Annotated in this window: 74 protein-coding genes, 4 tRNA genes and 1 pseudogene; 55 read left to right on the top strand and 24 right to left on the bottom strand. The window is 65.8% G+C overall.

Going from position 1 to position 90,726, the window contains the following annotated elements:
• The 5 genes and pseudogenes from ABIB49_RS15730 to ABIB49_RS15710 form a co-directional block, all read left to right on the top strand.
• A pseudogene (locus ABIB49_RS15730) lies at positions 1–225 on the top strand (aa3-type cytochrome oxidase subunit I); the annotation flags it as partial.
• Positions 226–351: 126 nt separating this feature from the next.
• Positions 352–1,341 carry an MIP/aquaporin family protein gene (locus tag ABIB49_RS15725; RefSeq protein ID WP_226774598.1) on the top strand — a complete coding sequence of 330 codons (990 nt, stop codon included), beginning with the start codon at positions 352–354 and terminating at the stop codon, positions 1,339–1,341.
• A 55-nt stretch (positions 1,342–1,396) separates the two neighbouring features.
• Complete coding sequence (locus tag ABIB49_RS15720; protein WP_226774597.1) at positions 1,397–2,584, top strand: exonuclease SbcCD subunit D; 1,188 nt, start codon at positions 1,397–1,399, stop codon at positions 2,582–2,584.
• Positions 2,581–5,664, top strand: a complete 3,084-nt coding sequence (locus tag ABIB49_RS15715; protein WP_282360402.1) for an AAA family ATPase — start codon at positions 2,581–2,583, stop codon at positions 5,662–5,664. The genes ABIB49_RS15720 and ABIB49_RS15715 overlap by 4 nt, the downstream gene beginning before the upstream one ends.
• Before the next feature lie 137 nt (positions 5,665–5,801).
• Positions 5,802–7,226, top strand: a complete 1,425-nt coding sequence (locus tag ABIB49_RS15710; RefSeq protein WP_282360401.1) for an MFS transporter — start codon at positions 5,802–5,804, stop codon at positions 7,224–7,226.
• A gap of 87 nt (positions 7,227–7,313) precedes the next feature.
• Here the strand turns inward: ABIB49_RS15710 and ABIB49_RS15705 are convergent, their stop codons facing one another.
• Positions 7,314–8,033 (bottom strand): IclR family transcriptional regulator, encoded by a 720-nt coding sequence (locus ABIB49_RS15705; RefSeq protein WP_226773335.1) that lies wholly within the window; start codon positions 8,031–8,033, stop codon positions 7,314–7,316.
• A gap of 343 nt (positions 8,034–8,376) precedes the next feature.
• On the opposite strand from ABIB49_RS15705, the gene ABIB49_RS15700 reads away from it, so the two are divergent.
• Positions 8,377–9,732 carry an MFS transporter gene (locus ABIB49_RS15700; protein WP_226773336.1) on the top strand — a complete coding sequence of 452 codons (1,356 nt, stop codon included), beginning with the start codon at positions 8,377–8,379 and terminating at the stop codon, positions 9,730–9,732.
• Positions 9,733–10,407: 675 nt separating this feature from the next.
• Here ABIB49_RS15700 and ABIB49_RS15695 read toward each other — a convergent pair.
• The 5 genes from ABIB49_RS15695 to ABIB49_RS15675 form a co-directional block, all read right to left on the bottom strand.
• Entirely contained in the window at positions 10,408–11,235 is an 828-nt protein-coding gene (locus tag ABIB49_RS15695; protein ID WP_226774824.1) for an alpha/beta fold hydrolase, read from the bottom strand.
• A 4-nt stretch (positions 11,236–11,239) separates the two neighbouring features.
• On the bottom strand, positions 11,240–11,569 hold the full coding sequence (locus ABIB49_RS15690; protein ID WP_226774823.1) for a biotin/lipoyl-containing protein: 330 nt from the start codon (positions 11,567–11,569) through the stop codon (positions 11,240–11,242).
• Complete coding sequence (locus ABIB49_RS15685; protein ID WP_282360400.1) at positions 11,562–12,605, bottom strand: alpha-ketoacid dehydrogenase subunit beta; 1,044 nt, start codon at positions 12,603–12,605, stop codon at positions 11,562–11,564. The genes ABIB49_RS15690 and ABIB49_RS15685 overlap by 8 nt, the downstream gene beginning before the upstream one ends.
• On the bottom strand, positions 12,598–13,644 hold the full coding sequence (locus ABIB49_RS15680) for a thiamine pyrophosphate-dependent enzyme (protein WP_282360399.1): 1,047 nt from the start codon (positions 13,642–13,644) through the stop codon (positions 12,598–12,600). The genes ABIB49_RS15685 and ABIB49_RS15680 overlap by 8 nt, the downstream gene beginning before the upstream one ends.
• A gap of 188 nt (positions 13,645–13,832) precedes the next feature.
• A complete protein-coding gene (locus ABIB49_RS15675; RefSeq protein ID WP_282360398.1) occupies positions 13,833–15,215 on the bottom strand; it encodes an amino acid permease in 1,383 nt (460 codons plus the stop codon).
• 177 nt (positions 15,216–15,392) lie between these two features.
• Between ABIB49_RS15675 and ABIB49_RS15670 the strand changes: the two genes are divergently transcribed.
• From ABIB49_RS15670 to ABIB49_RS15645, 6 genes are all read left to right on the top strand, one after another.
• On the top strand, positions 15,393–15,866 hold the full coding sequence (locus ABIB49_RS15670; protein ID WP_354157336.1) for an Lrp/AsnC family transcriptional regulator: 474 nt from the start codon (positions 15,393–15,395) through the stop codon (positions 15,864–15,866).
• Between the two features lie 179 nt (positions 15,867–16,045).
• Positions 16,046–16,756, top strand: a complete 711-nt coding sequence (locus ABIB49_RS15665) for an NUDIX hydrolase (protein ID WP_354157337.1) — start codon at positions 16,046–16,048, stop codon at positions 16,754–16,756.
• Positions 16,753–18,063 (top strand): quinolinate synthase NadA, encoded by a 1,311-nt coding sequence (nadA, locus tag ABIB49_RS15660; protein WP_354157335.1) that lies wholly within the window; start codon positions 16,753–16,755, stop codon positions 18,061–18,063. Before ABIB49_RS15665 ends, nadA begins: the two co-directional genes overlap by 4 nt.
• Positions 18,060–19,799 carry an L-aspartate oxidase gene (nadB, locus tag ABIB49_RS15655; protein WP_354157334.1) on the top strand — a complete coding sequence of 580 codons (1,740 nt, stop codon included), beginning with the start codon at positions 18,060–18,062 and terminating at the stop codon, positions 19,797–19,799. Before nadA ends, nadB begins: the two co-directional genes overlap by 4 nt.
• Positions 19,796–20,791: a carboxylating nicotinate-nucleotide diphosphorylase gene (gene nadC / locus ABIB49_RS15650; protein WP_354157333.1), complete on the top strand. Its 996-nt coding sequence runs from the start codon at positions 19,796–19,798 to the stop codon at positions 20,789–20,791. The genes nadB and nadC overlap by 4 nt, the downstream gene beginning before the upstream one ends.
• Positions 20,788–21,948, top strand: a complete 1,161-nt coding sequence (locus ABIB49_RS15645) for a cysteine desulfurase family protein (RefSeq protein WP_282360392.1) — start codon at positions 20,788–20,790, stop codon at positions 21,946–21,948. Before nadC ends, ABIB49_RS15645 begins: the two co-directional genes overlap by 4 nt.
• A 99-nt stretch (positions 21,949–22,047) precedes the next feature.
• Here the strand turns inward: ABIB49_RS15645 and ABIB49_RS15640 are convergent, their stop codons facing one another.
• A complete protein-coding gene (locus ABIB49_RS15640) occupies positions 22,048–22,539 on the bottom strand; it encodes a GtrA family protein (protein ID WP_226776237.1) in 492 nt (163 codons plus the stop codon).
• 4 nt (positions 22,540–22,543) lie between these two features.
• Positions 22,544–23,218, bottom strand: coding sequence for a DUF1684 domain-containing protein (locus tag ABIB49_RS15635; protein WP_226776236.1), 675 nt, complete (start codon positions 23,216–23,218; stop codon positions 22,544–22,546).
• An 85-nt stretch (positions 23,219–23,303) separates the two neighbouring features.
• On the opposite strand from ABIB49_RS15635, the gene ABIB49_RS15630 reads away from it, so the two are divergent.
• The 3 genes from ABIB49_RS15630 (at position 23,304) to ABIB49_RS15620 (ending at position 26,386) form a co-directional block, all read left to right on the top strand.
• The gene (locus tag ABIB49_RS15630) at positions 23,304–24,653 is read left to right on the top strand and encodes a M20/M25/M40 family metallo-hydrolase (protein ID WP_226776235.1); all 1,350 of its coding nucleotides are present in this window, start codon (positions 23,304–23,306) and stop codon (positions 24,651–24,653) included.
• A 29-nt stretch (positions 24,654–24,682) separates the two neighbouring features.
• Positions 24,683–25,507, top strand: a complete 825-nt coding sequence (locus ABIB49_RS15625) for a hypothetical protein (protein ID WP_282360391.1) — start codon at positions 24,683–24,685, stop codon at positions 25,505–25,507.
• A gap of 72 nt (positions 25,508–25,579) precedes the next feature.
• Positions 25,580–26,386, top strand: coding sequence for a transglutaminase-like domain-containing protein (locus ABIB49_RS15620; protein WP_282360389.1), 807 nt, complete (start codon positions 25,580–25,582; stop codon positions 26,384–26,386).
• A gap of 23 nt (positions 26,387–26,409) precedes the next feature.
• Here the strand turns inward: ABIB49_RS15620 and ABIB49_RS15615 are convergent, their stop codons facing one another.
• Entirely contained in the window at positions 26,410–26,853 is a 444-nt protein-coding gene (locus tag ABIB49_RS15615) for a MarR family winged helix-turn-helix transcriptional regulator (protein WP_226776246.1), read from the bottom strand.
• Positions 26,854–26,870: 17 nt separating this feature from the next.
• Positions 26,871–28,013 carry an LLM class flavin-dependent oxidoreductase gene (locus ABIB49_RS15610; protein WP_282360388.1) on the bottom strand — a complete coding sequence of 381 codons (1,143 nt, stop codon included), beginning with the start codon at positions 28,011–28,013 and terminating at the stop codon, positions 26,871–26,873.
• Positions 28,014–28,223: 210 nt separating this feature from the next.
• Between ABIB49_RS15610 and ABIB49_RS15605 the strand changes: the two genes are divergently transcribed.
• Positions 28,224–29,642, top strand: a complete 1,419-nt coding sequence (locus ABIB49_RS15605) for an MFS transporter (RefSeq protein WP_226776231.1) — start codon at positions 28,224–28,226, stop codon at positions 29,640–29,642.
• Between the two features lie 21 nt (positions 29,643–29,663).
• On the opposite strand, the gene ABIB49_RS15600 is transcribed toward ABIB49_RS15605, so the two are convergent.
• The 6 genes from ABIB49_RS15600 to bcp form a co-directional block, all read right to left on the bottom strand.
• Positions 29,664–32,900 carry an efflux RND transporter permease subunit gene (locus tag ABIB49_RS15600; RefSeq protein ID WP_226776230.1) on the bottom strand — a complete coding sequence of 1,079 codons (3,237 nt, stop codon included), beginning with the start codon at positions 32,898–32,900 and terminating at the stop codon, positions 29,664–29,666.
• A 70-nt stretch (positions 32,901–32,970) separates the two neighbouring features.
• Positions 32,971–34,473 (bottom strand): malate:quinone oxidoreductase, encoded by a 1,503-nt coding sequence (locus ABIB49_RS15595; RefSeq protein WP_354157332.1) that lies wholly within the window; start codon positions 34,471–34,473, stop codon positions 32,971–32,973.
• A 79-nt stretch (positions 34,474–34,552) separates the two neighbouring features.
• Positions 34,553–36,166, bottom strand: coding sequence for an ABC transporter substrate-binding protein (locus ABIB49_RS15590; RefSeq protein ID WP_226776245.1), 1,614 nt, complete (start codon positions 36,164–36,166; stop codon positions 34,553–34,555).
• Positions 36,167–36,505: 339 nt separating this feature from the next.
• Positions 36,506–37,180, bottom strand: a complete 675-nt coding sequence (locus tag ABIB49_RS15585) for a fasciclin domain-containing protein (protein ID WP_226776228.1) — start codon at positions 37,178–37,180, stop codon at positions 36,506–36,508.
• Positions 37,181–37,464: 284 nt separating this feature from the next.
• Positions 37,465–37,546, bottom strand: a tRNA-Leu gene (locus tag ABIB49_RS15580).
• Positions 37,547–37,673: 127 nt separating this feature from the next.
• Positions 37,674–38,147 carry a thioredoxin-dependent thiol peroxidase gene (bcp, locus tag ABIB49_RS15575; protein WP_354157331.1) on the bottom strand — a complete coding sequence of 158 codons (474 nt, stop codon included), beginning with the start codon at positions 38,145–38,147 and terminating at the stop codon, positions 37,674–37,676.
• Positions 38,148–38,253: 106 nt separating this feature from the next.
• Here bcp and ABIB49_RS15570 point away from each other — a divergent pair, with 106 nt between their 5' ends.
• The 3 genes from ABIB49_RS15570 (at position 38,254) to ABIB49_RS15560 (ending at position 39,774) form a co-directional block, all read left to right on the top strand.
• Positions 38,254–38,727: a MarR family winged helix-turn-helix transcriptional regulator gene (locus ABIB49_RS15570; RefSeq protein WP_226776244.1), complete on the top strand. Its 474-nt coding sequence runs from the start codon at positions 38,254–38,256 to the stop codon at positions 38,725–38,727.
• A 409-nt stretch (positions 38,728–39,136) separates the two neighbouring features.
• Entirely contained in the window at positions 39,137–39,289 is a 153-nt protein-coding gene (locus tag ABIB49_RS15565; protein WP_226776226.1) for a hypothetical protein, read from the top strand.
• Positions 39,290–39,342: 53 nt separating this feature from the next.
• Positions 39,343–39,774 carry an SRPBCC domain-containing protein gene (locus tag ABIB49_RS15560; protein WP_226776225.1) on the top strand — a complete coding sequence of 144 codons (432 nt, stop codon included), beginning with the start codon at positions 39,343–39,345 and terminating at the stop codon, positions 39,772–39,774.
• A gap of 92 nt (positions 39,775–39,866) precedes the next feature.
• Here ABIB49_RS15560 and ABIB49_RS15555 read toward each other — a convergent pair whose 3' ends face one another.
• The 4 genes from ABIB49_RS15555 to ABIB49_RS15540 all read right to left on the bottom strand — a co-directional run bounded on the left by ABIB49_RS15555 (position 39,867) and on the right by ABIB49_RS15540 (position 43,141).
• Positions 39,867–40,571: a hypothetical protein gene (locus ABIB49_RS15555; protein WP_282360385.1), complete on the bottom strand. Its 705-nt coding sequence runs from the start codon at positions 40,569–40,571 to the stop codon at positions 39,867–39,869.
• Positions 40,572–40,736: 165 nt separating this feature from the next.
• Positions 40,737–40,812 (bottom strand) — tRNA-Lys (locus ABIB49_RS15550).
• Between the two features lie 117 nt (positions 40,813–40,929).
• Positions 40,930–42,132, bottom strand: coding sequence for a PQQ-dependent sugar dehydrogenase (locus tag ABIB49_RS15545; RefSeq protein ID WP_282360384.1), 1,203 nt, complete (start codon positions 42,130–42,132; stop codon positions 40,930–40,932).
• Positions 42,133–42,178: 46 nt separating this feature from the next.
• A complete protein-coding gene (locus ABIB49_RS15540) occupies positions 42,179–43,141 on the bottom strand; it encodes a sunset domain-containing protein (protein WP_354157330.1) in 963 nt (320 codons plus the stop codon).
• A gap of 104 nt (positions 43,142–43,245) precedes the next feature.
• On the opposite strand from ABIB49_RS15540, the gene ABIB49_RS15535 reads away from it, so the two are divergent.
• From ABIB49_RS15535 to ABIB49_RS15475, 13 genes are all read left to right on the top strand, one after another.
• Positions 43,246–44,184, top strand: coding sequence for a LysR family transcriptional regulator (locus ABIB49_RS15535; protein WP_226776223.1), 939 nt, complete (start codon positions 43,246–43,248; stop codon positions 44,182–44,184).
• 128 nt (positions 44,185–44,312) lie between these two features.
• Positions 44,313–46,034 (top strand): dihydroxy-acid dehydratase, encoded by a 1,722-nt coding sequence (ilvD, locus tag ABIB49_RS15530; RefSeq protein ID WP_226776222.1) that lies wholly within the window; start codon positions 44,313–44,315, stop codon positions 46,032–46,034.
• 373 nt (positions 46,035–46,407) lie between these two features.
• Positions 46,408–48,306 (top strand): acetolactate synthase large subunit, encoded by a 1,899-nt coding sequence (locus ABIB49_RS15525; RefSeq protein ID WP_354157329.1) that lies wholly within the window; start codon positions 46,408–46,410, stop codon positions 48,304–48,306.
• A 2-nt stretch (positions 48,307–48,308) separates the two neighbouring features.
• On the top strand, positions 48,309–48,821 hold the full coding sequence (gene ilvN / locus ABIB49_RS15520; RefSeq protein ID WP_226776220.1) for an acetolactate synthase small subunit: 513 nt from the start codon (positions 48,309–48,311) through the stop codon (positions 48,819–48,821).
• 128 nt (positions 48,822–48,949) lie between these two features.
• Positions 48,950–49,975, top strand: a complete 1,026-nt coding sequence (gene ilvC / locus ABIB49_RS15515; protein WP_226776219.1) for a ketol-acid reductoisomerase — start codon at positions 48,950–48,952, stop codon at positions 49,973–49,975.
• Between the two features lie 116 nt (positions 49,976–50,091).
• Positions 50,092–51,687, top strand: coding sequence for a phosphoglycerate dehydrogenase (gene serA, locus ABIB49_RS15510; RefSeq protein WP_354157328.1), 1,596 nt, complete (start codon positions 50,092–50,094; stop codon positions 51,685–51,687).
• A 204-nt stretch (positions 51,688–51,891) separates the two neighbouring features.
• Positions 51,892–54,681: an ABC transporter permease gene (locus ABIB49_RS15505; RefSeq protein WP_226776217.1), complete on the top strand. Its 2,790-nt coding sequence runs from the start codon at positions 51,892–51,894 to the stop codon at positions 54,679–54,681.
• Positions 54,678–55,445, top strand: a complete 768-nt coding sequence (locus ABIB49_RS15500; RefSeq protein WP_396021315.1) for an ABC transporter ATP-binding protein — start codon at positions 54,678–54,680, stop codon at positions 55,443–55,445. Before ABIB49_RS15505 ends, ABIB49_RS15500 begins: the two co-directional genes overlap by 4 nt.
• A gap of 10 nt (positions 55,446–55,455) precedes the next feature.
• Positions 55,456–57,021, top strand: a complete 1,566-nt coding sequence (gene metG / locus ABIB49_RS15495) for a methionine--tRNA ligase (RefSeq protein ID WP_354157327.1) — start codon at positions 55,456–55,458, stop codon at positions 57,019–57,021.
• A 312-nt stretch (positions 57,022–57,333) separates the two neighbouring features.
• Positions 57,334–58,386 carry a 3-isopropylmalate dehydrogenase gene (locus tag ABIB49_RS15490; protein WP_282360378.1) on the top strand — a complete coding sequence of 351 codons (1,053 nt, stop codon included), beginning with the start codon at positions 57,334–57,336 and terminating at the stop codon, positions 58,384–58,386.
• A 167-nt stretch (positions 58,387–58,553) separates the two neighbouring features.
• Positions 58,554–59,666, top strand: coding sequence for a branched-chain amino acid aminotransferase (locus tag ABIB49_RS15485; RefSeq protein WP_354157326.1), 1,113 nt, complete (start codon positions 58,554–58,556; stop codon positions 59,664–59,666).
• Positions 59,667–59,807: 141 nt separating this feature from the next.
• On the top strand, positions 59,808–60,599 hold the full coding sequence (locus tag ABIB49_RS15480) for an MBL fold metallo-hydrolase (protein ID WP_354157325.1): 792 nt from the start codon (positions 59,808–59,810) through the stop codon (positions 60,597–60,599).
• A gap of 126 nt (positions 60,600–60,725) precedes the next feature.
• Positions 60,726–61,502, top strand: a complete 777-nt coding sequence (locus ABIB49_RS15475; protein WP_226776212.1) for a fumarylacetoacetate hydrolase family protein — start codon at positions 60,726–60,728, stop codon at positions 61,500–61,502.
• 22 nt (positions 61,503–61,524) lie between these two features.
• On the opposite strand, the gene ABIB49_RS15470 is transcribed toward ABIB49_RS15475, so the two are convergent.
• Positions 61,525–62,304: an SDR family NAD(P)-dependent oxidoreductase gene (locus ABIB49_RS15470; RefSeq protein WP_226776241.1), complete on the bottom strand. Its 780-nt coding sequence runs from the start codon at positions 62,302–62,304 to the stop codon at positions 61,525–61,527.
• Positions 62,305–62,388: 84 nt separating this feature from the next.
• Between ABIB49_RS15470 and ABIB49_RS15465 the strand changes: the two genes are divergently transcribed.
• From ABIB49_RS15465 to ABIB49_RS15435, 7 genes are all read left to right on the top strand, one after another.
• Positions 62,389–62,991, top strand: coding sequence for a TetR/AcrR family transcriptional regulator (locus tag ABIB49_RS15465; protein WP_354157324.1), 603 nt, complete (start codon positions 62,389–62,391; stop codon positions 62,989–62,991).
• A 79-nt stretch (positions 62,992–63,070) separates the two neighbouring features.
• Positions 63,071–64,603: a glutamate--tRNA ligase gene (gltX, locus tag ABIB49_RS15460; protein ID WP_282360373.1), complete on the top strand. Its 1,533-nt coding sequence runs from the start codon at positions 63,071–63,073 to the stop codon at positions 64,601–64,603.
• Positions 64,604–64,605: 2 nt separating this feature from the next.
• Positions 64,606–65,352: an HAD family hydrolase gene (locus ABIB49_RS15455; RefSeq protein ID WP_282360372.1), complete on the top strand. Its 747-nt coding sequence runs from the start codon at positions 64,606–64,608 to the stop codon at positions 65,350–65,352.
• A gap of 131 nt (positions 65,353–65,483) precedes the next feature.
• Positions 65,484–65,555 (top strand) — tRNA-Gln (locus ABIB49_RS15450).
• A gap of 131 nt (positions 65,556–65,686) precedes the next feature.
• Positions 65,687–65,759, top strand: a tRNA-Glu gene (locus tag ABIB49_RS15445).
• Positions 65,760–65,855: 96 nt separating this feature from the next.
• Positions 65,856–67,601 carry a dynamin family protein gene (locus ABIB49_RS15440; protein ID WP_354157323.1) on the top strand — a complete coding sequence of 582 codons (1,746 nt, stop codon included), beginning with the start codon at positions 65,856–65,858 and terminating at the stop codon, positions 67,599–67,601.
• Positions 67,598–69,214 (top strand): GTPase, encoded by a 1,617-nt coding sequence (locus ABIB49_RS15435; RefSeq protein WP_354157322.1) that lies wholly within the window; start codon positions 67,598–67,600, stop codon positions 69,212–69,214. Before ABIB49_RS15440 ends, ABIB49_RS15435 begins: the two co-directional genes overlap by 4 nt.
• Before the next feature lie 69 nt (positions 69,215–69,283).
• On the opposite strand, the gene ABIB49_RS15430 is transcribed toward ABIB49_RS15435, so the two are convergent.
• Positions 69,284–69,820 (bottom strand): DUF1697 domain-containing protein, encoded by a 537-nt coding sequence (locus tag ABIB49_RS15430; RefSeq protein ID WP_354157321.1) that lies wholly within the window; start codon positions 69,818–69,820, stop codon positions 69,284–69,286.
• Between the two features lie 17 nt (positions 69,821–69,837).
• The gene (locus ABIB49_RS15425) at positions 69,838–70,557 is read right to left on the bottom strand and encodes an IclR family transcriptional regulator (protein WP_226776205.1); all 720 of its coding nucleotides are present in this window, start codon (positions 70,555–70,557) and stop codon (positions 69,838–69,840) included.
• A gap of 126 nt (positions 70,558–70,683) precedes the next feature.
• On the opposite strand from ABIB49_RS15425, the gene leuC reads away from it, so the two are divergent.
• The 6 genes from leuC to ABIB49_RS15395 all read left to right on the top strand — a co-directional run bounded on the left by leuC (position 70,684) and on the right by ABIB49_RS15395 (position 77,274).
• The gene (leuC, locus tag ABIB49_RS15420) at positions 70,684–72,138 is read left to right on the top strand and encodes a 3-isopropylmalate dehydratase large subunit (protein ID WP_354157320.1); all 1,455 of its coding nucleotides are present in this window, start codon (positions 70,684–70,686) and stop codon (positions 72,136–72,138) included.
• Positions 72,139–72,180: 42 nt separating this feature from the next.
• Positions 72,181–72,783: a 3-isopropylmalate dehydratase small subunit gene (leuD, locus tag ABIB49_RS15415; RefSeq protein WP_354157319.1), complete on the top strand. Its 603-nt coding sequence runs from the start codon at positions 72,181–72,183 to the stop codon at positions 72,781–72,783.
• A gap of 153 nt (positions 72,784–72,936) precedes the next feature.
• Positions 72,937–74,262, top strand: a complete 1,326-nt coding sequence (gene murA / locus ABIB49_RS15410; RefSeq protein ID WP_253032501.1) for a UDP-N-acetylglucosamine 1-carboxyvinyltransferase — start codon at positions 72,937–72,939, stop codon at positions 74,260–74,262.
• A gap of 11 nt (positions 74,263–74,273) precedes the next feature.
• Entirely contained in the window at positions 74,274–75,083 is an 810-nt protein-coding gene (locus tag ABIB49_RS15405) for a lysophospholipid acyltransferase family protein (protein WP_354157318.1), read from the top strand.
• Positions 75,080–76,132: an NAD(P)H-dependent glycerol-3-phosphate dehydrogenase gene (locus ABIB49_RS15400; RefSeq protein ID WP_354157317.1), complete on the top strand. Its 1,053-nt coding sequence runs from the start codon at positions 75,080–75,082 to the stop codon at positions 76,130–76,132. Before ABIB49_RS15405 ends, ABIB49_RS15400 begins: the two co-directional genes overlap by 4 nt.
• The gene (locus ABIB49_RS15395; RefSeq protein ID WP_502913819.1) at positions 76,129–77,274 is read left to right on the top strand and encodes a D-alanine--D-alanine ligase family protein; all 1,146 of its coding nucleotides are present in this window, start codon (positions 76,129–76,131) and stop codon (positions 77,272–77,274) included. The genes ABIB49_RS15400 and ABIB49_RS15395 overlap by 4 nt, the downstream gene beginning before the upstream one ends.
• A gap of 1 nt (position 77,275) precedes the next feature.
• Here ABIB49_RS15395 and ABIB49_RS15390 read toward each other — a convergent pair whose 3' ends face one another.
• Positions 77,276–77,788 (bottom strand): DUF3515 family protein, encoded by a 513-nt coding sequence (locus ABIB49_RS15390; RefSeq protein ID WP_354157315.1) that lies wholly within the window; start codon positions 77,786–77,788, stop codon positions 77,276–77,278.
• A 240-nt stretch (positions 77,789–78,028) separates the two neighbouring features.
• On the opposite strand from ABIB49_RS15390, the gene ABIB49_RS15385 reads away from it, so the two are divergent.
• From ABIB49_RS15385 to ABIB49_RS15340, 10 genes are all read left to right on the top strand, one after another.
• Positions 78,029–78,691: a hypothetical protein gene (locus ABIB49_RS15385; protein ID WP_354157314.1), complete on the top strand. Its 663-nt coding sequence runs from the start codon at positions 78,029–78,031 to the stop codon at positions 78,689–78,691.
• Positions 78,692–78,757: 66 nt separating this feature from the next.
• Complete coding sequence (locus ABIB49_RS15380; RefSeq protein ID WP_354157313.1) at positions 78,758–79,960, top strand: glycosyltransferase family 4 protein; 1,203 nt, start codon at positions 78,758–78,760, stop codon at positions 79,958–79,960.
• A complete protein-coding gene (locus ABIB49_RS15375; protein WP_354157312.1) occupies positions 79,957–81,711 on the top strand; it encodes a glycosyltransferase family 4 protein in 1,755 nt (584 codons plus the stop codon). Before ABIB49_RS15380 ends, ABIB49_RS15375 begins: the two co-directional genes overlap by 4 nt.
• The gene (locus ABIB49_RS15370) at positions 81,711–82,613 is read left to right on the top strand and encodes an ABC transporter permease (RefSeq protein WP_354157311.1); all 903 of its coding nucleotides are present in this window, start codon (positions 81,711–81,713) and stop codon (positions 82,611–82,613) included. The genes ABIB49_RS15375 and ABIB49_RS15370 overlap by 1 nt, the downstream gene beginning before the upstream one ends.
• A complete protein-coding gene (locus tag ABIB49_RS15365) occupies positions 82,600–83,478 on the top strand; it encodes an ABC transporter ATP-binding protein (RefSeq protein ID WP_354157310.1) in 879 nt (292 codons plus the stop codon). The genes ABIB49_RS15370 and ABIB49_RS15365 overlap by 14 nt, the downstream gene beginning before the upstream one ends.
• Entirely contained in the window at positions 83,478–85,385 is a 1,908-nt protein-coding gene (locus tag ABIB49_RS15360) for a glycosyltransferase family protein (protein ID WP_354157309.1), read from the top strand. The genes ABIB49_RS15365 and ABIB49_RS15360 overlap by 1 nt, the downstream gene beginning before the upstream one ends.
• A gap of 24 nt (positions 85,386–85,409) precedes the next feature.
• Positions 85,410–86,663: a UDP-N-acetyl-D-mannosamine dehydrogenase gene (gene wecC, locus ABIB49_RS15355; protein WP_354157308.1), complete on the top strand. Its 1,254-nt coding sequence runs from the start codon at positions 85,410–85,412 to the stop codon at positions 86,661–86,663.
• The gene (locus ABIB49_RS15350; RefSeq protein ID WP_354157307.1) at positions 86,660–87,451 is read left to right on the top strand and encodes a hypothetical protein; all 792 of its coding nucleotides are present in this window, start codon (positions 86,660–86,662) and stop codon (positions 87,449–87,451) included. Before wecC ends, ABIB49_RS15350 begins: the two co-directional genes overlap by 4 nt.
• Positions 87,452–87,453: 2 nt before the next feature.
• Positions 87,454–89,697 (top strand): glycosyltransferase, encoded by a 2,244-nt coding sequence (locus tag ABIB49_RS15345; protein WP_354157306.1) that lies wholly within the window; start codon positions 87,454–87,456, stop codon positions 89,695–89,697.
• 327 nt (positions 89,698–90,024) lie between these two features.
• Positions 90,025–90,669, top strand: a complete 645-nt coding sequence (locus ABIB49_RS15340) for a transposase family protein (protein ID WP_354157305.1) — start codon at positions 90,025–90,027, stop codon at positions 90,667–90,669.
• The last annotated feature ends 57 nt before the right edge of the window (positions 90,670–90,726 follow it).

The raw sequence follows: 90,726 nt of genomic DNA, 5'->3' as shown, positions 1-90,726 counted from the left end.
CCGTGGGGCTTTGGCGCCTCTCTGGAGTGGGCCACCTCCTGCCCGCCGCCGCGGCACAACTTCACCTCGTTGCCGCGGATCCGCTCCGAGCGACCGGCCCTGGACCTCCACCACCCGGAGGTGAGCGCCCGCGTGCACGACGCTTCGCGTAGTCCGGCCGCTGCCACGCTGGGGGCAGCAGACCTGGGCGAGAGGGACCCGCGGTCCCCTGATCCCAGCGACTGAAGTCTGAACCCGTTGCACATTCCCGGTTGGGGGCGCGGGCTTTGGCAGCGCCGGGTCCGGGTCCAGCGAACATCCAGACTCCGCTGACAGACTGCTCGCTGGCCCCAAACAAAGGAATTCCCCACCATGATCACGCCTGCCCCAGCCCGCGAGTCGACTGACCGGACAGCCGCCACGACGGACACTTCGCCGCAGCCCCGGTTGCTGGGCCGACTGTCCGGCGAGGCTCTCGGGACGTTTTTTGTGGTGATCGCCGGCCTGGGCGTTCCCTTGTTCACGATCCCGCAGTCGAACCCGCTGTCGGCTCCGCTCGCCGCGGGACTGGCAGTTACAGCAGCGATGCTCGCGTTCGGATACCTCTCCGGCGGTCATTTTAATCCTGCCGTGACGGCGGGGAACGCCTTTGCCGGCCGGCTGCGGCCCGCTGACGCGGCGGCCTACATCGGCGCGCAATTGGTGGGCGCACTGCTGGCCGGGGTGACCCTCTTTGGCCTCCTGCGCACCGTCCCGAACATCGCCGACGCCAGAACGGCTTTCGACACGGTGAACGCCGGCTTCGGTGATCGGTCCGTCATCCAGGTCCCGATGGCGGGAGTGCTGCTCATTGAGGTGATCGGCGCCGCGCTGCTGGTCGCCGTCTACCTGGGCACCACCTCGCGGCGGAACCCCTCCCGGCTGGCGGCGCCCTTCGCCGTCGGCCTGACCACTGCGGTGCTCCTGCAGTTTGGCCAGGCGCCCGGTAACTCCCCCTTTAACCCGGCACGTGCCACCGCTTCCGCGCTCTTCAGCAGCCCGGATGCGCTCGGACAGCTGTGGCTGTTCTGGGTCGCCCCGCTGGTAGGTGCGGCCGTGGCGGGGCTCGCGGTCCGCGGCTTCGCGCAGCTGACGTTGGGCGCGTTGCCGGTTTCGGCTGGCGAGGCCGAGGAAGCCGACGAAGCTGACGAAGCTGAGGACCTGGGCGAGGCCGACGAAGCCGAGGAAGCCGACGACCTGGGCGAATCCGACGACTTGGGCGCACCGGACCCGGCTGAGGCACAGGTCCGGCTGGCTGCCGGTGGCGCGGCCGCCGGCAGCGACGAAGCGCGTGCTTTCTTCGACGGCGAACGCGGCAAGTAATCGGGTGCCGGAGCGGTGGCGCAATCCTGTCGGTGGGAGCCGATACCGTAGGAGTATGCGGTTATTGCACACCTCGGACTGGCATTTGGGCCGGTCATTCCACGGCGTCGGGATGCTGGATGCCCAGCGCGCGTTCATCGATCAGCTGGTCAGCTGCGTCCGTGATGAGGCGGTCGACGTCGTCCTCATCGCCGGCGACGTCTATGACCGTGCCCTGCCGGGGGTCGACGTCGTCCGCCTGCTCGACGACGCCCTGGTGGCCCTGACCGGTGCCGGTGCCCAGGTGGTCCTGACCAGCGGCAACCACGACTCGGCCATCCGGCTCGGCTTCGCGTCCCGGCTGCTGGAACGCGGGGGAGTGCACCTGCGCACCAGGCTCTCCGAGTTGGAGCAGCCAGTGCTGTTCCCGCTCGACGACGAAGCCGATGCCGTTGACGGCACCGGAGCCGTGCTCGCCATCTACGGTATCCCCTGGCTGGAGCCACGGCTGGTGGCCGAACAGCTCGGCGTCGGGACCGCGAGCCACTTCGAGGTAACCCGGGCGGCCACGGACCTGATCCGTGCCGATCTCGCGGCCCGGAGCGCCGGCCGAACGGTCCACTCCGTGGTGCTGGCGCATACCTTCGCCAGCGGCGGGATCAGTTCCGAGAGTGAACGGGACCTGAGCATTGGTGGTGTGGGTGCTGTGCCGCTGGACCTCTTCGACGGTTTTGGCTACACAGCGCTCGGCCACCTGCACGGGCGGCAGGAGCTCTCGCCCACCGTCCGCTACTCCGGCTCCCCGCTCGCCTATTCGTTCTCCGAAGCAAAGCACCGCAAAGGCAGCTGGCTCGTGGACGTCGACGCTGACGGCATCGGCGCGGTCCGGGAGGTGCTCTGGACAGCTCCGCGTACGCTGGCCGTGCTGCGCGGGAAATTGGCGGAGCTGCTCGTGTCGGAGGAACACGCCTGGGCCGAGTCTGCCTATTGCCAGATCACCCTGACCGACGCACAGCGCCCGGCGCAGGCCATGGAAAGGCTGCGCACGCGCTTCCCGGACACACTGGTGCTGGGGTTCGACCCGGAGGGTGCCGGTGCCGCCGCGAAGAGCAGTTACAGCAGCCGGCTCGCCGGCGCTACCGACGACCTTGCCGTCTGCTGCAGTTTCCTGGAGCACGTCCGGGGCCGCGGCGCCGACGACGGCGAGGCAGCTGTCCTGGCCCAAGCCCTGGAAGCCGTGCGCCTGGAAGGAATTTCACGGTGAGAATCCATCGCCTTGAGATCTCCGCCTTCGGACCCTTCGCCGGCACCGAACACATCGATTTTGACCGCCTGAGCGCCCATGGCCTGTTCCTGCTCAACGGTCCCACCGGAGCGGGGAAGACAAGCGTTCTGGACGCCATCTGCTTCGCCCTTTATGGGTCAGTGCCCGGGGCGCGGCAGGACGGCAAGCGGCTGCGGAGCGACCATGCCGAGGCCACCGCGGAGCCCCGGGTCACCTGTGAGTTCTCCGCCAGCGGCAGGCACTTCGAGGTCTCCCGCTCGCCGGCCTGGCAGAAGCCCAGCGCCCGGGGTAGGAGCGGCTTCACGGTGCAGCAGGCCAATACGCTGCTCCGGGAACGCGTTGACGGTGGATGGCTTGAAAAATCCGGCCGGAACGACGAAGCCGGCGCCGAGATCGCAGCGGTCCTCGGCATGAACCGGGAGCAGTTCACCCGTGTTGTAATGCTGCCGCAGGGCGACTTCGCGGCCTTCCTGCGGTCCAAGGCTGCCGACCGCCTGGAGCTGCTGCAGAGCCTCTTTGGTACCCAGCGTTTTGAGGCTGTTGAACAGGAGCTGGGCCGGAACGCGCAGGCAGCCCGCAGCGAGGTCGCCGGTCTCAATGGCCGGCTTGAGCTCCTGCTCGCGCAGGCGGAGGCTGAAACGGCAACGCTGGAACGCGACGGGGAGGCCGCTCCGGACCGCGCTGACACGGACTCGTTCCTGCCCTGGCTCCAGGCTCGTGCAGCCGGTGCCGCGGAACAACACCGTGCGGCAGCCCTGGCGGCCGACCGGCAGCGTGCTGAGCGACTGGCCGCCAGGGACGCCGCGGCAACACGGGATGCCCGCCAGTCCAGGCTGGCCGTTGCCCGCCGCCGGCAATCCGCGGCTGAGGCCGCGGCCCCCGCCATCGCAGCCAAGAGCAGACAGCTGGACCTGCATCGGCTGGCCGAAGTACTCGGCGGGCAACTGCAGGCGGTCGACGGTGCCGCCAGGGCCGAGGAAGATGCAAGGGCAGCGATGGCGGCGGCAGGACACGATCTGCGGACCGCGGCGCTTACCGACGACGAACTTGCCGCGTTAGAGACTGCGGCCGCGGACAGCGCCGCTAATGCTGACAGTTCCGCCTTCGACAGCGCTGCCTTCGATGGCGCTGCGCTGCGGCCTGCCCTGGCCGGATTGCGTACCCTGCGCGCCGTGCTCGAGGAGCGGCTGCCCGAGGAATCGAGCCTCGCCGGGCTCCGGAGCCGCGCCGCGCGGCTTGGCCTGGAGTTGGCCGGGCAGGAAGACAAGCGGGCATCAGGTGATGCTGCCCTGGCCGCCCTGGAGGCGGAGTCCATTGCCCTTCTCGCTTCAATGCATCCGCTCGAAGAACTCGCCGCCGAGGTGCAGTTGCGGTCCAAAGAAGCAGCGGCGGCCGAAGAACTGCTGGTCCTGGTCCGGCGGTACGCCCGGGCGGAGACCAGCTGCGAAGCCGTCGCGCAACGCCACGGCGTGGCCCGGGAAAGCTACCAGGACCTGCGCCAGGGCTGGCTCGATCTGCGTGAGGAACGGCTGGCCAATGCTGCCGCGGAACTGGCCTCCCAGCTGCTGCCCGGTCTCCCGTGCCTGGTGTGCGGCAGCCCCGAGCACCCGGCGCCCGCCCCGGCAGCGGCTTCGGCCCTGACGGTGGCCGAGGCCGAAGAGACCGCCCAGCGCGCCTGCGAGGCCGCGGAAGGCGCACTCGCGAGCCTCGAACGCGAACTCGCGGAGGCCCAGCAGGACGTTGCCGTGCTGGCGGCGCAGGGCGGCAATACCGCCCCTGACGTCGCCGCCCTCGACGCCGCCCTGGCCAGGGAACGTGCCGCGGAAGCGCAGCGCGCTGCGGCGGAGCTTGCCGCCAACCGCACCCGGCACGCCGAACTCGAGGAGGAGAGCGCCGCAGGCCAGCAGGCCCGAACGGCTGTGGACTCCAGCATTGCCCGGATCGGCTCCACCCTGGCCGAAGTCCAGGAACAGTCCGATGCCCTGGAACTGGCGCTCGACAAACTCAGGGCAGGACACCCGGTCCTGGCAGCCCGCATCACAGCCGTGGACGGTGCAACGGCCGTGCTGGAACGCGCCGAGGAAGCGCGGAACCTGCTGGAACAGGCCAGCGGCCGGTCCGCGGAGGCCCGTCGGCAGTTGGAGCTGGCCCTTCCCGGCACCGGTTTCGCATCCGCCGAGGCGGCCCGCGGCGCCCTGCTGCCGGCCGCGGCTGCGGCAGCCCTGGAAGCGGACGTCCGTGCCGGACTAGATGAAGCTGTCCGGATTGAGGAACTTTTTGCCAGCGAGGACCTGGTGCTGGCGGCGCACGAGCTGGCAACGGAGGGCCCGCTTGCCGCGGAGCTGGTGGAACGGCTCAGCGCAGAAGCCGCCACGGCTGAGCGCGCCGCCAGGGACGCGGAACTCGAGGCCGGCCTCGCGGAAAAATCCGTACGCACCCTCGACACTATCGCCGACACCTATGTGCAACTCGCGGCGGCAGGTCAGGAACCGCGGGAACGGGCAGCACTGCTGACGGCGGTCGCGGACGCGGCACGCGGCGGGGGAGACAACAACTACCGGATGAGCCTGAACAGCTATGTCCTCGCGGCACGGCTCGAACAGGTGGCTCTCGCCGCCTCGGAACGACTTGTCGCAATGAGCGATGGCCGCTACACCCTGCAGCACACCGACGCGAAGGCGGCCCGGGGGCAGAAATCCGGGCTCGGCCTGGAAGTGGTGGACCAGTGGACCGGGCAGCGCCGCGACACCGCAACGCTCTCGGGAGGGGAATCCTTTATGGCCTCTCTGGCCCTGGCCCTCGGCCTCGCGGACGTGGTGCAGCAGGAATCCGGCGGTGTCGACATCGAGACGCTTTTTGTGGACGAAGGCTTCGGCAGCCTCGACGAACAAGCACTCGAGCAAGTTATGGACGCGCTGGAGGGGCTCCGGGACGGCGGCCGGGTGGTCGGTCTGGTGAGCCACGTGGCCGAAATGAAGCAGCGCATCAGCACCCAGCTGCAGGTAGTCAAGGGGCGCAGCGGTTCCACCGTGCACATCTCCGATGACGGCCAGCCCTGACACGCATCTGACACCCCGGAGCCGCCGCGGCTGCCGGGCCTGTGCAGGCGTCGAACGATGCGGCTAGAATCGTACTGTTACCGGGTCGCGCGCATCGGGAGGAGGGACGATGCGCACCATTGAACGAACCCGGAATCATGACCCACTTCCCTCCCTCCCAAGCGCCCGCTTCGACGGCGCCGCAGCTCCCTGACACCACGGCGGCCTCCCTCTCGGGCCCGGCCGCACCTTCCCGCCCGCCCGCCCCGCCGGGGCCGGGCTCCTCGGCGCCTGCACCGCGCACCGCCGGACGATACGCCCGGTTGCCGCTGTTGGCAGGGCGGAGCTTCATCCCGGTCGGACTCTTCGCCAGGCTCCCGCTTGCGATGCTCACTGTCGGAACCCTCACCCTGGTCACCGCCGTCACCGGCTCCTACGCCGTCGGCGGCGTGTCGGCCGGCGCTGTAGGCATCGGCTCGGCTCTCGGGGCCCCGGTCCTCGGCGCGCTGGCGGACCGGCGGGGCCAACGGCCGGTGTTGCTCTTCGCCGCGGTCTTCAACACCGTCGCGGTTATCGCCTTGATCATTTCCGCCTACCTGATCCCCGGCGGACAGGACCTGGGTGCCGCCGTCCCCGTCCTGGCGGCCGCATTTGTGGCCGGCATCAGCAGCCCCCAAGTGGGGCCGCTGGCCCGGGTCCGATGGATGGCATTGACCTCCCGCGGCGGACGCGACGCCAATCCGGCGGATCTGGACACCGCGCTGTCCTACGAAGGCACCGCTGACGAACTTACATTTGTCCTGGGCCCGGCGCTTGTGGGTATCCTGGCGAGCCTGATCGCACCCTGGCTGCCGCTGGCCCTGGCCGCTGCCCTGACCATTACCCTCGTCCCGGCCTTTGCGGTCCACGATACGCACCGTGCGGTGGTCCGGACACCGGCGCGCACCACGGCATCGACCGCCCTTGCAAAGCAGTTGCGGGCGTCGCTTAGCGCCGGCGAGCGGGCAGGCGCCGTTGGCGCCGTCGCGCTCCCCGTGCTGGCCATGGTCTGTATGGGCACGTTCTTCGGATCCACCCAGACGGCGCTGAGTTCGTTCTCCGCCAGCTTCGCCACCGCAGAGCTGGCGGGCCTGCTGTATGCGGTGATGGGTCTGAGTTCGGCAGCGGCGGCGTTGTCGGTGGCGTACTGGTCCCAGCGGTTCACAGCCAACGCCCGGTGGCTGGTCTGCGCAGCCCTGATGGCTTCACTGGCGCTGCTTCTGTTGCTGCCTGCGGCCATTTTTCCCATGATCGTGGTGCTGCTGGTCCTGGGGCTGCCGGTGGGCCCGCTGATGGTCACAGTCTTCGCGATCGGCGGAATCGTCGCCCCGGCCGGAAAGCTGGGAACGGTCATGACCGCCCTGGCCAGCGGTATTGTTGCCGGCACCGCGATCGGTTCGTCCATCGCCGGGCAGTTGGCGCAGCACCAGGGCTACGCCACAGCATTTGTGGTGCCCGTCTGCGCGGCCGCGGCGCTGTTCCTGCTGGGAGCGGCAGGCGCCGTTGTGCTGCAACGCCGGAAGCCAAGCACGCCGGCTCCCTGAAGTTACACTGGCGCCGGTCCCCGCTCCGGGCACCCCTAACACTCCCGAAGAACCATTGGTGCTAGCGCAACGGCGGGTGGACGATCCTCACCCGCCAAGCTGGGCCTCGATGCGCCCGGCGCTGGCGGCCAGGGCCGCGGCGACTTCCGCAGGGTCCTGGGCCGCTCGGATGTAGACGACGGCGAGAGCCGCGGGCCGGCCGCCCGGAACCCGAACGGGGACGGCCATGGAGGAGACGCCGGCGAGGACCTCGTCGTGACTGGCAGAATAGCCGCGGCCGCGCGCCTCGGCCGCTTCGGCCCGGTACGGGATGCCGGGCGCGGCGGCGGCCCACTCCTCTTCCGATAAGGCCGACTGGATTGCGATTCCGGGGGCCCCGGCGCTGATCGGATGCCGGGTGCCCGGATGCTGCACGACGGTTGCCCCGGTATGCCGGGGATCGACGGTGACCAGGGTGACGCATTCCTCGCGGTCCCAGACGGCGACGAAAGCGCTCATCGTCAGCGCATTCGCGAGCTGGGTCAGCTCGGGCAAGGCCGCCGTCTGCAGGTTCCGGGACACGCCCCGGGCCAGAACGGCGAGGCCCGGTCCCGGCTGGACCCGTCCGCCGTCGTCGCGCACCAGCAGCGAGTGGTCCTCCAGGGTGCGCAGGATGCGGTACGCGACGGAGCGGTGCACTCCCAACTCGCCGGCGAGTTCGGCGATGGTCAGCGGGTGCTGGGCATCAGCCAGGATTTCCAGGGCGCGGATGCCGCGGGACAGCGTTTGGGACGGGGATGCCTGGGCGCTGCCGGCGGTCGGGGTCATACATCCATCCTAGGCGCGGGCGCGGGTGAAGCAGGGAAGCGACGTGTGGCCCTTGTGCTCTGAATCACGGTAGTCTAGCGTTCGATATGTGAATATCGAGTTCCATTATAGAACAACCTAGGTGGAATCAGGATCACGGCGCACTATGCTGCACCACACCGGCACCAGCCAGACGTCAATGTTGGGGCCGGCAAAGCTTTTTTGCATAAACGTGCGCTCTGTCACATATTTCATAGTAAGATCTAAATACTTACTGACCGTTCGATCAGTAAATCTTGAGGCATTGACTTGTTTTCATCGCACCCACCCGGGCAGCATCCCTGCCCCCAACTACGGAGTTTCAATGACCGCAACTTCAAGTGTCGATTCAGAGGCGGGTCCCAGCAGCAAGCATGAGGAACGCAAAGTCCTCGCGGGCACGCTGGTCGGGACCACCATCGAGTGGTATGACTTTTTCATCTTCGCCCAGCTGACAGCAACGCTGCTGTCGCCGCTGTTCCTGGCACCGTTGAACGCCTCGAACCCGGGACTGGCCCAGATCCTGTCCTTTGCCCTCATTGGCATCAGTTTTCTGTTCCGACCGCTCGGCGCCATTGTCGCCGGTCATCTGGGAGACCGGCTCGGCCGCAAGGCCATGCTGGTCTTCACGCTCGTGATGATGGGTGCGGCGACGGCGCTGATCGGCATGCTTCCCACCTACGCCCAGATCGGCGTCTGGGCTCCGATCCTGCTGATCCTGTTGCGCGTCATCCAGGGCTTCTCCGCCGGCGGCGAATGGGGCGGTGCCGCACTGATGGCCGTCGAGCATGCACCGATGAGCAAGCGCGGCCTCTTTGGCGCCTACCCGCAGATCGGCGTCCCGGTCGGCATGATCCTGGCCACCGGCCTGCTGTACTTCCTCAATACGTCCATGTCCAAGGAGGATTTCGCGTCCTGGGGTTGGCGGGTTCCGTTCCTGCTCTCCATCGTCCTGATCGTGGTCGGCTACCTGATCCGTCGCGCCGTCGCCGAGAGCCCCGTATTCAAGGAAATGTCGGCCCGCAAGGAAGAGAGCAAGGCCCCGCTGGGAGAGCTTATCCGTAAGCATAAAAAGGCCGTCCTCTACTCGACGATGATCTTCATCGGCAACAATGCCGCCGGCTACCTGCTGATTGCATTCTTTATCTCCTACGCCACCAAGTCCCTGAAGATGCCCACCCCGCAGATTCTGCTTGCCACCACGCTGGCTTCCTTTGGCTGGCTGATTTTCACCCTGGTTGGCGGCTGGCTGTCGGACAAGATCGGCAGGGTCAAGACCTTCCTGACCGGCTACGCAATCGTCTTCGCCTGGATGATCCCGATGTTTGCGCTCATCGACACCAAGAACATCGTGCTCTACGGCGTGGCGCTGTTTGTCCTGACCATCGGCCTGGGTCTGTCCTACGGTCCGATGTCGGCCATGTACGCCGAGATGTTCCCGGCGAACGTGCGCTACTCGGGTATCTCGATCGGTTACGCCTTCGGTGCCATCCTGGGCGGTGCATTTGCGGCCACCATCGCGGAGGCGCTGTTGCAGGGCACCAAGTGGACCGGTTCCATCGGTATCTACATCATGGTTCTCTGCGTGATTTCCGCGGTAGGCGTCATTCTTGCCGGGGAGACGAAGGGCCGTCCGCTCGGTGTCGCCCCCCATGTGCCGGCAGAATCGGTCCGGCACTAGCAGGCAACGCAGCACCGGAGGGACACGGGCCGCCTGTGCGCTGCTCCTGAACGTTGGACCGAGGCGTCGGTTCCGACGGCCAGGTGCAGTTCACGGTCCCGTGTCCCTTGACTTTAACCCAGGGCGCGTTCACTCAGTGCCCATCGGGAAAGCCCGGCCACGGCCGGAGAAGACCGAGGCCCGGCGTCCATCTGCTCCGGCGGCAGTTTCATCCATCCCTTGATGGTCAAACCGCGGCAGCCGGGCCGAGGGGCGGGCAGACTGCGCGGTGTTAGCGGGGGACGGATGGGGGGGATTCTGTGTCGGAGCCTTGTAGGGCTTACGTGACCCGGCGGGAGAGCGTCGATTCGCGCTCCGTGGTCCGTGCGCCGGGCCGGCCGGCTGCTGGAAAGGCTGCAGCGCGAGCTTTTGGCCAACGCTGACGCGCTGCCCGTTCCGGCCCGGATCAAAGCGAACCGCCTGGCCGCCGCAACCCCGGGTTCCAGCATGGACCTTGCGACCGCGAAAGAATCCGCCCAAAGCCGGCAGGCGGGGCCGATGTCGGGGCCAAAAAGCGGCCGGAGCGTCAGTGTGAGGACCAGCGTCAATCGGCTACTGGCCCGCCGGAGCCACCGCGGAGTCGGTTCGCGCCCCTCGCGGGCGTTTGGCGGGCCCGGATGCGACCCCGCCGTGCATTCAGACGCCCAGGAAGCTGACGGCACCCTGTTTGAAGGCGCGGCTGGTGATGGCGTTGGTGTGGTTCCGCCCCGGCAGGACCAACTGTTCGACCATGGCCCCGGCCCTCGCACCCAGGGCGGCGAGTTCCGGCATGGAGGCGGCGCGCTCGTCCTTTTCCCCGGCCACCAGCAGCATCGGCATGTGCGGGACGGCCTCGGCGGGATTGAACGGCTCAGCCTTGATGGCTTCCACCAGGGACAGCAACGAAAAGATGTTGTTGCCCGGGAGCATCTGGGCCATCTTCAGCAGCCCGGCGGTGGACGGATCGGCGATCGGAGTGCCGTCGGCCAGGTAGCGCTGGGCGGCTGCCAGGTCAAAGTCAGCCAGCGGATCAGAAACATTGGGTCCGCCCAGGACCAGCCGGTGCACCAGTTCGTGCTGGGTGGCGCCGAATTCCCAGGCGAGCCGAGAGCCGAGGGAGTAGCCAATCACGTCCAGTCCGCTGCTCGGGTCCCCGTCGCGCAGCGGCCGGGCGCCGGCGTCGGACGCGATCTGCAACAGGTCCGCCCGGATCCTGCTGGGCGCATACGAGTCCCTGTCCTCGGGGGCGCCGCTGCGGCCGTGGCCGGGCAGATCCACAACGATCACGCGGCGGCCGGCCGCCAGCAATGCGGTCAGCCAGCCGGTGTCCTCCCAGTTGAGCCTGCCCGAGGAGGAGAAGCCGTGCAGCAGCAGCACCGGCCGCAGCCCGGCGTCGGAGTCCGGCTCGTGCACCCCAACATAGAGCTGGGGGTCGGTGCCCTCCACGGTGTGGGAATGCTGCTCGCCGGTGTGCCTGCCGCTCATGGTCTCAGTCCTCATCAAGTACGGCGCTCAGGCGTACCCGGCGCTTCGGTGCCTCGTCCTTCGGGACCGTGCCCACGATGCCGGCGGTGTTGTCCGGCACCTCAAACACAATCAGGGGCTCGCCGACGTTGATTTTGTCGCCCGGCCCGCCGTGGATACGCACTACCTTACCCGCCTGCGGGCTGGGCAATTCAACGGCCGACTTGGTGGTTTCGACCTCCACGAGGGGCTGGTTCCGCTCCACCTGATCGCCCGGGGAGACCAGCCATTCCAGCACGGTGGCCTCGATCAGGCCTTCGCCGAGATCAGGCAGCGGGAAGGAAATTTCAGCCACGTTTGTACTCCAATACTCGCTGGATCCCAAAGAGGATCCGGTCAATGTTCGGGATGTATTCATCCTCCAGGTCGCCGGAGGGGTAAGGGACGTCAAAGCCGGTGACGCGTTCCACCGGCGCCTTCAGCGTGTCGAAGCAGCCCTGTGTGATCAGCTGCGCCACCTCGGCACCCAGCCCGGAGGTCAGCGGCGCTTCGTGGACGACGACGGCGCGGCGGGTCTTGCGCACTGAGACGGCCAGCGCGGCGGCGTCGATCGGTTTGAGCCAGCGAAGATCCAGGACTTCGACGTCGATCCCGTCCTCGGCGGCAAGTTCGGCCACCTGCAGGCAGCGGGCCACCATGGCGCCCCAGGCGACGAGGGTGAGGTGGCGGCCCTCACGCATCACCTTGGCCCCGGTGGGGGAGCCCCCGGCCGGATCGTGGCTGGCGGTGTCCACCTCGCCCTTTTGCCAGTAGCGGGACTTCGGTTCCATAAAGATCACCGGGTCCGGCCGCGTGGCGGCGTATTTGAGCAGGTGGTAGGCCTCGTGTGGGTTTGAGGGCGAGACCACTTTCAGGCCCGGCACATGGGCGAAAAGCGCCTCCAGGCTTTCGCCGTGGTGTTCGGGGGCCCGGATGCCGCCGAAGCTGGGAACCCGCAGGGTAATGGGCATCGGCAGGGTGCCGCGGCTGCGGTAGTTCATCCTGGCCATCTGGCAGACGATCTGGTTGATCGCAGGGTAGGCGAATCCGTCGAACTGGACTTCGGGGATGGGATGGAACCCGGCCATCGCCAAGCCCACGGACATACCAAGAATGCCGGATTCCGCCAGCGGGGTGTCAAAAACGCGCTGCTCGCCGTGTTTGGCCTGCAGTCCGTCCGTGATCCGGAAGACGCCGCCGAGCCGGCCGCAGTCCTCGCCGAAGATCAGGGCCTTCGGGTTTTCCGCGAGAACCTCATCGAGGGCGCGGTTCAGGGCCTGCTGCATCGACATCACCGTGGCGGCCACCGGACCATTCACGGCAGCTTCGGTTGTGAGCATCGAGTTAGACATGTTCGGACTCCTCGCGCCAGTTGGTGGCCTGACCCTGCAGGACAGGGGTGGTTTCCTGGAAAACCAGGTCAAACATTTCGGTGCCGGGGCGGGAGTCGAGTCCCTGGATTCCGGTGCGGATGAGTTCCTCTTCGGCTTTGGCTGCCGCGAGGGCCTCGGCGAAGAAGGCTTCGTCGGCGATGCCCTCGGCGAGCAGCCGCTGCCGGAAACGCTCCAGCGGATCGGCGCCGGCGCCGTCGTGCTCCTCGTCGAGGGAGCGGTAACGTCCCGGATCGTCGGAGGTCGAGTGCGGTCCGCGCCGGTAGGTCATTGCCTCGATGAGCACCGGACCATTGCCGGCCCGGGCGTGCGCGAACGCGCGCCGGGTTGCCTCGACGACGGCGACCACATCATCGCCGTCGATCTGCAGCGCCGGCATTCCGTAGCCGGCGGCGCGGGCGGCGACGGAGCCGCCGGCCACCTGGCGTTCGGTGGGGACCGAGATCGCCCAGCCATTGTTCTGGACGAAGAACACCACTGGGGCCTTCATCACTGCGGCGAAGTTCAAGGCCTCATGGACGTCGCCCTGGGAGGATGCGCCGTCACCGAAGTACGTCAGGGCGACGCCGAGCTTGCCGTCGGCGGTGCCGGTCAGCGTCTGGCCGTGGGCCCAGCCCACCGCGTGCAGCACCGAGCCGGCCACGACAGCCTGGATCGGTGCGAGCCGGGACTTGACGGGGTCGTAAAGACCACCGTGCCAGCTGGCTTTGTGGGTCGCCATATACGCCACCATGTCCACGCCCATGGTGCGGGCCACCCCCATCTCGCGGTAGGTGGGGAACACGAAGTCCCGGGTGGTGTCAACGGCGTAGCCGCTGCCAACCTGGGCGGCCTCCTGGCCGAGCTCGGGCGCGTAGCCGGGCATGATGCCCTGGCGCTGCCAGGCGATCGCCGATGCGTCGAGGTGGCGGACGGCCACCATCAGCGAATAGAGCTCGCGGAGCTGGGCGGGAGTGAGCGGGTCGGCGGCATCGCCGGCAGCCACGGGAAGAGTGTCCATGGCTGTGACCCTAGTCACCGCGTCGCCACTGGGCAATCAGCCGCCGAATCACTAGCCAGACTGCACAGGAATACCGGCTAAACCGCCGTTGAGCCTGTCAGTTTGTTCGTATCGCGGCGCCGGACTCCCAGCCCAACTGACTCGCAGCTGAGGTCGTTCTGAGCCGCCAAAACGGCCTCAGCTGCGAGCTACTTGGACACGTTCGGACGGTTGCGGGTCAGCCGGGCGCCGATCCAGCAGGCCGCGGCAATGCCGGCGACCAGCGCGATGGTGCTGACGAGTTGCCTGCTGCTCTCCGGGCTGCTGAAGCCGACGGCGAAGATCAGGGCCAGCAGCACCAGGCCGAAGATGGTCAGCCCCGGGAAGCCCCTCATCCGCAGCGGCAGCTCGGTGCCCTCGCGGTCGGCCCGGCGGCGCAGGATCAGCTGGGACACCAGAGCGGAGCCCCAGACCATCAGGCAGGTCGAGCCGACCAGCTGGAAGAGCGCCGGCAGGATCTGCTCCGGAAAGAGCAGCTCCAGCACGGTGGCCAGGAAGCCGAAAGCCACGGAGACGCCGACGGCGAGCACGGGCACCCGCGCCTTATTGACCTTCGACAGGAACCGGGGAGCCTCGCCGCGTTCGGAGAGCGAGAAAACCATCCGGGAGGCGCCATAGAGGTTCGCGTTCAGCGCCGATAGCAGGGCGACGACGGCCACCAGGGTAATCGCGGTGCCGGCGCCGGGAATCCCCGCGGTGTCCAGGACGCCGGCGAACGGCGACGCCAGGGCATCCGAGGTGTAGGGCAGGACCGCCGCGATAACGAACACGGAGCCGATGTAAAAAACCAGGATCCGCCAGACGACGGTGCGGATTGCCTGGGCCACGCTGTGCCGCGGGTTCTCGGTCTCGGCGGCGGCCACACTGACAATCTCGGTACCGCCGAAAGCGAAGATCACAACAAAGAGCGCGGTGGCAATGCCGCCGAAGCCCGTGGGGGCGAAATTGGCGGTGAAGTTGGTCAGTCCGGGGGAGGGGACGTCGGGCAGCAGGCCTAGCAGCAGGGCGGCGCCAATGCCCAGGAACAGCAGGATGGCGGTCACCTTGAGAATGGCGAACCAAAACTCAAACTCGCCGAAGTTCTTCACCCCGGCCAGATTGATCGCCGTGAACATCACCATAAAGACCAGCGACAGGGCCCAGACCGGGATTACCGGCCACACCGTGAATAGCAGGGCGGCGGCGCCGAGGGCCTCGGCGGCGATGACGACCACCAGTTGCAGCCACCAGAGCCAGCCCACGGTGGCTCCGGCGGTCCGGCCCATGGCCTTGGCGGCGTAGACGGAAAAAGCACCGCTGTTGGGGTTGGCGGCGGCCATTTCCCCGAGGGCCCACATCACCAGGATGATCAGGGTTCCAGCGACCAGGTAGGAAATCAGGACGGCGGGTCCGGCGGCCTGGACGCCGGCTCCCGAGCCAAGGAAAAGGCCGGCGCCAATGGCGCTGCCGAGTCCCATCATGGTCAGTTGGCGTGGCTTCATGCTGTGGCCGAGTTTCAGGCCGGGGCGCTCTGCGGTGGACTTCATTGTCATGCTGGCGAACCTTTGTGTGGTGTGGATCTAAACGTCCTTATGGGACCTATTGAATTTACCGCGGCGGGCCAGGGCCGGAGTCCGCCAGCCGTGAGAGCATAGTGACAGTTTGCTCGCCTGAATCGGATTTACTGCAACGATTTGTGCTTCAAAAGACTCATTCTGGAGGAATGTTCGATGGATGTTGATCCCCTGGACGCCAAGATTGTTCGATTCTTCACCGATTCGCCCAGGGCCTCGGTGCTGGAAGCCTCCCGTGTGCTCAAGGTTGCCCGCGCCACCGTGCAGTCCCGGCTGGACCGGATGCAGGACAGTGGTGTCATCGGCTCGTGGGTGCCGCAGCCGGATCCGGCCCGCTTCGGGTTTCCGGTGGTGGCCTTCTGCTCCCTGACCATCAACCAGGACCTGGGGCACGATGCGGTGGTCGAGGCACTCGCGGCGATTCCGGAGCTGATCGAGATCCACACCGTGTCCGGCAGTTCCGACCTGATGGCCCGGATCGCGGCACGCTCCAACCCGGACCTGCAGCGTGTGCTGGACGCCATGATCGCGACCCGGACCGTGCTGCGCTCATCCTCGGTCATCGTGCTCAACACTCATTTCCAGGGCCGCACACTTCCGCTGCTGGAGGCGGCCGCCGCGGGGCGCTAAGCCGCGCCCCTCCGTCCCTGCCCGGCAGCCCGCGGGCGGGCCGAAACATTTTGCATCCGGCGGGTGGCGTCGTAGAATTAGTTCTAGTCAATCTGACTATAACTCCTCCGGCGGTCGGACCGGAACCGTCCGGGCGGTCCCGGGACCGGCCGGAAGGCCAGGACGCGGGGTGAACCACCATCTACACAACAGCTGCCAACGTCTCCGAGCGCCAGCTGGCGCCGCCTACACTGGCCATCTCCACTGTGATCTTCGCCCTTCGCCCCAGCGAGCGCTCCGGCCGGCCAACCTTGTGGATCCCGCTGGTGCGCCGGATCCGCGAACCGTTTAAGGGGATGTGGGCGTTGCCCGGCGGCCCGCTCACCCATTCAGAGTCGCTGCCGGACGCAGCCTCGCGGAACCTGCGGGAAACCACCGGGCTGGCACCCCGCTACCTTGAACAGCTCTACGCCTTCGGCGGCCTGCACCGTTCACCCACCCAGCGCGTGGTCTCCATCGTCTACTGGGCGCTGGTCCAGCCCACCGAGGCTGCGCTCGCCGACGAGTCCGAGAACGTCAAGTGGTTCCGCGCGGACCGGCTCGGCGAACTGGCCTTCGATCACCACGCGATCATCGACTACGGGCTCTGGCGGCTGCGCAACAAGATGGCTTACGGCTCCATCGCCTACCACCTGCTGGGCGAATACTTCACCCTGGCCCAGGTCCGGGAGGTCTACGAGGCTGTCCTGGACCGCGAACTGGACCCGGCCAATTTCCGCCGGCAGGTCAAGTCCACACCCGAAATCGAAGAAACCGACAAGTACCTGCAGGGCGGCAAACACCGTCCGCCCCGCCTCTACCGCTTTACCGGCAGCACGGGCCTTGAACCAGACAACAGGAGCACACCATGAGCAGCGTCAATACGGCCATCCAGCTGATCACCCGCGAACAGGCCACCAGCAACGCCCAGGGCATGGCAACGGCCGCCACGTGCAGTCCGGCGCTCGCCCGCGGGCCCTGGGACTTCGACGTCGCCGAGGCCCTCGCCGGTGTGCCCGCCTACGGCCCCGGCGCCTCCGCCGCGGATGTGGCCCCGGCGGCGACCCCCCGGCAAGGGCAGCTGCCGGAGGAGTACAGGCGGGCCAGCGACGCCGAACTCGACGCCCGGATCCGGGCCGCCAAGGCAACGCTCGGGGACCGCGCCGTGGTCCTGGGCCACTTTTACCAGCGCGACGAGGTGGTGGCCTACGCCGACTTCGTGGGCGACTCGTTCCAGCTGGCCAACGCCGCACTGACCCGGCCCGACGCCGAGGCGATCATCTTCTGCGGGGTGCACTTTATGGCCGAAACCGCGGATATCCTCTCCCGCCCGGACCAGGCAGTCATCTTGCCCAACCTGGCCGCCGGCTGCTCCATGGCGGATATGGCGGACATCGATTCGGTGACCGAATGCTGGGAACAGCTCGAGGAACTGTTCGGCACCGAGCCCGACGCCGACGGCCGGGTTCCGGTCATCCCGGTCACGTACATGAACTCCTCCGCGGCGCTGAAGGGATTCTGCGGCGAGCGCGGCGGGATCGTGTGCACCTCCTCGAACGCCGCTACGGTGCTGGAATGGGCGTTTGAGCGCGGCCAGCGGGTGCTGTTCTTCCCGGACCAGCACCTGGGCCGCAACACCGCCAAGGCCATGGGGGTGCCGCTGGGGCAGATGCCGATGTGGAATCCGCGCAAGGAGCTCGGCGGCAACGTCGAACAGGCCCTGCAGGACTCCCGGGTGATCCTCTGGCACGGCTTCTGTTCGGTGCACAAGCGCTTTAATGTCGGCCAGATCGAGAAAGCCCGCGCCGAGTTCCCGGGCGTGCAGGTGATTGTGCACCCGGAGTGCCCGATGGAAGTGGTCGACGCCGCCGATTCGGCCGGTTCCACGGACTTCATCCGCAAGGCCATTGCGGCTGCGACGGAGCCGGCGACCTTCGCCGTCGGCACCGAGATCAACCTTGTCAACCGGCTGGCGGCGGAAAACCCGCAGCACACCATCTTCTGCCTGGATCCCGTGATCTGCCCCTGCTCCACGATGTACCGCATCCACCCCGGCTACCTCGCCTGGGTCCTGGAAGCGCTGGTCCGGGGCGAGGTCGTCAACCGCATCACGGTGGCGGGCGACGTCGCCGCCCCGGCACGGATCGCCCTTGAGCGGATGCTGGCGGCACGGCCGTGACCAGGCGCCTGGTGGTGGTGGGCAGCGGCATCGCGGGTCTGTACGCAGCACTGCTGGCCTCCGACGCCGTGCCGGCATGTGAGGTGGTGCTCCTGAGCAAGGGAATGCTGGAGCAGAGCAACACCTTCTACGCCCAGGGTGGCATTTCGGCAGTGCTTGTGCCGGGGGAATCAGCGCCCGGAGACTCCGTGGCGGCCCACATTGCCGACACCCTCGCCGCCGGAGCCGGGCTCAATGACCCAGAGGCCGTCCGGGTGTTGTGTACCGAGGCAGCGCGGGACATCGCGGGGTTGCGGCGCTTTGGTGTTCACTTCGACGCCGGACCCGGCGGCGGCCCGGCCCTCGGCCTCGAAGCGGCACATTCCGCGGCCCGCATCCTGCACGCCGGCGGCGACGCGACGGGTTCCCGCATCGCCCGCGCCCTCGTCGCAGCTGTCCTCGAGCGTGCCCTCCGGGGACGGCTGCGGATCGAGACCGGCGCCTTCGTCACCGGGCTGCGCACCGAACACGCCGAAACCGGACCGGCGGCGGGCAGCGCCCGGATTACCGGCGTCGAGTACTTGTCCGGTGGCCGGCCGCGGCAGCTGGACACCGGCGCGGTCCTCCTGGCCACTGGCGGCGCCGGACGGCTTTTCAGCCGGACCAGCAACCCCTCCGTCGCCACGGCCGACGGCCTGGCCCTCGCCTGGCGGGCGGGGGCTGCCGTCCGGGACCTGGAGTTCTTCCAGTTCCACCCCACCACCCTGGCGGCCGAGGAGGTCCCCGGGGGCCCGCCGGCGCTGCTCATTTCCGAGGCGGTCCGCGGGGAAGGCGCCGTGCTGCTCGACGCCGCCGGCTACCGCTTTATGCCGGACTACCACCCCGACGCCGAACTGGCCCCGCGCGACGTTGTCTCCCGCAGCATTGCCCTGCACCTGGCCGCGACAGGCGCGCCCGCGGACAGCCCCGTGTACCTGGACGCCCGGGGGCTGGAGGCGTCCCGCGGTCCCGGGTTCCTGGCCCGGCGGTTCCCCACCATCACCGCCGCCACCCGCGCCGCGGGCTACGACTGGGCCACCGAAGTGCTTCCGGTGTCCCCGGCAGCGCACTACTGGATGGGCGGGGTAGCCACCGACCTGTGGGGCCGCACGTCCGTGCCGGGACTCTACGCGGCCGGGGAAGTCGCCTGCACGGGCGCACACGGAGCCAACCGGCTGGCCAGCAATTCGCTGCTGGAGGGTCTCGTCTTCGGCCGCCGGGCCGTGGAGGCTTTCCTGGGCCGAGCCGGCACGGACCCTGCTCCGGCAGTTTGGCCCGCCCGTGCCGGTGCTGAACGCCCCGCCCCGGAGCCCGGCCCGGGCGGTGAGCCGTTCAGCCGGGACGCCCTGCGTCGGCTGATGACCGGTGCCGCCGGAGTGCTGCGCACCCGAGCCGGACTCGAGGACGCCGCCGCGCTTCTGTCGCAGTGGTCTGCCGTTGCCGGAGCGGCCGACGGGCTCCCGCAACCGGGACCCGGCTCCGGCCCGGCGGCGCACGAGGACCGGAACCTGCTGCTGGCCGCCGGGCTGCTGGTGGCAGCCGCCCGGCAGCGAACGGCCCCGGCGGGCGCCCACTTTATGGCGGACGCCGACGCCGGCGCCGGACCCTCCGGACCCGCCCCGGTGCCCGCTGCCCCCACCTGCTCCATCCCGGCGGCCACCGCACCCGGCCGCCGGCAGCCAGCCGCACCCCGCCCGAAACAAAGGATTTCGTTATGACAGCACCCGCCGCACCCCGCCAGGCCGCCGCACCCCGCCAGGCCGCCGTCCCGGTGCCAGCGCTCGCCGGAACCCTGCCCGCGGCCGCCGTCGACGCCGTGCTGCGCGCCGCCCTGCTTGAGGATGCGCCCTATGGCGACATCACCTCCCAGACGCTGATCCCCGCGGACACGCGGGCGACGGCGGTCCTGGCCGCCCGCGTGTCCGGTGTGTTCAGCGGCGGTGAGGTCTTTGCCGCCGCGATGAAGCTCACAGATTCCGGGGCCGACGTTGAACTCCTGGTCGCTGACGGAACCGCCTTTGCCGCCGGCACGGCGCTCGCGAGGGTCAGCGGGAACGCCCGCGCCGTGCTGCTCGCCGAACGTGTCGCCCTGAACCTGGTCCAGCGGATGAGCGCCATTGCCAGCAAAACAGCGGAATTTGTCGCCCGTGTTGACGGTACCGGGGCGCGCATCACGGACACCCGCAAAACGACGCCGGGCTTGCGGGTGCTGGAGCGGTACGCCGTCCGTTGCGGCGGCGGAGCCAACCACCGCTTTGGCCTCTCGGACGCGGTGCTGGCCAAGGACAACCACCTGGCCGTCCTGACCGGGGGAGACCCGTCGAGGCTTACGGAAGTGCTGCGGGCGGCCAAAGCGCGCCTGGGGCACACCACACACTTCGAAGTGGAGGTGGACAGGATGGACCAGATCGAACCCGTGCTGGCCGCCGGGGTGGACACCATCATGCTGGACAATTTCACCCTGGCGGATCTTGCCGCGGGCGTGGCCCTGGTGGCCGGCCGGGCCCGGGTCGAGGCCAGTGGCAACGTCAACCTGGCTACCGTGGCGCGGATCGCCGCTGCCGGGGTGGATGTCATCTCGATCGGCGGGCTCACCCACAGCGTCGCCGCCCTGGACTTGGGACTCGATATTGAACTCGGCGTCGACCTGGACCGTGGCCCCGGTATGGAACCTGGCAGCCGGCGGACGGCGGATCAGGGAAGACCATGATCTTCCTCGACGCCGCGGCCACCACACCGGTCCGCCGCGAGGTACTGGACGCCATGTGGCCGTACCTCACGGGGGAGTTCGGCAACCCCTCGAGCCGGCATTCCTTCGGAGACTCCGCAGCTCAGGCGCTCGCCGATGCCCGTGCAGTGACGGCCAGGGCGCTGGGCTGCCGCCCGGGTGAGATCGTCTTCACCTCCGGCGGCACGGAGGCGGACAACCTGGCCGTCCAAGGGATCGCCCTTGCCCGCCGCATCGCAGACCCCCGGCTGGACCGGGTGGTGATCAGCGCCGTTGAGCATCCTGCGGTGGAAGAATCCGCCCGCTTCCTGGAGCGCGTGCACGGTTTCAGCGTCGACGTTGTTCCGGTGGATTCCCTCGGCCGGGTCACCGAAGCTGCCCTCGCCGCCGTGCTCCGGCCGGAAACGGCCCTGGTCAGCATTATGTACGCCAACAACGAGGTGGGTACTGTGCAGCCGATTGCCCGGCTGGCCGCACTGGCCCGCGCACAGCGAATTCCGTTCCACACCGACGCGGTCCAGGCTGCCGGCTGGTTGCCGCTCGACACGGCAGCACTCGGCGTTGATGCCCTGAGTATCTCCGGCCACAAATTGGGGGCGCCGAAAGGACAGGGCGCACTGTTCGTCCGCGGCAGGATCCGGCTGGAACCCTTGATCCATGGCGGCGGGCAGGAACGCGGGCGCCGGTCGGGGACCGAAAACGTGGCCGGAGCGGTAGCCCTCGCGACGGCGCTCACCCTTTCGCAGGACGGTCAGCAGGCCCGTGCGGCCCAGGTGGCGGAACTCCGTGATGACTTCATCGGCGCGGTACGGGCGGGGGTTCCGGGCGCGGTCCTGACCGGCGACCCGGCCGAGCGGCTGCCCTCCGTGGCCTCGTTCTGTTTCCCGGGGACCAGCGGTGAATCCGTGCTGCTGGAGCTCGAACGCCATGGAGTCATCTGCTCCAGCGGTTCGGCCTGCGCCGCGGGGTCCGATGAGCCCTCTCCGGTGCTGCTGGCGATGGGCTTCGACGCCACAACCGCCCAGACCGCTGTCCGTTTCAGCTTTGACGCCACCATCACGGCGGCGGAACTGCGGGAGGCGGCGGCCGCGGTCCGCACCGCCGTCGTCAGCATCCAGTCCCTCGACCCAACCAGCTAGCAGCACGGGTCGTTTTGACCGCCCAAAACGACACTTGCTGCGAGTCAGTTGGGCGGGACAGGACTGGGCGGGACAGGACTGGGAGGGGCGGTGGGTGGCCTAACGGTGCCGGGCCCGGCGGAAGATCCAGTGCCGCAGCATGGTGAAGCGGACGGCCGTGGCGGCAAAGCCGGAGAGTGTTGTGGTCCACAGCTCGGCAGAAACTGTGGCGTCGGGGTTGATCCAGTGCAGCACGCCGAGGCTGCCGCCGGTAATCAGAAGCGCCACGAGGATGACGATCAGGCCGTTGAGGTGGTCGCGCTTCATCCGGTGGCGTTCGGTGATTTTGAACGTCAGCCGCCGGTTCAGCGCCGTGTTCATCAGCGAGGTGAGGATAAGAGCCGTCGCGTTGGCCGGTTGCGGGCCGAGATACGGGCGGAGGAAGGCATAGAGCGCCAGCGACGTGACGGTACAGACAATTCCGACGGCGGTGAATCGCAGCAACTGCCGGACCAGGGGGTACCGAAGAATCCCGCGGTGCCGCCGGCGGTCCGCCGGACGGACTCCGGCGGGTGCAGGCGCGGCGGAGTGCTGCTCAAGCTGGGAATCCATCGGCTCAGTGCAACTCGCCGGCCGGGATCTCTACCGCCAGTCGGTTCGATGGCCCGGCGAGCGGGCATGCCCAGGCCTCGTTGTAGGCGCAGGAGGGGTTGTAGGCAAAGTTGAAATCAACAACAAATTCCGCTCCCGGACCCGAACCCTGCACACCGTGGAAGGCACCCTTGATGGTGTCCAGCAGGTACCGGCCCGCACCGTAACTTCCGCCGGGCTGGCCGGCCGTGGCGTCGCGGAACGGCACAAAGATGCCGCCGCCGTAGCCGTGGATCTTCCACACGGCGAGCTGGCCCAGTTCCGGCAGATCGAAGGTCCCCAGCCGGACAAAACGGACCTGGCCGTCGGTTCCGGTCTCAACATTCATTTCCCGCCCGGCGCCCTCGCCCGTCAGCGGGATATGGAAGCGGTAGATCGGGTCGTAGTCCGCCGTTTTCAGGCCGCCGAAGGTGGACTTTGCGGCCGCCGTCAGCGGCGAGGCAGGGTGCGTGCCGAACATCCGGTCCCGCTCCTGGCGCCAGTACGAATGCGCCTCGGCCGGATCCTGCGCCGCGATTTTCCGCACGCTGGCGTACAACGCAAAGGTCCGGAGCCTCCAGTCCGCAATGTCGACGGCGGAGATGTCCGCCACTCCGTCCTGGGCTCCGAACTCGCGGGAGCCAAAATCGTGATCCGCCATGTTCCCAGCGTATCCCGCTTTCCCGGCCGCACATCCCAGCCCCGGCAGCGGGCACGGGCGCTTCCGGGGCCGTAGACTTTCGCGAATGCAGACGACCTCCGCTCCTCCCGTCAGCCGTGCCGCCGCAGCCTTGGCCGAACTCGTCCGGTTTCGCACTGTCTCCGCCGTGCCGGGCCAGCAAGTGGACACTGCCGAGTTCGACGGCTTTATCGCCGCACTGGCCCGGTTGTATCCCGGCGTCCACACCGCGCTGGAGCACGAACGTGTTAACGGCCACGCGCTGCTGTACCGCTGGCCCGGCACGGGCGCGGAGGCCGCTGAGCGTCCGGCCGTCCTGATGGCCCACTACGACGTCGTCCCGGCCGGCGACCCGGAGGCCTGGACCCGGCCGCCGTTTTCCGGGCACAACGACGGGACCTACTTGTGGGGCCGCGGAACCCTCGATGACAAGGGTCAGCTGGTCGCTGTGATGGAAGCTGCGGAATCCCTGCTCGAAGCAGGCTTCGGACCTGTCCATGACCTCTACTTCTCCTTCGGCAATAATGAGGAGACCGCCGGGGACAGTGCCGCGGCCGCAGCCAAGCTGCTGGCCGGCCGGGGCGTTAGACCTTGGCTGGTGCTCGATGAGGGCGGCGCTGTCGCCGCCGGGGTGTTCCCCGGCGTGACCCGGCCGGCCGCCGTCGTCGGAGTGGCCGAAAAGGGGATCCTCGACGTTGAGCTGGTGACCCGGGATTCCGGCGGGCACGCCTCCACCCCGCCCCGGATGGGTGCGACGGCGAGGCTGGCCCGGGCCATCACCCGGATCGAAAGAAGCCCGTTCCCGCAGTCGCTGCCGGATGTTACCGCGGAGATGCTCCGGCGCTTCGGACCCTATGCCCCGGCACCCCTGCGGGCCGTGTTCGCCAGGCTGTCCTTGTTCCGGGCGCCGCTGACCCTGATTTTTGGGCGGATGGGAAATGAAACCAATGCGATGACCCGAACCACCGTCGCCATCACCACCCTGCAGGGCAGTCCCGCGGCCAATGTCCTGGCCCCAACGGCCCGGGCAAACGCCAACATCAGGGTGGCCGTGGGGGAAACCGTGGCGGGGACCATGGCGCGGCTGCGGAAGATCATCCGGGACCCGAAAGTTGAGCTGCGTATTGTGGCAGGCAACGACCCGTCCCCGGTCTCGGCCCATACCGGGGAGCAGTGGGAGCTGCTGGCCGGGTGCATTGCGCGGGCATTCCCGGAGGCGCTTGTTACCCCGTACATCCTGATGGGCGGCACGGATTCCCGCCGCTTCACCGGGATCTGCGACGCCGTGTACCGCTTTGCGCCGTTTTCCATGGATGCCGCGGCCCGGGGATCCATCCACGCCGTCGACGAGAAGATCACGCTGGAGACGCTGGAGCGCGGGGTTGGCTTCTACGAAACCCTGATCCGGGAACTCTGAGCGGCGCCATGTCCGGTTAGGCTGGCACCATGACTGGGACGGACACCTTCCGGCGGGCGCCGGCCCGCGGCCTCCGGATCGCCGCTGCCTTGGCGCTCTCCGCCGCTGCGCTCTCCGGGTGCAGCAGCGAAGGCAAGGGCACCCCGGCGTGGACGGCAGGCGGCGACGCCGGCACCGCCGCGGCGGCTTCGCCGTCCGGGCCCCCTGCGGGCAGCCCCCCGCCGGCCACCTCGCCCGGGCCCACCGGCTCCGGTGCGGCGGAACCCGGCGCAACGGCGCCGGCTTGGAAGGTCTTCACCGACCCGGCGAAGACCGTCAGCTTCGAGCTGCCGCAGGACTGGATCGCCCAATCTGTGGCACCGGAGCAGGGCGCAATGCCGGGAGCCCTCAAAATCGAGGTGAAAGACGCAGCCGGCGGCTACCTCGCCACCCTGCAGACCGGACTCCAGCCACTGCCTGCCGCGTCCTGTGCCGCCGACGCCTCGAGGCCGTATGTTGTTGTCAACAGCGTCCCGGTGGAGCTTCCGCACCGCGGCGGGGACGGCACCATCGACCCTCGAGTGGTGTTCCGGGTGATCCAGGGCTACAAGTATTTTGGCTCCTACGGCATCACCAACCTGGTTGGTGGCCTCGACGGAAAGTCCTGTGTGCTGCAGAACGTGGTCCGCGGCCCGGCAGGGAAGGGGGACTACTCGTTCGGTGACCTGACGGAGCTGAAGGCGTTCACCCCGGACCAGAAGGTGGCTCCGGCCAAGGCGTTCGACACGCTCGGCCAGGCCGCCAACTACGTCAACGAAGGCTCCGAATACGCGAACGTCCAGCGGATGCTAATGTCTCTGAAGATCAAAAATTAGTCCCGCAGCCCGCACGCCACCCGGGCCGGGAGCGGCCACTTCCCGCGCCGTAACCTCACACCCCGGAGATCGATGAAACGCTCTGTAGCCACCCGCATGGCCTTCAACACAGTGGCCGGCACCAAGGTCGCCCTAGCGGTCGCCGTGGCACGCAATGCCGGCTTCGAGGGCTTTGAGGAGTCGCTGTCCGTGACCTCCGCCGGCGCTGAAGTTCCGCTCACCGAAGTCCCGGACCACCACGGCGGGCGCTTCCACTACATGGAATTTGCGCAGCCCGCCGAGGTGCTGGTGGAGTATTCGGCTACGGTGACCGGCTTTGCGCTGCCGGAAGAACCCCGGCTGATGGAACTCATCCGCTACGTCAGGCCCAGCCGTTACGCGGAGTCCGATCGGCTACTGCCGACCGCCTACGCCGAATTCGGCGGCCAGCAGGGGGCCGAACTGGTCCATGCGGTGCGCAATTGGGTCTTCAGCGAGCTGCGCTACATCAGCGGATCCTCACGGGGGACCGACGGCGCCGTCGAGACGCTGTTGCACCGCCGCGGGGTCTGCCGGGATTTTGCCCATCTGGCGGTCGCGCTGCTGCGCGCCAAGGATGTCCCGGCCCGGCTCGCCGCTGTGTATGCCCCGGGCCTGAGCCCGATGGACTTCCATGCGGTGGCCGAGGCCCATCTAGACGGCGCCTGGCGCGTCATCGACCCCACGGGGCTGGCTCCCCGGGAGAGCATGCTGCGGATCACGGCCGGCCGGGATTCCTCGGATACGGCATTCCTCTCCACAGTCGGAGGCAGCCTGTCCCTGACGCAGCTCAGCGTCACCGCCGTCGTCGACGGCGACCTCCCGGCCGAGGACCCGGCGAAGCTCGTCACCCTTCACTAGGGACCGCAACCCGGCCGCCACACTCATCGGGCGGTTACCGAGCCCCGCAGCTTTTCGGTCAGACGCAGCAGCTCGTGTTGCTCGGCCGCGGTCAGTGCCGGGACCACCAGCGCGGCGATGTCACGGACGTGTTCCCGGCCGATCTGCTTCTGCAGCTCCCAGCCGGCGGTGCTGAGCTTGACCAGGACACCGCGGCCGTCGTCAGGGGCCGGCATCCGCTCGACGAGGCCGCGCTTTTCGAGGCGCTCCACGAGCCTGCTGAGGCTGGACTGGCTTAGCAGCACGTGGTCGTTGAGCTCGTTCTGGCGGAGCCATCCGGACGGACAGCGGGAGAGCGTAAACAGCACGTCGTACTCGTTCAGGGCCAGGGCCTTGAAAGCGGGTCCGGCCTGCAGCCGGCGCATCACCGCCACCTGGGCGCGGAACAGGGATTCCCAGGTCTCCGCGGCCAGGCGCACCGGCGACATGCCTGTTGTTGCGGACACTATACGGTCCGGCTGCCGGCGGGGCTGGCAGTCTCGCCGGCAGTCTCGCCGGCGGCTTCTCCGGCTGCGGCCACGGAGGCCGCGACGCGACCGGCATGGGTGGGCGGTTCGGGCACGTGGGCCGGGGTCTTCGCGGCGTATTCCTTGCGCAGGACCGGCAGGACCTCTTCGCCGAACAGGTCCAGCTGCTCCAGAACAGTCTTCAGCGGCAGGCCCGCGTGATCGATCAGGAAGAGCTGGCGCTGGTAGTCGCCGAAGTACTCACGGAAGGTCAGGGTCTTCTCGATGACTTCCTGCGGGCTGCCGACCGTGAGGGGCGTTTGCGAGGTGAAGTCCTCCAGCGAAGGCCCGTGTCCGTAGACCGGGGCGTTGTCGAAGTAGGGCCGGAACTCCTTGACGGCGTCCTGCGAGTTCTTGCGCATAAAGAACTGGCCGCCCAGTCCCACGATCGCCTGGTCCGCCGCGCCGTGGCCGTAGTGCTCGTAGCGTTCGCGGTAGAGGCCGATCAGCTGCTGGTAGTGCTCTTTGGGCCAGAAAATGTTGTTAGCAAAGAAGCCGTCGCCGTAGTACGCAGCCACCTCGGCGATCTGCGGTGTGCGGATCGATCCATGCCAGACGAAGGGGGCGACGCCGTCGAGCGGCCGGGGGGTGGAAGTGAAGTTCTGCAGCGGAGTGCGGTGCTTGCCGGACCAGTTGACGGTGTCCTCGTCCCACAGCCGGCGCAGCAGGCTGTAGTTCTCGATGGCGAGTTCGACGCCGTCCTGGATGTTCTTGCCGAACCAGGGATAAACGGGGGCGGTGTTGCCCCGGCCCAGGACCAGGTCCACCCGGCCGTCGGCGAGGTGCTGGAGCATCGCGAAGTCCTCGGCAATCTTCACCGGATCGTTGGTGGTGATCAGCGTGGTGGCCGTCGAGAGGATAATGCGCTCCGTCTGGGCGGCGATGTAGGCCAGGGTCGTGGTGGGGGAGGAGGAGAAGAAGGGCCGGTTGTGGTGCTCGCCCAGGGCGAAGACATCCATGCCGATTTCCTCGACCTTGCGGGCGATCGCTACGGACGCTTTGATGCGTTCGTGCTCCGTGGGGGTGCGCCCCGTGGTGGGGTCGGTGGTGATATCGCTAACGCTGAATACGCCGATCTGCATGATGTGCCTTTCCTTGGCCGGGGTCTTCCGGGAGCTGGTTCCACTATAGCCGATTTACATGCATTTGCATCTATCGCAGGGTACAACACCCGCCGTGTCCGAATATTCCCCGCCGGCGCCCGCCGGGTTTGCCGCCCGCGGCCACACCACGGGCCTAGGATGCAAGCAACCAGCTGGGCAACAGGGGTTCAGCCCGGACGGAAGGCAGCCATGCGCCGTGTCATTGCGTTTCTGTGCCTGGTGGAGCTCACCAGCGGAATCCTGCAGGGCTACTACACCCCCATCCTCACCGACATCGCCCGGCACCTGAACATCCGCGACGGAGACGTCAACTGGTTCGAGGCCGCGCAGCTGATCGTCAGCGCGCTGGCGGTCCCGGTGCTGGCCAAACTTGGTGACCTGGCCGGGCACCGGAAAGTCCTGCTCGTCGCCACAGTGCTGACGGCCGCGGCGTCCTGGGGTGTGGCGTTCGCCCCGGACTTCTGGACCTTCCTGGCGGCCTGGTCCCTGCAGGGCTTCTACGTAGTGTGGCTGCCGCTGGAGATCGCGTTGATCTTCAGCCGGGTGCACCGGCTGCCCGACGGCGCCGCCCGCACCCGGCGCGCGGCCGGGCTCCTGGTCGGCGCGCTGGAATTCGGTGTGATCGCCGGCGCCCTCGCCGCTGGTGCGCTGGTGGAGGCCTTCGCCGGCCAGCTGCAACTTGTGCTGATGTTGCCAGCTGTGGCGGTGTCCGCATGCTGGTTCGCTATCCGCTTCGGTGTACCCGAGTCGGCTGCACGCAGCGGTGGCAGCGTAGACACGCACGGCTTCGCCTTTCTGGCCGTCGGGCTCCTGCTGATCATGTCCGGGCTGACCTTTATGCGCCTGAACGGCCCCGGCGCGTGGTGGCCGTGGGCGCTCGTCGCGGCCGGGATTTTCGTTTTTATCCCGTTCACGCGCTTCGAGCTGGGCCGGGAGGACCCGCTGGTGGACATTCGGATGCTGCGTGCCAAGTCCATGTGGCCGGTCCAGCTGACCGCGGGCCTGTTCGGCGTCTCGGTGCTGGGTGCGCAAGCGCCGTTGTCCACCTTCGCCCGGACCGACCCGGCCGTCCACGGCTACGGGCTGGGGCTGCGGGCGGGCCAGGTCTCCATCATCATCGGCGTCTATGTCCTCGCCCTGCTGGTCGGTGCGCTGCTCTATCCGCTGGTGACCCGCCGCCTGACTCCGCGCTGGACGCTTGTCTGGGCGGCTGCCCTGGTCGGCGGGGGATATCTGCTGTTCCTGCCGTTTCATGCCAGCCTGGCCGAGACCCTGGTCAACATGGCCATTGCCGGCGTCGGGTCCGGAGCGCTTGTGGCGGCGCTGCCTTCGGCCGCGGCCGCCGCCGCTCCGCTCAATCGCACCGCCATGGCGACCGGTTTGACCAACACCACCAAAACAATTGGCGGTGCCTTCGCCTCGGCGGTCTTTGGCATCGCCCTGCTCAGCCACGTCCTGGGCGAGACCGGGGCCGCCGCGGCAGCAACGGCGGCACCCCTGGCCGGCTATCTCACGGTGTGGACGGTCTGCGGCGTAACGGGACTGGCCGCGGCCGCGGCCCTGGTCCTGGTGCCGAGGCTGGCGTTCTCGGACCCGGCACGCAGCTAGCAGCAGGCGGCCGAGGACCAGCTAATGGGCGGTGGAGGGGAGCCGCGGGCCGCCGGCTGTGTCAGCCGGGGACTCGTCGGGGCCGGCCCCGGGAGCGGCCCGGCGGCCATGTGCCGGGCCGGCGTCCGTGCCGGCGTCCGTGCCGGCGTCCGAGCCGGGGGTAGTCCGGGCCAGGGCCTTGCGCTCACGCCGGCCCTCCACGAGGCGGTACAGCACCGGTACCAGGACCAGGGTCAGGGCGGTGGAGGAGACCAGGCCGCCGATCACCACAATGGCGAGCGGCTGCGAGATAAAGCCGCCGCCGCCGGTCAGGCCCAAAGCCATCGGCGTCAACGCGAACACGGTGGCGAGGGCGGTCATCAGGATCGGACGCAGGCGCTGGCGGGCGCCGTGTGTGATGGCTTCCGCCACGCTCATCCCCGGCTCACCGTTTTTTGGCTCGCGGTACTGGTTGATGAGGTCGATCAGCACAATCGCGTTCGTCACGACGATTCCGACCAGCATCAACATACCGATCAGCGCCGGCAGGCCCAGCGGCACGCCGGTGATGAGCAGCAGGCCGATGGCTCCGGTGGCTGCGAAGGGGACGGAGACGAGCAGGATCAGCGGCTGGATCAGCGACTTGAACGCGGCGACCATAATGACGTAGACAATGGCGATGGCCGCCAGCAGGGCGAGGCCAAGCTGACCGAAGGACTCCGCCTGCTGGGTCGTGGCTCCGCCGATCTCCGCTGTGACGCCGGGCGGCAGCTGCACGGTCTTGAGCCGCACCTGCACCTCCGTGCTGACAGCTCCGAGGTTGGCGCCCGACGGCGTGACGGACACGCGCGCGGTCCGCTGGCCGTTGCTGGCGGTAATGGAGACGGGGACGTCCACCTGCTCCACGTTGGCGATGCTGGCCAGCGGTACGGGACCTGCCGCCGTCGGGAGCAGGGTTTGCCGGACGGCCTCGATGCTGGTGAAGCGAGTGCCTTCACCGATGCGGACTGGGAAGTCGTTGGTATCGATGCGGACGGTTCCGGCCGGAATAGGGCTGATCGTGGAGGCCAGGACCCCGGCTACCTGTTCTTCGGTCAACCCTGCGGCGACGGTTTTGGCACGGTCCACCTTCACCTGGACGACCGGCTGGCTGGCGGCCAGGTTGGTGGCCACCTCGGAGGAGCCCGGAACGCCTTCCATCGCCGTGACCATGGCCTGGCTCGCGGTCCGAAGGTCGGCGGTCGTCGCCGCCTTCAGCGTGATGTCGACGGTGGAGGACGTACCAAAACCGCCTTGCTGTGAGCCCACGGTGATCTTGCCGGAATTCGGAATCCCGGCCAGATCGTTACGGACGGTTTCCTGGAGCTTGCCCTGGTTGGCCTTGTCCTCGGTCACCACGGTGAAGCTGGAGTTCGAGGCGCCGGCGGAGAGCAGCGCGGAGAAACCCGTTTGGGCGTTGCCGGTGGTCACCTGGACATCCTTGACCCCGTCGATTCCGCGCAGCACTTCCTCGACCTTGACGGCCGCGGCGTTGGCCTCGGACAGGCTGGTGCCGGCAGGCAGCGCCTGCCGGACGGTCATGCTGTTTTCGCCCGAGTTTCCCAGCAGGTCGGTTGCCAGCAGCGGGGTCATGGCAGCGGTGCCGCCGAGGACCAGCAGCGCCGCGATCACGGTCACCACCGGGTGCTTTTGAGTTTTGCCCAGGACCGGGAGGTAGCCGCGCTGCAGTACGGACCGCTGTTCCGCTTGTTGGGCTTTCGCCGCGATCTCACGGGCGCTGGCGTCCCGGGCGCCGCCCGGGCTGTTCGCGGGATTACGCAGGAACCAGTAGGCCAGCACCGGAACGATCGTCAACGAGACCAGCAGGGAGGACAGCAGTGCGATGGTCACCGTCAGCGCGAAGGGCCGGAACAGCTCGCCGGCCAGGCCGGCCACAAAGGCAATCGGCAAAAAGACGGCCACTGTGGTGAGCGTTGACGCCGTAATGGCGCCGGCCACTTCACGGATGGAGGTCTGGATTGCCGTGATCTTCGCTTCGCCGTAGCTGAGGTGTCGTTTGATGTTCTCGATCACCACAATGGAGTCGTCCACAACACGGCCGATCGCGATGGTGAGCGCACCAAGGGTCAGGATGTTCAGCGAGTACCCGGTAGCCGACAGTCCGATGAAGGTGATCAGCAGGGACAGCGGGATGGATACGGCCGTGACCAAAGTGGCCCGGACGGACATCAGGAACAGCAGGATCACCGCAACGGCGAAGCCCAAGCCCAGCAGGCCCTCCGTGGTCAGGTCCTTGATCGACTTTTCGATGAACGGCGCCTGGTCGAAGATCGGGGTGAACCGGGCGCCGGAGCCGAGCTCGGCCTCGAGCTGGGGGATAGCGTCCTTCACCGCATGCGAGATTGCGACGGTGTCGCCTTCTGGTGTTTTGGTGACCGACAGCGCAAGAGTCTCCTTGCCGTTGGTCCGCGTGATCGAGGTGCGGGCGTCCTCAGCGATGCTGACGTCCGCGACGCTGCCGATGGTCGCGGCGTTCTTGGTGCCGCCCAGGGGCAGTGCCTTGATTGCCTCAATCGAGTCGACCGGGCTGCCGATCTGCAGGGCCAAGGTTTTCCCTTGTTCCTCGATACTCCCGGCGGGGACGAGGGCCCCGTTGTTCTTCAGCGCCGCACTGATGGATTGGATGCTTGCCCCGGAGGCCGCCATGGCGTCCGGGCGGGGGAGGATCTTAATGTGCTCTGTGGCGCCGCCGGTCACCTCGGCGCCGCGGACGCCGTCGAGCTTCTGCAGCCGCGGGACGGTGAGCCGGGCCAGATCGGAGTTCAGCTCGCTGAGCGGCTTGTCGGAGGAGACCGCCAGGAACACAATCGGGAAATCGCTGATGCTGCCGGCGATTGCCTGCGGCTGAACGTCGGCAGGCAGCGCCCGCTTGGCGTTGGAGATCGCACGGTCGATCTGGTTCCGGGCCCGGTCCAGGTTCGAACCATAGGTGAAAACCATGCTGATCTGGGAGAAGCCGTTGCGCGAGGTGGACGACGTCGATTCCAGGCCTTCGACGCCGTTCAGCGCCGTCTCCAGCGGGCTGCTGACCTGTTTGTCCACGACTTCGGGCGAGGCGCCCGGCATCGAGGTGATGACCGTGATCTGCGGGAACTCGATGGACGGGATGAGTTCCTGCTTGAGCGAGGACATCGTGATCACGCCGAAGACGGACGCGAACACGGTGATCAGCGCGATCAGGGCCCGGTTGGCCAGCGACAGCTTTGCGAGCCGAAACATCTTATGGTCTCCTGGTGGGTCGACGGACGTACTTCACGGTGATCAAAGCTGCCGCAACCCGGAGCGGGTGTCAGTTGCGCGCGTCGACCTGATCCAGCTGCAGTGTCTTGGCCGTAGCTCCCTCGAGCTGGGCGGCGAGGTCCGGGTTCTCGTTGAGCTTGACGCCATAGCCGGGCATCATCTCCTTGAACCTGGGCTGCCAGCCCCTGAACTGCTTCGGGAAGGACTTCTGCAGCAGTTCGATCATGATCGGGACCGCCGTCGACGCGCCCGGGGAGGCGCCGAGCAGGGCCCCGATGGAACCGTCGCGGCCCGCGATGACTTCGGTGCCGAACTGCAGCACACCGCCCTTCTTCGGATCCTTCTTGATGATCTGTACACGCTGGCCGGCGGTAATGAGTTCCCAGTCACCGTCCTGCGCGGCAGGGTAGTACTCACGCAGGGCCTCGACCTTGGCGCCGTGGCGCTTGGCGACTTCCTTGACCAGGTACGCGGTGAGGTCCATGTTGTCCTTGGCCACGGCCAGCATCGGAATGATGTTCGAAGGCCGGATCGACAGCGGCAAATCCAGGTACGAGCCGTTCTTCAGGAAGTTCGTGGAGAATCCGGCGTAGGGCCCGAAGAGCAGGGAGCGCTTGCCGGCAACGTAGCGGGTATCCAGGTGTGGAACGGACATGGGCGGAGCACCGACGGATGCCTGGCCGTAGACCTTGGCGCTGTGCTGGGCTGCCAGCGTCTCGTCGGTGCAGCGGAAGAACTGTCCGGAAACCGGGAAGCCGCCGTACCCCTTGCTCTCCGGGATGCCGGAGGCCTGCAGCAGATGCAGGGCCCCGCCGCCGGCGCCCACGAAGACGAACTTGGCGTGGATGGAACCGTGTTCGCCGGACTTGGGGTGCTTAAGCGCGAGGTCCCAGCCGCCGCCGGAGGCGCGCTGGATGCCGGTGACGTTGTGGCCGTAGTTGACCTCGACGCCGTTGTTCCCGAGGTAGCCCGTCAGCTCCCGGGTCAGGGCACCGAAGTCGACGTCGGTCCCTTCCGCGGCGCGGGTCGCGGCGATCCGCTGCTGCGGGTCGCGGCCCTTGACGATCAGCGGCGCCCATTTGGCGATCTGGGCGTGGTCCTCGGAGTACTCCATGGAGCGGAACAGCGGGTTCGGTTTGAGGGCTTCATAGCGGGTGCGCAGAAACTTCGTGTTCTCCTCACCGATCACAAAGCTCATGTGCGGAACGGTGTTGATGAACCCTTTGGGGGAGCCGATCAAGCCCTCTGTGACGAGGTGGGACCAGAACTGGCGGGACAGCTGGAACTGCTCGTTGATAAGCAGGGCCTTTGCCGGGTTCACCGAGCCGTCTTTGGCTGCCGGTGAGTAGTTGAGCTCACACAGTGCGGCGTGTCCGGTGCCGGCGTTGTTCCACGGGTCGGAGCTTTCCAGGCCCGGCTCGTCCAGCTTCTCGAACAGGGATATGGTCCAGTTCGGCTCGAGCTGCTTCAGGAAAGCACCGAGCGTGGCGCTCATGATGCCGCCGCCAATCAGGACGACGTCGGCATGTTGGGTCTTGGAAATGAAAGTCACAATCAGTCTCCGATAGCAGCGGGTCTGGCTGTCACAGAATATCCCCGCACCCGGCTCATACTGAAATTGGCCCCACCCGTCAAGGCTTTAGCTCCACCTTTGTGAAAACTTCATTGAGGACCGGAGACGCCGGGTACTTCAGCACACGGTCGGAAAGGGCCAGCGCAGAGATCGGGAAGGCAATCGGTACTGCTGGGACCGAGGCGGCGATCTGCGCGTTGATGGTCTGGTATTGCTCGGTCCGTTCCTTGCCGTCGGGCAGGCCGCGCGCCCGGGCGATCTTGGAAAAGACCTGCGGGTCCTGGTAGCCGAACTCGCCGGTGTTTTCGCCAAAGAGCGGCCCCACGAAGTTGTCCGGATCGGAGTAGGAGCCGTTCCAGCCCAGCAGGTGGAGGGCATGGTCGCCGGGGGAGGTGACCTTTTGCAGGTATCCCTCCGACCACTCGACCGGCACCGGCTTGATGTTCAACCCGACGGCGGTCAGCTGCTTGCTGATTTCGGCGTAGACCTTCTCCGGCGTCGGCAGGTAGGGCCGGGTGACGTTTAGCGGATAGTAGAACTTCAGTTCCTCGCCCTGGTAGCCGGCCTCCTTGAGCAGCTCCTTGGCTTTTTCCGGATTGTGGCCCAGCGCCGGAGCATTGTTGTTGAAGCCGCTGAGCTTCGGCGGGACAAACTGCGTCGCCTGCGCGGTGTTGTCAATGAAGAACCGGCGGATCAGGGTGTCCTTGTCCAGCGCCATTTCGATGGCCTGGCGGACCTTCAGGTTCTGCAGGATCGGCACTTCCTGGTTCATGCCCAGGTACATAACGGAGAAAGGATCCCGCTGGATGATCTGTTCGCCGCGTTTCACGAGCTGATCGAAGTTGCCGACGGTGACGGCGTCATAGGCGTCGATCTTGCCATCGAACAGGGCCTGCATCCGGGCCTGGGCGTGGTCGTAAGTGACGAAGTTGATGGTGGCGATCTGGCCCTTGTCCCCCCAGTAGTCCTTATTGCTGGCCAGGGTGATGCTGTTTTCGTCCCAGGACCTAAAAACGTAGGGGCCGGTACCCACCGGATGGAGCCCGTAGGCGGAAACCGGCTGGCCCTCCTGGCTCCGGTTCAGCTCATCGGCCTGTTGGGCCGTCAGCGCCTGCGGCGAGGACATGGCGAAGGCGGGCAGCGTGAGGGCCTGCAGGAACCCGGTGAACGCTTGGGTCAGATCGATCCGCACGTTGTCCGGGGCCAGCGCGGTGCAGCCCTTGTAGATCGAGAGTGACGCCTGGTCGGCGTGGGCTTTAAAGACGCCCTTGAACGTCGTTCCCGGGGCCAGTGCGCGCAGCGGGGCGGAAAAGTTGAACCAGCGGTCGAAGTTCTTGCACACGGCTGCGGCGTCGAACGCGGTCCCGTCCTGGAAGGACACCTGCTCGCGAAGCTTAAACGTGTAGGCGCGGCCGTCATCGCTTGTCTTCCATTCGGTGGCGAGCAGCGGCGTTGGCGCTCCCGTGGTCTGGTCCACTCCCACGAGCCCCTCCAGGACCTGGCGCGTAATCCTGTACGACTCAATGTCGGAAACAACGGCAGGGTCAAGGCCAAGCGGCTGCGACCCGGTGCCGAAAGTGAATACGGCACTGGGGCCGGGCTCGGCCGAACTCGCCGAAGCGGTGCCCGGTCCCGGTCCGGGAACCGCCGTGCAGGCGGCCACGGGCAGCATCAGGAGCACGGCGCCGAAGCCTGCTGCAAGGCGTCGCACTGCTTTGGTCCGTGCGTCACCGGCCCGCGTTCCGCTGGCATTGCTGGGTCGCGGGGCACGGCGGGGCGCTGTACTTCTGGGCACTCGGAGATCACCTCTGGAGACTGGATGGACCGCCGGCTGCGGAACAGGCCCATTCTAGTTGACCGGCCCGGACGATCCCTCTGAAACGTGCAGGCGGGGTCGGCCGGCTGCACTGGGTCCACAAAAAGAGGCCCGCACCGTTCGGTGCGGGCCTCTATTTCTCCTAGTTGGTCCAGGGAGTCAGGCTGGAGCCGCAGCAGGAGCGTTCAGTGGTGCCTACTTGGGCATCAGGACCGAGTCGATCATGTAGACCGTGGCGTTGGCGGTCATAACGCCGCCGCAGACGACGTTGGCCTCGTCAACCTTAAGGGCGTCCTTGGCGCCGGTGACCGTGACGGAACCGCCCTGGACCGTCTTGTGCGTGCCGACGATCTTGTCCGGGCTGATCTTGCCCTGGACGACGTGGTAGGTCAGGATCTTGCTGAGCAAGGCATCGTCCGTCTTCAGGGTTTCGATCGTGGCGGCATCGATCTTCTTGAAGGCATCATCAGTCGGTGCGAAGACGGTGAATTCGCCGCCATTGAGGGTATCGACCAGATCGACCTTCGGGTTGAGCTTGCCGGATACCGCAGCGGTCAGGGTGGTCAGGATCGGGTTGTTCGACGCTGCGACCGCTACCGGGTCCAGGGCCATTCCGGACACGGAGCCGGCGCCGTCGGGAACCTGGGCGGCGTAGGCGGCACAGCCGCTTCCGACGAGGTCGGCTGCCGGATCCATGGCTGCTGCCGAGCTGGCGGATGGCGACGGTGCCATGCTCGATTTCGACGGGCTGGACTCCGGGGCCGAGGAGCTGGGTGCGGCGGTGGTGGTGCCGCCGCAGGCAGTGAGGCTGAGCAGGGCTGCAGCCGCGATGCCTGCCACGGAAAGTGTTGTGCGCTTGATGGTCTGCATTTCGGATTCTCCTGTGTTGTACCGATCCTTGCCAGCGGCGGACTTTGCCGTGCTGGTCCTTCTCCGAGGTCGTGGGCACCGCCCCTTGGTTGGTGTCTCAATGGGTATTCGCGGGGTCGGAGGAGGTGGATGGGTGCGGAATCACAATTCTTTTTGGCTCGCCGGAAGGGCACCGTTTGAGCGGATTCGGGCGGCGCCGGCCGGGGCGCACGCGGTACCGGCGGGCCGGGATGGGTGACAAAAAAAGAGCCCCGGTCCGCGGACCGGGGCTCTTTTGCAGTGTGTGCGCAAGGGGGGATTTGAACCCCCACGCCCGAAGGCACAGGAACCTAAATCCTGCGTGTCTGCCAATTTCACCACTCGCGCTCGGCTCCGTCGCCCGTCATGCCAGAGGCAAGTCGGTGGCGGATGCCAGGCTCCATTGTACATTTCGCGCCGTGCCGTGCGGCGACCGGTCTTCCGCCGGACACACTTTCTGCCCTATTAAGCCTGACTAGTCGTTGACGTTGAGGTCCCGGCGGAGCTTTGCCACATGCCCGGTGGCCCGGACGTTGTACTGGGCGAGAATGACCTTTCCGTCGGGATCGATGACGACCGTGGACCGGATGAGTCCTTGGTACGTCTTCCCGTAGTTCTTTTTCTCGCCCCAGGCCGCGTAGGCCTCGGCAACGCTGTGGCCCGGGTCAGACAGCAAAGGGAAGCTCAGTCCTTCCGCGGCTGCGAACGTGGCGAGCTTGGCCACGGGGTCCAGGGAAATACCCACCACCTCATAGCCGGCCTGCTGCAGGGAAGCCAGGGAATCCCGGAAATCGCACGCCTGCTTTGTGCATCCGGGGGTGGCGGCGGCCGGGTAGAAGTAGACGACGGTGCTGCGGCCGCGGAAGTCTGCAAGCGAGACGTCCACCCCTGCCGAATTCGTCAAAGTGAAGTTTGGTGCCGGGTCACCGGGGACGAGTCGTTCAGGCATGTTGTGCTCCTTCTCAGGGTGGTCGCCGGGTGGCGAAATTCCAGCCTAGTGAGCGTTGGTGCGGGCACCGAATCCTGCGATCGCTATACTCTTGGGTATGCCTGATATGGATCGCTGGCCCACGGGCCGCCTATTGTCCACGGCAGCACGCCTTGTCGAACACTCCTGGAACGAGAAACTGGGGGCCATTGGCTTGACCCACGCCGGGGTCATCGCCATGGAAGTGCTCGCTGTCAACGGACCCATGACGCAGGCCCAACTTGCCCAATTGGTGCGTGTCCAGGCGCAGACCATGGGAAAGACACTTAGCCGGCTGGAAGCTCACGGGCACATCTCGCGGGAGCGCAGTGCCTCAGACCGCCGCAGCCACGTCGTGTCGTTGACGGACCGAGGGCGCCAGGCCGTTTTCGAGGCCGCGGACATGGAACGTTCAGTGCTCGCTTCCGCCTCCATCGACCCCGACGTGTTGCGCCAGGAGCTCCGGGCCGTCGTCACCGAACTGGCGACCAAGATTTCCTCGACCGACGCGAAGGCAATCGTCACCGCAGCGGACCCGAGCCTGCCGGTCGAAGCCAACTAGCGAACCGGGGCCCCGGCGGCACTCTCCGCGGCCGCACCGCCATGCCGCCGACCGGGTAGTCCAGACTGGAAACGAGTACACACTACTGGTTTCCAACGGGCAGCTTTAGGGGAGCATGGGCCCATGAGAAGCTACGTCCTCGAAGCCAGGTCCTTGGAACATCGCTGCCAATGCTGCGGTGACTTTGCCGCAGCGGTGTTTTGCGAGGACTGCGATCCGCACGTGCCCCTTGGGGCTACGTCCGCCCGCCAACCCTCCGGCGCGCCGGTCACAAAGAGCGAACCCGCCCGCTAACCAGGGCCCGTGTTTTACGAGCCCGTGTTTTACGGGACCGTGTTTTTGCGGGACCCTGCCTCCACGGCGCCGTGTCCCTCGGCGGCGCTGGTGCCCGCCGCCGTAGGCTCAAGGGATGGATGCACACCCGATGGCGGAGCTGGACGGGCAGACCTCGATCAACGAGCTGCTTGACGAGCCCGTGGGCGCGTCGCCGGTCCAGTTGACGCTGCCAATCCACTTTCAAATGCCCGCAATCCGGCGGGAAAGTTCCGGTGCCTTCAGTTAAGGGAGCCTGCTCGGTCCGCTGGGCCGCTGCGGCACGCGCATAGACTGCGTGTTATGGACGAGAGCTACGTCGCCACGTCGACGATCACGATCGGTGCCACGCCGGAGCGGGTCTGGTCCGTGATCACAGATCCCGCGGCGATCAAAGAATTTATGTTCGGCACGGATGTTGTGACCGGCTGGACGGTGGGCGGACCGATCCGCTGGCGCGGAACCTGGCAGGGCAAAGACTACGAAGACAGGGGCGAGATTCTCGAACTGAAGCCCGGCCGCAGTTTGGTCACAACGCATTTCAGCCCGCTGACCGGCCAAGCCGACGTTCCGGCGAACTACCACACACTCACGTGGACGCTGGAGGGAGCCGCTGGCTCAACCCGGCTCACGCTCACCCAGGACAACAACGACAGTCCTGAAGCAGCAGCCCATTCCCAAGGCATGTGGGATAGCCTCGTGCGGGCCGTGAAGGCGATCGCCGAACGCGGCTAAGGCGACACCACACGATCCCGGAACGCCGCCAAGAGCGGTCAAATCCACAAATGCGGGCGGCTGGCTGGTAGCGGTCCGCCGGGCAGCCTGCTTTAGACCCCGTCCGGGAAGGTGAACGCCGCCGGCATAGGTGACGGCGCCACACCGTGGTGGAGGACGATTTCGTCGTGGGCTTTCAGGACGACGGCTTGGACGGGGGCTTCCTGCTTGGTGCCGTTTACGGTGACTGACCAGTCGGCGATAGCCGAATGGGCGGACCCCGGGGTCTGGTCGGTGCCGTCCAAGACGCCCCATTCGGCAAGCAGCTGGCTGAGCCGGTAGGTTTCGCCGGCGACCGGTGCCTCAATGTGGATGATGCCGGACTCGTCATGGGTGTGCAGGGACGAGATGCCGTCCGGTTTGCCGTCAGCGCTGAAGCTGAAACCGATGTCCGCGGGGATCGTAACGGGCTTGCCGTCCACATAAATATCCAGGTGGGCGTGGAAATGCTCGGCCGCACCTTCGGCGTTCAGCACTTCCAAGCCCGATGCGTTGATCCGATCGGCGCTGCCCTTTCTCTCCAGCTCCCAGCCGGTGGCTGCTGCCGCGGCGGCGGGGGACCCCGGTGTGGCTGCCTCGCCGGTAGTGGATACCGCAGTTCCGGGCGGGGGAGCCGCGGTTGAACAGCCGGAGACGGCAAAGGCGATGCCGGCCAGGGTCACTGCGAGCGGGCGGAAGTTCTGCACGGGACTGCTTTCGGTCGGGACCAGGGACGGACGCCCCGTGATCGTCCCGGCCCGGGCGGGTCGGACGAACATCGCGGCGGTCTGTGCGGGCCGGAAACGGCGTCGTTGGGACAACGGTTAGGGCCAGGTTCCCAGTATTGCCGGGTTTTGCCCCTGAGCTGATCCCCGGGGGCCAAGTCGGGCAAAAGAAAACCCCGCCCTAACGGCTTTTGGCCAGTTAGAACGGGGTTTTCTCGGTGGTGCACCCCCCGGGACTCGAACCCGGAACCCATTGATTAAGAGTCAATTGCTCTGCCAGTTGAGCTAGAGGTGCAGCTGTTGTTGGTGTTCATTGCGGGGTTTTTGTTCCCGCGTTGTTCTCCGCAACGACATGAAACTCTACACGACTTTGGGCAGGGTGTGAAATCGGCTGGTGTGGTGCGTCCCGGGGCTAAACTGGCAGCGCCAAAACCAGCACAAAGTCGGGGTTTTTATTGTTGCTGAGCACCCAGAGGCGGCCGTCCGGAGCCAGGGCGACGTCCCTGATCCTCCCGTACATCCCCGTGAAATAGCTCACAGGGTCGCCGGCGAACTCACCGTTCAGCGGCACCGCCCACACCCGTTGCCCCCGCAACGCGCCCAGATAAGCCGTCTCGCCGACGATTTCGAGCCCGCTGGGAGACGAATCCGCCGTCGAGGGCCACACCACCTTCGCGTCCAGGAAGCCGGCACGGTGCGGGGAGCCGGTGACCTCCGGCCAGCCGTAGTTGCCGCCGGGCACAATCAGGTTAAGTTCGTCGTCGACATCCGGGCCGAATTCGCTCGCCCATAGCCGGCCGGAGCTGTCCCAGTCGAGTCCCTGGACGTTGCGGTGGCCGAGGCTGTACACCGGGTTGCCGTCGAAGGGATTACCCGGGGCCGGTCGTCCGTCGGGCGTGATGCGCAGAATCTTGCCTCCGAGGGCCTTCGGGTCCTGCGGCTGGCCGCGGCGCTGCGAATCGCCGGTGCCGACGTACAGCTGGCCGTCCGGTCCGAACCGGATCCGGCCACCGTTGTGTGTGCTGGCCTTGGGAATTCCGGTGAAAATGACTTCCGGGACACCCAGCCGCAGGGCTCCGGTGTTGCCCTCAATTCGCAGCCTGGCGATCCGGTTGTCACTTTCGGCGGTGAAGTAGGCGTAGAGGTACCGGTCCCTCGCGAAGTCCGGTGACACAGCCAGGCCCAGCAGCCCGCCTTCGCCGCCGGGTACGACGTCGGGCACTTTACCCAGCGTGCCGGCCGGCCCGTTTCCGGCCCCGGGCGCGATGGTCCGCAGCAGGGCAGTGTCCCGTTCGGAAATGACGGCGGTTCCGTCCGGCAGGAAGACCGTGGACCACGGCAGCCGGAGCTCGGCGTTGAGCTGTCCGGCAACCGTCGGCTGGTCCGTTGTGGGCAGGGGCCCTGCCGGGCCGCTGCCGGCCGGCAGGCTGGAGCTGGACAGGGGAACCGTGCCCGCGGGAGCGGTAGGACCACTGTGGCCGGGCGTGCAGCCGCTCAGCAGGACCGCGACGCCCGCAGCCAAGGCCGCCCGATGCCATCCATGCCGTGGGCGGGCGGCCGGCGGAGCGGGGTGAGCGTACAGGAGTGCGTCCCGCCACACGCCGATCGCCGTCATCTGTGCCCCTGGGCCGGTTCCCTGCTTCTCACGTGCCCGGAGCTCGCTAGTGCCGAGTCCGTCGCGGAGCTCGGAAACCGGCCGCTTCGGCGTGCGCCGGGGACAGGAACCAGACCTCGGCGACGGTCTCCTCGAAGGACGGGCTGGTCTCGTCGTGATAGACCATCGACGAGGCGTTGCCCTTAACCGTGAAGCCCTCCGGGCCGCTGCCGTCCGGAGCCGGCGCTGCCGATCCCTCGCCATAGGGCTGATCGACAGCGAGATGGCCGGCTGGTTCGGCGCCATGGCCGGCAGCGGTTTCCGAGGCGGCCGAAGATGCTGCCGACTGGCGGGTGTCGGCCGCAGAAATGCCGGTGTCGGCCGCGGCAGTTAGGGTGCTGGCCTCGGCAGCAGGGGAACCGGCCGTTGACTGCGCAGGCGGCACTGCCGCTGGCGCCGGCACGGTGTGTGCCTCGGCTGCCTCGACGCTTGCCTCAGTTGCCTCAGCTGCCTCGACGCTTGCCTCAGTTGCCTCCGCCGGTTCCGCCGATTCAGTTGCTTCCGCCGCGGCCGACTCGGCGCCGGGGAGGGTAGGCGCGTGGGGTTGGGTGTATTCAGGGTGGTGCACGGGCAGGCTCTCGGCGACAGCCGAAGCCTGCGCGGCCAGGTGCTCGGACCTGGCACCTCCGGCTGCGTCCGGGTGCACCATGCTGTGCGGCTCGGCCGGCGGTGTCTCTGACCATTGGGTTTCCCAATCCGCGCCCTGCTCGGCCGGGACTGTTTCGGCGGCAGCTGCGGGCAGGTCCGGCAGCGCCGGCTTGGGGGAAGCCGGAGCGGGCTCCGCTGCTTTCGACCCGGCGGCTGCGTCGCCCTCGTTGGAGGCTGCAGCCGGCGTTGCGGTGGCGGGCGCATTGCTGGCGGGCGCATTGACGGTGGCGCCGGACTTGCCGCGCGAGCTGTTGCGGCCAAGCAGCCACCAGACGATCGCGACAATAACTGCAATGACAACAAGCCAGATAATCCAATCCATAGCAGAGCCTTTCTGTCCATAAGGCAAGGTTGCCGTTGCTTGACGGTACGTCGGCCCTGAGGCGGCTGTCCACCCGCCAAGCCGCCGGCCTGTAGCCTCTTTTCATGGATTTCAAGAGACTGCGTATTCTCCGTGAGCTCGCCGACCGCGGCACTGTCGGAGCCACGGCCGAGGCGATGAAGGTGACACCCTCTGCCGTCTCGCAGCAGCTCAAGACCCTGCAGGAGGAGCTGGGCGTGGTCCTGGTCGAGAAGTCGGGCCGGGGAGTGCGCCTCACGGAGGCCGGCCTCGCGATGGCGGGGGCAGCTGCAGAGGTATCAACGGCCCTCGCCCGGGCCGAAGCCACCATCGACACCTACCGGCGCGGCTGGCAAACGCACGTCAAGGCAGCATTCTTTCCAAGCGCCGCCGAGATGTTCCTCCCGGGTCTCCTGCACCGGGTAAAAGCCATCGACGGGCTCCGCTTCCAAGCCCATTTCGAGGATCCCAACGTGGCCGGGTTTGCGGGGCTGACAGCCGACTATGACATTGTGCTGGCGCACAGCGTCGATGGTCCGGATGTTTTTGCCCGGCTGGGCCTGACAGTGGTGCCGCTGCTGGAGGAACCCCTCGACGTTGCCATCCCCGAGGGCCATGCGCTCGCAGGCAAGGCGACGCTGCGGGCGGAAGACGTTATCGGCTTCCCCTGGATGGGAGTGCCGGAGGGGTTCCCTTTCGATACTGTCCTCCGCCAGATCGAAGTGCAGGCCGATTCCCCCGCCGACCGCGCCCAGCTCTTCCCCGACCTGCGGGTCCTTGAGGCCCTGGTCAGCGCCGGGCACGGGCTGAGCCTGCTGCCGCGTTACACGGCGCTGAAGAACCAGGGCAGGGGCTTCGTTCTGCGTCCGCTGGAGGGGGTCAAAGCCAGCCGCAGCATCGTTGCCCTCGCGCGTCCCGACGTTGCTGTCCGGACCACCATCCGGCAGGTGCTCACCATGCTCCAGGCCGAGGCGCAGTCAGTCGCCGCGGCCCCGGAGCTGCGTGACGCCGCTCACCTCAACTGATGCGCCATGTCCCGAGTATCCGCATAATGAGACAGCGGTCCATTATTTGGTCGCAATATTCCTGTTTTTAGGCTTAATGCGCTCTTTCGGGTCGTTGGGCGCGGCGGCTGAGCCCTAGACTTTGACCCATGAGTGAGGACACCCAAACAGCAACAGCCACCAAGCCGGATATCAAGCCCCGCAGCCGGGTCGTCACCGACGGGATTCACGCCGCCCCTGCGCGCGGTATGTTCCGCGCGGTCGGGATGGGCGACGACGACTTCGCCAAGCCCCAGATCGGCGTCGCGAGCTCCTGGAACGAAATCACTCCCTGCAACCTGTCGCTGAACAGGCTCGCCTCAGCCGTTAAGGAGGGTGTTCACGCCGGTGGCGGATTCCCGATGCAGTTCGGCACCATCTCCGTCTCGGACGGCATCTCGATGGGGCACGAGGGGATGCACTTCTCGCTGGTGTCCCGCGAAGTCATCGCCGACTCCGTGGAAACCGTGATGCAGGCCGAACGAATCGACGGCTCAGTCCTGCTTGCAGGCTGCGACAAGTCACTGCCCGGCATGCTGATGGCTGCCGCCCGCCTGGACCTCGCCGCCGTCTTCCTCTACGCAGGCTCCATCATGCCCGGCTGGGTCAAGCTGGAGGACGGCTCCGAAAAGGAAGTCACCCTGATCGACGCGTTCGAAGCCGTCGGCGCCTGCGCCGCCGGCAAGATGAGCATGGAAGACCTGACCCGCATCGAAAAGGCCATCTGCCCGGGCGAAGGTGCCTGCGGCGGGATGTACACCGCCAACACCATGGCCTGCATCGGCGAAGCGCTGGGCATGTCCCTGCCCGGCTCGGCAGCACCGCCCTCGGCCGACCGCCGCCGCGACGCCTTTGCACGCAAGTCCGGCGAGGCCGTCGTCGAGCTCCTCCGGCTGGGCATCACCGCGCGGGACATCTTGACCAAAAAGGCTTTCGAGAACGCCATTGCCGTCACCATGGCCTTCGGCGGATCCACCAACGCCGTGCTGCACCTGCTCGCGATCGCCCGCGAGGCCGAAGTGGAGCTCTCGCTGGAGGACTTCAACCGCATCGGCGATAGGATCCCGCACCTGGGTGACCTGAAGCCGTTCGGCCGCTACGTGATGACCGACGTCGACAAGATCGGTGGTGTGCCGGTCATCATGCGCGCGCTGCTCGATGCCGGCCTGCTCCATGGGGACTGCCTTACCGTCACTGGCAAGACCGTCGCGGAGAACCTTGCCGAGATCAACCCGCCGGACCTGGATGGGAAGATCCTCCGGGCCATGGACAACCCCATCCACAAAACCGGCGGCATTACGATCCTGCACGGCACGATGGCTCCCGAAGGCGCCGTCGTGAAAAGCGCGGGCTTCGATGCCGACGTCTTCGAGGGCACCGCCCGCGTTTTCGAGCGCGAGCAGGGGGCCCTGGACGCGCTCGACAAGGGCCAGATCCAGGCCGGGGACGTTGTTGTTATCCGCTACGAGGGCCCCAAGGGAGGACCGGGCATGCGCGAAATGCTCGCGATCACCGGTGCCATCAAGGGCGCGGGCCTTGGCAAGGACGTATTGCTGCTGACCGACGGACGCTTTTCCGGCGGAACAACGGGACTCTGCATTGGCCACGTCGCCCCGGAGGCCGCCGACGGCGGCCCCATCGCCTTCGTCAATGACGGCGACCGGATCCGCGTTGACATTGCGGCCCGCAGCTTCGACCTGCTGGTGGACGAAGCCGAGCTCGAAGCCCGCAAGGTGGGTTGGGAGCCCCTCCCGGCCAAGTTCACCAAGGGCGTGCTGGCCAAGTACGCCAAGCTCGTGCACAGCGCCTCCACGGGTGCGTACTGCGGGTAGCAAGCACGTTGAACACCTGAACCCAACTAGCTCGCAGCTGAGGTCGTTTTGGACGCTCAAAACGGTACTTAGCTGCGAGTCAGTTGGGAGGGTGTTCAGCAGGTGGACAACGATGTCCACATGGTGAGACAGTGCCCGGACTCGTTGACACGTGTCTCACTCAGAGGGAAAACTGAATGCATGATCGCATTCGTTACCGCTGGCGCCGCTGCAGGTGTCGTCGTCCTTACCAAGCGCGTGGCTCCATAGCCTTCACTGGTAACGAACCGTCACGCGCGAACCCCTCGAAGAGCCATCCGGCTGAGGGGTTTTTTTGTTTCCGCACCACCAGATCACCGAAGATCCAACCGAAGATCCACTAAGGAAGAGTCCGATGAGCAAAGGATCGCCGATCAGCCCCTCGCTGATGGCCGCTAAGTCCGCTGGAGCCACCAAGGCTCCGGAACGCGTCGAACGCCCGGCCGACGCCGGCGTCGACACTGCTGCTGTCTCTCCTGTCCTTGGACCGAACAACGTCGTACCCCCGACGGTGATGACCGGTTCACAAGCAATTGTCCGCTCGCTCGAAGAACTCGGCGTGGACGATATTTTTGGTTTGCCCGGTGGCGCGATCCTGCCCACCTATGACCCCTTGATGGCTTCAAGAATGAACCACATTCTGGTCCGTCACGAACAGGGAGCCGGCCACGCCGCGCAAGGCTACGCCATGGTTACCGGACGGGTTGGCGTTTGCATCGCCACCTCGGGTCCGGGTGCCACCAACCTCGTTACCGCCATCATGGACGCCCACATGGACTCCGTGCCGATGGTGGCCATCACCGGCCAGGTTTCCAGCGGGGTCATCGGCACCGACGCCTTCCAGGAAGCTGACATCGTTGGCATCACCATGCCGATCACCAAGCACTCCTTCCTGGTGACCGACCCCAACGACATCCCGCACGTGATGGCCGAAGCCTTCCACCTGGCTTCGACCGGCCGCCCCGGTCCCGTGCTGGTCGATGTTGCCAAGGACGCCCAGCAGGGGCAGATGACCTTCTCCTGGCCGCCCAAGATCGACCTGCCTGGCTACCACCCGGTGCTCCGGGGCCACAGCAAACAGGTCCGCGAAGCCGCCCGGCTGATCGCGGCGGCCAGCAAGCCCGTGCTCTATGTAGGCGGCGGTGTGGTCAAGGCGCACGCCTCGGCGGAACTGCTGGAGCTCGCCGAACTCTCCGGTGCCCCCGTGGTTACCACCCTGATGGCACGCGGCGTTTTCCCGGACTCGCACCCGCAGCATGTCGGTATGCCGGGTATGCACGGAACGGTCTCCGCCGTGACCGCCCTGCAGCAGTCGGACCTGCTCATCACGCTGGGGGCACGCTTCGACGACCGGGTCACCGGTGTGTTGAAGTCCTTCGCGCCAAACGCCAAGGTCATCCACGCGGACATCGATCCGGCCGAAATCTCCAAAAACCGCACGGCGGATGTGCCGATCGTGGGGTCGGTCAAGGAGATCATCCCCGAACTCAGCGATGCCCTGCGCGCCGTGTTCGCCGCCTCCGGAGCCCCGGACTACACCAACTGGTGGGCTTTCCTGAACAACCTCAAGGAAACCTACCCGCTGGGCTGGACCGAACCCGACGACGGCCTCAGCGCACCCCAGCGCGTGATCGAACGGATCGGTGCCCTGACCGGGCCCGAAGGCATCTACGTGGCCGGCGTCGGCCAGCACCAGATGTGGGCCTCGCAGTTCATCAAATACGAGCGTCCGCACGCCTGGCTGAACTCCGGCGGTGCCGGCACCATGGGCTACGCCGTACCGGCCGCCATGGGTGCGAAAGTGGGCAACCCGGACCGTGTGGTGTGGGCCATCGACGGGGATGGCTGCTTCCAGATGACGAACCAGGAACTGGCCACCTGCGCGATCAACAACATCCCGATCAAGGTGGCCATCATCAACAACTCCTCGCTGGGCATGGTGCGGCAGTGGCAGACCCTGTTCTACGAGGGGCGCTACTCGAACACCGACCTCAATACCGGCCACGGCACCATCCGGATCCCGGACTTTGTCAAGCTGGCGGATGCCTACGGCTGTGCGTCCTTCCGCTGTGACCGCGACGAGGACATCGACGCCACCATCCAGAAGGCCCTTGCGATCAACGACCGCCCGGTGGTCATTGACTTCGTGGTGAGCCCCAACTCCATGGTCTGGCCGATGGTCCCTGCCGGAGTCAGCAATGACCAGATCCAGGTTGCCCGCAACATGACCCCGGAATGGGAAGAGGAGGACTGAACATGACCCGCCACACACTGTCCGTTCTGGTCGAAGACAAGCCGGGTGTCCTAACCCGCGTCGCCAGCCTCTTCGCCCGTCGGGCCTTCAACATCAACTCCCTGGCTGTCGGGCCGACGGAAGTCCGGGGGATGTCCCGGATGACCGTCGTCGTCGACGCCGACGGCGAGCTGATCGAACAGATCACCAAACAGCTCAACAAGCTGGTCAACGTGATCAAGATCGTTGAGCTCACCGCCGAATCCTCCGTACAGCGCGACCACATCCTGGTCAAGGTACGGGCGGATGCCGCAAACCGGCTGCAGGTCACCCAGGCTGCCGACCTGTTCCGCGCATCAGTGGTCGACGTCTCTACGGAGTCGGTAGTCATTGAGGCTACGGGCCACCCCGAAAAGCTCGCCGCACTGCTTTCGGTGCTTGAGCCATTTGGCATCCGGGAAATCGTGCAGTCCGGCACCCTCGCCGTGGGGCGGGGATCCCGCTCCATGAGCGACAGGGCACTGCGCAGCGCGTAAGGCCCCGCGCAAAACACACCCCGCGGCCCGCCCCGGGCCGCGGACAGGCTATGCCGCAGCACCACCAGATTTCAAGATGTTCCACCGACAAGCACCACCCTAGATTCCACTCAAAAGGAGACACCCCAGTGACTGAAATGTTCTACGACGACGACGCCGACCTGTCGATCATCCAGGGCCGCACCGTCGCCGTGATCGGTTACGGCTCCCAGGGCCACGCCCACGCCCTCAGCCTGCGCGATTCCGGTGTTGACGTCCGCGTCGGCCTCAAGGAAGGCTCGGCGTCCCGCGCCAAGGCCGAGGCCGAGGGCCTGCGTGTACTGAACGTCGCCGAGGCCGTTGCCGAAGCCGACCTCATTATGGTCCTCACCCCGGACCAGGTCCAGCGCCACGTCTACGCCGAGGACATCGCTCCGAACCTGCAGCCCGGAGACGCACTGTTCTTCGGCCACGGCTTCAACATCCGCTACGGCTACATCAAGCCCCCGGCCGACGTCGACGTCGCCCTCGTTGCCCCCAAGGGCCCGGGCCACATCGTCCGCCGCGAGTTCGAAGCCGGCCGCGGCGTGCCGGACCTGATCGCCGTCGAGCAGAACCCGTCCGGCAAAGCCAAGGAACTGGCACTCTCCTACGCGAAGGCCATTGGCGGCACCCGCGCCGGCGTCATCGAGACGACCTTCACCGAAGAGACCGAAACGGACCTCTTCGGCGAGCAGGCCGTTCTCTGCGGCGGGGCCTCGCAGCTGGTCCAGTACGGCTTCGAGGTTCTCACCGAGGCAGGTTACAAGCCGGAGGTCGCCTACTTCGAGGTGCTGCACGAGCTCAAGCTGATCGTGGACCTGATGGTTGAAGGCGGCATCGCCAAGCAGCGCTGGAGCGTCTCCGACACCGCTGAGTACGGTGACTACGTTTCCGGCCCGCGGGTGATCACCCCGGATGTGAAGGAAAACATGAAGGCTGTCCTGGCGGACATCCAGGACGGCACCTTCGCCAAGCGTTTCATCGACGACCAGGACGCCGGAGCCCCGGAGTTCAAGGCGTTGCGCAAGAAGGGCGAGGACCACCCGATCGAGGCCACCGGCCGGGAACTGCGCAAACTGTTCTCCTGGATCAAGAACGAGGACGACTACACCGAAGGCTCAGTGGCCCGCTAGGCACTGACCGGCAGGGGAGCCGGACACCATTTCTGGGGTCCGGCTTCCTTGCTGTACAGATTCACCCGATTCACCAAAATCCCCACCTGAATACAAGAGAGCTAAAGAGGTCACCGGTGACAAGCACCAAACCTGTAGTACTCCTCGCTGAGGAACTTTCGCCCGCCACGATCGAGGCCCTGGGCCCGGACTTCGAGATCCGGCAGACCGACGGCGCCGACCGTTCCCAGCTGCTCTCTGCGATCGTCGACGTCGACGCGATCCTGGTCCGCTCGGCCACCCGGCTGGACGCCGAAGCCATCGCCGCCGCGAAGAACCTCAAGGTGATCGCCCGCGCCGGCGTGGGACTCGACAACGTCGACATCAAGGCCGCCACCCGGGCCGGCGTGATGGTAGTGAACGCACCCACCTCAAACATCGTCTCCGCCGCGGAGCTCACCGTCGGGCACATCCTGAGCCTCGCCCGGCACATCCCGCAGGCCAGTGCCGCACTCAAGGCCGGGGAGTGGAAGCGCTCCAAGTACACCGGCATCGAACTCTTTGAGAAGAAGATCGGCATCATCGGCCTGGGCCGGATCGGCGCCTTGGTCGCCGCCCGCCTCAAGGGCTTCGACACCAAGATCCTCGCCTACGATCCCTACGTGACCTCGGCCCGCGCCGCCCAGCTTGGTGTGCAGCTGGTGACACTGGACGAACTCCTTGCGCAGTCGGACTTCATCACCATCCACATGCCCAAGACCCCGGAAACGGTCGGTATGCTCGGTGCCGAGGCCTTCAAGAAGATGAAGAGCACCGCGTACGTCGTCAACGTCGCCCGCGGCGGTCTTGTTGACGAGGAAGAGCTCTACGCAGCACTGGAGTCCGGCGAAATCGCCGGCGCCGGCGTCGACGTTTTTGTCACCGAACCCAGCACCGGCCTGCCGTTCTTCAGACTCGACAACGTGGTGGTCACCCCGCACCTGGGCGCGTCCACCGACGAGGCGCAGGAAAAGGCCGGAGTGTCGGTCGCCAGGTCGGTCCGGCTGGCCCTGGCCGGGGAACTGGTTCCCGACGCGGTAAACGTCGCCGGCGGCGTGATCGCCCCCGACGTCCGCCCGGGCATCGCCCTGATCGAAAAGCTGGGCCGGATCTTCACCGCGATGACACACGCCTCCCTCACCCAGTTCGACGTCGAGGTCGCCGGGGAAATCTCGTCCCTCGACGTCAAGGTCCTTGAACTCGCGGCCCTCAAGGGCATCTTCGCCGACGTTGTGACCGAACAGGTCTCCTACGTCAACGCCCCCGTTATCGCCGAGCAGCGCGGCATCAACGTCCGGCTGATCACCACGCCGGAAACCGAGTCGTACCGCAACGTCCTGACCCTGCGCGGCGCCCTGAGCGACGGCAGCCAGATTTCCGTCGCCGGAACCCTGACCGGGCCCAAGCAGATCCAAAAGCTGGTGGGGATCAACGGCTTCGAGGTGGAGATCCCGATCAGCGAACACCTCGTGGTGGTTGCCTACTCGGACCGCCCCGGCGTGATCGGAACCATCGGCCACATCCTTGGCATGAACAACATCAACATCGCAGGAATGCAGGTTGCGCGGCAGGACGAGGGCGGCCAGGTGCTGGCCTTGCTGACCATCGACAGCTCCGTTCCGCAGCAGGTGCTGGACGCCATCAAGGCCGGAATCGGCGCTGACGTGGTACGCGAGGTCGACCTCGAGGATTGATGACCTGAGGGTGCTCACGGCGGCGGTTCCGGCCGCCGCCGTGGCCACAAACACATGGCTGGTCTGCGTACAATGGCTAGGTCCGACTTTCGGATCCGGCCGGCAGTCCGGCCCTTACTTTTTTGCACACCCGGCAGGGGACGCCTTCACTTCCGCAGGGAATGAATTTCGGTGTGCGCACGCAATCCAGCTTTCAGGAGCCCAATGAACGCCGTCCAGAGGTTCATCAGAAGCCGAGTGCTTCTGCTGACCGCGTCCATTTTGATCGTGGCCATGTGCCTATCGGTCCTCGTGCAGGGACAGTCGCAGGCTGCCTTGAACCGCACCGTTGACCAGAACTCGCGCGGGCTCTATGACGTACTCGTCCAGGCCAAGGCTGACGATAACGGCGGGCTGATGCAGCCGGATATCGCCACCGGCCAGGGCGGCATCAGCTTCGAGCAACTGGACGCGCTCCGCAAGCTCACCGGAACCTCGGTAGCGGCCCCGATCAGCCTCGTCTCACGGGTCACCCAAAACCTTGAGGCCCCGCGCCTGGATGCCACCGACTACCTGGGCTACAACGCCGGGCTCGCCGGCACCGCCGGAGACCCCAGCGCCACCGATCCGAGCAAGTGGCCGGCCGCGGAATCGGTCCTGCCCGGCACGCCGAAAAAATACCGGCTCACCGCCAGCGCCGTCAGCTCCGACGGGCACTCCGAGGAGACCCTGTTCAAGACCACTGCCGAGGGATCCCTCGGCAAGGCGAAGCTCGTCGAAGAGGTAGTCGCCGGCGGCAAGAACGTCCGCATCGCAGGCCCTGCGGGTGAAACCGGCATCAAGTTCCCGGCCCCGGCCGGCGGTTCCGAGCACAGCCTCTTCGATCTTTCCGTCTCGCTGCCCGCCGCGCCCCAGGTGACGGAGTCCGTCGTCGCCGTTGACCCCGTCGCCGAACGTGCCCTGCTGGGCAGCGCCGGCGACTTCCTTGCTCCCCTGGAGAAGGCCCCGCCGGCCGACGCCCGCAATGCCGGCGCCATCGGCCGCCACTTCGAGAGCCTCTTCACCACCGGTATCGGCATGGACGAACTCAAGGAAGGCCCGGACTTCCTCGGCGTCAAGCTCAAATACTGGGCCCCGCTGATGAGCCAGTACCAGCAGGCCAAGCGCAACGGACTGCTGACCGCGGACTCGCAGGCGATCCCGCTGATTGTCCGCTCCGGTACCTCCCTGGACCTCAAATACTCCGTCAAGATCGAAGAAATCGACGCCGCCGGCAACGTCACCAAGGACGTGGGCACCGCGACCCGTTCCCTGGACAAGGACTATCTCCCGTTCGTCTCCAAGTCGCCGTTCGCGCTCGACTGGCCCGGCTCCAAGGACCTGTCCCAGCTGCTCGGTGACACCGGAAGCTTCAGCCAGGGCCTGTACAACCCCGCCACCTGGAGCACCGACTTCGCCGCGGCCCCCAAGTACAAGGACGGTGCCACCGCCGGCAACGGCGCCGTGGACAAGACCGCGATCCCCGGCGACTGGGTCACCGTGAACCGGCTCCCCGAAAAGGCCGCCGACGGTACAGCGGTGGACCAGACGCAGCGCAAGCCCGTCGATGAGCGCTCCTACCGCGAGAACCTGGAGACCGGCAAGAAGCTCGCCACTCCGCTGGCGATGGTCTACGGTACGTTCGACGCCGAGCAGGTCAAGGCGGCCGCCGGCGACGTCAACCGCCTGCCGCTGGGCGGCTACGATCCCACGCCGTTCACGCTCACCAAGGATGCCGCCGGCAAGGACGCCGGGAACACCGAGCTGAAGCCTTCACTGAGTGCCACGGGCCTGGCGAGCCAGTCCGCCGGCGCCATCACCGACTACTACGGCCTCGCCGCCGCACGCGGCTACGAGGACAACGCCTCCGTCATCGACGCCGTGCGCATCAAGGCCAAGGCCCCCGGCAGCTGGAAAGAGGCGCAGCCGGAGGTGGAGAAGCTGGCCAACGAGATCCGGGACATGGGCCTGCAGGCAACAGTTGTGGCCGGCTCGGCCCGCGAGGACGCCAGCATCTTCGTCCCCGGCTACTCCAAGGACGACGCCGGCAAGGAGTCCCCGCTCGGCACCGTAGAGCAGTCGTGGGTGCGCCAGAACGCCGCGGACGCCGTCTCCGGCTCCCTCACCGCCACCAACCTGACGCTGCTCTTCCTGACCCTCTGCGGTGCCGCACTGCTGACCGGTGCCTCCACGGTCAGCTACGTGCGCAAACGCCGCAGCGAGGCCGGAACCCTGCGTGCCATGGGCTGGACCCAGCGCCGGATCCGGACCTGGGTGCTGGCCGAGTTCGGCGTCGGCGCCGCCCTCCTGGCCGTCGCCGGAATCGTCCTGAGCCTGCTCAGCTGGAATGCGGCCACCGCGATTGTCTCCGGCTCCGTGCTGGTGCTCTACGCAGGTGCGGCTTTCTTCGCCGCCCAGCAGTTGCGGCACCGCGAGGTGGTGGACCAGGAACCGCAGCACGATGAACGGCTGATCGCCGTGGACTCGCCGCTGACCTTCGCCAACCGGCAGCTGAGCACCAACAAGTTCAATACGATTTCGCTGGCCGTCGCCGTCGGCGTCTTCGGTGCCGCGGTCGGCGGAATGGCCGCGCTGCTGATCGACATTCCCCGCGCCGCGGGGGCGAGTGCGCTCAGCGGCCTGGCCGCCGCCAGCATCGCTACCCCGAGCATCATCCTCGGGCTCTCCGGTGTGGCCGTGGGCTTGCTGCTGACCATGGTGACCGGCCGCTTCGAACTGCAGGCAAAGCGCCAGTACCTCGGCATCCTGCAGGCCATGGGCTGGAACCCGGACATGCTGGGGCAGGTCCGTTTCTTTGAAAATGCCATGGTGGGAACTGTCGCGCTGCCCCTCGGTGTCCTGGGTGCCCTGGGCGTGGGCCTCCTGCTGGCTCCCTATGCCGCGCTGTGGGCCGCTGTCGCCGGCTTTGTGGCTGTACTTTGCTGGATTCCAATTGCAACGAAAGTGGTCCGATGAACAACGACCTGAACCTTGACCGTGAGGCTCACGAGCGGATGACGGCGAGCACCCGCCGCGGTGCCCACCAGACGCGCGCCAACACGATCGTGAAGGCCGCGGACCACGCCACCCCGCTGGAGCTCAGCAACATCACCATCCACTATGGCGGCGGCAAAAGCGGCGCCGACGCTGTGAACGTGGTGGACGACTTCAACCTGACCCTGCACGCCGGCGAAATGCACTGCGTTGCCGGCCGCAGCGGTTCGGGCAAGACCAGCATCCTGACCGTCGGCGCGGGCCTGACCCTGCCGACGTCGGGCCGGGTGTTCTGGGAAGGCGACTCCCTCGAGACCATGGGCGACGACGAAATCGCCGACCGCCGCCGTGCCCTGATTGGCTACGTCGACCAGGGCGGTGCCTTGATCGACGGCATGAGCGCACTGGAGAACGTGCTGCTGCCCGCCGTGCCCGACGGCGAAGTGGACAAGCGCCGCGACATGGCCAAGGACCTCCTCGACCTCGTTGGCCTGGGCCGGCGGATGCGGCACCGCCCCGCCCAGCTCTCCGGCGGTGAGCGCCAGCGTGTGGCGATCGCCCGGGCCCTGATCCTGGGCACCCGCGTGCTGGTGGTCGACGAACCGACGGCCAGCCTGGACCGGTCCTCGGCCAACCGCATCATCAGCATCCTCAAGGACACCACCTCTGACGGAATCGCCGTCCTGGTTGCTTCGCACGACCACGAGCTTGTCCGCCAGAGCGATTCCCTCACCGAACTGATCTAGGCTGAAAACTGTGACAACTTCCGGGAAGACTCCCTTCTACATCACCACGGCCATCAGCTATCCCAACGGCGTGCCGCACATCGGACACGCCTATGAGGTCATTGCCACGGATGCGATGGCGCGCTTCAAGCGCCTGGACGGCTTTGACGTGTTTTTTATGACCGGCACGGACGAGCACGGCCTCAAGATGCAGCAGACGGCCGAGAAGGAAGGCATCCTGGTCAAGGAGCTGGCCGACCGCAACTCCTCCGCCTTCCGGCAGATGAGCGATGACCTCGGCATTTCGCTGAGCCGCTTTATCCGCACCACGGACTCGGATCACTACGCCGCCGCCACGGCGCTGTGGCAGCGGATGGAAGCCAACGGGGACATCTATCTCTCCAAGTACGCCGGCTGGTACTCCGTCCGGGACGAGCGGTACTTTGTGGCGGATGAGACCGAGGTGAAGGCCGACGGCGTCCGCTACGCCGCCGAGACCGGAACCGAGGTGACCTGGACCGAGGAGGAAAGCTACTTCTTTAAGCTTTCCGCCTACCAGGACCGGCTGCTGGCCCTGTACGCGGACCACCCCTCCTTTGGTGCCCCGCACAACCGCTTCAACGAGGTGGTCAGCTTCGTTAAGGGCGGACTGGAGGACCTGTCGATCAGCCGCACGTCCTTCGACTGGGGTGTCCCCGTGCCGGGCAACCCGGAGCACGTGATGTATGTCTGGGTGGATGCGCTGACCAACTACCTCACCGGCGTGGGCTTCCCCGACACCGAGTCGGAGGCGTTCCGGAAATACTGGCCGGCCGACGTGCACGTCATCGGCAAGGACATTTCCCGTTTCCACGCCGTCTACTGGCCGGCGTTCCTGATGTCCGCCGGGCTGGCACTGCCCAAGCGTGTGATGATCCACGGATTCCTGCACAACCAGGGCGTTAAGATGTCCAAGTCGCTGGGCAACGTTGTGGCGCCCGCGGACTGGGTGGCCCAGTACGGCCTGGACCAGGTGCGCTTTTTCCTGCTCCGCGAGGTGCCCTTCGGCGCGGACGGTTCCTACAGCCACGACGCGATCGTGGGCCGGATGAACGCCGACCTTGCCAACAACTTCGGGAACCTGGCCCAGCGATCGCTGTCGATGGTGGCAAAGAACTGCGACGGCGCCGTTCCCGTTCCCGGGGATCTCAGCGCTGCGGACGCAGCCCTGCTGGAGCAGGCCAACGGCTTGCTGGAGATCTGCCGCGCCGCGTTCGAAAAGCAGGAGTTCAGCCGCGCACTGGAGGCGGTGTGGGCTGTCCTGGGCGACACCAACGCCTACTTCGCCGAGCAGGCGCCGTGGGTGCTGCGCAAGACCGACGTCGAACGGATGAACACCGTCCTGTACGTGACGCTCGAGGTGCTCCGGATCGTCGCCATCCTCGCCCAGCCGGTGATGCCGGCAGCAGCCGGGGCCATCCTGGAGACCCTCGGCCAGCCCGAAGGGGAAGCTCGGGAATTTGCAGCGCTGGGCACCCCGATCGGAGCCGGCACCGCACTGCCCGCCCCGGCTCCGGTCTTCCCGAAGTACGAGGAGCCCGCCGAGGCGAAAGTCTGACCCCTCCCGATCCTCCCGCAGATCCTGCAGTAATTGGGCCGACGCTCCCGCAGATCCTGCGGTGGTTAGAGAAACGCTCCCGCAGGTCCTGCGTGGTTCGAGAAACGCTCCCGCAGGTCCTGCGGTGGTTCGAGCGACGCTCCCGCACCTTCTGACCCGGAAGTGCGGGAGCGTTGCGCTTTCTCCTGTCGGAAGTGCGGGAGCGTTGCTGTTTTTCCTGCTGGAAGTGCGGGAGCGTCAGAAGAAGAAGAGGGCCGTTCGGATAATGAGACAACTTGACCAGCATGTGGATGACTTGGCTACGCTGGCACTATGAGTGCATCCACGATTGATCTTGCCGTTATTCCGGGCGATGGCATCGGCCCCGAGGTCACCGCCGAAGCCGTGAAAGTCCTAGAGAAGGCTGCCGCCGCCGAGGGCATTGTCCTGCGGCAGACGCAGTACCGGCTCGGCGCGCAGCACTGGCTGGAAACGGGGGAGACCCTGCCGGCGGAGATCCTTGCCGATCTGCGGACCCGCGATGCCATCCTCTTTGGTGCGGTGGGGGCGGCCCCGGGCGACACCAGGATCCCTTCGGGCCTGATTGAACGTGAACTGCTGCTCAAGCTGCGCTTCAGCCTGGACCACTTTGTGAACCTGCGTCCGTCCCGGCTGTACCCGGGGGTCGGCAGCCCGCTCGCTAGCCCCGGCGATATCGACTTTATTGTGGTCCGTGAGGGCACCGAAGGCCCGTACGTGGGCAACGGCGGGACCCTGCGCGCCGGCTCCCCGCACGAAGTCGCCACCGAGGTCTCGCTCAACACTGCCCACGGCGTGGAGCGAGTGGTACGGGATGCCTTCCGCCGGGCCAACGACCGCCCCCGCAAGAAGCTCACCCTGGTGCACAAGCACAACGTCCTGGTCTTCGCCGGGCACCTTTGGAAGCGCACTGTCGAGGCAGTGGCCCAGGAGTTCCCCGACGTGAGCCACGACTACCTGCACATTGATGCCGCCACGATCTTTATGGTCACGGACCCTGCGCGCTTCGACGTGATCGTCACTGACAACCTCTTTGGCGACATCATCACCGACCTTGCCGCAGCGGTCACCGGAGGCATTGGGCTCGCCGCCTCCGGAAACATCAACATGGAGCGCACCAGCCCGTCCATGTTCGAACCCGTCCACGGCTCGGCGCCGGATATCGCTGGCCAGCAGAAAGCAGATCCGACGGCGGCCATCCTCTCCGCCGCACTCCTGCTGGACCACCTCGGCTACGGCACTGCTGCCCGCAAAATCGAGGCGGCAGTTGTTTCCGACATCGCCGGCCGCGGCACCGCAGCGCGCAGCACCAGCGCGGTCGGTGACGCCATCGCCGCCGCCCTGTAGACGCCCCCGGCCCGCCCTGTAGGCGCCCCCGGCCCGGCTGGGACGCCCGCCCGGCCCGGCCGGGAGGCTCCGCCAACGGGCGTAAGCTTGTTTCGAATCACCCATATGCTGCCGTGGTCCGACGCTGAACCACGTTCACACGCCAGGCAGCCGACCGTGGAGGAACCATGACTCAGACTGCCCATGGCGTCGAATTCACCCAGCAGCTTTCGGCAACCCCGAAGTCCGCTGAAGAACGTGCTGCCGTCCTGGCGAACCCGGGATTCGGCGACTATTTCACCGACCACACCGCCATCGTTGACTACAGTGTCGACGACCAGGGCCAGGGCGGCTGGCACAATGCCCGGGTTGAGGCTTACGGTCCCATCTCCCTGGACCCCTCCGCGGCGGTGCTCCACTACGGCCAGGAAATTTTCGAAGGACTCAAGGCCTACCGGCACGCCGACGGCTCCGTGTGGACCTTCCGTCCCGAGGCCAACGCCGCCCGGCTGAACAAGTCGGCCCGGCGCCTGGCACTGCCGGAGCTTCCGGAAGAGTACTTCCTTGGCGCCATCCGCGAACTCGTCTCCGCGGACAAGGAGTGGGTTCCCTCCGGCGACGGCGAAGCCCTCTACCTGCGACCGTTTATGATCGCCACGGAGGCGTTCCTCGGTGTCCGCGCCGCCCGTGAGGTCTCCTTCCGCGTCATCGCGTCCCCGGCCGGCAACTACTTCGGCGGCGAGCTCAAGCCGGTCTCCATCTGGATCTCCCGCGAATACGCCCGGGCAGGCCGCGGCGGAACGGGAGCCGCGAAGTGCGGCGGCAACTACGCCGCGTCGCTGATCGCGCAGCAGGAAGCCGAGTCCCACGGCTGCAAGCAGGTATTGTTCCTGGACCAGTTCAATGACAACGCCGTCGAAGAGCTCGGCGGTATGAACGTGTTCTTTGTGATGAAGGACGGCTCGCTGGTCACCCCGGCGCTGAGCGGAACCATCCTCGAAGGCATCACCCGCATGTCCGTCATCCAGGTGGCCAAGGACATGGGCCGCGAGGTCACCGAACGCAAGGTCACCCTGGATGAATGGCGCGACGGCGTGGCCTCCGGCGACATCGCCGAGGTCTTCGCCTGCGGAACCGCCGCCGTCATCACCCCCATCGGCGTCCTCAAGGACGAGACGGAGTTCATTGGCTCCGAGGACGCCACGGCGGGTGTGACCACCATGGCCATTCGCGAGCAGCTCCTCGGCATCCAAACGGGCACCATCGAAGACACCCACGGCTGGCTGACCCGCCTCGCCTAAGCGGTAGCTGCCAGGCAACACGCAGCGTTCGACGGCGGCCCCCACCTTCCGGTGCGCGCCGCCGTCGGCGTTCACGGGCAGGCACGGCTGCGCCTCTGGCTGGGACTCGTAAGCGGCACGGTTCGGTGGCAAGATGGTGCGGTGATCCCGGACAACCCGCGCGCCATCGTGCGCAGCTCAGAGCTGACCCGCTTCAGGCTGGCCCCCAACCCGGGGCCGATGAGCCTGCACGGGACCAACTCCTACGTGATCGCCGGCCCCGGAGCGGCCGGCACTGTGGTGGTGGACCCCGGCCCGCTGGATGAGCCGCACCTGCAGGACCTGGCCCGGGCCGGCGCCGTCGAACTTATCCTGATTACGCACCGGCACGCGGACCACACGGCAGCCGCCGGCCGGTTCGCGGAACTGACCGGAGCCCCGGTGCGTGCCATGGATCCGGCCCACTGCCACGGTGCAAGCCCGCTGGTCGACGGCGAAGTTATCCACGCCGCCGGGGCGGAGGTCAGGGTGCTGGCGACGCCGGGCCACACCTCGGACTCGGTCTGTTTCCATTTGCCGCACGACGGCGCCCGGGGCTCGGTCCTCACCGGCGACACGATCCTGGGCCTCGGAACCACGGTCCTGGACTACCCTGACGGCACCTTGGGGGACTACCTGGCGTCACTGGACCGGCTCGAACGCCTGGGCCCGGCGACCGTCCTGCCGGCCCACGGACCCACGCTGCCTGCCCTGGACACGATCGTCCGCGCCTACCGGGACCACCGCGAAGACCGTCTCGGGCAAATCCGTTCGGCCCTCGAGAACCTGGGCCCGCACGCCGGCGTGGGCGAGGTGGCAGACGCCGTGTACGCCGACGTCGATCCCGCCGTGCGGTCCGCCGCGGAACTCTCCGTGGCGGCCCAACTCCACTACCTGCGCAGCTCACCCGACTAGCTCGCAGCTAAGGTCGTTTTCAGCCCTCAAAACGACCCCTGCTGCGAGTCAGTTGGGTGATGGCACGTGCGGCATCGTGACGAAGGGCGCGCGACCCGGCCTGCCGGAGACGGTACGCTTGGAGCCATGCGTATCGCCCGGTTTGTAGTCGATTCTGATCCCCTCTACGGCATTGTTGAAGGTGAGCCCGGCAGTGAGGAAGTCACTGTTATTAACGGCGACCCGTTCTTCAACGGCGTGGAACGAACCGCCGTCCGGCACAAACTGGAGGATGTGCGCCTCCTGGCCCCGATCATCCCGCGCAGCAAGGTCATCGGCGTCGGCCGCAACTACGCCGAGCACGCCAAGGAACTTGGCAACGAGGTCCCTGAGCAGCCGCTGCTCTTCCTGAAGCCCAACACATCCGTCGTCGGGCCCAATGACCCGATCGTGCTGCCGGAGTTCTCCGAGGAAGTCTCCTTTGAGGCCGAGCTCTGCGTTGTGATCGGCCGGATCTGCAAGGACGTCCCGGAGGAACGTGTCGACGACGTGATCTTCGGCTACACCTGCGGCAACGACCTCACCGCCCGCGACGTCCAAAAGACGGACCTGCAGTGGGCCCGGGCCAAGGGCTTCGACACGTCCGCACCGCTCGGCCCGTGGATCGAGACCGAACTGAACACCGAGGACCTGCAGATCCAGGGCCGCCTCAACGGCGAGCTGCGCCAGGACGGCAGCACCAGCCAGATGATCCGCGGCGTCCGCGAACTCGTCTCCATCGTCTCGCAGGCCTTCACCCTGCTGCCGGGCGACGTCATCATGACCGGCACCCCTGCGGGCGTCGGGCTCGTGGAGGCAGGCGACCGCTTCGAGGTCGAAATCGAGGGCATCGGCCGCCTCTCCAACCCGGTGGTCCGCCGCTAGCCGGAGCTGAAACGCCGCGCTCCTAGACGGCGGACCAGCCGCCGTCGGAGGCCAGGACGGCGCCGTTGAGGTTGGTGCCGTCCTCGCTCAGCAGGAAGGTGATGGACGCGGCCAGCTGGGCTGCGGTGGCGGGCGCGGGAATGTTCGCACCCATCAGCGGCCCGAGGCGCTCGGCGGCCAGTTGGGAACCCCAGATGGCTTCTATGTTGGTGAGGGTGGCGCCGGGCGCGACGGCGTTGAAGCGCAGTCCCTTTGGCCCGTACATCACGGCGGAGTTCTTCGTCAGGCCAATAACGGCGTGTTTGGACGCGGTGTAGGCGGCTCCGGCGGCGGAGCCGCGCAGGCCGGCCTCGGAGGCGACGTTGACCACGGAACCGGAGCCTGCTTCCAGCATCAGGGGCAGTACGGCCCGGGTCAGGCGCATGGTGGCGGTGACGTTGATGCGGAAGACGCGCTCCCAGATGACGTCGTCCACCTCGTGGATCGGGGCGAAGTTGTCCATGATGCCCGCGACGTTGGCCAGGGCATCCACCCGGCCGCCCGCGGCAGCGACGACGGCGGCCACGGCTTCGTTCGTCGAGATGTCACCGGCCACCGGGACCAGGTCCAGGCCCGGGTTCCCGGCCACCAGGGCATCCAGGCGCTCGGTGCTGATATCCGCAGCGACAACCCTGCCGCCCTCCCTGCCGATGCGCAGGGCGGTCGCCTGGCCGATCCCGGATCCTGCCCCGGTAACGATCACCGTCTTGCCCTCGAAGCGGCCTGCCGTGATGGTTTCCTGCCATGATGCGTCGTTGCTCATGCTGTCCTCCCGGACGTCGATGGATCGCAATACCACCCACTTTATGACACGCTGTGTCATTATAAAAGGGTGAATACTGGTGTGATGTCCGGGGAAAAAACGCAGCCTGCCGTGCCGCGTTCCAGCGGGCGTCCCGTGCGGATCGACCCGGAGGCTGTCGCGGCGATCGCCCTGCGGCTGTTCGCCGGGCGGGGCTATGAGCGCACTTCCATGGAGGACATCGCCCGCGAGGCGGGAGTGGGCCGGAAGAGCCTGTACCGGTACTTTTCCTCCAAGGCCGATCTCATTTGGGGCGGAATGGAGCCGGTAGTCGAGGCGTCGGGACGGGTACTGGAACAGGCCGGGGCACTGTCCCCGTCCGACGGCGACATCCTGGCCGGGCTGCGGGCGGCCGCGGTCGCCGGGGTGGCGGTGATTCCGGATCTCTCCGTCTCGCGCGGGCGCCTGCGCCTGATCGCCGAGCACACCGAACTGGCCAGCCGGAGCTATGACTGCCTGAAACCCCAACGCGAGCGGGCACGGCTCTACCTCGTCGCCCGCGGCGTCCGCGCGGACAGGGCGAACTATCTGAGCGCCGCCTACCTTGGTGCGACCTTTGAAGCGTGGATGCAGTGGGCGGCAGGAACTGACCCCGATCCCGTCCCGTATCTGCTCTCCGCCCTGGACGTACTGCGCTTGCCTGCCTAAGAATCACACCCGGTGGAGCCGGCAGCACCAGCGTTGGGTTGGTACCGAGCCAATCTCAACCAGTAATGTTGATAACACTATGATTACTCCCTCCGCGCCTGACGCCGTCTCCAGCTCCGCCCCCAGCGTGACCAGCGAAGTCACCGCAGACACTCCGGTCCGTGTCCGGTTCTGCCCGTCGCCCACCGGTACCCCGCACGTGGGCCTGATCCGCACCGCCCTCTTCAACTGGGCCCACGCCCGGCACACCAAGGGCACCTTCGTGTTCCGCATCGAGGACACGGACGCGGCGCGCGACTCCGAGGAGAGCTACCAGCAGCTGCTCGAGGCCCTCAAATGGCTCGGCATCACCTGGGAGGAGGGCGTGGAAGTCGGCGGACCGCACGAGCCGTACCGCCAGTCCCAGCGACTTGAGCTGTACAAGGACGTCGTTGCCAAGCTCGTCGAGGCCGGCTACGCCTATGAGTGCTACTCCTCACCGGACGAAGTCGAGGCCCGCCACCGCGCCGCCGGCCGCGACCCCAAGCTTGGCTACGACAACTTCGACCGCGAACTCTCCGCGGAGCAGCTGGCCGCGTTCAAGGCTGCGGGCCGCCAGCCCGTGCTCCGCGTCCGGATGCCGGACGAGGACGTCACCTTCACCGACATGGTCCGCGGCGAGATCACCTTCAAGGCCGGCAGCATCCCGGATTACGTGATCGTCCGCGCCGACGGCTCACCGCTGTACACCCTGGTCAACCCTGTCGACGACGCGCTGATGGGCATCACCCACGTGCTCCGCGGCGAGGACCTGCTTTCGTCCACACCCCGCCAGGTGGTGCTGATCCGCGCGCTGATGGACATCGGCGTCGCCAGCTACCTGCCGGTCTTCGGCCACCTGCCCTACGTGATGGGCGAGGGCAACAAGAAGCTCTCCAAGCGTGATCCGCAGTCCAACCTGTTCCTGCTCCGGGACCGCGGCTTTATCCCCGAGGGCCTGCTCAACTACCTCTCCCTGCTCGGCTGGAGCCTCTCCGCCGATGAGGACATCTTCACCGTGGAGCAGCTGATCGAGCACTTCGACGTCAACGACGTCCTGGCCAACCCGGCCCGTTTTGACATCAAAAAGGCCGAGGCCATCAACGGCACGCACATCCGAATGCTCGACGCCGAGGACTTCCGCTCCCGGCTCGTCCCGTACCTGCGCACGGCCGGGTTCGTCGGCGAGACCCTCACCGCGCGCCAGGGGGAGATCCTCGCCGAGGCGGCCCCGCTGATCCAGGAGCGCATCTCGCTGCTGGGCGAGGCCCCCGAGATGCTCGCCTTCCTGTTCAAGAACGACGACGCCATCGACGTCGCCGACGACGCCCGCAAGGGACTGCCGGAGAACCTCACCGAGGTGCTCGACGCCGCCCTGGCCGCCCTGGAACCGCTGGCCGACTGGACCGCCGATTCCATTCAGCCGGCGCTCAAGGAAGCCCTGGTGGAGGGACTTGGGGTTAAGCCGCGGCTGGCCTTCGGTCCGGTCCGCACGGCCATCTCCGGCCGCCGGATCTCCCCGCCTTTGTTCGAATCCATGGTGATCCTGGGCAAGGACTCGTCCCTGGCCCGGCTGCGCGCTTTCCGCGGCTGAAAATGAGCTCGCCTGAGGCAATCACCGGCGCCCGGACAGCCGCCCTGGCCGCCGGCCTGGACGGCATCCGCGGCGTACTCTTCGACATCGACGACACCCTCGTTGACCTCGAGTTCGCCATGACGGCAGCCCTTCGCGACGTCAGCGAACATCTGTTGCCCGCACTGGACCAGGCCGGGTGGGAGAAGTTCGGGCGGATTTTCACCCGCGAGACCACGCATTTTTACGACCGGTACCTGGCCGGGGAACTGACGTTCAACGAGCAGCGGCTGCTCCGGGGCCGGGCTGCGCTGGGACATTTCGGCGTGGAGCTGGCGGAGGGGGAGCAAGCCCACCATTGGGTCAGTTCCTACGCCAGCCGGCAGCACGGCTACATCCGCGCCTTCGACGACGTCACCCCGGTCCTGGATGCGCTGGATGCCGCCGGGATTCCGTACGGGGCAGTGAGCAATAACGTCCACGACTACCAGCGGGTCAAGCTGGACGCTGCCGGCCTGGCGCGCATCAGCGTGCTGGTGGGGACGGACACCGTGGGTGCGGCGAAGCCGGATCCGGCGATCTACCTGGAGGGGGTCCGGCGCCTCGGCTCCGGCGCCGGCGAGACGCTGTATGTGGGGGACAACCGCCTCCTCGACGCTGACGGTTCGACGGCGGCCGGCCTCTTGGGCGTCTGGCTGAACCGCGGCGGGGAGCCTGCCCCGGGCTTTGCCGGCCGCGAAATCGGGACCTTGCTGGAGCTGCTCGCGTAGCCGGCTCCCGCTAATTGCGGGAGCCGGACGGCCCGATTTGTACAGACGGAAAGTCTCGGGTAAAGTAATTACTCGTGCTGAGGCGCCGGGAGCGCGGGTTTTGACCCAAGGATCCGGCCCGAAAGTTCCATTGGGATATGGTGTAATTGGCAACACTACGGTTTCTGGTACCGTCATTCTAGGTTCGAGTCCTGGTATCCCAGCTCTGAAAAATCCTCGGAAATCCGCGGATTATCAGGGGTTTTGAACCGGTACGGCCGGTTTGAAACACTTGCTGAGTGTATGAAATAATTGCTTAGCGCGAACGGCAGCAATGCCGTTCTGGAGAGTACGCGGCCCCATCGTATAGCGGCCTAGTACGCTGCCCTCTCACGGCGGTAACGCGGGTTCGAATCCCGCTGGGGTCACAGATAGAACGGTCCCGGGCAACAGCCCGGGGCCGTTTTTCGTTGTCCGGGGCCCCAGCATCCATCGGGACGCGCCTGAACTGGCATGATGAAACCGTGAGCTCCGACAATACCTCCGGCCCGGGCATTGAACTGCTGGAAGCCGTCCATCGCGACCTGGCTGCAACCGTGCTGCCGCTGGTCCTGCCCGGCGCCGATGACGCCCGGCGTGACATCCGCAACGCCCTCGCCCAGCTCGAGGACTACATCCTCCCGCGCTACCGCAGCCTGGACGCGCCGCTCCTCGCCGTGGTCGGCGGGTCTACCGGTGCCGGGAAATCGACACTCGTCAACGGGCTTGTGGGCCATGCCGTCACCCGCGCCGGCGCCATCCGGCCCACCACCCGCCAGCCCATCCTGCTGCACCACCCCGCGGACGGGCGCTGGTTCGAGGACCAACGGGTGCTGCCGAGCCTGAGCCGGATCCGCGGCACGCTCAACCCTGCGCCGCTGCCCGCCAATCAGGCCGGTCCCACGCCGGACGCCGCAACGGTCAGCTCCCTCGTACTGCTCGCCGACACGGCGGTGCCGCAGGGAATCGCCCTGCTGGACGCGCCCGACGTCGACTCGATTTCCGCTGACAACCGCAAGCTGGCGGGCCAGTTGCTGGCGGCCGCCGACCTGTGGGTCTTTGTCACCACCGCAAACCGCTATGCCGACGCCGTCCCGTGGCGCCTGCTGCTGAATGCGGCCGCGCGGGACATTATGGTGGCCGTGGTCCTGGACCGGGTCCCGCCCGCCGCCGAAGCCGAGGTCAGCGCGGACCTGCAGTCCATGCTCAGCCGGGAAGGCCTCGGCGGGGCCCGCCTCTTTGTTGTACCCGAAGCGGAACTGGACCGGATGGGGATGCTTCCGGACGCCGCCGTCGAGCCCTTGCGGCGCTGGCTGCAGGAAATCGCCGCGGACGCCGCCGGGCGCGCCGGCATCGCCCGGCGGACCCTCAACGGAACTGTCAAGGCCCTGGCGGACCGCGTCGAGGCGGCGGCGCAGGCAGCCGAAGGCCAGGACCATGCCGCTGACGTCCTGGCAGGTGACGCCCGTGACGCCTACCGGGACGCCGGGGCCAGGATCCTGGAGGCCACCCGGGACGGCGCCCTGCTCCGCGGCGAGGTCCTGGCCCGCTGGCAGGACTTTGTCGGCACCGGCGAGTTTTTCCGGGCGATGGAGCAGAACATTGGCCGGTTCCGTGACCGGGCCGCCGCGTTCTTCCGGGGCGAACCGGCACCTGCAGTGCGGGTGGAGACGGCGATCGAGACCGGCTTACAGGCCGTTATTATCGATGAGGCCGCCAACGCCGGCGATGACGCGGACGGGCGCTGGCGCTCCGATCCTGCCGGCCGCCAGCTGCTGGGCAGCGATGACCTCTCCGGCACCTCGGATGGCTTCGCCGAAAAGGCCGCTGCCGAAATCCGGGCCTGGCAGGGGAGCCTTATGGAACTGATCCGGACTGAGGGCCAAGGCAAACGCACGCAGGCCCGCTGGTTGTCCTTTGGCATCAACGGGCTCGGCGCCGCCCTCATGATTGTGGTGTTCTCCATGACTGCAGGGCTGACCGGGCTGGAGGTCGGCGTCGCAGGCGGTACCGCAATAGCCGGGCAGCGGCTGCTCGAAGCGGTGTTTGGCGAAGACGCCGTCCGCCGGCTGGCCAAGACGGCCCGGGAGGACCTCCACGCACGCTGCCAGGTCCTGCTCCGGGACGAACAGCAGCGATTCCTCGACCGGCTTGACCTCTCCGGCGGAATCGATCCCGCGGTGCTCGCGGGCCAGGCCGCGGCGCTCCGCCGGCTGGCGGCCTCCGCATGAGCCGCCACGGCGCGGCCGCCGAGGCCACCCGGCTGGACCGCAGGCTTATGGCATTGAACGAAGCGCGCGAACTGGCAGCCGGGGCGCTCCCCGAGGAGGTCCTGGACAGTGTGCTGCAGGTGCTGGAGCGGGCGAGCTCACGGCGCTCCCTTTCTGCGGAGCACACAGTGGTCGGATTCTTCGGAGCGACGGGCAGCGGTAAGTCCTCCCTTTTCAACGCTGTCAGCGGGGAGGAAATTGCGACGGCAGCCGCCCGTCGGCCTACGACCTCCGAACCGCTCGCCGGCATCTGGGGAGCCGAGGGCAGCGAAGAGCTCTTGGACTGGCTGGAGGTCCGGAATCGGCACCACGCCAGCCCGGTCCCCGGTTTCGCCGACGAGGGCACGGGCCTGATCCTGCTGGACCTTCCGGACTTCGACTCCACCCGGGCTGCCAACCGTCAGATCGTGGAGCGGATGGTGGGACTCGTCGACGTCCTCGTTTGGGTGCTCGATCCGCAAAAGTACGCGGACGCCGCGGTGCATAACGACTTCCTCAGCCCCTTGGCCTCCCACGGCGCCGTCACCCTCGTGGTGCTCAACCAGATCGACCGGCTCCCGGACCGGGACATTGCCCCCGTGCTGGAATCACTCAAAGGCATCCTGGCGCGGGACGGGCTGGGGAAGGTGCAGGTCATTGGTGCCTCCGCCGTCGTGGGCACCGGTGTGGACAAAGTCAGGGCCGCCATTCGGCAGGTGGCCACGCAGCGGCAGGCCCAGTCGCAGCGCCTCGCCGCGGACGTTACCCGGGCCGCAGCGGTGCTTGCCGAATCGTCCGGGCAAGGCGGGGCGGCCGGGGTCAAGGCTGCGTCAACGTCTCGGCTGGCGGCGGAACTGGCAGTTGCCGCTAACGTCCCGGTCGTCGTGGACGCGGTGGTCCGGTCCTACCAGCTGGAGTCAACCCGCCGCACGGGCTGGCCCGTCACCCGCTGGCTGGTCCGGTTCCGGCCCGATCCGCTCAGGCGGCTGAACCTGCGCCGGGAGGGCGCCAGGCCGGACGTGAACCGCACCTCGCTGCCGCCGGCGGGCGCCCCGGAGCGGGCCCGCACTGATGCCGCGGTCCGCGAATTTGCCGATGCAGCATCCGACGGCGCCCCCGGCCCCTGGCGGGCCGTCATCCGCGGCGCGGCCCGTGAGGGCCGGGACCGGCTTCCGGACGCGCTGGACCAGGCCATCGCGGGCACCGAGCTGAAGGCCGGACGCAAGGCCTGGTGGTGGGTGCCGTTTAACATCCTGCAGTGGCTGGCATTGCTGACGGCGCTCGGCGGTTTCGCCTGGCTCGGCGTGCTCGCGGCGCTGGGCTACTTGCAGCTTCCCGTGCCGGCGGTTCCGCTGGTGCAGGGCTGGCCGGTGCCGACAGTGATGATCGCCGGCGGGGCGCTGCTCGGGATTGTCCTGGCCATCCTGGCGAAGTTCGTCGCCGGCGCTGCCGCACGGGCGCGGGGCTCAGCGGCCCGGAAACGGCTCGAAGCTGCCGTCGCTGCCGTGGCGGCGGATCTGGTTGTTGAGCCTGTGGAACTTGAGGTTAGCCGGCTCGGGTCTTTTAACAAGGCACTGCAGGCGGCTGCTCACTAACCGCTTTCAAGGGATGCTGGACCTGCCGCTGCGCCGGGCGGTCAACCGACCCGCCCCTAACTGAACCGCCTACAGCAGTGCGGCGGCGTCGCGGACCTTGATCATGGTGCGCAGGTTGCGCGTGGTGGTGGAGGCCTTGTACTTCGGCTTCGCGGACAGCTTGCTGAACGGGCTGTCCAGGGTGCCGCCGGCGGGTGCCAACCACGCCAAGGCTTCCGGTCCCAGCGCGGTTAGCTGTGCGCCGTCCAGGGCCTGGCCGGCCTCATACAGCTCGGCAAGCACCCCGAGGTCCGAGCCCAGCGTGAGATAGGTATGGGTGGTTGCGTCGTCAGCGGGGTAGGGGCACGCAGCCACCAGCTCGCCTACGCGGTCCGCTGGCAAAACCACCACCCAGGCGTCATAACCAAACGCCTCCCGGAGGCAGGCCTCGAATTCCGTTTTAACGCCGGCGGCGGGCAGTTCGCTTGAGAGCACGACATTTCCGCTGGCCAGGAGCGTCTTCACGTCCGAAAACTGACGGGACGCGAGGGCCTGCTTCAGCTCGGCCATTTTGATGGTGATGCCGCCGACGTTGACCCCGCGCAGGAACACCGCATAACTGCTCATGCGCACAGCCTATGCCGCTAGTCGCTGGTTTTGCGCAGCGCCTCGGTCAGCACCCGGGCGGCGTTGCAGACCACCTCGGCGTGCAGCCGGCCCGGCTGGCGGGTGAGGCGTTCAATCGGACCGGAGATCGACACTGCCGCGATCACCCGGCCGGACGGTCCGCGGACGGGGGCCGAAACGGAGGCCACGCCCGGCTCGCGTTCGCCGAGGCTCTGGCCCCAGCCGCGGCGCCGCACCCCGGCCAGCACGGTGGGGGTGAAACGGGCGGCCTGCAGACCTTCAAGGAGCCGGTCATGGTCCTCCCAGGCGAGGAGCACCTGGGCGGCGGAACCGGCCTTCATGGACAGCTGGGTGCCGACGGGAATGGTGTCGCGCAGGCCGATGGGCCGTTCGGCGGAAGCCACGCAGACGCGCCACTCACCCTGCCTGCGGAAAATCTGGGCGCTCTCACCGGTGGCGTCGCGCAACTGCATCAGGACGGGCCCGGCGGAGGCGATCAGGCGGTCCTCACCGGCCGCGGAGGCCAGCTCCACAAGGCGGCTGCCGAGCACAAAGCGGCCCTGGATGTCGCGGCTCACCAGCCGGTGATGGACCAGCGCCAGCGCCAGCCGGTGCACGGTGGGCCGAGCCAGTCCCGTGGCGGCAACAAGCTGCGCCAGGGTGGTTGGGCCTGCCTCAAGTGCGTCAAGCACATGGGCGGCTTTATCGATGACACCGACTCCACTAGAATTGTCCATGTAATGATATTGCCGTCTCATTATCTGAGATGCAAGTCAACGCGCTGGCGCAGGACGCGGGCGGGCTGATTCAGTGGTGGGAACAAGCAGTTACGTACGAAAATACCGCAGTGAAGGGAGCAGGCCGTGGCAAAGACACTGGCCGAGAAAGTCTGGGGCGCGCACGTTGTGCGCAAAGGCGACGGCGAAGGAGTCAACGCCCAGCCAGACCTTCTCTTCATTGACCTCCACCTGGTGCACGAAGTGACCTCCCCGCAGGCCTTCGAAGGGCTCCGGCTGGCCGGGCGTCCGCTTCGCCGGCCCGATCTCACCATCGCCACCGAGGACCACAACACGCCGACCCTGGACATCGACAAGCCAATTGCCGATCTCACCAGCCGCACGCAGATCCAGACCCTGCGCAACAACTGCAAGGAATTTGGTGTCCGGCTGCACTCCCTGGGGGACGCCGAACAAGGCATCGTGCATGTGGTGGGCCCGCAGCTGGGCCTCACCCAGCCTGGCATGACAGTGGTCTGCGGCGACTCGCACACCTCCACCCACGGGGCCTTCGGGGCCCTGGCGATGGGCATCGGCACCTCCGAGGTGGAACATGTGATGGCGACCCAGACGCTGTCCCTGAAGCCGTTCAAGACCATGGCCATCAACGTCGAGGGCACACTGCGCCCCGGGGTGTCCGCCAAGGACATCATCCTGGCCGTCATCGCCAAGATCGGCACCGGCGGCGGCCAGGGCTACGTGCTGGAATACCGCGGCTCCGCAATCCGGGCACTGTCCATGGAAGCCCGGATGACCATCTGCAACATGTCCATCGAGGCCGGCGCCCGCGCCGGACTCGTCGCCCCGGACCAGACGACTTACGACTACATGTTCGGCCGTCCGCACGCACCCCAGGGCGCCGAGTGGGATGCCGCCGTCGACTACTGGAACACCCTGCGCACGGAGGATGACGCGAGCTTCGACGTTGATGTGGACCTCGACGCCGACACCCTGGAACCGTTTGTGACCTGGGGGACCAACCCGGGCCAGGGCGTGTCCTTGTCCGCGAAGGTGCCCTCGCCCGAGGACTTCGGCGACGAGAATGCCAAGGCTGCGGCGGAACGTGCGCTGCAGTACATGGGCCTGGAAGCCGGCACCCCGATGAAGGACATCCGCGTCGACACGGTGTTTTTGGGATCCTGCACCAACTCCCGGATGGAAGACCTCCGTGCGGCCGCGGACATCATCCGCGGCCGCACCAAGGACCCCAACATCCGGATGCTTGTGGTGCCCGGCTCCGCCCGCGTCCGCCTCGAGGCCGAGGCCGAGGGCCTGGACAAGGTCTTTAAGGACTTCGGCGCCGAATGGCGCTTCGCCGGCTGCTCGATGTGCCTGGGTATGAACCCGGACCAGCTGGAACCGGGGGAGCGCTGCGCCTCCACCTCGAACCGCAACTTCGAGGGCCGGCAGGGCAAGGGCGGACGCACCCACCTGGTCTCCCCGGTGGTGGCGGCCGCGACCGCTGTGCGCGGCACCCTGAGCTCGCCGTCGGACCTGGAACCTGCGCCCGAGTCCGCGGCCCTGAGCGCCGATGCCGCGTAGCTTCCGACAGTCACTGATCCACACAGCCTAGAAGGATCCGCCATGGAAAAGTTCAAAACCCACACCGGCATTGGCGTCCCGCTGCGCCAAAGCAACGTCGACACGGACCAGATCATCCCCGCCGTCTACCTCAAACGCATCACGCGCACCGGTTTCGAAGATGCACTCTTTGCCGGCTGGCGCAAGGACCCGGCGTTCATCCTCAACCAGGAACCTTTTAATGCCGGTTCGGTGCTGGTGGCCGGGCCTGACTTCGGTACCGGGTCCTCCCGGGAGCACGCCGTCTGGGCACTTAAGGACTACGGCTTCAAGACCGTACTTTCCTCACGCTTCGCCGACATCTTCCGCGGCAACTCCGGCAAGCAGGGCCTGCTCGCCGCCGAACTCGCCCAGGACGACATTGAACTGATCTGGAAGGAACTGGAGAACGCGCCCGGCACCGAAGTCACCGTGGACCTTGTCTCGAAGACCGTGATCTGCGGCAATATTGTGGCCCCGTTTGAGATCGACGACTACACCCGGTGGCGCCTGCTTGAGGGCCTGGACGACATCGGGCTGACACTCAAGCACGAGGAAGACATCACCACTTTCGAGGCGACCCGTCCCGCGTTTATGCCCAAGACCTTGCCGGCCAAGATGTCCTGACACGCCGAGCCCGACGCCGGATTCGAGTCCGGTGAACGGTGCGGCTGGGAAGGTGCGGCACACCCCGTATTTCAGATCGGTAACGCAAGCTCCTATGCTTAGCAGGTGCCTTTGGAAGGTTTTGGGGGCGAGTAGTCGTGAGGAAAGCCGTATATGAGTAGTGTTCTGACAATCCGCGGAGGCGTCCCGCTGACTGGCCGCGTCACCGTGCGCGGGGCCAAGAATCTTGTCCCCAAAGCAATGGTGGCTGCCCTGCTGGGCAATGAGCCATCCGTGCTGCGCAACGTCCCCGAGATCAAGGACGTTGAGGTTGTCACCAGCCTGCTCCAACTCCACGGCGTCACGGTTGAGAAGGACCCCATCACCGGGGACCTGACCCTCGACCCGAAGGGCGCCAAAACCGCCTCGAGCACCGCCATCGACGCCCATGCCGGCGATTCACGCATCCCGATCCTGCTCTGCGGGCCCTTGATCCACGCGATCGGCGAGGCCTTTATCCCGGACCTGGGCGGCTGCAAGATCGGCGACCGACCCATCGACTACCACCTGAACGTGCTCCGGCAGTTCGGCGCCGTGGTGGAAAAGCGTCCCGGCGGCATCCACATTTCAGCGCCGGACGGTCTCAAGGGCGCCAAGATTTCCCTGCCGTACCCCTCCGTTGGAGCCACCGAGCAGGTCCTGCTGAGCGCCACAAGGGCCGAGGGCATCACGGAGCTTTCCGGTGCTGCCACCGAGCCGGAGGTAGTGGACCTCATCGCCGTGCTGCAGAAGATGGGCGCCATCATCAGCGTCCAGACCGACCGCACCATCCGGATCGAAGGCGTCCCGGACCTTGGCGGCTACAACCACCGCGCCCTCTCGGACCGCAACGAGTCGGCATCCTGGGCCTCAGCGGCGCTGGTGACGAAGGGGGACATCTTCGTCGAGGGCGCCACCCAGCGGGACATGATGACGTTCCTGAACACCTACCGCAAGGTCGGCGGCGGGATGGACATCGGCGACGACGGCATCCGGTTCTATCACAAGGGCGGCAAGCTCAACCCGCTGGTCCTGGAGACGGACGTGCACCCCGGGTTTATGACCGACTGGCAGCAGCCTCTGATCGTTGCGCTGACCCAGGCCGAGGGCGTGTCAATCGTGCATGAAACCGTGTACGAGAACCGTTTCGGCTTCACCGACGCGCTGATCCGGATGGGCGCCAACATCCAGGTCCACCGCGAATGCCTCGGCAGTGTGCCGTGCCGGTTTGGCCAGCGCAACTTCCTGCACTCTGCCGTCATTTCCGGCCCCACCCAGCTGACCGGTGCAGACATTGACGTCCCGGACCTGCGGGGCGGATTCAGCCACCTGATCGCGGCGCTGGCTGCGAATGGCACTTCGCGGGTCACCGGAATCGACATTATTAACCGCGGCTACGAGCGCTTCACCGAAAAGCTCGCCGGCCTGGGCGCGGACTTCGACATCACTTCAGCCGGGTAGCGGGGGACCACGTGAAGGAAACCGCCAAGAGCCACACCACCTTTGTCCTTGTTGCCGGAATTGTCCGGCCCGTCATGAACCTGTTGATGCGCAAGCAATGGATCGGGCTGGAGAAGTTGCCCGTTGGCGGCTTTATTGCAGCACCCAACCACTGCACTGAAATCGATCCGCTGGTGGTGGGGCACATGCTCTACAACCAGAAGCGGATGCCGCACTTTCTGGCCAAGGAGGGCCTTTTTAAGGTGCCGGTGCTGGGATTCGTGCTGCGCGCCACTAAACAAATCCCGGTGGAGCGGTCCTCGGCTGGTGCCAACCGCTCGCTGCAGATTGCCCGGGACGTTGTGAACGAGGGCGGCGCCATTGTGATCTATCCCGAAGGGACCCTGACCCGGGATCCTGAGTTGTGGCCGATGAAGGGACACACCGGCGCGGCGCGTATGGCGCTGGAGGGCGGGATACCTGTGGTGCCCATGGCTCATTGGGGGGCACACGAGGTCCTTCCCCGCTACGCCAAGCGGTTCCATGTCTTTCCGCGGAAGACCTCCCGCCTGGTGGTGGGCGATCCCGTGGACCTCAGCGCCTTTGCGGGCCGGCCGCTGGACAAGGCCACCCTCGCGGAGGCGACCAACGTGATCATGGACTCCGTCACGGAACTCCTGGCCACCCTCCGCGGCGGGCAGCCCCCGCTGGTCCGCTGGGATCCTTCGGCGCACAACCAGACCACGCACGGCCGCTTCGTCGCAGGCGGCGACCAAACAGGTGGCGCAGCAGGCAGCCGACCCGACGCCGGAACGTCCACCGACGCGGACGGCGACGCATGACGGCGGATGCCCGCGCCCTGTCTTCCGCCAGCCGGGTGGCTGTCCTCGGAGCCGGATCCTGGGGGACCACCTTCGCCAAGATCCTCGCAGATGCCGCCGCGGCCTCCGGCGTTGAGCGGGAAATCCGGCTGTGGGGCCGCCGCAGCGCGGTGGTGGAACAGATTAACCTGAAGCACCGTAATGAGCAGTACCTCAAGGAAATTGCGCTTCCCTCCAGCATCACCGCGTTTACCGACGTCGCCGAGGTTCTCGCCGGCGCGGAGCTGGTGGTCCTGGCCGTACCCGCACAGACGCTGCGGCCGCAGCTGCGCGAATGGGCGGCCCTGATACCGCCGGGCGCCCTGGTGGTGTCCCTGATGAAGGGACTCGAGCTGCACTCCGATGCCCGGATGAGCGAAGTAATCTCTGCTGAACTTGGCATTCCCGCGGACCGGATCGCCGTGGTCTCCGGCCCCAACCTGGCGATGGAGATCGCCCGGGAAGAGCCCACCGCCTCGGTGGTGGCCTGCTCGGACGCGGCGGCGGCCGGCTGGATAGCGCGCAGCTGCACGGCGCCGTATTTCCGCCCGTACACCACGGCCGACGTCGTCGGCGTCGAAATCGGCGGGATCGTCAAGAACATCATCGCCCTGGCCGTCGGAATCTGCGAGGGCAAGCAAATGGGGGATAACACCAAGGCGTCGGTGATCACCCGCGGCCTCGCGGAGACCTCCAGGCTGTCCCTGGCGCTGGGCGGCGAGGCGCAGACGATGGCCGGACTGGCCGGTCTTGGCGACCTCGTGGCTACCTGTTCCTCGCCGTTGTCACGGAACCACACGGCCGGACGGCTGCTGGGCAGAGGCCTGACCCTGGATGAGGTGGCAGCTGAAATGACGCAGACCGCCGAGGGGATCAAGTCGGCGCAGGCCGTTCACGAGCTGGCGGGTAAACTCGGCGTCGAGATGCCAATCACCGCGGCAGTAGTTGCCGTCCTGGCCGGAAAACTGTCCGTTGATGAACTGGGGCCGCTGCTGCTGTCCCGTGATCTGAAACCTGAAGGCGATTACTGAGCGTGACTGAAGAAGAAGTGAACACAGCGGGCCAGGGCGCCCGGCCCCGAGTGGCGGTGCTGTTCGGCGGCCGGTCCAGCGAACATGCGGTCAGCTGCGTGACCGCTGCCGGCGTGCTCGGCGCGATCGACCAGGCGAAGTACGAGGTCATCCCCATCGGGATCGCCAAGTCCGGCCAGTGGGTGCTGGCCTCCGGGGACACCCGCGACTGGTCACTTTCGGCGTCCTCCCTGCCGGAAGTTGCACCGTCGGCCCGGACGGTGGCACTGGCCGAGATCGGCGGCGAACACCAACTGATCGTGGCCGCACCGAACACTGTCCCGCAGGAGCTCGGTGCGGTGGATGTGGTGTTTCCCCTGTTGCACGGCCCGTTCGGCGAGGACGGTACCATTCAGGGTTTGCTGGAGCTTTCCGACACCCGGTACGTCGGTGCCGGTGTGCTGGCGTCCGCCGTCGGGATGGACAAGCACTTTATGAAAGTGGTGTTTGAATCCGCCGGGCTCCATGTGGGTCCCTACATCGCGGTCACGGACCGGCAGTGGCGCAATGATCCGGAGACCGTCCGCAAGCGTGTGGACCGGCTCGGCTTCCCGGTCTTCGTGAAGCCGGCACGGGCCGGCTCATCCATGGGCATCTCCAAGGTGGATTCCCTGGACGGCCTGGACGCCGCAATCGAGGCCGCCCGCGAGCACGACCCGAAACTCGTCATCGAAGCGGGCATCGTGGGCCGCGAAATCGAATGCGCAGTGCTGGAAGGCCGGGGGACCGACGCTCCCCGGACGTCCATGCCGGGGGAGATTGCCGTGGCCGGCGGCGGGCATGAGTTTTATGACTTCAATGCTAAATACGTCGACGACGCCGCCGAGCTCAGCTGCCCGGCAGATCTCCCGGACGAAGCCATCGCCCGGGTCCGCGAGCTTGCCGCCGTTGCGTTCGACGCCGTTGGAGCCGAAGGCCTGAGCCGGGTCGATTTCTTCTACACGCCTGAGGGCGAGCTGATCATCAACGAAATCAATACCATGCCCGGATTCACACCGAAGAGTATGTACCCGCAGATGTGGAAAGCCTCAGGCCTGGGCTACGCGGAGCTGATCGACGAACTGATCTACCTGGCGCTGCACCGCACCACCGGCCTGCGCTAGCCTACGGGCTTGGCGGCAGGTTCTCTGCGTTTTGCAGGTCCGCCTGGCCCACGCAATTCCGCGTCGCTGGCAGTTTCGATGCGGAGGACGCGAGGTCCGCGAGCACGGTGGCGGAACTGATCTTGTTCGGATCCAGCAGGATTTCGGTGGCTGGTTCCCGACCGAAGGTGGTCAGGGTCCATACCGGGTCGCCTTCCTTGATCACCCAATCGACGCCGTTCACGCTCACGCAGCGGTCCGTCGTCGGCCCGGGAACGTTGACCCCGCAGCGCAGGACCAGCAGGGACGGTTCACCCCAGGCGGCGGTGGCCTGGCTGTTGGTCTTGCGCAGCTTGGCGTCACCAATCGCATCCGGCAGCGCCACCATCATGGGGGCGCACGCGGCGTTGGCAGCATCCTTGGCGGGCGCGACGTCGACTACCGGGGAGCACGCACTCAGCAGGACCCCGGCGATGGCCGCCGCGGCAAGAATTCGGAGCGGACGTGCCGGGGCCGGGAAACGGAAGTGCTGCATTCGTTAAGCCTATCCCGCTCTGTTTACTGGCAGCGCCCCTCCCGGACAGGAAAGCGGAGTGGTGAGGCCCGCGTAATGGGCCGGTGTCCCCGCGGCGAACACGTATGATTAGGGTTTGCCGTGGCTTTGCGCGGCGGCTTTTAGCAAGGTTCGACGACGAACATCACGACGTTCCGAACTGGATTGGCTTTGGGGGAGCACTTGAAAACACGACATAGGGAATGCCGCAGGCACTCATCTGTGACTAGCCTGATTCCGGCCTCCGCGTTGGCGGGTGCGCTCATCCTCATCCTCACCCTGAACCTCGGTGTACCGGCTGCGCACGCCGAGGATGCCCCGCCAGCAGAGCCCGGCATCATCATCGTAGTGCCTCCGCCGGTCGGGACGCCGTCCCAGGAACCGGTACCTTCCGATCCAGCAGTACCCCCGGCGGACCCTATGCCCGCCCCGGAGCCGCCGCCTGCCACGACGGGGCCGCCGGCTCCGGGTGTGCCCGCCTCGCCGCCGGCCGCCGACATGCAACCCGAGTTCCCCGTTGCCCCGGCCGCAGTGGTGGGCGCCGGCGCCGGCCCTGTTAGGCCTATCCGTCCAACGGCCGCCCTGGTCCCACCGGCTGAGCCCCTGCCGGCCTCGGAGGCGCTGCAGCCTTCCCGCGAGCCGTCGCTTGCCAGTGCCACACCATCACCTTCAGCCGCCGCCACCAACTCAGCTGTGGCCGTTCCGAACGTGGAACCAGCCGTGCCGCAGGCGGGCACAGAAATCCAGGCGGCGGTCGTTGCGGCGACGGGTAGTCCGTTCATGATCCAGTTCCTGACTGTCCTCGGCCTGCTTGGCGCCGGGTTTGCGTACTTCCGGGCCTTGGGGTCCAAGGGCTTCCGCGCTGCCGCCAAGACCGGGAAATAGAGCGGCATGCCGCAGTCTTTGACCAACAGCACCAAAGCTCACGGCGCGGTGCGCCGCGCCACGCGCGTGACACTGCTAACTCACTCGTACTGGCCGGAGAACAGCCCGCCCCAGCGTCGTTGGACAGCCCTGCTGAGGGAGTTCTGCGCCTCCGGCTGGGAATTCGACGTGGTGACACCCGTAGCACATTTCCCGGTGGGACGCCGTGAGCTTCCCCGCGATCTGGCGGGCCGGGCATTCCGGAAACAAAAGGGCCAGTTTACCGAGCTGATCCGGCGGGTACCCTTCGTCCCGCACGGCAACTCACACCTCGCCCGATTGCTGGACCAGTGTTTTTCGGCGGCAATGACCGTGCCGCTGGGTTTGCTGACGCGTCGGCCGCAAGTCGTGATCGCTACGGCCCCGAGCCTGCCAATCCTGGCTGCCGGCTACTTGTTGGCCCGACTGCGGGGTGTTCCGCTCATTGTGGAAATGCGCGACGCTTGGCCGGACCTGGCCAGAGACTCCCGGATAGTCCGGGGGCGGGTGAAGAGCGTGGTGGAACTTGCGGTCGAGTTCGTCCAGCAGCGTGCGGACCTGGTGGTCACCGTGACCGAGGGTTTCGCTGAGACACTCCGCTCCCGCGGGCTCAAGAACGTCACGACCGTGAGCAATGGCCTCCACGTTGACGCCATTCCATTTCTGGGGCCACCGGAGCTTGAGCGGGACGTGTTTGAGGCCCTTTATCTGGGCAACCACGGCGAAAGTCAGCGGCTGGACGTGGCAATCCGGGCCAGTGCCCTGGTGGGCGATGCCATGCACCTGCATCTGGTCGGGCATGGAACCCAGCGTCCGGCGCTAGAGAAACTTGCCGCTGAACTTGGTGCACCCGTCACGTTCCATCCTCCGCTGCACGGCCAGGACGTTATGGACCGCTATGCCTCGGCGGACACGTGTGTAGTTTCGCTTCGGGATGACTGGAAATCGTTTGAGACCACCATTCCCTCCAAAACGTATGAAGTGCTGGCCATCGGCCGCCATGTCACGGCCGTTGTCAAGGGTGAGGCGGCGCGCATTATCGAAGAGGCCGAGGCCGGCGACATTGTGGCCAGCACCCCAGAGGCCGTCGCCGCGCTGTGGCGCGACCTGACCGCGGACCGCTCACGCCTGGTACGGACTGATACCAGCCGCCAATGGGTCAAAGAGCACGCCGACTACACGCAGTTGGCGGAGCGCTACATGGCGCTTATTTCCGAACTGCTCGTGAAAGCGCCAGCCACTCAGCCATGATTCACCTTTTTCGCAACCTGCGCCTGGCGGCCGGCGTGGCCGCGGCTCACCTTTCGGACGATCCAGTCCTGCTGTTCCTGCAAATCACCCGTCGGCTGCCGGCACGCGCGATCCGGCCGATGGCGCGTGCGGTGGGAAAGGCGGCCGGGTCGCGGTCAACGGCCTTGCCGGTGCTGCTGGCTGCGCTGGTAAGGGGGGACGACGCCGATCTCCGGCGCCGTCTTAATCTAGCCGTCGGACGGAATTGGACAGGAACCCGTGCCGGGCGCCTGTCGGATATCGCCATCACTGCGAACTTGCCCGACATTGCCGCTCACTTCCTCGCCGGTGCGGTCAACACGTCGCGGCTGAAGCCTGCCGTGGCGCGCAAGCTCTGGTACGACGGCGCGGTCACGGCCAGTGTTGCGGCGTTGGAGAGCGGAGGGCCGGGCGAGCGCCGCCAAGCGGCCCGCCTCGAGGCTGAGATGGCCGTCGTGCGCGGCTGGGCGCCCGTCCTTGGGCGGCGGACCTACAAGGCTGTCCCAGGGCGGGTCCTGCATCTGCTCACCAACTCGCTCCCGCACACGGGAAGCGGTTACGCACAACGTTCGCACTCGATCCTGCGTGCCCAGCAGGATGCTGGCTGGGATGTGTTGGCCGTTACCAGGATCGGGTACCCGGTCCTGGTGGGCAAGTTGCTGGCCAAGTCGCTGGATTTCGTGGACGGCGTTTCCTACCAGCGGCTGCTTCCGGCGAAGCTGGCCGCTACTGCGGACGCCCGTCTACAGCAGCAAGCGGAAGAGTTGCTCAACGTGGCCCTGGAGTTCAGGCCCAGTGTTCTGCACACCACCACGCACTACGTCAATGGCCTGGTGGTCCGTGCAGTAGCAGAGGCGTTGGGCATCCCGTGGGTTTACGAGGTCCGGGGGCAACTGGCGGACACCTGGGCCTCCACCCGTGGGCCTGCTGCTCTTGAGAGCGAAAAATACCGGCTGTTCCAGCAGCGCGAAGCCGAGGTCATGCAGGCCGCTGACTTGGTGGTGACCCTGGGTGAGGCGATGAAAGCCAACATCGTTGCGGCCGGTATTCCCGCGAGGAGAATCCTCATAGCTCCCAACGGTGTCGGTGGACAGTTCTTGCTGGAACCGTTGACAACCGCCGCCGCCCGCCGGGAACTTGGCCTCATCGAAGATGGGCAATACATCGGAACCGTCAGCAGCTTGGTACCCTATGAGGGCATAGACGACCTCATTGCCGCCTTCGTGCTGCTTGCGGGAAGCCATCCCGACCTGCGGTTGCTGATTGTAGGAGACGGCGTTTCACTCCCCTCGCTGAGGGAACAGGCGAGGCTGTGCGGCCATGGTGACCGCATCCTGTTCACCGGACGTGTTGCACGCGATCATGCAGTCCACTACCACCAAGCGTTGGACGTTTTCGTTGTCCCTCGCAAGGATCTTGAGGTCACACGATCCGTAACTCCGCTGAAGCCTGTGGAGGCCTTGGCCTGCGCCCGACCGGTTGTTGCCAGTAATCTTCCTGCGCTCCGGGAAATCGTCGACGACGGCGTCAACGGACTGCTGGTCCAGCCCGAATCGCCTGAAGATCTCGCTCAGGGCATCTCTGCGCTTCTTTCCGGTGCGAGCCGCCGGTCCGAAATGGGGAGTGCTGGCCGCGCGGCCGTCTTCGCGGGCAGGACGTGGGCCGCGAATGCCAAGGCTCTCGCCGAGAACTATGCTCTACTGCGTCACGAATCATTTAGGAGAACCGAGTAGTGTCTGCACAAAGCAATGTCGTGCCCTCGACGGAAGTCGTTCCTGAAGTGGCGGTCCAGCCGCTTTCCGTCGATATGCGGAGACTGACTCGGGTCGGCTCTCGGCCTGGGTTCCTCGATTACCTTGTACGGCTATGGGACTTCCGGCAGTTCATTTTCTATGACGCCCGGGCACGCGTTCAAAGTGGAACAAGGCGTGATCGTCTCGGGAGTGCGTGGTTGCTCCTGAACCCGATCTTCAACGGTTTGACGTACTACCTGATCTTTGGACTCTTGCTGCAGACCAGCGGCGGGATCGAGAACTTCCTAGGCTACCTGGTAGTCGGGATATTCATATTCCAGTTTAGCTCTGGAGCAATAACAGCTGGGGCGCGCTCCATTCGCAGTAATAAGGCTGTAGTCCAGGCCTTCAATTTTCCCCGGGCGGCACTTCCAATCGGCGCCAATGTGCGGGAGCTGCTTGCAGCGGTGCCGCTGATTCTGGCCATGCTGCTCATTGTCGTTGTGTTGCCTCCGGGCGAGAAGATAACTTGGCTGTGGCTCCTGGTGGTCCCTGCTGTTCTTCTTCAGGCACTCTTTAACCTTGGGGTTGGGCTGATCCTTGCGCGCATCATCTCCCGGGTGAACGACGTAACTCACCTGATTCCCTTTGGACTCAGGGCCTGGATGTACGGTTCAGCAATCTTCTACACATATGACCGATTCGTCACCCACCCGCAGATTCTGGCAGCCATCAAGCTCAACCCTCTATTTAACATGATCGACATCGTTCGAGACTGCGTCCTGTATGCCAAGGTTCCTCAATGGCAGTCCTGGGCGATTCTTGCAGCTTGGGCGCTGGGTGTCTTCGTCGTTGGCCTTGTCTATTTCTGGAAGGGTGAAGAGTCCTATGGACGCGGGTGAGCAAGAGATATACATCGAGGGACACCCGTGTGTAGTGGTGGATAGCGTGGCGATGCGGTACCGCGTTGCCTCCAGCGAACCGTCGGCCGAGGATGACCGCTCCCGACGCTTTCGGCGAGCAGTGCGCAAGTCCAACATGGTCACCGTCCGCGCTCTCAATGAACTGTCACTTGTGGTGGAACGCGGTGAATCCGTTGGGATCATCGGCCGGAACGGCTCCGGAAAAAGTACTTTGATGAAGATTATCAGTGGGCAGTCGAAGCCAACTTCGGGGGCTGTTTACGCCTCCAGCACTCCTATCATGCTCGGCGTCAACGCAGCCTTGGTTCCGGACTTGTCCGGGGACCAGAACGTCATCCTCGGGTGCCTGGCCATGGGGATGAGCCGGTCCGAGGCGGGCGAGAGATTCGACAGCATTGTCGAACTCTCCGGCCTTGAGAAGTCGATTCACCTGCCGATGAAGTCCTATTCCTCGGGGATGTCCTCAAGGCTGCGCTTCGCCATCGCGGCGGCGGTCGATCCCGAGATCCTATTGGTGGACGAGGCCCTGAACACCGGTGACGCGCAGTTCGCGGACCGCAGCAAGCGACGGATGGACGAACTTCGGGAGCAAGCCGGCTGTGTCTTTCTCGTGAGCCACAGCCTCGAAACCATTAGCGATATGTGCACCCGAGTTATCTGGCTGGACAAAGGCGATCTCATCATGGACGGTGAGTCGGCCGTGGCAATCAAGGCCTACCAAGAATTCACTAAGCACCTTTCCAAGGGAAATAACAACTCCGCCTCGGAAATCTTAGACAATGCCAAAGCCCTTCTGGTTGCCACCGAGGTCCGTGAACGATCCTCGCGACGGGACCGACGCTGATGGGCAAGTTCGCGAGCGTGAGGACTGCGCTGTGGCATTTGAGGTCCGGTGGTCTCACCCAGCTCAAAGAGTGGCGGCTGCGCCAGAAAGCCGAACAAGGCATTTTCGTTCCGCAAAACATCAAGGGTTCAATGGGCGGATGGGCAGGGCGCGGACGTAAACGCCAGTTGAAGTTCGCGCCGTACGAGTTTCCCAAGACGGGACCACGTCGGGAGGATCTGAACGTCGGCGTGATTCTCGACGATTTTACGCGAACCGCATTTGCCTACGAATGGAAGCTCTTTGACTTGACCAAGGAGCAGTGGCGCGCGCAGCTCCACCAAAGTCCGATCGATTTCCTGTTCGTAGAATCCGCATGGAATGGAAATTCAGGATCCTGGCAATACCAGCTCACTGGCCGTTCTGGTCCGGGGACGGAGCTAATACAACTAGTTGAGTGGTGCCGAGCTCAGGGAATTCCAACCGTTTTCTGGAACAAAGAGGATCCGCCCCACTACCAGGATTTTCTTCGGACCGCCAAGTTATTTGATCAGGTGTATACGAGTGATTCGGACCGCATTCCGGATTACATCCGGGATCTAGGCCATGACAGGGTCGGAACGTTGCCCTTTGCGGCTCAGCCGGCAATCCACAACCCCATTCGTCCAGCTCACGGATGGCACTCCCGTGGCGTCGCCTTCGCGGGGATGTATTTTGCGCATAAGTATCCGGAGCGCCGAGCACAAATGGATATGCTCTTGGGCGCAGCCATGTCGGATGGCGGAACGCGCGGCGGTGCTCTGGAAATCTTTTCCCGCCAGCTGGGCGGGGACGAAAATTACCAGTTCCCTCAACCCTATGAAAAATATGTGGTGGGTTCCTTGAACTATGCGGAGATGCTCACCGCATACCGAGCTTACAAGGTATTTTTGAATGTAAATTCTGTGACCGAATCGCCCAGCATGTGTGCTCGCCGGATTTTCGAGATCACGGCCTCGGGGACCCCCGTGGTCTCGACGCCCAGCGCGGCTATTTCACGGTTTTTCGAGGATGTTGAGGTTCCCGTTGCCGCGACTAAGATTCAGGCCGAGAATATTCTGAACAGGCTGATATCCGACACCGAATTCAATGAACGGGTCGTTCACAAGGCCCAGCGCCGTATTTGGGGGGCACACACCTATGCACACCGGGCAGAAGTAATCCTCCAAGACATTGCACCTGATCAATCGAGGCCGGTCACGCTCCCGTCGGTCAGTGCCCTGGTGAGTACAATGCGTCCTCACCAGCTGGAGCATATTTTGCAGACTGTCGGCAGACAGCGCGGCGTCGATGTGGAACTCGTTTTGCTCACACACGGATTTGAGGCTGACGCCGACCACCTGGCCCATCTTGCGCATATAAATAACGTGGGGAAATACAAAGCACTCGCCGCCGCGAACGCTCTGTCTCTGGGAGAGTGCCTCAACCTTTGTGTTGCAGCGTCCACTGGGACTATTCTCTCGAAAATGGATGACGATGACTACTACGCACCAAACTATCTTATTGATATGTTGCACACGTTGAGCTATTCCGGCGCAGATGTAGTTGGAAAGCAGGCCCACTACATGCATTTCCTTTCCAGCGGAGCGACGGTGCTCCGGGCTGCACACATGGAACATCGATTCAGTCGCCTCGTTATGGGTCCGACAATTACGGCGCGCCGGGAAATTTTCGAAGCGCATCCGTTTGAGCCACTACGACGTGGCGAAGACACCGCGTTCTTGGGTTCCGTACTGAGTGCGAAAGGAAGTATTTATTCGGCCGATCGATTTAATTTCTGCCAAATGCGAAGCCCTGACGGTCATACCTGGTCCGTTTCGGATGAAGAGCTTGCACGCACGGCCGAACCTATGTTTTACGGAGATCCGCGTGAGAAAATTAGAGCATAACTTACGGCATGAGGGGACATTACAGTGCTAACAATAGAGAAAGTTGCCGTCATCGGGTTGGGTTACATCGGCCTTCCTACCGCAGCAATACTCGCGGCCAATGGCATCCGTGTCATCGGCGTAGATGTGAATCAGGGCACAGTAGATGCCGTGAACAGAGGCGAGGTACCGTTTGTCGAACCTGACCTGAGTGTGCACGTTGCTGGAGCTGTGAGTCAGAAGCTTCTGTCCGCTTCAACTGAGACACCGACGGCAGACGCCTACATCGTCGCCGTGCCAACGCCGTTTCTATCCGACCGTACGGCGGACCTCAGCTACATTGAATCGGCGGCGCTCGGTATTGCCCCGCAGCTTCGAGGGGGGGAGCTGATCATACTTGAATCGACTTCCCCGCCACGTGCCACTCGTCATTTGGCCAACTACATTCTCGGGCTACGTCCCGACCTTTCGAGTGACGGAGCCAACGGGAAGCCGGTCGTTCATTTTGCTCACTGCCCCGAACGAGTCTTACCAGGCCGGGTCATGATTGAACTCGTAACGAATGACCGGATCGTAGGCGGCACTACGCGTGAAGCAGCTGAACGCGCCAAAGACCTTTATGGAGTATTCTGCCAGGGTGAGATTCACCTGACCGACGATGTGACTGCTGAGATGGCAAAGCTAGTCGAAAACGCGTATCGAGATGTTAACATTGCATTCGCAAACGAGTTGTCGTTCATTAGCGACACCGTCGGTATTGATGTATGGGAGCTAATCCGGCTCGCCAACCATCATCCTAGAGTCAATATTCTCCAGCCGGGCCCCGGTGTTGGAGGCCACTGCATAGCAGTAGACCCGTGGTTCATCGTTGCTGCGGCGCCGGAGGATGCCAAGCTGATAAGACAGGCACGCGAAGTCAACGATTCCAAGCCAGAATGGGTAGTTGGAAAGGTCATGGATGCGTTGTCTGGGTTGCCGGCCAAGTCCGAGATTGCAGTCCTCGGACTCGCATTCAAAGCAAACATTGACGACCTCCGCGAGTCGCCGGCCGTTGAAATCGCCAAACGCTTGGCGGACGCATTGCCAGAGAAATGCATTAATGTCGTCGAGCCTCACGTGCAAGAACTCCCATCATCACTGACCGGTCGCAACAACATTTCTCTCCAGGATTTGGAGCATGCCTTGGAACGATCGGCGGTCGTAGTTCTTTTGGTAGACCATGAAGCGTTCACCAAGCTCACCGATGATCAGCTAATTGGTAAAGCTGTGATCGATACACGAGGGGCACTGAAAGTATGAACCCCGAGAGTGATGTCGATAGATCTGGTGTCAATATTGTCGAGACCTTCCAGGCACACGACGGTCCACTGGTGCAGGGCTCTGTAGGGGTTCTTTGCAGCGGCGCTTTGTCACGTCGGGAACTTCAGATTGTGCAGGCGGATCTTTTCCTAATCCGGAGTGCTGATGAATTTCGCAGTGCCACGTCTGCGAGCCTTCACAGCTTTCTGATCCTGCCAAGCGGTATAGATCTGACACGTGAGCTGCTTCTGTCCGGCGCGTTCCAAAATGACGTAACCCTCATCTGGGCCTTTGACCAACCTGTTTTGGAGTCGCTACTGACTCTTGACACTATGGGGCTAAGCCAAGGAACCTCCATATTCGGATTCGCGGGGATGAACGATGATTCCCTGCTGATGACTCGCAGAAGTAATGACGCGGTTCTAGATCGCGGCAGTTTTGAAGCTGGGCTGCGAACGGCGCGCATGGAAACGACAAAGCCGAGTATGGCGCTCCATGGGGGCGAAGAATTGTCGTCGGCAGAGCTCCGCGACCTCCGGTTCAAGCACCTCAACCTCCTAAAGACGCTTGGGCCAACCCTTCCTTCGAAGTCTGCCGAAATCGATGACTCCGAGAAGCCTCGGGAACCACTAAAGCTAGAAAATGATCTCATACTGCTGAAGCGACGCTATGACGCCCTCGATCGAAAATACACGGCCTTGGCCAACTCTCGACTCGGGCGGGTGACTTTGAAACTTTGGGACCGCAAACGCCGTGGCCTACTAGCCAGCCAAAAACCAAGGAACTGAGAATGATGAAAGCGAACGCCGCCCGCGAAGCGAATGAAATTAAGCTCGACATCGACTATGGGCCACGTATGTTCACTGATGCTAAAGCTAGAGCCGATGAGATCGATGAGCTCAGCCGCACCAGTTCATTGGAGCCCTTGTGGGTCAACGACTGTGATGCGGGCTGGCGGCCAGGGGTCACAGTAGTGATCCCGAGTTACCGGGGTGCCGACCGGATTGGGACTTGCCTTCAGTCGCTTTTGGACCAAGATCTTGATGCGCGGAGTTTTGAAGTCGTTCTCGTTATCAACGGAGTTGACGATGGGACGCTTGGGATTGCGCAGGCATTTAGCCAAAACTATCCGGAGCATTCGCTTCGCATTCTGTTTCAATCGCAGCCTAGTGCTGGCGCTGCTCGAAACCTCGGCATTGCCGCTGCAGCGTTTGAATATCTCACTTTTGTTGATGATGATGATTACGTAGGACCATCCTTCCTGTCGGGCCTAATTAAAGTGGCTTCGCAATCTTGCGTGGCAATTTCCCCGATCGTTAATGTCCAACCCGACGGTGTGGAGGATTCAGATAGTCCGCTCAACGCCCAAATTCTTTCCCGCTCGACGTCGAAGTTTAAGCTAATTGAAGCCAGTAGTATTATTGGGTTCAATGCATGCAAACTTTTCCCTACCGCTGCGCTGTCTACTGTGCGTTACGTTGATGAGCTCCAAAGCGGTGAAGACGTGTGTTTTATGGCAGCTGTGGCCACCCAAAATGACTTTGACGCTCTCGTCAGCACCAAGGATCGGGCCGGGGCATACTTCAGAACCCTTCGGGATGAGTCGATATCACGTCAACCCTTAACCTATAACTTTGCCATCGAGCAGCGTCTGGCAGTCATTCGGGTGCTGGAATCACAGCGCTCTTGGGATGGCTCGGCCAACGACAACCTGCTCAGCACGTTAATCCGATCCCAGGCTGGCTTCACTAGGCGTTACCTCGATGAGCACCCAGAAGAACGCGAAGAGATCATTGCTTCCGTAGATGAATTCGAAGTCAAGGACTTTCCGTGGTCTCTGCTCAACAAGGGAATTGCCAAGGACCTGGTGGTAAGTTACTGCTTCGCCCCGTACTCCGATACCAGCGCTACAGTCGCATCCAAGGCAATTGTCGAACGCGGGCTCATAGTTGACGTTATTCACAACAACATGGGTAAGGTCCGGCGGAAGGATGCCAACCTTGGGACAATTGCGGGTAGGTTGATTGACAAGACCGTCGAGATAGATGCTCCGCCTTCATTTGCAGGGTGGAAGCAAATTTCTGAGTTTGTATCCAAGGGAATATCGGTGGCCGATAGGCAAGATGCCATTGCGGGTGGCTACCGAACTCTATACAGTCGGGTTCTTTGGCCTGGCTCACACTTTTTAGCAGCTCTATTCAAACTGCGGCATTCGACCGTCCGGTGGACGGCTGAATTCTCCGACCCCCTCAGTCACGACGTTATGGGCCTCAAGCGCGCAGGTGACCTAGAGCGCGATGATATGTTTGAAGTATTTAATCGAGGCGTTCTGTCGAGAGGGTTTGCTGCGCCCAAGACTGATAGTCTTTTCATCTGGTGCGAATTCATCACCTACGTACTCGCTGATGAGATTATCTTTACTAATGAAAACCAATTAGCATATATGCTCAGCCATATTTCGGACAGGAAACTTCGTCGTCACGTAGCTGAAAAGGCGGTGGTCAGAGTTCACCCAACACCGCCGGCCCGCAGTTATGAATTACTCCCATCCGATTACCCGTTGTCGAATTCTGTTATTAACATCGGATATTTTGGCGCATTTTATGAAAACCGAGGATTGATGGAAGTCTTAACCGCCCTCGTCAATTCGCCGAGCGAGGTGCGTAAGCGTACACGCCTTCATGTATTCACAAACAAGGCCGAAGAGCTGGCGTTGACCGTCCAGCGCCTTGGCCTCACAGGAGTGGTGAAATCCCAGGGCTATCGTCCCTATCTCGAGTTCCTGAATTTGGTGACCAGATTTGATGTGTTGCTGGTGAACGACGTAGAACGTGCGGGGGAGTTGCAGATAAATCCGTTCCTCCCCTCAAAGTACTCCGACTATCTCGGCGCCGGTCGTCCTATCTGGGGGGTAGTGGACGAAGGCAGCCCCCTTAGCGGCAAGCCGCTGGAGTATAAGTCGGCAGTCGGAAATGGTGTTGAGGCAGTAGCTGTGCTCAATCGAATTCACACGGATTGGGCGCCGAACCTATAGAAAGACGGGATGGTTCCCCGTGTATTTTGGTCTTTGTCGCTTTGACAATTTGTGGTCAATGCTTTTTATTTTGCGAAGTTTAGCTGCCCTTAGCATTTAGGTATGGTTGGTTTGTTCCGCCCGGTAGGGGCGGCGGACGCCGGCGGCGAGTAGGCATCTGAGCCGGTGGTTGGTGAAGTTGCGGAAGCCACGGGCGATTCTGCGGGTGGTTTCGAGGCTCTCCGCGATTGGTAGTGAATTCGGGCCCGTGTCTTTAGGCGTGAGGGGCCCGTAGCCCTGTTGTGATGGATGTTCTTGACGCATTCATCGATGACAGGACTAGGAGCCTTGACCGAGCTTACTTCCCGGCGCCCCGACGCTGCCACCGCCATCTTCAACCTGTCTGACTACCGCGTTCTTGAAACAGAGATTCTAGGCTTCGGGCAGCGGCGGATCCACGTCGAGAGCACCATCGAATCCGGGTGCCCGGACTGCGGGGTTATCGGCACCCGCCGGCATATACGGCACCGGCAGCGGGTCCGCGATATTCCCCTCGCCGGACCGGTTGAGGTCATCTGGTCCAAGCGCCGCTATTTCTGCGACGAATCAGAATGCCCCCGGGGAACGTTCTTCGAAGCCACCGTCGAGGTTCCGCGTCTGGCCCGCTCCACTCGACGGCTGCGGGACATGCTCGTCTCCGCGGTCATTGATTCCGGCCGCGCCGCCACCGAGACCGCTGCCGCGCACGGGGTTTCGAGGTGGCTGGTCCAGCGGGCCCTGAACGTGGCGGCCACCAGGCGTCCGGACGTGGACAAGCTGCGTCCACGGATGCTGGGCATCGACGAACAAAGGGTCCGGTCCGTCCGGTTCTTCAAGGACCCCGCTACCAAGGCCTGGAAGCGCTTCGAGCCCTGGATGACTACGATCGTGGATCTGGATACCGGGCAGGTCCTTGTGGTTGGGTCCCCAGATAGAAGTCCAGTGTCTGTGTGAGTTTCGTGTCCGAGAATGGACACAGGAGGAAATTCACGAATCATGGCACGCAGACAT

The sequence above is a fragment of the Arthrobacter sp. UYCu512 genome, from assembly GCF_040547075.1.
Lineage (GTDB): Bacteria > Actinomycetota > Actinomycetes > Actinomycetales > Micrococcaceae > Arthrobacter.
Note: the sequence above shows the minus strand (reverse complement) of the source record. Positions and strands in the feature narration are given on the sequence as shown.

What these genes read in the sequence shown, in the direction of transcription:
- ABIB49_RS15725 (WP_226774598.1), top strand. Translation starts at nt 352, where the DNA reads ATGATCACGCCTGCCCCAGCCCGCGAGTCGACTGACCGGACAGCCGCC.
- ABIB49_RS15720 (WP_226774597.1), top strand. Translation starts at nt 1,397, where the DNA reads ATGCGGTTATTGCACACCTCGGACTGGCATTTGGGCCGGTCATTCCAC.
- ABIB49_RS15710 (WP_282360401.1), top strand. Translation starts at nt 5,802, where the DNA reads ATGACCCACTTCCCTCCCTCCCAAGCGCCCGCTTCGACGGCGCCGCAG.
- ABIB49_RS15705 (WP_226773335.1), bottom strand. Translation starts at nt 8,033, where the DNA reads ATGACCCCGACCGCCGGCAGCGCCCAGGCATCCCCGTCCCAAACGCTG.
- ABIB49_RS15700 (WP_226773336.1), top strand. Translation starts at nt 8,377, where the DNA reads ATGACCGCAACTTCAAGTGTCGATTCAGAGGCGGGTCCCAGCAGCAAG.
- ABIB49_RS15695 (WP_226774824.1), bottom strand. Translation starts at nt 11,235, where the DNA reads ATGAGCGGCAGGCACACCGGCGAGCAGCATTCCCACACCGTGGAGGGC.
- ABIB49_RS15685 (WP_282360400.1), bottom strand. Translation starts at nt 12,605, where the DNA reads ATGTCTAACTCGATGCTCACAACCGAAGCTGCCGTGAATGGTCCGGTG.
- ABIB49_RS15680 (WP_282360399.1), bottom strand. Translation starts at nt 13,644, where the DNA reads ATGGACACTCTTCCCGTGGCTGCCGGCGATGCCGCCGACCCGCTCACT.
- ABIB49_RS15675 (WP_282360398.1), bottom strand. Translation starts at nt 15,215, where the DNA reads ATGACAATGAAGTCCACCGCAGAGCGCCCCGGCCTGAAACTCGGCCAC.
- ABIB49_RS15670 (WP_354157336.1), top strand. Translation starts at nt 15,393, where the DNA reads ATGGATGTTGATCCCCTGGACGCCAAGATTGTTCGATTCTTCACCGAT.
- nadA (WP_354157335.1), top strand. Translation starts at nt 16,753, where the DNA reads ATGAGCAGCGTCAATACGGCCATCCAGCTGATCACCCGCGAACAGGCC.
- nadC (WP_354157333.1), top strand. Translation starts at nt 19,796, where the DNA reads ATGACAGCACCCGCCGCACCCCGCCAGGCCGCCGCACCCCGCCAGGCC.
- ABIB49_RS15645 (WP_282360392.1), top strand. Translation starts at nt 20,788, where the DNA reads ATGATCTTCCTCGACGCCGCGGCCACCACACCGGTCCGCCGCGAGGTA.
- ABIB49_RS15640 (WP_226776237.1), bottom strand. Translation starts at nt 22,539, where the DNA reads ATGGATTCCCAGCTTGAGCAGCACTCCGCCGCGCCTGCACCCGCCGGA.
- ABIB49_RS15635 (WP_226776236.1), bottom strand. Translation starts at nt 23,218, where the DNA reads ATGGCGGATCACGATTTTGGCTCCCGCGAGTTCGGAGCCCAGGACGGA.
- ABIB49_RS15630 (WP_226776235.1), top strand. Translation starts at nt 23,304, where the DNA reads ATGCAGACGACCTCCGCTCCTCCCGTCAGCCGTGCCGCCGCAGCCTTG.
- ABIB49_RS15625 (WP_282360391.1), top strand. Translation starts at nt 24,683, where the DNA reads ATGACTGGGACGGACACCTTCCGGCGGGCGCCGGCCCGCGGCCTCCGG.
- ABIB49_RS15620 (WP_282360389.1), top strand. Translation starts at nt 25,580, where the DNA reads ATGAAACGCTCTGTAGCCACCCGCATGGCCTTCAACACAGTGGCCGGC.
- ABIB49_RS15615 (WP_226776246.1), bottom strand. Translation starts at nt 26,853, where the DNA reads ATGTCGCCGGTGCGCCTGGCCGCGGAGACCTGGGAATCCCTGTTCCGC.
- ABIB49_RS15610 (WP_282360388.1), bottom strand. Translation starts at nt 28,013, where the DNA reads ATGCAGATCGGCGTATTCAGCGTTAGCGATATCACCACCGACCCCACC.
- ABIB49_RS15605 (WP_226776231.1), top strand. Translation starts at nt 28,224, where the DNA reads ATGCGCCGTGTCATTGCGTTTCTGTGCCTGGTGGAGCTCACCAGCGGA.
- ABIB49_RS15600 (WP_226776230.1), bottom strand. Translation starts at nt 32,900, where the DNA reads ATGTTTCGGCTCGCAAAGCTGTCGCTGGCCAACCGGGCCCTGATCGCG.
- ABIB49_RS15590 (WP_226776245.1), bottom strand. Translation starts at nt 36,166, where the DNA reads ATGCTGCCCGTGGCCGCCTGCACGGCGGTTCCCGGACCGGGACCGGGC.
- ABIB49_RS15585 (WP_226776228.1), bottom strand. Translation starts at nt 37,180, where the DNA reads ATGCAGACCATCAAGCGCACAACACTTTCCGTGGCAGGCATCGCGGCT.
- bcp (WP_354157331.1), bottom strand. Translation starts at nt 38,147, where the DNA reads ATGCCTGAACGACTCGTCCCCGGTGACCCGGCACCAAACTTCACTTTG.
- ABIB49_RS15570 (WP_226776244.1), top strand. Translation starts at nt 38,254, where the DNA reads ATGGATCGCTGGCCCACGGGCCGCCTATTGTCCACGGCAGCACGCCTT.
- ABIB49_RS15565 (WP_226776226.1), top strand. Translation starts at nt 39,137, where the DNA reads ATGGATGCACACCCGATGGCGGAGCTGGACGGGCAGACCTCGATCAAC.
- ABIB49_RS15560 (WP_226776225.1), top strand. Translation starts at nt 39,343, where the DNA reads ATGGACGAGAGCTACGTCGCCACGTCGACGATCACGATCGGTGCCACG.
- ABIB49_RS15555 (WP_282360385.1), bottom strand. Translation starts at nt 40,571, where the DNA reads ATGTTCGTCCGACCCGCCCGGGCCGGGACGATCACGGGGCGTCCGTCC.
- ABIB49_RS15545 (WP_282360384.1), bottom strand. Translation starts at nt 42,132, where the DNA reads ATGACGGCGATCGGCGTGTGGCGGGACGCACTCCTGTACGCTCACCCC.
- ABIB49_RS15540 (WP_354157330.1), bottom strand. Translation starts at nt 43,141, where the DNA reads ATGGATTGGATTATCTGGCTTGTTGTCATTGCAGTTATTGTCGCGATC.
- ABIB49_RS15535 (WP_226776223.1), top strand. Translation starts at nt 43,246, where the DNA reads ATGGATTTCAAGAGACTGCGTATTCTCCGTGAGCTCGCCGACCGCGGC.
- ilvD (WP_226776222.1), top strand. Translation starts at nt 44,313, where the DNA reads ATGAGTGAGGACACCCAAACAGCAACAGCCACCAAGCCGGATATCAAG.
- ABIB49_RS15525 (WP_354157329.1), top strand. Translation starts at nt 46,408, where the DNA reads ATGAGCAAAGGATCGCCGATCAGCCCCTCGCTGATGGCCGCTAAGTCC.
- ilvN (WP_226776220.1), top strand. Translation starts at nt 48,309, where the DNA reads ATGACCCGCCACACACTGTCCGTTCTGGTCGAAGACAAGCCGGGTGTC.
- ABIB49_RS15505 (WP_226776217.1), top strand. Translation starts at nt 51,892, where the DNA reads ATGAACGCCGTCCAGAGGTTCATCAGAAGCCGAGTGCTTCTGCTGACC.
- ABIB49_RS15500 (WP_396021315.1), top strand. Translation starts at nt 54,678, where the DNA reads ATGAACAACGACCTGAACCTTGACCGTGAGGCTCACGAGCGGATGACG.
- ABIB49_RS15490 (WP_282360378.1), top strand. Translation starts at nt 57,334, where the DNA reads ATGAGTGCATCCACGATTGATCTTGCCGTTATTCCGGGCGATGGCATC.
- ABIB49_RS15485 (WP_354157326.1), top strand. Translation starts at nt 58,554, where the DNA reads ATGACTCAGACTGCCCATGGCGTCGAATTCACCCAGCAGCTTTCGGCA.
- ABIB49_RS15475 (WP_226776212.1), top strand. Translation starts at nt 60,726, where the DNA reads ATGCGTATCGCCCGGTTTGTAGTCGATTCTGATCCCCTCTACGGCATT.
- ABIB49_RS15470 (WP_226776241.1), bottom strand. Translation starts at nt 62,304, where the DNA reads ATGAGCAACGACGCATCATGGCAGGAAACCATCACGGCAGGCCGCTTC.
- ABIB49_RS15465 (WP_354157324.1), top strand. Translation starts at nt 62,389, where the DNA reads ATGTCCGGGGAAAAAACGCAGCCTGCCGTGCCGCGTTCCAGCGGGCGT.
- gltX (WP_282360373.1), top strand. Translation starts at nt 63,071, where the DNA reads ATGATTACTCCCTCCGCGCCTGACGCCGTCTCCAGCTCCGCCCCCAGC.
- ABIB49_RS15455 (WP_282360372.1), top strand. Translation starts at nt 64,606, where the DNA reads ATGAGCTCGCCTGAGGCAATCACCGGCGCCCGGACAGCCGCCCTGGCC.
- ABIB49_RS15435 (WP_354157322.1), top strand. Translation starts at nt 67,598, where the DNA reads ATGAGCCGCCACGGCGCGGCCGCCGAGGCCACCCGGCTGGACCGCAGG.
- ABIB49_RS15430 (WP_354157321.1), bottom strand. Translation starts at nt 69,820, where the DNA reads ATGAGCAGTTATGCGGTGTTCCTGCGCGGGGTCAACGTCGGCGGCATC.
- ABIB49_RS15425 (WP_226776205.1), bottom strand. Translation starts at nt 70,557, where the DNA reads ATGGACAATTCTAGTGGAGTCGGTGTCATCGATAAAGCCGCCCATGTG.
- leuD (WP_354157319.1), top strand. Translation starts at nt 72,181, where the DNA reads ATGGAAAAGTTCAAAACCCACACCGGCATTGGCGTCCCGCTGCGCCAA.
- murA (WP_253032501.1), top strand. Translation starts at nt 72,937, where the DNA reads ATGAGTAGTGTTCTGACAATCCGCGGAGGCGTCCCGCTGACTGGCCGC.
- ABIB49_RS15400 (WP_354157317.1), top strand. Translation starts at nt 75,080, where the DNA reads ATGACGGCGGATGCCCGCGCCCTGTCTTCCGCCAGCCGGGTGGCTGTC.
- ABIB49_RS15390 (WP_354157315.1), bottom strand. Translation starts at nt 77,788, where the DNA reads ATGCAGCACTTCCGTTTCCCGGCCCCGGCACGTCCGCTCCGAATTCTT.
- ABIB49_RS15375 (WP_354157312.1), top strand. Translation starts at nt 79,957, where the DNA reads ATGATTCACCTTTTTCGCAACCTGCGCCTGGCGGCCGGCGTGGCCGCG.
- ABIB49_RS15365 (WP_354157310.1), top strand. Translation starts at nt 82,600, where the DNA reads ATGGACGCGGGTGAGCAAGAGATATACATCGAGGGACACCCGTGTGTA.
- ABIB49_RS15360 (WP_354157309.1), top strand. Translation starts at nt 83,478, where the DNA reads ATGGGCAAGTTCGCGAGCGTGAGGACTGCGCTGTGGCATTTGAGGTCC.
- ABIB49_RS15350 (WP_354157307.1), top strand. Translation starts at nt 86,660, where the DNA reads ATGAACCCCGAGAGTGATGTCGATAGATCTGGTGTCAATATTGTCGAG.
- ABIB49_RS15345 (WP_354157306.1), top strand. Translation starts at nt 87,454, where the DNA reads ATGATGAAAGCGAACGCCGCCCGCGAAGCGAATGAAATTAAGCTCGAC.